General features: G+C 65.9%; 109 protein-coding genes, 3 tRNA genes and 1 pseudogene (1 of these 113 running past the window's edge). 52 read left to right on the top strand and 61 right to left on the bottom strand.

Annotated features, from left to right (window positions below):
* Together N5D20_RS12550 and N5D20_RS12545 are read right to left on the bottom strand one after the other, a co-directional pair.
* Positions 1-166 carry the 5' portion of a bacterioferritin-associated ferredoxin gene (locus tag N5D20_RS12550; RefSeq protein ID WP_005411309.1) on the bottom strand. It extends 44 nt beyond the left edge of the window, so the window shows 166 of its 210 coding nt (coding positions 1-166); the start codon lies at positions 164-166; its stop codon lies beyond the left edge, outside the window.
* Positions 167-274: 108 nt separating this feature from the next.
* The gene (locus N5D20_RS12545; protein ID WP_043399361.1) at positions 275-895 is read right to left on the bottom strand and encodes an RNA pyrophosphohydrolase; all 621 of its coding nucleotides are present in this window, start codon (positions 893-895) and stop codon (positions 275-277) included.
* A gap of 121 nt (positions 896-1,016) precedes the next feature.
* On the opposite strand from N5D20_RS12545, the gene N5D20_RS12540 reads away from it, so the two are divergent.
* Positions 1,017-1,093: transfer RNA gene (locus tag N5D20_RS12540), tRNA-Met, on the top strand.
* A gap of 55 nt (positions 1,094-1,148) precedes the next feature.
* A tRNA-Gln gene (locus tag N5D20_RS12535) sits at positions 1,149-1,223 on the top strand.
* A 322-nt stretch (positions 1,224-1,545) separates the two neighbouring features.
* Here the strand turns inward: N5D20_RS12535 and rpsI are convergent.
* Both rpsI and rplM read right to left on the bottom strand, forming a co-directional pair.
* Positions 1,546-1,938: a 30S ribosomal protein S9 gene (rpsI, locus tag N5D20_RS12530; protein WP_005411311.1), complete on the bottom strand. Its 393-nt coding sequence runs from the start codon at positions 1,936-1,938 to the stop codon at positions 1,546-1,548.
* 2 nt (positions 1,939-1,940) lie between these two features.
* On the bottom strand, positions 1,941-2,369 hold the full coding sequence (gene rplM, locus N5D20_RS12525) for a 50S ribosomal protein L13 (protein WP_005414692.1): 429 nt from the start codon (positions 2,367-2,369) through the stop codon (positions 1,941-1,943).
* 197 nt (positions 2,370-2,566) lie between these two features.
* On the opposite strand from rplM, the gene coq7 reads away from it, so the two are divergent.
* On the top strand, positions 2,567-3,211 hold the full coding sequence (coq7, locus tag N5D20_RS12520) for a 2-polyprenyl-3-methyl-6-methoxy-1,4-benzoquinone monooxygenase (RefSeq protein ID WP_197579084.1): 645 nt from the start codon (positions 2,567-2,569) through the stop codon (positions 3,209-3,211).
* Positions 3,212-3,306: 95 nt separating this feature from the next.
* Here the strand turns inward: coq7 and sugE are convergent, their stop codons facing one another.
* Both sugE and speD read right to left on the bottom strand, forming a co-directional pair.
* Entirely contained in the window at positions 3,307-3,627 is a 321-nt protein-coding gene (gene sugE / locus N5D20_RS12515) for a quaternary ammonium compound efflux SMR transporter SugE (RefSeq protein WP_049435688.1), read from the bottom strand.
* Between the two features lie 168 nt (positions 3,628-3,795).
* Entirely contained in the window at positions 3,796-4,590 is a 795-nt protein-coding gene (gene speD / locus N5D20_RS12510; protein ID WP_006473908.1) for an adenosylmethionine decarboxylase, read from the bottom strand.
* Between the two features lie 149 nt (positions 4,591-4,739).
* Between speD and crp the strand changes: the two genes are divergently transcribed.
* Positions 4,740-5,429, top strand: a complete 690-nt coding sequence (crp, locus tag N5D20_RS12505) for a cAMP-activated global transcriptional regulator CRP (protein WP_279914403.1) — start codon at positions 4,740-4,742, stop codon at positions 5,427-5,429.
* Positions 5,430-5,491: 62 nt separating this feature from the next.
* On the top strand, positions 5,492-6,253 hold the full coding sequence (locus N5D20_RS12500) for a sulfite exporter TauE/SafE family protein (protein ID WP_010482650.1): 762 nt from the start codon (positions 5,492-5,494) through the stop codon (positions 6,251-6,253).
* 97 nt (positions 6,254-6,350) lie between these two features.
* On the opposite strand, the gene N5D20_RS12495 is transcribed toward N5D20_RS12500, so the two are convergent.
* The 7 genes from N5D20_RS12495 to N5D20_RS12465 form a co-directional block, all read right to left on the bottom strand.
* Complete coding sequence (locus N5D20_RS12495) at positions 6,351-7,067, bottom strand: haloacid dehalogenase-like hydrolase (protein ID WP_010482651.1); 717 nt, start codon at positions 7,065-7,067, stop codon at positions 6,351-6,353.
* Positions 7,064-7,858, bottom strand: coding sequence for an indole-3-glycerol phosphate synthase TrpC (trpC, locus tag N5D20_RS12490; RefSeq protein ID WP_191850130.1), 795 nt, complete (start codon positions 7,856-7,858; stop codon positions 7,064-7,066). The genes N5D20_RS12495 and trpC overlap by 4 nt, the downstream gene beginning before the upstream one ends.
* Positions 7,859-7,932: 74 nt before the next feature.
* Positions 7,933-8,964 (bottom strand): anthranilate phosphoribosyltransferase, encoded by a 1,032-nt coding sequence (gene trpD / locus N5D20_RS12485; RefSeq protein WP_043399367.1) that lies wholly within the window; start codon positions 8,962-8,964, stop codon positions 7,933-7,935.
* A 16-nt stretch (positions 8,965-8,980) separates the two neighbouring features.
* Entirely contained in the window at positions 8,981-9,568 is a 588-nt protein-coding gene (locus N5D20_RS12480; protein ID WP_010482655.1) for an aminodeoxychorismate/anthranilate synthase component II, read from the bottom strand.
* A 2-nt stretch (positions 9,569-9,570) separates the two neighbouring features.
* The gene (locus tag N5D20_RS12475) at positions 9,571-10,350 is read right to left on the bottom strand and encodes an SIMPL domain-containing protein (RefSeq protein WP_100446891.1); all 780 of its coding nucleotides are present in this window, start codon (positions 10,348-10,350) and stop codon (positions 9,571-9,573) included.
* Between the two features lie 67 nt (positions 10,351-10,417).
* Positions 10,418-11,893 (bottom strand): anthranilate synthase component I, encoded by a 1,476-nt coding sequence (gene trpE / locus N5D20_RS12470; RefSeq protein WP_109815072.1) that lies wholly within the window; start codon positions 11,891-11,893, stop codon positions 10,418-10,420.
* 178 nt (positions 11,894-12,071) lie between these two features.
* Positions 12,072-14,429, bottom strand: coding sequence for an XVIPCD domain-containing protein (locus N5D20_RS12465; protein WP_191863364.1), 2,358 nt, complete (start codon positions 14,427-14,429; stop codon positions 12,072-12,074).
* Positions 14,430-14,534: 105 nt separating this feature from the next.
* Here N5D20_RS12465 and N5D20_RS12460 point away from each other — a divergent pair, with 105 nt between their 5' ends.
* A complete protein-coding gene (locus tag N5D20_RS12460) occupies positions 14,535-15,398 on the top strand; it encodes an ankyrin repeat domain-containing protein (RefSeq protein ID WP_224328685.1) in 864 nt (287 codons plus the stop codon).
* A 15-nt stretch (positions 15,399-15,413) separates the two neighbouring features.
* On the opposite strand, the gene yegS is transcribed toward N5D20_RS12460, so the two are convergent.
* The 4 genes from yegS to N5D20_RS12440 form a co-directional block, all read right to left on the bottom strand.
* Complete coding sequence (gene yegS / locus N5D20_RS12455; RefSeq protein WP_010482660.1) at positions 15,414-16,349, bottom strand: lipid kinase YegS; 936 nt, start codon at positions 16,347-16,349, stop codon at positions 15,414-15,416.
* Positions 16,350-16,586: 237 nt separating this feature from the next.
* Complete coding sequence (locus N5D20_RS12450; RefSeq protein ID WP_197579083.1) at positions 16,587-17,069, bottom strand: GNAT family N-acetyltransferase; 483 nt, start codon at positions 17,067-17,069, stop codon at positions 16,587-16,589.
* A gap of 58 nt (positions 17,070-17,127) precedes the next feature.
* Entirely contained in the window at positions 17,128-17,802 is a 675-nt protein-coding gene (gene rpe, locus N5D20_RS12445) for a ribulose-phosphate 3-epimerase (protein ID WP_032127160.1), read from the bottom strand.
* A 57-nt stretch (positions 17,803-17,859) separates the two neighbouring features.
* On the bottom strand, positions 17,860-18,189 hold the full coding sequence (locus N5D20_RS12440) for a DnaJ domain-containing protein (RefSeq protein WP_005411327.1): 330 nt from the start codon (positions 18,187-18,189) through the stop codon (positions 17,860-17,862).
* Between the two features lie 141 nt (positions 18,190-18,330).
* Here N5D20_RS12440 and N5D20_RS12435 point away from each other — a divergent pair, with 141 nt between their 5' ends.
* The 8 genes from N5D20_RS12435 (at position 18,331) to N5D20_RS12400 (ending at position 26,137) form a co-directional block, all read left to right on the top strand.
* Positions 18,331-19,257 carry a phosphoribosylaminoimidazolesuccinocarboxamide synthase gene (locus N5D20_RS12435; RefSeq protein WP_029379835.1) on the top strand — a complete coding sequence of 309 codons (927 nt, stop codon included), beginning with the start codon at positions 18,331-18,333 and terminating at the stop codon, positions 19,255-19,257.
* Between the two features lie 135 nt (positions 19,258-19,392).
* Complete coding sequence (locus N5D20_RS12430; protein WP_010482667.1) at positions 19,393-19,878, top strand: Mpo1-like protein; 486 nt, start codon at positions 19,393-19,395, stop codon at positions 19,876-19,878.
* Between the two features lie 333 nt (positions 19,879-20,211).
* Positions 20,212-23,043 carry a monovalent cation/H+ antiporter subunit A gene (locus tag N5D20_RS12425; RefSeq protein ID WP_054172653.1) on the top strand — a complete coding sequence of 944 codons (2,832 nt, stop codon included), beginning with the start codon at positions 20,212-20,214 and terminating at the stop codon, positions 23,041-23,043.
* A complete protein-coding gene (locus tag N5D20_RS12420) occupies positions 23,043-23,435 on the top strand; it encodes a Na+/H+ antiporter subunit C (protein WP_005419863.1) in 393 nt (130 codons plus the stop codon). The genes N5D20_RS12425 and N5D20_RS12420 overlap by 1 nt, the downstream gene beginning before the upstream one ends.
* Complete coding sequence (locus tag N5D20_RS12415) at positions 23,432-24,967, top strand: monovalent cation/H+ antiporter subunit D (RefSeq protein ID WP_049480631.1); 1,536 nt, start codon at positions 23,432-23,434, stop codon at positions 24,965-24,967. The genes N5D20_RS12420 and N5D20_RS12415 overlap by 4 nt, the downstream gene beginning before the upstream one ends.
* Positions 24,964-25,470 (top strand): Na+/H+ antiporter subunit E, encoded by a 507-nt coding sequence (locus tag N5D20_RS12410; RefSeq protein WP_043399391.1) that lies wholly within the window; start codon positions 24,964-24,966, stop codon positions 25,468-25,470. Before N5D20_RS12415 ends, N5D20_RS12410 begins: the two co-directional genes overlap by 4 nt.
* Positions 25,467-25,751, top strand: a complete 285-nt coding sequence (locus N5D20_RS12405; protein WP_005411334.1) for a K+/H+ antiporter subunit F — start codon at positions 25,467-25,469, stop codon at positions 25,749-25,751. The genes N5D20_RS12410 and N5D20_RS12405 overlap by 4 nt, the downstream gene beginning before the upstream one ends.
* On the top strand, positions 25,748-26,137 hold the full coding sequence (locus tag N5D20_RS12400; protein ID WP_019338586.1) for a Na+/H+ antiporter subunit G: 390 nt from the start codon (positions 25,748-25,750) through the stop codon (positions 26,135-26,137). Before N5D20_RS12405 ends, N5D20_RS12400 begins: the two co-directional genes overlap by 4 nt.
* Before the next feature lie 160 nt (positions 26,138-26,297).
* On the opposite strand, the gene N5D20_RS12395 is transcribed toward N5D20_RS12400, so the two are convergent.
* Together N5D20_RS12395 and N5D20_RS12390 are read right to left on the bottom strand one after the other, a co-directional pair.
* The gene (locus N5D20_RS12395; RefSeq protein WP_197579082.1) at positions 26,298-27,263 is read right to left on the bottom strand and encodes a sodium:calcium antiporter; all 966 of its coding nucleotides are present in this window, start codon (positions 27,261-27,263) and stop codon (positions 26,298-26,300) included.
* A 74-nt stretch (positions 27,264-27,337) separates the two neighbouring features.
* Positions 27,338-27,970 carry a hypothetical protein gene (locus tag N5D20_RS12390; protein WP_279914401.1) on the bottom strand — a complete coding sequence of 211 codons (633 nt, stop codon included), beginning with the start codon at positions 27,968-27,970 and terminating at the stop codon, positions 27,338-27,340.
* A 125-nt stretch (positions 27,971-28,095) separates the two neighbouring features.
* Here N5D20_RS12390 and N5D20_RS12385 point away from each other — a divergent pair, with 125 nt between their 5' ends.
* On the top strand, positions 28,096-28,632 hold the full coding sequence (locus N5D20_RS12385) for a hypothetical protein (protein ID WP_197579080.1): 537 nt from the start codon (positions 28,096-28,098) through the stop codon (positions 28,630-28,632).
* 278 nt (positions 28,633-28,910) lie between these two features.
* Here N5D20_RS12385 and hmgA read toward each other — a convergent pair whose 3' ends face one another.
* Complete coding sequence (gene hmgA, locus N5D20_RS12380) at positions 28,911-30,218, bottom strand: homogentisate 1,2-dioxygenase (RefSeq protein ID WP_010482677.1); 1,308 nt, start codon at positions 30,216-30,218, stop codon at positions 28,911-28,913.
* Between the two features lie 102 nt (positions 30,219-30,320).
* Entirely contained in the window at positions 30,321-31,433 is a 1,113-nt protein-coding gene (hppD, locus tag N5D20_RS12375; RefSeq protein WP_019338590.1) for a 4-hydroxyphenylpyruvate dioxygenase, read from the bottom strand.
* 129 nt (positions 31,434-31,562) lie between these two features.
* Between hppD and N5D20_RS12370 the strand changes: the two genes are divergently transcribed.
* Together N5D20_RS12370 and N5D20_RS12365 are read left to right on the top strand one after the other, a co-directional pair.
* Positions 31,563-32,057, top strand: coding sequence for a MarR family winged helix-turn-helix transcriptional regulator (locus N5D20_RS12370; RefSeq protein ID WP_050815698.1), 495 nt, complete (start codon positions 31,563-31,565; stop codon positions 32,055-32,057).
* Between the two features lie 379 nt (positions 32,058-32,436).
* Positions 32,437-33,492: a PDDEXK nuclease domain-containing protein gene (locus tag N5D20_RS12365; protein WP_197579079.1), complete on the top strand. Its 1,056-nt coding sequence runs from the start codon at positions 32,437-32,439 to the stop codon at positions 33,490-33,492.
* Positions 33,493-33,523: 31 nt separating this feature from the next.
* Here the strand turns inward: N5D20_RS12365 and N5D20_RS12360 are convergent, their stop codons facing one another.
* The 4 genes from N5D20_RS12360 to N5D20_RS12345 all read right to left on the bottom strand — a co-directional run bounded on the left by N5D20_RS12360 (position 33,524) and on the right by N5D20_RS12345 (position 38,046).
* A complete protein-coding gene (locus N5D20_RS12360; RefSeq protein ID WP_197579078.1) occupies positions 33,524-34,663 on the bottom strand; it encodes a hypothetical protein in 1,140 nt (379 codons plus the stop codon).
* A 201-nt stretch (positions 34,664-34,864) separates the two neighbouring features.
* Positions 34,865-35,470, bottom strand: a complete 606-nt coding sequence (locus N5D20_RS12355) for a thioredoxin family protein (RefSeq protein WP_049411763.1) — start codon at positions 35,468-35,470, stop codon at positions 34,865-34,867.
* A 19-nt stretch (positions 35,471-35,489) separates the two neighbouring features.
* Complete coding sequence (locus N5D20_RS12350; RefSeq protein WP_043399407.1) at positions 35,490-36,989, bottom strand: oligopeptide:H+ symporter; 1,500 nt, start codon at positions 36,987-36,989, stop codon at positions 35,490-35,492.
* 181 nt (positions 36,990-37,170) lie between these two features.
* Positions 37,171-38,046: a tryptophan 2,3-dioxygenase family protein gene (locus tag N5D20_RS12345; RefSeq protein WP_019338596.1), complete on the bottom strand. Its 876-nt coding sequence runs from the start codon at positions 38,044-38,046 to the stop codon at positions 37,171-37,173.
* A gap of 336 nt (positions 38,047-38,382) precedes the next feature.
* Here N5D20_RS12345 and pdhA point away from each other — a divergent pair, with 336 nt between their 5' ends.
* Genes pdhA through N5D20_RS12325 form a run of 4 tightly spaced genes read left to right on the top strand, consistent with a single transcriptional unit; the run spans position 38,383 to position 42,259 of the window.
* Positions 38,383-39,465: a pyruvate dehydrogenase (acetyl-transferring) E1 component subunit alpha gene (gene pdhA / locus N5D20_RS12340; RefSeq protein WP_019338597.1), complete on the top strand. Its 1,083-nt coding sequence runs from the start codon at positions 38,383-38,385 to the stop codon at positions 39,463-39,465.
* A complete protein-coding gene (locus N5D20_RS12335; RefSeq protein ID WP_019338598.1) occupies positions 39,458-40,525 on the top strand; it encodes an alpha-ketoacid dehydrogenase subunit beta in 1,068 nt (355 codons plus the stop codon). Before pdhA ends, N5D20_RS12335 begins: the two co-directional genes overlap by 8 nt.
* A gap of 1 nt (position 40,526) precedes the next feature.
* The gene (locus tag N5D20_RS12330; RefSeq protein ID WP_005411349.1) at positions 40,527-40,880 is read left to right on the top strand and encodes an SH3 domain-containing protein; all 354 of its coding nucleotides are present in this window, start codon (positions 40,527-40,529) and stop codon (positions 40,878-40,880) included.
* Positions 40,877-42,259 carry a dihydrolipoamide acetyltransferase family protein gene (locus N5D20_RS12325; RefSeq protein ID WP_197579077.1) on the top strand — a complete coding sequence of 461 codons (1,383 nt, stop codon included), beginning with the start codon at positions 40,877-40,879 and terminating at the stop codon, positions 42,257-42,259. Before N5D20_RS12330 ends, N5D20_RS12325 begins: the two co-directional genes overlap by 4 nt.
* A 121-nt stretch (positions 42,260-42,380) precedes the next feature.
* Here the strand turns inward: N5D20_RS12325 and N5D20_RS12320 are convergent, their stop codons facing one another.
* Positions 42,381-42,767 carry a VOC family protein gene (locus tag N5D20_RS12320; protein ID WP_019336706.1) on the bottom strand — a complete coding sequence of 129 codons (387 nt, stop codon included), beginning with the start codon at positions 42,765-42,767 and terminating at the stop codon, positions 42,381-42,383.
* Between the two features lie 353 nt (positions 42,768-43,120).
* Between N5D20_RS12320 and N5D20_RS12315 the strand changes: the two genes are divergently transcribed.
* Positions 43,121-44,608, top strand: coding sequence for a S1 family peptidase (locus tag N5D20_RS12315; protein WP_191863376.1), 1,488 nt, complete (start codon positions 43,121-43,123; stop codon positions 44,606-44,608).
* Positions 44,609-44,647: 39 nt separating this feature from the next.
* Here the strand turns inward: N5D20_RS12315 and N5D20_RS12310 are convergent, their stop codons facing one another.
* Positions 44,648-45,355 carry a YafY family protein gene (locus N5D20_RS12310; RefSeq protein ID WP_197579076.1) on the bottom strand — a complete coding sequence of 236 codons (708 nt, stop codon included), beginning with the start codon at positions 45,353-45,355 and terminating at the stop codon, positions 44,648-44,650.
* Positions 45,355-45,990 (bottom strand): NAD-dependent dehydratase, encoded by a 636-nt coding sequence (locus N5D20_RS12305; protein ID WP_197579075.1) that lies wholly within the window; start codon positions 45,988-45,990, stop codon positions 45,355-45,357. Before N5D20_RS12305 ends, N5D20_RS12310 begins: the two co-directional genes overlap by 1 nt.
* 105 nt (positions 45,991-46,095) lie before the next feature.
* Between N5D20_RS12305 and N5D20_RS12300 the strand changes: the two genes are divergently transcribed.
* A complete protein-coding gene (locus N5D20_RS12300; protein WP_197579074.1) occupies positions 46,096-47,634 on the top strand; it encodes a GGDEF domain-containing protein in 1,539 nt (512 codons plus the stop codon).
* Positions 47,635-47,704: 70 nt separating this feature from the next.
* Here N5D20_RS12300 and N5D20_RS12295 read toward each other — a convergent pair whose 3' ends face one another.
* Positions 47,705-48,631 (bottom strand): DUF808 domain-containing protein, encoded by a 927-nt coding sequence (locus N5D20_RS12295; RefSeq protein ID WP_010482694.1) that lies wholly within the window; start codon positions 48,629-48,631, stop codon positions 47,705-47,707.
* Positions 48,632-48,792: 161 nt separating this feature from the next.
* On the opposite strand from N5D20_RS12295, the gene N5D20_RS12290 reads away from it, so the two are divergent.
* The gene (locus N5D20_RS12290) at positions 48,793-50,484 is read left to right on the top strand and encodes an AarF/UbiB family protein (RefSeq protein WP_043399423.1); all 1,692 of its coding nucleotides are present in this window, start codon (positions 48,793-48,795) and stop codon (positions 50,482-50,484) included.
* Positions 50,485-50,728: 244 nt separating this feature from the next.
* The gene (locus N5D20_RS12285; protein ID WP_197579073.1) at positions 50,729-52,834 is read left to right on the top strand and encodes a phosphoglycerol transferase I; all 2,106 of its coding nucleotides are present in this window, start codon (positions 50,729-50,731) and stop codon (positions 52,832-52,834) included.
* Between the two features lie 519 nt (positions 52,835-53,353).
* Here N5D20_RS12285 and N5D20_RS12280 read toward each other — a convergent pair.
* Together N5D20_RS12280 and N5D20_RS12275 are read right to left on the bottom strand one after the other, a co-directional pair.
* On the bottom strand, positions 53,354-55,723 hold the full coding sequence (locus N5D20_RS12280; RefSeq protein WP_126560840.1) for a DUF3772 domain-containing protein: 2,370 nt from the start codon (positions 55,721-55,723) through the stop codon (positions 53,354-53,356).
* A gap of 141 nt (positions 55,724-55,864) precedes the next feature.
* Positions 55,865-56,113: a hypothetical protein gene (locus tag N5D20_RS12275; protein ID WP_006474562.1), complete on the bottom strand. Its 249-nt coding sequence runs from the start codon at positions 56,111-56,113 to the stop codon at positions 55,865-55,867.
* Positions 56,114-56,296: 183 nt separating this feature from the next.
* Between N5D20_RS12275 and N5D20_RS12270 the strand changes: the two genes are divergently transcribed.
* The 4 genes from N5D20_RS12270 (at position 56,297) to N5D20_RS12255 (ending at position 59,162) form a co-directional block, all read left to right on the top strand.
* The gene (locus N5D20_RS12270) at positions 56,297-56,791 is read left to right on the top strand and encodes a lipocalin family protein (protein ID WP_019336294.1); all 495 of its coding nucleotides are present in this window, start codon (positions 56,297-56,299) and stop codon (positions 56,789-56,791) included.
* A gap of 121 nt (positions 56,792-56,912) precedes the next feature.
* Complete coding sequence (locus N5D20_RS12265) at positions 56,913-57,341, top strand: SMI1/KNR4 family protein (RefSeq protein WP_191863443.1); 429 nt, start codon at positions 56,913-56,915, stop codon at positions 57,339-57,341.
* A gap of 3 nt (positions 57,342-57,344) precedes the next feature.
* Positions 57,345-58,553 (top strand): FAD-dependent oxidoreductase, encoded by a 1,209-nt coding sequence (locus N5D20_RS12260; protein ID WP_197578230.1) that lies wholly within the window; start codon positions 57,345-57,347, stop codon positions 58,551-58,553.
* 126 nt (positions 58,554-58,679) lie between these two features.
* Complete coding sequence (locus N5D20_RS12255) at positions 58,680-59,162, top strand: hypothetical protein (RefSeq protein WP_197578229.1); 483 nt, start codon at positions 58,680-58,682, stop codon at positions 59,160-59,162.
* Positions 59,163-59,245: 83 nt separating this feature from the next.
* On the opposite strand, the gene N5D20_RS12250 is transcribed toward N5D20_RS12255, so the two are convergent.
* Positions 59,246-59,680, bottom strand: coding sequence for a PepSY domain-containing protein (locus N5D20_RS12250; RefSeq protein ID WP_043401290.1), 435 nt, complete (start codon positions 59,678-59,680; stop codon positions 59,246-59,248).
* A 151-nt stretch (positions 59,681-59,831) separates the two neighbouring features.
* Here N5D20_RS12250 and N5D20_RS12245 point away from each other — a divergent pair, with 151 nt between their 5' ends.
* The 3 genes from N5D20_RS12245 to N5D20_RS12235 are packed head-to-tail and all read left to right on the top strand — an operon-like array spanning position 59,832 to position 62,097.
* On the top strand, positions 59,832-60,122 hold the full coding sequence (locus N5D20_RS12245) for a PepSY domain-containing protein (protein WP_010482069.1): 291 nt from the start codon (positions 59,832-59,834) through the stop codon (positions 60,120-60,122).
* Positions 60,122-60,781 (top strand): response regulator transcription factor, encoded by a 660-nt coding sequence (locus tag N5D20_RS12240; protein ID WP_010482071.1) that lies wholly within the window; start codon positions 60,122-60,124, stop codon positions 60,779-60,781. The genes N5D20_RS12245 and N5D20_RS12240 overlap by 1 nt, the downstream gene beginning before the upstream one ends.
* Positions 60,778-62,097, top strand: coding sequence for a HAMP domain-containing sensor histidine kinase (locus N5D20_RS12235; protein WP_197578228.1), 1,320 nt, complete (start codon positions 60,778-60,780; stop codon positions 62,095-62,097). Before N5D20_RS12240 ends, N5D20_RS12235 begins: the two co-directional genes overlap by 4 nt.
* Before the next feature lie 88 nt (positions 62,098-62,185).
* Here the strand turns inward: N5D20_RS12235 and N5D20_RS12230 are convergent, their stop codons facing one another.
* Together N5D20_RS12230 and speA are read right to left on the bottom strand one after the other, a co-directional pair.
* Positions 62,186-62,506 (bottom strand): DUF6122 family protein, encoded by a 321-nt coding sequence (locus N5D20_RS12230; RefSeq protein WP_049412018.1) that lies wholly within the window; start codon positions 62,504-62,506, stop codon positions 62,186-62,188.
* Positions 62,507-62,549: 43 nt separating this feature from the next.
* Positions 62,550-64,439 carry an arginine decarboxylase gene (speA, locus tag N5D20_RS12225; protein ID WP_197578227.1) on the bottom strand — a complete coding sequence of 630 codons (1,890 nt, stop codon included), beginning with the start codon at positions 64,437-64,439 and terminating at the stop codon, positions 62,550-62,552.
* Between the two features lie 192 nt (positions 64,440-64,631).
* On the opposite strand from speA, the gene speE reads away from it, so the two are divergent.
* A complete protein-coding gene (gene speE, locus N5D20_RS12220) occupies positions 64,632-65,486 on the top strand; it encodes a polyamine aminopropyltransferase (protein WP_103282140.1) in 855 nt (284 codons plus the stop codon).
* A 122-nt stretch (positions 65,487-65,608) separates the two neighbouring features.
* Here speE and N5D20_RS12215 read toward each other — a convergent pair whose 3' ends face one another.
* Positions 65,609-66,514: an aspartyl/asparaginyl beta-hydroxylase domain-containing protein gene (locus N5D20_RS12215; protein WP_029550749.1), complete on the bottom strand. Its 906-nt coding sequence runs from the start codon at positions 66,512-66,514 to the stop codon at positions 65,609-65,611.
* A gap of 436 nt (positions 66,515-66,950) precedes the next feature.
* Between N5D20_RS12215 and N5D20_RS12210 the strand changes: the two genes are divergently transcribed.
* On the top strand, positions 66,951-67,610 hold the full coding sequence (locus tag N5D20_RS12210) for an RIO1 family regulatory kinase/ATPase (RefSeq protein WP_197578224.1): 660 nt from the start codon (positions 66,951-66,953) through the stop codon (positions 67,608-67,610).
* Between the two features lie 125 nt (positions 67,611-67,735).
* Here N5D20_RS12210 and N5D20_RS12205 read toward each other — a convergent pair whose 3' ends face one another.
* Positions 67,736-68,074: a P-II family nitrogen regulator gene (locus N5D20_RS12205; protein WP_005411374.1), complete on the bottom strand. Its 339-nt coding sequence runs from the start codon at positions 68,072-68,074 to the stop codon at positions 67,736-67,738.
* A gap of 136 nt (positions 68,075-68,210) precedes the next feature.
* On the opposite strand from N5D20_RS12205, the gene N5D20_RS12200 reads away from it, so the two are divergent.
* Both N5D20_RS12200 and arr read left to right on the top strand, forming a co-directional pair.
* Positions 68,211-68,462 carry an accessory factor UbiK family protein gene (locus N5D20_RS12200; protein WP_010482078.1) on the top strand — a complete coding sequence of 84 codons (252 nt, stop codon included), beginning with the start codon at positions 68,211-68,213 and terminating at the stop codon, positions 68,460-68,462.
* 126 nt (positions 68,463-68,588) lie between these two features.
* Positions 68,589-69,023, top strand: a complete 435-nt coding sequence (gene arr / locus N5D20_RS12195; RefSeq protein ID WP_197578223.1) for an NAD(+)--rifampin ADP-ribosyltransferase — start codon at positions 68,589-68,591, stop codon at positions 69,021-69,023.
* A gap of 151 nt (positions 69,024-69,174) precedes the next feature.
* Here the strand turns inward: arr and N5D20_RS12190 are convergent, their stop codons facing one another.
* Positions 69,175-69,540 carry a hypothetical protein gene (locus N5D20_RS12190; RefSeq protein ID WP_197578222.1) on the bottom strand — a complete coding sequence of 122 codons (366 nt, stop codon included), beginning with the start codon at positions 69,538-69,540 and terminating at the stop codon, positions 69,175-69,177.
* 55 nt (positions 69,541-69,595) lie between these two features.
* On the bottom strand, positions 69,596-70,198 hold the full coding sequence (locus N5D20_RS12185; RefSeq protein WP_197578221.1) for a DUF998 domain-containing protein: 603 nt from the start codon (positions 70,196-70,198) through the stop codon (positions 69,596-69,598).
* A 649-nt stretch (positions 70,199-70,847) separates the two neighbouring features.
* Between N5D20_RS12185 and N5D20_RS12180 the strand changes: the two genes are divergently transcribed.
* Entirely contained in the window at positions 70,848-71,204 is a 357-nt protein-coding gene (locus N5D20_RS12180; protein WP_021201939.1) for a hypothetical protein, read from the top strand.
* A gap of 45 nt (positions 71,205-71,249) precedes the next feature.
* Positions 71,250-71,738: a cold-shock protein gene (locus N5D20_RS12175; RefSeq protein ID WP_197578220.1), complete on the top strand. Its 489-nt coding sequence runs from the start codon at positions 71,250-71,252 to the stop codon at positions 71,736-71,738.
* Positions 71,739-71,814: 76 nt separating this feature from the next.
* On the opposite strand, the gene N5D20_RS12170 is transcribed toward N5D20_RS12175, so the two are convergent.
* Entirely contained in the window at positions 71,815-72,720 is a 906-nt protein-coding gene (locus tag N5D20_RS12170; RefSeq protein WP_197578219.1) for an Abi family protein, read from the bottom strand.
* A 445-nt stretch (positions 72,721-73,165) separates the two neighbouring features.
* Here N5D20_RS12170 and N5D20_RS12165 point away from each other — a divergent pair, with 445 nt between their 5' ends.
* Positions 73,166-74,665: a YifB family Mg chelatase-like AAA ATPase gene (locus N5D20_RS12165; protein ID WP_197578218.1), complete on the top strand. Its 1,500-nt coding sequence runs from the start codon at positions 73,166-73,168 to the stop codon at positions 74,663-74,665.
* A 366-nt stretch (positions 74,666-75,031) separates the two neighbouring features.
* Positions 75,032-75,589, top strand: coding sequence for an Abi family protein (locus tag N5D20_RS12160; RefSeq protein ID WP_279914400.1), 558 nt, complete (start codon positions 75,032-75,034; stop codon positions 75,587-75,589).
* A 178-nt stretch (positions 75,590-75,767) separates the two neighbouring features.
* Here the strand turns inward: N5D20_RS12160 and N5D20_RS12155 are convergent, their stop codons facing one another.
* The 3 genes and pseudogenes from N5D20_RS12155 to yidA all read right to left on the bottom strand — a co-directional run bounded on the left by N5D20_RS12155 (position 75,768) and on the right by yidA (position 79,816).
* Positions 75,768-76,154, bottom strand: coding sequence for a hypothetical protein (locus N5D20_RS12155; protein ID WP_197578217.1), 387 nt, complete (start codon positions 76,152-76,154; stop codon positions 75,768-75,770).
* Positions 76,155-76,276: 122 nt separating this feature from the next.
* Positions 76,277-78,595 (bottom strand): annotated as a pseudogene (locus N5D20_RS12150) (TonB-dependent receptor).
* Positions 78,596-78,982: 387 nt separating this feature from the next.
* Complete coding sequence (gene yidA, locus N5D20_RS12145) at positions 78,983-79,816, bottom strand: sugar-phosphatase (RefSeq protein WP_197578216.1); 834 nt, start codon at positions 79,814-79,816, stop codon at positions 78,983-78,985.
* Positions 79,817-79,965: 149 nt separating this feature from the next.
* Here yidA and N5D20_RS12140 point away from each other — a divergent pair, with 149 nt between their 5' ends.
* Positions 79,966-80,628 carry an exopolysaccharide biosynthesis protein gene (locus N5D20_RS12140; protein WP_197578215.1) on the top strand — a complete coding sequence of 221 codons (663 nt, stop codon included), beginning with the start codon at positions 79,966-79,968 and terminating at the stop codon, positions 80,626-80,628.
* Between the two features lie 89 nt (positions 80,629-80,717).
* On the opposite strand, the gene N5D20_RS12135 is transcribed toward N5D20_RS12140, so the two are convergent.
* Positions 80,718-82,028 (bottom strand): sorbosone dehydrogenase family protein, encoded by a 1,311-nt coding sequence (locus N5D20_RS12135; protein ID WP_197578214.1) that lies wholly within the window; start codon positions 82,026-82,028, stop codon positions 80,718-80,720.
* Entirely contained in the window at positions 82,021-82,461 is a 441-nt protein-coding gene (locus N5D20_RS12130) for a DUF2231 domain-containing protein (RefSeq protein ID WP_010482106.1), read from the bottom strand. The genes N5D20_RS12135 and N5D20_RS12130 overlap by 8 nt, the downstream gene beginning before the upstream one ends.
* A 329-nt stretch (positions 82,462-82,790) precedes the next feature.
* Here N5D20_RS12130 and N5D20_RS12125 point away from each other — a divergent pair, with 329 nt between their 5' ends.
* Positions 82,791-84,557, top strand: a complete 1,767-nt coding sequence (locus N5D20_RS12125; RefSeq protein ID WP_010482107.1) for a S8 family serine peptidase — start codon at positions 82,791-82,793, stop codon at positions 84,555-84,557.
* Positions 84,557-85,150, top strand: coding sequence for a hypothetical protein (locus tag N5D20_RS12120; RefSeq protein ID WP_043401240.1), 594 nt, complete (start codon positions 84,557-84,559; stop codon positions 85,148-85,150). Before N5D20_RS12125 ends, N5D20_RS12120 begins: the two co-directional genes overlap by 1 nt.
* A gap of 164 nt (positions 85,151-85,314) precedes the next feature.
* On the opposite strand, the gene N5D20_RS12115 is transcribed toward N5D20_RS12120, so the two are convergent.
* The 5 genes from N5D20_RS12115 to cyoA all read right to left on the bottom strand — a co-directional run bounded on the left by N5D20_RS12115 (position 85,315) and on the right by cyoA (position 89,983).
* The gene (locus tag N5D20_RS12115) at positions 85,315-85,986 is read right to left on the bottom strand and encodes an SCO family protein (protein ID WP_010482109.1); all 672 of its coding nucleotides are present in this window, start codon (positions 85,984-85,986) and stop codon (positions 85,315-85,317) included.
* 143 nt (positions 85,987-86,129) lie between these two features.
* Positions 86,130-86,462, bottom strand: a complete 333-nt coding sequence (gene cyoD, locus N5D20_RS12110; RefSeq protein ID WP_005411473.1) for a cytochrome o ubiquinol oxidase subunit IV — start codon at positions 86,460-86,462, stop codon at positions 86,130-86,132.
* 1 nt (position 86,463) lies between these two features.
* Positions 86,464-87,099 carry a cytochrome o ubiquinol oxidase subunit III gene (cyoC, locus tag N5D20_RS12105; RefSeq protein WP_010482111.1) on the bottom strand — a complete coding sequence of 212 codons (636 nt, stop codon included), beginning with the start codon at positions 87,097-87,099 and terminating at the stop codon, positions 86,464-86,466.
* Positions 87,096-89,072 carry a cytochrome o ubiquinol oxidase subunit I gene (gene cyoB / locus N5D20_RS12100; protein WP_019336321.1) on the bottom strand — a complete coding sequence of 659 codons (1,977 nt, stop codon included), beginning with the start codon at positions 89,070-89,072 and terminating at the stop codon, positions 87,096-87,098. Before cyoB ends, cyoC begins: the two co-directional genes overlap by 4 nt.
* Before the next feature lie 5 nt (positions 89,073-89,077).
* A complete protein-coding gene (gene cyoA / locus N5D20_RS12095) occupies positions 89,078-89,983 on the bottom strand; it encodes a ubiquinol oxidase subunit II (RefSeq protein ID WP_010482114.1) in 906 nt (301 codons plus the stop codon).
* Positions 89,984-90,166: 183 nt separating this feature from the next.
* On the opposite strand from cyoA, the gene N5D20_RS12090 reads away from it, so the two are divergent.
* Genes N5D20_RS12090 through N5D20_RS12075 form a run of 4 tightly spaced genes read left to right on the top strand, consistent with a single transcriptional unit; the run spans position 90,167 to position 94,039 of the window.
* Complete coding sequence (locus N5D20_RS12090; protein WP_197578213.1) at positions 90,167-91,582, top strand: PLP-dependent aminotransferase family protein; 1,416 nt, start codon at positions 90,167-90,169, stop codon at positions 91,580-91,582.
* A gap of 55 nt (positions 91,583-91,637) precedes the next feature.
* Positions 91,638-91,916: a hypothetical protein gene (locus N5D20_RS12085; RefSeq protein WP_227852303.1), complete on the top strand. Its 279-nt coding sequence runs from the start codon at positions 91,638-91,640 to the stop codon at positions 91,914-91,916.
* A complete protein-coding gene (locus tag N5D20_RS12080) occupies positions 91,916-92,515 on the top strand; it encodes a DUF6436 domain-containing protein (protein WP_197578212.1) in 600 nt (199 codons plus the stop codon). Before N5D20_RS12085 ends, N5D20_RS12080 begins: the two co-directional genes overlap by 1 nt.
* A gap of 9 nt (positions 92,516-92,524) precedes the next feature.
* Positions 92,525-94,039 (top strand): PLP-dependent aminotransferase family protein, encoded by a 1,515-nt coding sequence (locus tag N5D20_RS12075; RefSeq protein ID WP_180836312.1) that lies wholly within the window; start codon positions 92,525-92,527, stop codon positions 94,037-94,039.
* Positions 94,040-94,280: 241 nt separating this feature from the next.
* On the opposite strand, the gene N5D20_RS12070 is transcribed toward N5D20_RS12075, so the two are convergent.
* Positions 94,281-95,582 (bottom strand): aminotransferase class V-fold PLP-dependent enzyme, encoded by a 1,302-nt coding sequence (locus N5D20_RS12070; RefSeq protein ID WP_197578211.1) that lies wholly within the window; start codon positions 95,580-95,582, stop codon positions 94,281-94,283.
* Positions 95,582-97,984, bottom strand: coding sequence for a TonB-dependent receptor (locus N5D20_RS12065; protein ID WP_197578210.1), 2,403 nt, complete (start codon positions 97,982-97,984; stop codon positions 95,582-95,584). The genes N5D20_RS12070 and N5D20_RS12065 overlap by 1 nt, the downstream gene beginning before the upstream one ends.
* 199 nt (positions 97,985-98,183) lie before the next feature.
* Between N5D20_RS12065 and N5D20_RS12060 the strand changes: the two genes are divergently transcribed.
* Genes N5D20_RS12060 through N5D20_RS12050 form a run of 3 tightly spaced genes read left to right on the top strand, consistent with a single transcriptional unit; the run spans position 98,184 to position 100,830 of the window.
* The gene (locus N5D20_RS12060) at positions 98,184-99,011 is read left to right on the top strand and encodes a helix-turn-helix domain-containing protein (protein ID WP_197578209.1); all 828 of its coding nucleotides are present in this window, start codon (positions 98,184-98,186) and stop codon (positions 99,009-99,011) included.
* 13 nt (positions 99,012-99,024) lie between these two features.
* The gene (locus tag N5D20_RS12055; RefSeq protein ID WP_197578208.1) at positions 99,025-100,104 is read left to right on the top strand and encodes an alpha/beta hydrolase; all 1,080 of its coding nucleotides are present in this window, start codon (positions 99,025-99,027) and stop codon (positions 100,102-100,104) included.
* Positions 100,105-100,158: 54 nt separating this feature from the next.
* Positions 100,159-100,830 (top strand): VOC family protein, encoded by a 672-nt coding sequence (locus N5D20_RS12050; RefSeq protein WP_197578207.1) that lies wholly within the window; start codon positions 100,159-100,161, stop codon positions 100,828-100,830.
* A 1-nt stretch (position 100,831) separates the two neighbouring features.
* Here N5D20_RS12050 and N5D20_RS12045 read toward each other — a convergent pair whose 3' ends face one another.
* The 3 genes from N5D20_RS12045 to N5D20_RS12035 all read right to left on the bottom strand — a co-directional run bounded on the left by N5D20_RS12045 (position 100,832) and on the right by N5D20_RS12035 (position 104,662).
* Entirely contained in the window at positions 100,832-102,235 is a 1,404-nt protein-coding gene (locus tag N5D20_RS12045; RefSeq protein ID WP_197578206.1) for a TPM domain-containing protein, read from the bottom strand.
* Between the two features lie 2 nt (positions 102,236-102,237).
* Positions 102,238-104,076 carry a M3 family metallopeptidase gene (locus N5D20_RS12040; protein ID WP_197578205.1) on the bottom strand — a complete coding sequence of 613 codons (1,839 nt, stop codon included), beginning with the start codon at positions 104,074-104,076 and terminating at the stop codon, positions 102,238-102,240.
* A 73-nt stretch (positions 104,077-104,149) separates the two neighbouring features.
* Complete coding sequence (locus N5D20_RS12035; protein WP_197578204.1) at positions 104,150-104,662, bottom strand: hypothetical protein; 513 nt, start codon at positions 104,660-104,662, stop codon at positions 104,150-104,152.
* A gap of 82 nt (positions 104,663-104,744) precedes the next feature.
* On the opposite strand from N5D20_RS12035, the gene N5D20_RS12030 reads away from it, so the two are divergent.
* Complete coding sequence (locus N5D20_RS12030; protein WP_197578203.1) at positions 104,745-105,371, top strand: YiiX/YebB-like N1pC/P60 family cysteine hydrolase; 627 nt, start codon at positions 104,745-104,747, stop codon at positions 105,369-105,371.
* Positions 105,372-105,425: 54 nt separating this feature from the next.
* Here the strand turns inward: N5D20_RS12030 and N5D20_RS12025 are convergent, their stop codons facing one another.
* The 3 genes from N5D20_RS12025 to ubiA form a co-directional block, all read right to left on the bottom strand.
* Positions 105,426-105,587 carry a hypothetical protein gene (locus N5D20_RS12025; RefSeq protein ID WP_010482135.1) on the bottom strand — a complete coding sequence of 54 codons (162 nt, stop codon included), beginning with the start codon at positions 105,585-105,587 and terminating at the stop codon, positions 105,426-105,428.
* A 273-nt stretch (positions 105,588-105,860) separates the two neighbouring features.
* Positions 105,861-107,285: a TIGR00366 family protein gene (locus N5D20_RS12020; RefSeq protein WP_197578201.1), complete on the bottom strand. Its 1,425-nt coding sequence runs from the start codon at positions 107,283-107,285 to the stop codon at positions 105,861-105,863.
* A 187-nt stretch (positions 107,286-107,472) separates the two neighbouring features.
* Positions 107,473-108,366, bottom strand: a complete 894-nt coding sequence (gene ubiA, locus N5D20_RS12015) for a 4-hydroxybenzoate octaprenyltransferase (RefSeq protein ID WP_054172712.1) — start codon at positions 108,364-108,366, stop codon at positions 107,473-107,475.
* 149 nt (positions 108,367-108,515) lie between these two features.
* Between ubiA and N5D20_RS12010 the strand changes: the two genes are divergently transcribed.
* Positions 108,516-108,592, top strand: a tRNA-Arg gene (locus N5D20_RS12010).
* Positions 108,593-108,842: 250 nt separating this feature from the next.
* On the opposite strand, the gene N5D20_RS12005 is transcribed toward N5D20_RS12010, so the two are convergent.
* From N5D20_RS12005 to N5D20_RS11990, 4 genes are all read right to left on the bottom strand, one after another.
* The gene (locus N5D20_RS12005) at positions 108,843-109,151 is read right to left on the bottom strand and encodes a hypothetical protein (RefSeq protein WP_248854100.1); all 309 of its coding nucleotides are present in this window, start codon (positions 109,149-109,151) and stop codon (positions 108,843-108,845) included.
* Positions 109,148-109,567, bottom strand: a complete 420-nt coding sequence (locus N5D20_RS12000; protein ID WP_197578200.1) for a hypothetical protein — start codon at positions 109,565-109,567, stop codon at positions 109,148-109,150. The genes N5D20_RS12005 and N5D20_RS12000 overlap by 4 nt, the downstream gene beginning before the upstream one ends.
* A 349-nt stretch (positions 109,568-109,916) precedes the next feature.
* Positions 109,917-110,384: a hypothetical protein gene (locus tag N5D20_RS11995; protein WP_279914398.1), complete on the bottom strand. Its 468-nt coding sequence runs from the start codon at positions 110,382-110,384 to the stop codon at positions 109,917-109,919.
* Positions 110,385-110,398: 14 nt separating this feature from the next.
* Positions 110,399-111,482: RHS repeat-associated core domain-containing protein (locus N5D20_RS11990; RefSeq protein WP_279914397.1), on the bottom strand; the 1,084-nt coding region annotated here is incomplete at its 5' end.

The following is a 111,482-nucleotide window of genomic DNA, read 5'->3' as shown; positions in this document are numbered from 1 at the left end:
GGGTCGCACGTGCCTTGGCCAGCAGGTCGCCGGCCATGTCCAGGCAGGAACCGCAGGTGGCACCACAACCGGTACGCATGGTCAGTTCGGCCACCGTGCTGACGCCATGGCTGGCGGCTTCGCGGATCTGGTGGTCGGTGACTCCGTTGCAGATGCAGACGTACACAGGCGTGAACCGGGCTGACAGGCCAAGAGTGGCCTGTTGGCTATTCCAATGGAAACGAGAATGGTTGTCAATCAGAGACCTGAACCATTCTCGATACCGTTCAGCCGGTCAGGTGGCCGGACCATCGCCGGTGGCCTTCTTCGGCCAGTAGCCGCGGGTGCGCGGGCGCTTGCGTGGGCGGTCATGCCCGGCGGTATGGCCCGGCATCCAGGCTTCCGCAGCGCTCTTGGGCATGGCGGTGACGCCCTGCCCGGCCACCCCGCGCGCCAACGGCGCCAGATGTCGCAGAGCACGCGCATAGACGCCACGCTTGAACATCACCACGTGCTCCACCGGGTACCAGAAGTCCACCCAGCGCCAGTGGTCGAACTCGGGCGAATCGGTATGGTCCAGCTGCACATGCGATTCGTCGCCGGTCAGGCGCAGCAGGAACCAGACCTGCTTCTGGCCGATGCAGACCTGCCGCTCATTGCGGCGGATGGCCCGCGCCGGCAGCTTGTAGCGCAGCCAACCGGGCGTCGCCCCGAGCACTTCCACGTGCTCAGGCAGCAGGCCGGTCTCTTCCTGCAGTTCACGATACATGGCCTCGACAGGCGTCTCGTCGGTGTTCATGCCACCCTGCGGGAACTGCCAGCCGTCCCGGCGCACACGTCGTGCCCAGAACACCTGGCCGTCCTGCCGCATCAGCACAATGCCGACGTTCGGTCGATAGCCGTCCGGATCGATCACGATGCGGACTCCTAAGAAAATCTACTGGTCGGGACTATCCCATGCCATCTGTCGGCCCACAAGCACGACACAAAAGTGTTGACAGGGTCGATACACATCCGCAGAATAGCGGGCTCACCAAGGCTATGTAGCTCAGCCGGTTAGAGCACAGCACTCATAATGCTGGGGTCGGTGGTTCGAGTCCACCCATAGCCACCACACTGAAAATCAAGTTGTTTTTCAGTGTGAAAAGTGAGAAAATAGTTGCACGTTTTGCCCCGTCGCCAAGCGGTAAGGCACCTGACTCTGACTCAGGCATTCGGTGGTTCGAATCCATCCGGGGCAGCCAAATTAAAAGCAAAAGGCCAGATCGAAAGATCTGGCCTTTTGCTTTTAATTTGGTCGCGCATTCCACCTGATCCCCGCGCCTGTCGGCGCGCCCCCTTGAACATCAAGGGGGCTCTCCTCCAGAGAGGGGTCCGGGGTCGGATCCTTTTCAGAGAAGAGGGCTCCGACCCCACCCCTTCTGACATGTGAAGCCACGGGTAGTACCGACCGCTGGCCGGCAACCCGGGAATGCATGACCCCGAAACGACAAAAGCCCGGCCGAAGCCGGGCTTTTGCTTTTCCATCCAGCGGGCTCCCGAAGGAGCCCAACCAGGCGCGGTAGATCAGCGCTTGGAGAACTGGGTGGCGCGGCGGGCCTTGTGCAGACCGACCTTCTTACGCTCGACTTCACGGGCGTCACGGGTCATGAAGCCGGCCTTGCGCAGCTCGGACTTCAGGGTTTCGTCGTACTCGACCAGAGCACGGGCGATGCCCAGACGGATCGCACCGGCCTGGCCGGTGGTGCCGCCGCCAGCGGCGGTGACCAGGATGTCGAAGCTTTCGGTGTTCTTGGTCAGCTCGAGCGGCTGGCGCACGATCATGCGCGCAGTCTCACGACCGAAGAACTCGTCCAGCGGACGGCCGTTGACGGTGATGTTGCCCGAACCCTTGCGCAGGAACACGCGAGCGGTGGAGGACTTGCGGCGGCCAGTGCCGTAGTTTTGAGTGATAGCCATGATTAGATATCCAGAACCTGCGGCTGCTGTGCGGCGTGCGGATGCTCAGTGCCGGCGTAGACCTTGAGCTTGCGGTACATCTGGCGACCCAGCGGGCCCTTCGGCAGCATGCCCTTCACGGCGATCTCGATCACGCGCTCCGGGTGGCGCTCCAGCGCCTGTGCCAGGGATTCGGTCTTCAGGTTGCCGATGTAACCGGTGAAACGGTGATACATCTTGTCCTGCAGCTTCTTGCCGGTGACGGCAATCTTTTCTGCATTGATGACGACCAGGTAGTCGCCGGTATCAACGTGCGGGGTGTAGACCGGCTTGTGCTTGCCGCGCAGACGGCGGGCCAGCTCGGTGGCGAGACGGCCCAGGGTCTTGCCCTCGGCGTCGACGAGGTACCAGTCGCGCTGGACGGTCTCGTTCTTGGCAGTGAAAGTGCTCATGAAGAACTCTAGGTTAGGTCGGGCTCATTGCGGCGAAAGGCTCACCGGAACTCTGCCACGCGTTGTGAAAAGGTGAAGCGTAAGAGGCGGGATTGTACGCAGGTCAGACCCCCGTTGCAAGCCGGCCCCTGACCGGGTTGGCAGGGGGACGGGGCCGGGCGAGAATCGCGGGGTCTTCCGCCCCACCGTGTACCGCCATGACCGTGCTCCGCCAGATCACCCCGCTGGACCACCTGCTGACCGAGGCGCAGCGCGCCCTGGACACGGTGTTCGGCAACCCGCCGGCGGCCCGTCCCTACCCGGCTGCGGACACCGACGAGCCCGGCATGGACCGCACCGAACGCCGCCACGCGGCCGGCCTGATGCGGATCAACCATGTCGGCGAAGTCTGCGCGCAGGGCCTGTACTTCGGCCAGGCCGCCGTGGCGCGCGACCCGGCCACGCGTGAACACCTGCTGGAAGCGGCTCAGGAAGAAACCGACCACCTGGCCTGGTGCGCCACCCGCCTGGGCGAACTGGACAGCCGTCCGAGCCTGTTCAACCCGCTCTGGTATGCCGGCAGCTACACCATCGGCACCCTGGCCGGGCTGCGTGGCGATGGCTGGAACCTGGGCTTCGTGGTCGAGACCGAGCGCCAGGTGGAAGCCCATCTGGACGAGCACCTGGTCGACCTGCCGGCCAGCGACCTGCGCAGCCGCGCGGTCATCCAGGTGATGAAGGAAGACGAGGCCCGCCATGCGGAGCACGCCGAGCAGGCCGGCGCACGCCGCCTGCCGTTCCCGATCCCGGGCGTGATGGCGCTGGCCTCCAGGGTGATGAAGACCATCGCCTACCGCATCTGAAGCGTTGCCCGCACCAACGGTGCAGGCCTACCAAGAGGTGCGGCGGGGGCCGACCAAACAACACGGTGGGGCCCGACCGTTGGTCGGGCCACCCTTCAATTGGGCGAGACCAGCTTCAGGCCGATCACGCCGGCCACGATCAGGCCCACGCAGGCCAGTCGGGCCGGCGATGCGCTGTCGTTGAACAGGTAGATGCCCAGCACCGCCACGCCCAGGGCGCCGATACCGGTCCAGATCGCGTAGGCCGTGCCGACCGGGATGCTCTTCATCGCCTGGCTCATCAGGTACAGGCTGATCAGCGCGGACACGACCGTGGCAGCAGTGGGAAGGGGTTTGCTGAAGCCTTCGGAGTACTTCATTCCGAGGGCGAAACCGATCTCGAACAGGCCGGCCAGCAGCAGGTAGATCCAGGGCATGGGTGGGGGCTCCTTACCTTTTTTGAGAAAAACGAAACGGCCCGGTGTTTTCACACCGGGCCGTGGGTCGGTACATCACCGTGGAACCATGTCGCTTGCGCGACACCAGTTCCACGGGGCGGGTCGTCCCGCCTGGGTGGCGATGCCTGCGGGCATCGCACACGGGGCTTACTCGGACAGGTTCCGGCCGTGGAACAGCTCTTCGATCTCGCGCTTGAGCAGCGCTTCGATCTTCATGCGTTCCTTGAACGACAGGTTCTTGGCCTTTTCCTCGAACAGGTACTGGTCCAGGTCGAAGTCCTTCAGGTGCATCTTCGTGTGGAAGATGTTTTCCTGGTAGACGTTGACGTCGAACATCTCGTAACGCGACTTGATGTTCTTGGCCAGGAAGTTCTGGATCGAGTTGATCTTGTGATCGATGTAGTGCTTCTTGCCCTTCACATCGCGGGTGAAGCCACGGACGCGGTAGTCCATGATCACGATGTCCGACTCGAGGCTTTCGATCAGGTAGTTCAACGCCTTCAACGGCGAAATGACGCCGCAGGTGGCCACGTCGATGTCGGCGCGGAAGGTGGCGATACCTTCCTGCGGGTGCGTTTCCGGATAGGTGTGCACGGTGATGTGCGACTTGTCCATGTGCGCGACCACGGCGTCGGAGATCAGCTCCTTGCCGGCCTGCTTCTTGTCGATCACCGGTTCTTCGGAGATCAGGATGGTCACCGAGGCACCCTGCGGGTCGTAGTCCTGGCGGGCCACGTTCAGGATGTTGGCGCCGATGATCTCGGCGACATCGGTCAAGATTTGAGTCAGCCTGTCGGCGTTGTACTCTTCATCGATGTATTCAATGTAACGCTGACGCTCCTCTTCGGTGCGCGCGTAACACACGTCATAGATGTTGAAGCTCAGCGCCTTGGTGAGGTTGTTGAAACCCTGCAGCCTCAGGCGAGGCAACGGCTTGACCACGGCGGTCGATTCCTGTGTAAGAAGGGAAAGGGGGAATTATGGGGCAAACTGTCCCCGGGGGGAACGTGAAGATCGCTCACATCTGGCACACTGTTTGCCCTTAACAATTGCGCTGGTTAAGCTCCGCTATCGACCCCGTGAATCCGTTCATGCGCAGAGGGAGCGCTCCTATCGTGTCAACCGTGCGCCTAGCTAGCAGTCCACTGGCCCTGGATATCGCCACAATCGATCGTTTCCTGGCGCACAGCCACAGGCGGCGATACCCCACCCGTACCGACGTCTTCCGACCCGGTGACCCGGCGGGAACCCTGTATTACGTCATCAGCGGCTCGGTTTCGATCATGGCCGAGGAAGATGACGATCGCGAGCTCGTGCTGGGCTACTTCGGTGCTGGCGAGTTCGTCGGCGAGATGGGCCTGTTCGTTGAATCGGACCGCCGCGAGGTGATCCTGCGGACCCGCACCGCCTGTGAGCTGGCCGAAATCAGCTACGAGCGCCTGCATCAGCTGTTCCTCGGCCCGCTGTCGGCCGATGCCCCGCGCCTGCTGTACGCGCTGGGCCAGCAGATCTCCAAGCGCCTGCTCGACACCAGCCGCAAGGCCAGCCGACTGGCATTCCTGGACGTCACCGACCGGATCGTGCGCACCCTGCACGACCTGGCGCAGGAACCGGAAGCAATGAGCCACCCGCAGGGCAGCCAGCTGCGCGTCTCGCGCCAGGAACTGGCGCGCCTGGTCGGCTGTTCGCGCGAAATGGCCGGCCGCGTGCTGAAGAAGTTGCAGACCGACGGCCTGCTGCATGCCCGCGGCAAGACCGTGATGCTGTACGGCACCCGTTGACCGTTGAGCACCCGGTGGGTGCGGACCTTGGTCCGCACTCCTTCGCGCGCTAGGCTCGGGGCATGGAGCTGAGCAGCGAATTCTGGTGGTTCATCCTCATCGGCCTCGGCGCGCAGCTGGTCGACGGCGCGCTGGGCATGGCTTTCGGCCTGGTCTCATCGTCGGTGATGCTGAGCATGGGCCTGCCGCCGGCGCAGGTCAGCGCCAGCATCCACACCGCGGAAGTGTTCACCACCGGCGCCTCGGGTGTGTCGCACCTCGCCGCCGGGAATGTCGATAAACGCCTGTTCCTGCGCCTGGCCCTGCCCGGCGCGGTGGGCGGCGCGGTGGGCGCCTACGTGCTCACCCAGATCCCGGGCGAGATCATCCGGCCACTGATCTACCTGTACCTGCTGGTGCTGGCGATCATCATCCTGGCCCGCGCGGCCGGACGCTGGATGCCCAAGGGCGAAATCCGCCGGGTACCGGTGCTGGGCTTCTTCGCGGGCCTGCTCGACGCCAGCGGCGGTGGCGGCTGGGGGCCGATCGCCACGTCCACCCTGCTCGCTCGTGGTGGCCAGGCGCGCACCACCATCGGTACGGTCAATGCGGCGGAGTTCGTGGTCACGCTGACGGTGTCGGCGACCTTCCTGCTGTCGATGGGGGTGCAGCACCTGCAGATCGTCGCCGGCCTGCTGATCGGCGGCATGATGGCCGCGCCGGTGGCGGCGATCCTGGTCAAGCGGGTGAAGGAGCGCTGGGTGCTGGTGGCCGTTGGCGTGCTGGTGCTGGGCATCAGCCTGTTCCAGATCGGCCACGCGGTGTACGGGCACCTGTATCGCTGAGGCATTCCCTGTAGAGCCGGGCCATGCTCGGCTGATCGCGCACGGATACCGCAACGAAGAGCAGCCGAGCATGGCTCGGCTCTACAACAGGCTCGGATCAGGCCTTGTCGCCACCACGGTCCACGCAGCCCCAGTTGAGGATGCGGGTGCCGGCCGGCAGCACGCGGCGGAAGAAGTCCACCCTGCCCGGCTTCGGGTTCACCACCACCGGCGCCTTGGCCGCCAGCAGCAATGGCAGGTCGGCGGTGCTGTCGGAGTAGGCGATATCGATATCGCCGTAGCCGCGCTCGCGCAGCATGCGCATCTTCTCTTCGTTGTGGCAGTGGCGGGTCGGGCCTACGCCGCCCAGCCGTGGGCCAACCTCGGTGCCGATCACCGGTACGTCCTGGTGGGCGACGAAGGCCAGGATCGCCCGTGCCAGCTCTGGCGGCGCGCCGGTGGCAACCACCACGCGGTCGCCCTTGGCGCGGTGCGCGGCGAACACCTCCAGCGCCTGCGGCAGCAGCTTGGCGCGCATCTGCGCCTCATTGCGCAGCACATAGGCGTCGATGACCTTGTTGAAATCGCGCGCACGGTGCAGGCCGAAGCTGCCGATCCACACATAGACCGAAATACCGGCACGACGGGTCGGCAGCAGCGCCACCATCGGCCCGGCGATCGGCGTGACCAGCAGCGCCGCCAGCATCCGCAACGGGTTGCGCTTGATCAGCGAGGCGAACAGGTGGGTGCCCGAATCGCCGTCGTAGAGGGTGTGGTCGAAATCGAAGACCACCAGCGGCGCATCGTCGCGCGGCGTCGGATAGTGCGTTTTCATGCCGCGAAGAATAGCTGACGCAGGCCCTCGCCCGGCTCTTCCACGCGCATGAAGGCCTCGCCGACCAGGAACGCATGGATGCCGGCATCGCGCATCAGCGCCACGTCCTGTGGGCCCAGGATGCCGCTCTCGGTCACCAGCAGGCGGTCACGCGGCACCGCCTTCTGCATGTCCAGCGTGGTCTGCAGCGACACTTCGAAGGTGCGCAGGTTGCGGTTGTTGATGCCGATCATCGGTGCCGGCACCTGCAGCGCACGCTCCAGTTCGTCGATGTCATGCACTTCCACCAGCACGTCCATGCCCAGCGACAGTGCCAGTTCGGACAGGGTGGCCAGCTGGGTGTCGTCCAGCGCGGCGACGATCAGCAGGATGCAGTCGGCGCCCAGCACGCGCGCCTCGTACACCTGGTAGGCGTCAATCACGAAGTCCTTGCGCAGCACCGGCAGCGTGCAGGCCTCGCGGGCCTGCTGCAGGTAGGCGTCGGCACCCTGGAAGAAATCCACGTCGGTCAGCACCGACAGGCAACTGGCGCCACCGAACTCGTAGCTGACGGCGATATCGGCCGGGCGGAAATCCGGGCGGATCACGCCCTTGGACGGGCTGGCCTTCTTCACCTCGGCGATGACCGCGGGGTCGCCATTGGCCACGGCCGCCTGCAGGGCGCGCACGAAGCCACGTACCGGCGGGGCGCTGTCCACGGCGGCCTGAAGCGCCTCGAGCGGGCGCTGGGCGCGGCGCTGGGCCACTTCTTCGGCCTTGCGGGCCAGGATCGTCTGCAGGATGTCGCTCATCGTCGTCGGTTCGGTGCGGGGGCGGTGAGGACGGCCATTATCGGCCATCAAAAGGGTCAGGCTGAACCGCGCGCTCAGGCAACCAGCGCGCGGGTGGTCTCCACATACTGCTGCAGGCGCTGGCGGGCGCTGCCGTTGGCGATGGCTGCACGGGCACGGGCCAGGCCATCGCCGATGTCGCTGGCCACGCCGGCCACGTACAGCGCGGCGCCGGCATTCAGCGCCACGATGTCCAGTGCCGGTCCCTGCTGGTTGTCCAGCACGGCGCGCAGCATGGCGATGGACTGCTCCGGGCCGTCCACGCGCAGGTTGCGGCTGGCCGACATGGCGATGCCGAAGTCTTCCGGGTGGATCTCGTACTCGCGCACCTTGCCGTCGCGCAGCTCGCCCACCAGGGTGCCGGCGCCCAGCGAGATCTCGTCCATGTTGTCGCGGCCCCAGACCACCATGGCGCGCTCGGTGCCCAGCTCGCGCAGCACGCGCGCCTGGATGCCCACCAGATCGGGGTGGAACACGCCCATCAGCACCGACGGCGCGCTGGCCGGGTTGGTCAGCGGGCCGAGGATGTTGAAGATGGTGCGCACGCCCATCTCGCGGCGGACCGGCGCGACCACCTTCATCGACGGATGGTGGATCGGCGCGAACATGAAGCCGATGCCGGTCTGCTCGATGGCCGCGGCCACCTGGGCCGGCTGCAGTTCGATGGCGGCACCCAGTGCTTCGACCGCATCGGCGCTGCCGGACTTGGACGACACGCTGCGGTTGCCATGCTTGGCCACGCGCGCGCCGGCTGCGGCCGCCACGAACATCGCGCAGGTGGAGATGTTGAAGGTATGCGAGCCATCGCCACCGGTACCGACGATGTCGACCAGATGGGTGGTATCGGCCACCGGCACCGCCAGCGCGAATTCGCGCATGACCGTGGCCGCGGCCGCGATCTCGTCGATGGTTTCCTTCTTCACCCGCAGGCCGGTGAGGATGGCGGCGGTCATCATCGGCGAGACATCGCCGCGCATGATCTGCCGCATCAGGTCGACCATTTCGTCGAAGAAGATTTCGCGGTGCTCGATGGTGCGTTGCAGGGCTTCCTGGGGGGAGAAGCTCATGGGAATGCTCCTTGGATCAGGCCGCCGGACGCTGCAGGAAATTGCGCAGCAGGGCGTGGCCGTGTTCGGTGAGGATGGATTCGGGGTGGAACTGCACGCCCTCCACCGGGAACTGGCGGTGACGCAGGCCCATGATCTCTTCGATCGAGCCGTCCTCGTTCTCGGTCCAGGCGGTCACTTCCAGCACATCGGGCAGGCTGTGCTTGTCCACCACAAGCGAGTGGTAGCGGGTGGCCTGGTAACGATCCGGCAGGCCGGCGAACACGCCCTTGCCTTCATGGCGGATGGGCGAGGTCTTGCCGTGCATGATGTTGCCCGCGCGGATGACCGTGCCACCGTAGACCTGGCCGATGCCCTGGTGGCCCAGGCAGACGCCGAGGATGGGCGTGGTCGGGCCGAGGCGCTCGATCAGTTCCAGCGACACGCCCGCCTCGTTGGGCGTGCACGGGCCGGGCGAGATGACGATGCGCTCGGGTTTCTGCGCGGCGATCTCGTCCACGCTCATCGCATCGTTGCGCACCACCTTCACTTCGGCGCCCAGCGTCTGCAGGTACTGCACGAGGTTGTAGGTGAAGCTGTCGTAGTTGTCGATCATCCACAACATGGTCAGGTTCCGTCGCTTATCAGGAAAATGGCGTATACGTTTTCGGTGTAGGTGATGGGGCCGGCTTCAATGGACTCCGGTGCACCGGGCGCTGATGCCGAGGCCGGTGCATAGCTGCCGGTCACCGAGATCCTGTCCAGATACTCACCATCCTCGCCCGGCTGCGGCCATTGCCCGGCCTGGATGCCGTAGGCGAAGTCCGGCGCCACGTCGGAGATGCTGTACAGGCCACGCACTTTCGTTCCATAGGCCTTGGCCAGGCCCTGCGCGGACTCGCGGGTCTTGGCCGCTGCTTCGCCCTTGAGTTCGCGTCGCAGCGCCACTTCGCCCGAGTAGGTCGGGGCCACGCTGCTGACCTGCACGTTCTCGTTGGCCTTCAGCGCACCCAGCACGTCCTGCATCGCCTTCACGCTGGCGAAGCTGGCACGCAGCTGGCGCGACACGCGGGTGCCGATGAAGACCTGCCGGTTCTGCTCATAGCGCGTCGCCGGACCGATACGCAGGTTGTCCGCGCGCACGCTGCCTTCCACCGCCTTGTGCTGCTTGAACAGCGCCAGCACACGCGCGACGTTGTCCTGCACGCGGTGGCGCGCGGCGTCGGCATCCATGTCGGTCTCTTCGATGTTCAACTGCAGGCCGAACCGGTCCGGCATCACCACGCGGCGCGCCTCGCCCTTCACCAGCAGGTGCGGCTGCGAAGGAATGGTATTGGCCTGCGCCCACGCAGACGGGGCCATCGTGGCCAGCAGTGACGACCACAGCAATGCGCTCAGCAGCTTCATGCGGTACTCCTTGTCTTGAATGGGAACTGCAGGAGGTGCCGCGGCGCAGGCCACGGCACGGAAAGGCTCACAGGCCCTTGGCGGCCTGGGCGACGGCGCGGAACAGCGCGCGGCCCTTGTTCATCGTCTCGTCCCATTCCTTGTCCGGGTCCGAGTCGTAGACGATGCCGGCGCCGGCCTGCACGTACAGGCGGCCATCCTTGATCACCGCGGTGCGGATCGCGATCGCGGTATCGGCATCGCCGTGCCAGCCGATGTAGCCGATGCTGCCGGCATAGACATTGCGCTTGATCGGTTCCAGCTCGCGGATCACCTCCAGCGCGCGGATCTTCGGCGCGCCGCTGACCGTGCCGGCCGGGAAGGTGGCGCGCAGCACATCGGCATAGCTCAGCCCCGGCTGCAGCTGCCCGGTCACTTCGCTGACGATGTGCATGACGTGGCTGTAGCGTTCGATCACGAACTGCTCGCCCACTTCCACGGTGCCGGCCTTGGACACGCGACCGGCATCGTTGCGGCCGAGGTCGATCAGCATCAGGTGCTCGGCGCGTTCCTTCGGATCGGCCAGCAGTTCGGCTTCCAGCGCCAGATCCTGCTCGACGGTGGCACCGCGCGGACGGGTACCGGCGATCGGGCGCACGGTGACTTCGCCATCCTGCAGACGCACCAGGATTTCCGGCGACGAGCCGACCACCTGCAGGTCGCCGACATCCAGGAAGTACATGTACGGCGACGGGTTCAGTGCACGCAGCGCGCGGTACACATCCACCGGGCGCGCCTTGAACGGCACGCTCAGGCGCTGGCTGAGCACCACCTGGAAGATGTCACCGGCGCGGATGTATTCCTTGCTGCGCTGGACCGCATCGACGAAGCCTTCGCGGGTAAAACCGGAGACGAAATCGGACTCGTCCAGCACATCACTGTTGAGCGGGGCGGGATAACCGGCGCCCGGTGCGCGCAGCTTGGCGGTCAGGGCATCCAGGCGGGCCTGGGCCTGCTCGAAGGCCCCCTCGACCCGGGGGTCGGCATGCACGATCAGGTACAGCCGGCCCTTGAGATTGTCGAACACCGCCAGCTCATTGGAATCCAGCAGCAGGATGTCCGGGGTGCCCAGTTCATCACGGCCGGCCGGCGGCGCCAGGCGCGGTTCGATGTAGCCGATGCATTCGAAACCGAACCAGCCGACCAGGCCACCGGTGAAGCCCGGCAGGCCTTCCAGCTTGGGCACCGAGTGGGCGCTGCGCAGCGCCTCGACTTCGGCGAAGGGATCGGCTACCTCGCGGGTGTCCACCACCTGGCCGTCTTCGCGCACGGTCAGCGTGTGGCCGTGGAAGGCATACACGCGGCGCGCCGGCAGGCCGATGATCGAGTAACGACCGAAGCGCTCGCCGCCTTCGACGGATTCAAACAGGTAGGTATTGGGGCCGTCGGCGAGCTTCAGATAGACCGAAAGCGGCGTGTCCAGGTCGGACAGCACTTCACGGACGACGGGAATATGGGTGTGGCCTTCAGCGGCCTGCTGCTGAAACTGAGCGTGCGAGTTCAAGACGACTTTCCTTCCGGGACACAGCGTTATGGGGGCGGACGACGGCAACGGGCCACCATCGCCACCAACGGCGTGCGGAAGAAAGGGTATGCGGGGTCGTCAGGCTGGACACCCCTTGACTGTATCGCAGCCGGGGCGGGAGGGGAACCCCGCCGCCGCGGCGCGGTTCATTCGGCCATTAGCCCATCCGCCGGGCGTTCTCCTGGGCCTCCAGCCCCTGTTGCTGGGCCAGTCCAGCCGCCGTCACCTGTTCGCGACCGGTGTTCAGGGCGTCAACCTGCGCCGTGCTCACGGCCAGCGGCTGGGCCATGCCGGCCGCCACGTCCACGTGCGCATGTCGGCGGTGGGCCGCCTGCAGATCCGGGGTGTCGACCGCGAATGCCCGCGTGCGGTCGTCACTGAGCAGCACATGGGAAATGGCCTGCAGCCCATCGCGCTTGGCCTGCGCAGCCAACGCCCCGGCCAGCTGGTCGCTCTGCAGGTTCGGGATGCGGCCATGTGCCACATCGAGGCCGTGCACGCCGGTCTGCGCGCCCTTGAACAGATGGAAGTCGATGTGCCCCGGATCGTTCAGCGCTGGCATCTTCGCGGCCCCCTCCTGCAGCTGCGCATGCGGCCGTCCAAGCAGCTTGCGCGCGGCCGCCTCCTGGCTCGCGATTGCCGCGTCGAGACTGGGGTTCATCGTCTCGCTCATGCCATGCCGGTCCACCGACTCCCCCATGGTCGCACTGCCGCGCCCGATCACCCACGACGTCTTGGCAAGGTTGACCAGGTTCTGCGGCAGTGCCGGCGTGGGCAGGTGCGTGGCAATGCCCTTGTTGGCCATCGCGCCCAGCCCCACGGTACCGGCCAGCACGGCCGGCGCCTGCGAGGTCAGCCCGGTGATCTGATGGCTGCTCCAGTTCATGCCCATGTGGAAAGTCGCGCCGTACACGGCATAGCCATTGCGCAGCCCATTGGCCACGCCATGCACGCCCTGCTGCAGCTGGCCGCCCAGATGATGGCCGCCGGCGCGGATGCGGCCGGCATCCGCCGCTGCTTCACGGGTGGCTTCACGGGCCTTGGTTTCGTGTTGATTGCGGGCCGCGTCACCGTGCTCGCGCATCTGCCTGGCCATGTCGTCGGCACCGAGCGCACCCAGCACGCTGGCCCCGATGTTCCAGCCGTAACTGCCCTTGGCCTGCACGCGGTGGCTGACCGATTCGACCAGACCCTGCAGCTCGCGTCCCTTGGCAATGACCGTCGCACCGCCTTCGATGCCGACCCGCATGCTCTTTCCACCGTAGTCGACCACGGTGCCGATCGCATTTCCCTGCAGGGTCGACGCACGCTCGACGGCCACGCCGGACAGGCTCATGCCCCGGCCCGCCAGCGCGCCGACCTGCTCGACATGTTCACCGGCAACCCGTCCGGCACGCATGCCACGCGCACCTGCGATCAGCACCTCGGCCAACGGGCCACCGTATTCGGCAAGCTGGCTTGGCGCTTCTCGATGGCGGCGGTCCACCACCTTTCCATTCACTTCGGTCTTGGCATCCAGCAACAGTTCCATCCTGCCCGCGGCCACCGGAACATTGCGCAATGCCTCCGCCCCGGATTTCGACGCCAGCTGGTCAACCAGCTGGGCGGTGGCCGTCTGCGCACCGGCCGGCATCATCTCCTGCAGCTTGCGGGTAACCATCTGCTGCACGCCGGGCTGGCGCAGCAGCTGGCTGGTCTCGCTGGCCAGCAGGCCAAAGCCCTGCCGGTGATGCTCGTTGAGCCGCTTCAATCCGTTCTGCACATCGTTGAGCACTTCACCCGAGGTCTGGTAGGTGTGCACCGTGTCGCGCGTGTTGAACACCGGCAATCCGTGGGATTTCGCGTAGCGATCGGCGGTGGCCGGATGCAGGCCCGCCGAATTGAAGGTGGTCGCACGTACACCGGTCACCGCCGAAGCGGCAGAGGCCATGCCGCCGCCAAGCGAATGACCGGCGAGTTCAAAGTGGGTACCGGAGGTCTTCAAGCGACTCGCCAGTGCCATGGCCCGATCGTAGTAGTCACTCTGCATGCCCACGCCCTGGCGTCCGTTGTTGAGGAAATCCTCGCCTCCGGACTCACGCCGCCCGCCTTTCGCCCGGGGATCGATGATTTCGCCCGTGGATCCCTTGAACACCAGCACCGGCTTGGCGTCATCACCGAACACCCTTTTGTCCGGAATGTAGATCTCTGCGCGGAAACCCGAGTCGTTCGGCCGCATCAGCTTCTTCAGGTCGGCTGCCCCCAGGCTGATGCCCGCTGCTTTGAGCGTGTCTGGGTCGGTCACGGCACTGGCTCGCGTCCACCCGACCGGCGGTTCTCCTTTGCCCTTTGCCGAGGCATACACATCATCAGCAAGCGAACCCAGCTCGCGGGCGTGATAGGTCTCGCGCAGGCGCGCCGCTTCGGTGGCGTGTCCACCGCCCTGCAGTTGCTCGACCAGGTGCTGCTGCGCCTGGACGCGCCTGGCGCGGGCCTGCAGCAGGCGTTCCTGCTGCTCGGGATCGTGACCGCTCATGGCAGACTCCATTGCTCAGCAGTGAAGACGTGGTCATCCAGGACCTGCTGGAATGACCACGGCCAACGCTATCATCCCCCGAACGCGTCCATGTCAAGGAATCACATGCACCGTCACCCTCACAGTTCCTTTACGCCATTCTCCTGGCTGGCGATGATGCTGCTGATACTGCTGAGCGCCTGCGCGCGCACGTCTTCACATGGCGCGGAGCGCTATTTCGAAGGCAAGGCCCTGGAGCTGGCCATTGCCGCCGAACAGGGAGATGCGGCGACGATCACGCGCCTGATCAAGACCGAAGGCGTGAACCCCGACAAGGAGTTCTCGAAGCAGGATGGCATTCCGCTCATCGCGTGGCCGTTGCGCGCGCGGAACCTGGAAGGCCTGCGCGCGATGCTCGACAACGGCGCCAATCCGAATGCACGGCGTATTGAAACGCTGGACGGCGAGACGTTCCGCCACAACAACGCCATGGTCTATGCCGCGAAGATGGACGATCCGCGCTACCTGGCCCTGCTGCTGGATCATGGCGGCGACCCGGACACGCGCACCTCCAATACCGAAACGCTGCTGTTCCAGGCCTTCATTTCCGGCAACCTGTGGAAGAACATCCAGCTGCTGGTGGAGCGCGGCGCACACGTCAACGAATCCAACATCGGCCAGGCCGATACGGTCCTGAGCTGGTACACCGGCCGTGGCGGCTTCGAGCAGGCCTACTGGCTGCTTGAACATGGTGCGGACCCCACGATTGCATCGCCGTCATCGGCGCAACCGGGCGCGCCCGATCGGATGGCCATGGTCGAAGCCATCTACTGGGAAATCACCACACCGGACCTGCTGCCGTGGCAGAAGAAGTGCCAGCAGTGGCTGATCGATCACGGCATTGCCCGGCCGCCGCTGCCGCAGTACATCCGCGAGAAGCGTGAAGCATTCGGGTTCCCGGCGAAGGAGCAGGACATACCGCCGTTGTAGGACTTCCGGTGCGGCTCAGCGCGGCTCGGACAACAGTGCACAGCCCACGGGCAGGTGCATCCGCACCCTGCCCGGCACGCACGCGATGCGGAACTGGCGCGCCTGTACCGGTTCACCGTCCAGGTTGAGCGTCAGCGGGCGCTCGGACTCCACCTGCAACCATGGCAGCCGCGCGCGCGTTGCCAGCTGTTCCAGCGCGGCCTGGGTGCCGGACTTCAGCATCTGGCCGAGCGTGGCAGTGACTTCCCCCTCCAGCTCCGGAAGCACCGTCACGTCCAGCTGCCCATCATCGATCAGTGCCTGCGGGCACAATTGCTGGCCACCGCCTGCCTGGCGGCCATTGCCGATGCCGAGCGCGATGAAGTCGCCTTCCCACGCGAAGTCCGGGCCGGACAGCCGCGCGGTGATCGGCTCGATGCGACCCAGCTTGGCGATGCCGGTGATCACGTAGGCCAGCCCGCCCAGCATCTTCTTCAAGCCGGCATCGGTCTCCACCGTTACCTGCGTGCCAAAACCACCGCTGGCAAGGTTGGCGCACCACCAGTGGGTGCCATCGGCGTCCACGCGCAGGAGATCGATCGCATGCGGCGTCGCCTGCCCGATCAAGCCGAAGGCCTCCTTCGGCTCGGTGGGAATGCCGGCAGCAGTCGCGAAGTCGTTGGCGGTCCCCATCGGAATCAGCGCCAGTGATGGCAGCGCATCCGCCGGTTCCTCACGGTGGGCCAGGGTCTCGGCCACCGCACTGAGCGTGCCATCGCCACCAGCAGCCACGATCACGTCCACGCCATGATCAATCGCCTCGGCCACGTAGCGTTCGGCGTCGCCGTCCTCCCAGGTCACCCGCACTTCCAGCTGCACGCCCTGCCCGCGCCAATGGCCGACGGCGTCGCGCAACTCATCGTTGCCAGCGGATTTGCCATTGAGGATCAGGCGCCAGCGCGGTGCGGCCATGTGGTGCTTCCAGGACGGGGGCGCACAGGCTAGCAATGCGCTGTTTGTCCGCGGTGAATGTCACGCAGATGTCATTCAGCAACCGGAGAATGGAAGGCCATAGCAGGGACGACGGATGGAGGCAGGATCAGCCTCCCACGCATGCAGCGAGGCCACGCCAGTGATTGGCGTGGTCTTTTTTTTGGTTCTTCTCCCAGCTGGTTGGTAGATCCACGCCATGCGTGGATGCACTTCACTTCAACCGTTGGCGAAGTCGTGCAATGCCTGGCCCTGCAGCCGGTACACGGTCCACTCGTCCTGGGGCTTGGCACCGGCGGCGGTGTAGAACTCGATGGCCGGAGTATTCCAGTCCAGCACCGACCATTCGAAACGTCCGCAGCCCTCGGCCACGGCCTGGCGTGCGATGTACTTCAGCAGCGCTTTGCCGGCGCCTGCCCCGCGCTTTTCCTGGCTGACGTACAGGTCTTCCAGGTAGATGCCCTTGCGGCCCAGCCAGGTGGAGTAGTTGTAGAAGTACACCGCATAGCCGATCGCTTCGCCGGCGGCTTCGCAGATCAGCGCGCGCGCCGTGGCGTCGGCACCGAACAGGCTCTCGGCGATGCCGATCTCATCGGTCTGCACCGAATGCTCGGCCTTCTCGTAGATGGCCAGCTCACGGATGAAGTGCAGGATCAGGCCGGCGTCGGCCACGGTGGCCGCGCGGATGTTCAACAGTGCCATGGGCGGAAAAGGGGACGGAGGGGATCAGGCGAGCTTAATCCCCTCCGTCCCCTTTTTGTCAGCGCGCCGCAGCGACGTTGGCGCGCATCTGCGCGATCACGTCCTGGTAGCTGGTCTTGGCGTTGAAGATGGCCGAGCCGGCGACGAAGGTGTCCGCACCGGCGGCGGCGATCTCACCGATATTGTCGGCCTTCACACCGCCGTCGATCTCCAGGCGGATGTCCTTGCCGCTGGCGTCGATCATCTTGCGCACCACGCGCAGCTTGTCCAGCGCCGACGGGATGAAGGCCTGGCCGCCGAAGCCCGGGTTGACCGACATCAGCAGCACCAGGTCCAGGTCATCCAGCACCCAGTCGAGGATGTCCACCGGGGTGGCCGGGTTCAGCACGATGCCCGGCTTGCAGCCCAGCGAGCGGATCAGCTGGATGGTGCGGTGCACGTGGCGACTGGCCTCCGGGTGGAAGCTGATGTAGGTGGCACCGGCCTCGGCGAAGTCCGGGATGATGCGGTCCACCGGCTCAACCATCAGGTGCACGTCGATCGGCGCGGTGACGCCGTGCTTGCGCAAGGCCTGGCAGACCATCGGGCCGATGGTCAGGTTCGGCACGTAGTGGTTGTCCATCACGTCGAAGTGGACCCAGTCCGCACCGGCGGCGAGGACGTTGTCGACTTCCTCGCCGAGACGGGCGAAGTTGGCGGAGAGAATGGACGGGGCGATGAGGCAGTTGGACATGGCCGGGGCCTTCGGAACGGGGAAAGGATTCTCCCGCCCGCAGGCGGGACTGTCGGGTCAGCGCTTGCGCAGGGTCTTGATGCGATCGTAGGCGGCGTTGATCCGCCGCGACTTCTGCTCGGCCTGCTGCTGCAGCTCGGGGGCGGCGCCGCCAAGCTTGTCGGGGTGGTACTGCGAGATCAGCTTGCGATAGGCGCGCTCGACCTCGGCATCGGTGGCCTCGGAGGTCAGCCCCAGCTCCCGGTACGGATTCTCCTTGTTCAGGCGGAACCAGTCCGAGTCGAAGGCATGGCCGATCAACAGGCCGACCACCGCGCCAAACAGCGGATTGGGCCGGAACAGCAGGGCGCCGGCGATGAATCCGAGCAGTTTTCCGTACCAGCGCATGGCGCTCCGGGGTCGACCGACGAAATGGACGCTCATTTTACGTCACAGCGGGCCCGGACGGCTTTACACTAGGCCGCCCGCTGGTCAGCGGGCCCGCCGGGTCCGTTGGGCAGCCGTATCGACAACGCCCCAGGAGTGCCCGTGCCAACCACGCTGTTGCAATCCGATCTCCCCGGCCTGCCCTTGCGCCATCGCGGCAAGGTGCGTGATGTGTTCGATATCCCGCGCGAGCGGCTGCCCGCAGGGACCCCACCGGGCGACTACCTGCTGATGGTGGCCACCGATCGCCTGTCGGCGTTCGACGTGGTCCTGCCCGACCCGATCCCGGGCAAGGGCGAGATGCTCTGCCAGGTCTCCAACTTCTGGTTCGCCAAGACCGCGCACCTGATGCCCAACCACCTGACCGGCATCGACGTGGCCAGCGTGCTGCCCGAAGGCGTGGACCCGGCCCTGTATGCCAAGCGCGCGGTGGTCACCCGCAAGCTGAAGCCGGTGCCGGTGGAAGCGATCGCCCGCGGCTACCTGATCGGCAGCGGCTGGAAGGATTACCAGCGCACCGGCAAGGTCAGCGGCATCGATCTGCCCGACGGCCTGCGCCAGGCCGAGCAGCTGCCCGAGCCGATCTTCACCCCCTCGACCAAGGCCGCCGTCGGCGACCACGACGAGAACATCGATTTCGACGCGATGGTGAAGCAGGTCGGTGCGGACCTGGCCGAGCGCGTGCGCGACGCCACCCTGCGCATCTACAAGTTCGCCGCCGATTACGCCCGCGAGCGCGGCATCATCCTGGCCGATACCAAATTCGAGTTCGGTACCGACGCCGATGGCCGCCTGTACATCATGGACGAGATGCTGACGCCGGATTCCTCGCGTTACTGGCCGGCCGACGAGTACGAAGTGGGTACCAGCCCGCCGAGCTACGACAAGCAGTTCGTGCGCGATTACCTGGAGACGCTGGACTGGGGCAAGACCGCCCCGGGCCCGACCATCCCGGCCGAGATCATCGAGCGCACCCGCGCCAAGTACGCCGAGGCGCTGCAGCGCCTGGCCGGGATCAGCGTCGACTGATCCGCCTGCGCCCCCGGCCCGCCGGGGGCGTTTCATTTTGGTGGTAGTGCCGGCCGCTGGCCGGCAACCTCGGCGAATCCGCAGCCAGGCATGGCCTGGCTCTACTGTCGGCCCTGGCGGGAGTATGCTGGCCGCATGCAGACATCCACCGAGCTTGCGCGGCCGATCGACCGCTATTTCGCCAGCTACTCCGACGACCACCGCAATGTGATCAACCAGCGCATCCACGTGGTGGCGGTACCGGCGATCCTGTGGTCGGTGGTGGCCCTGCTGTGGTGCTTGCCGCCGCTGATCACCTGGTTCCAGTACGGCATCTGGTCGGCGTTCGCGATGTTCAGCGCGTGGTGTTTCTACAACAAGCTGTCGCGCCCGCTGGGCATCGGCATGCTCATCCAGTTCTTCGTGTTCGGCTGCCTGTGCCGCCTGCTGGAGGCCGAGATCGGCCTGCAGGCCCTGCGCTGGCTGGCGGTGGGCGTGTTCGTGGTGGCCTGGATCGCGCAGTTCATCGGCCACACGTTCGAGGGCCGCAAGCCCAGCTTCCTGACCGACCTGACCTACCTGCTGATCGGCCCGGCCTGGGTGATGGCCAAGTTCTACCGCAAGCTCGACTGGCGCTATTGAACTGCGGCCGGCCGACGGCGACCGTCGTTTCCTGAACGGGCAGATTCCGTCACCCGCACTCCACGACGGCCCTGCCAGCCTGCCCCGGTGACTCGCTCCCCACTTCCCGCCCGTCGACGGCAGCCCCTGTGCGACAGGGCCTGCGGTCTCCCTGCGTGGGCGTAGGGTGTCCTCCCAGGGCTAGCGGGGAAGAGATGCAGGAACGCGATGCTGCACCGCAGAAAAAATGAATCAGCGAACGTTACATGCAATTGATCGCTGTTCGATGGGTTTCGGCGACATTTCGCAGCCTGTTATCCTCCCTGACCTGCTCGTGAATCATGGATTCCCTGCATGCTCCCCAGCCTGCCCCTGCTGCTGGCCCTGCCGTTCCTGATGGCAGCGGCTGTTGCGGCCTTCCCCCGTAGTTCGCGCTCGACTGCTGCCTGGCTGGCGGCGCTGGCGCCGTTGGGCGGACTGGCCATCCTCGGCTGGCTGACCCCGTCCGTACTCGACGGCCAGGTGGTGCGGACGATGGTCCCTTGGCTGCCACAGATCGGCCTGGACTTCACCCTGCGCCTGGATGGGCTGGCCTGGATGTTCGCCGGGCTGGTGCTGGGCATCGGCGCGCTGGTGGTGCTGTATGCGCGCTACTACCTGAGCCAGCAGGACAACGCGCACCGCTTCTACTGCTACCTGCTGCTGTTCATGGGCGCCATGCTGGGCATGGTGCTGTCGGGCAACCTGCTGTTGCTGATGATCTTCTGGGAAATGACCAGCATCAGCTCGTTCCTGCTGATCGGCTTCTGGTCGCACCGCCAGGACGCCCGCGAAGGCGCGCGCATGGCGCTGGTGATCACCGGCGGCGGCGGCCTGGCCCTGCTCGGTGGCGTGCTGCTGATCGGCCGTATCGTCGGCAGCTTCGACCTGGACGTGGTACTGGCCGCCGGCGAGCAGATCCGCGCCAGCGCGCTGTACCCGTACGCGCTGTTCCTGGTGCTGGCCGGCATCTTCACCAAGAGCGCGCAGTTCCCGTTCCACTTCTGGCTGCCGCACGCGATGGCGGCGCCGACGCCGGTCTCGGCCTACCTGCACTCGGCCACCATGGTGAAGGCCGGTGTGTTCCTGCTGGCGCGCCTGCACCCGGCGCTGGCCGGCAGCGACCTGTTCTTCTATACGGTCAGCGGCATCGGCGCGCTGACCCTGCTGATCGGTGCCTGGAACGCAATCTTCCAGCACGACCTGAAGGGCCTGCTGGCCTATTCAACGATCTCGCACCTGGGCCTGATCACCCTGCTGTTCGGCCTGTCCACGCCGATGGCGGTGGTGGCCGGCGTGTTCCACATCCTCAACCACGCCACCTTCAAGGCCTCGCTGTTCATGGCCGCCGGCATCATCGACCACGAAACCGGCACCCGTGACATGCGCAAGCTCGGCGGCCTGCGTAAGCTGATGCCGTTCACCAGCGCGCTGGCAATCATCGCCTCGCTGGCGATGGCCGGCATCCCGCTGCTCAACGGCTTCCTGTCCAAGGAAATGCTGTTCGCCGAAGCGCTGACCGCCGGTGGCGGCCCGGGTGCGATGCGCACGGCGGTGTCGGTCGCCGCGCTGCTGGCCGGCGTACTGGGCGTGGCCTACAGCCTGCGCTTCGTGCACGACACTTTCTTCGGCCCTGGCCCGCACGACCTGGACCGCGTGCCGCATGAACCGCCGCGCTGGATGAAGGTGCCGGTGGAACTGCTGGTGGTCATCTGCGTGGCGGTAGGCATCGCCCCGGCACTGACCGTGGCGCCGGTGCTGCATGCCGCTGCGGCGTCGATCCTCGGCAACGCCATGCCCGAGTACAGCCTGGCGGTCTGGCACGGCTTCAACCTGCCGCTGGCGATGAGCGCGATCGGCGTAGTCGGTGGCGTGGCGCTGTACTTCGGCCTGCGCAAGCTGATCAACCTGCACGGCGTGGAAACCCGCACCACCGGCCGCAACGTGTTCCATGCGCAGCTGGATGCCCTTTCCGCGCTGGCCATGCGCCTGACCAATGGCATCGCCAATGGCAGCCTGCAGCGCATGCTGCTGGGCCTGGTGCTGGTGGCGATCGTGGTCGCCGCCGCGCCGTTCGTGGCCAACCCGGCCTCGCCGAACTGGACCGCGCCGCAGCCGATCCCGCTGCTGGGCTGGGTGCTGTGGCTGGTGATGATGGCCTGCGCCGTTGCCACCCTGCGCGTCTACAAGCAGCGCCTGCTGGCGGTGCTGCTGGTGGGCGGTGTCGGCCTGATGGTGGCACTGACCTTCGTGTTCCTGTCCGCACCCGATCTGGCCCTGACCCAGCTGCTGGTGGAGATGGTGACCCTGGTGCTGATGCTGCTGGGCATGAACTACCTGCCCGCGCAGTCCGGGCCGGAGCGGCCGCGCTGGCGCAAGCGCCGCGATGCGGTGATCGCGATCATCGCCGGTGCCGGGCTTGGCGCGCTGGCGTACTCCGCGATGACCCTGCCGCCCAACACCATGGCCGGCGAACTGCTCGCCCGTGCCCTGCCCGAGGCATATGGCCAGAACGTGGTCAACGTGATCCTGGTCGACTTCCGCGGCTTCGATACCTTTGGCGAGATCACCGTGTTCGGCATCGCTGCGCTGGTGGTGCACGCGCTGCTGCGGCGTACGCGGATGGCACCGGAGCAGATCATGCCCGGCCCGCCGATCAAGCTGCCGGTGCCGGCCGACCTGGCGCAGATCATGTTCCCGCTCACCCTGACCGTCTCGATCTTCCTGTTCCTGCGCGGCCACAACGCGCCGGGCGGTGGCTTCATCGCCGGCCTGGTGCTGGCGGTGCCGCTGCTGATCCAGTACGTGATCCAGGGCACCGCGTCGGTGGAATCGCGTTTCGGCTTCGACTACATCCGCTGCATCGGCATGGGCCTGCTGATCGCCCTGCTCAGTGGCTGCGCCTCGATGCTGTTCGGCGTGCCGTTCCTGACCAGCGGCCACCTCGACCTGCACCTGCCGCTGATCGGCGACGTGCCGCTGGCAAGCGCGATCGGTTTCGACATCGGCGTCTACCTGGTGGTGTTCGGCGGCGCCATGCTGATGCTGTCGATGATGGGCACGATCAAGCCGTCGCGTACCCGCACTGCCCGCAAGGGTGAGATCGACCTGCAACGCCGTTCGGCCCGCACCGGGGAGATGCACTGATGGAACTGGCCCTGGCTACCGCGATCGGCGTGCTGACCGCCATCGGCATCTACCTGCTGCTGCGTGCGCGCAGCTTCGATGTGATCCTCGGCATGACCTTCCTGTCCTACGCCACCAACCTGCTGATCTTTGCCGGTGGCCGCGTGGTGCTGGGCAAGGCGCCGGTGCTGCAGGAAGGTGTGGACAGCCATCTCGGCAACTACACCGACCCGTTACCGCAGGCACTGGTGCTGACCGCGATCGTGATCGCCTTCGCGATGACTGCGGTGAGCATCGTGCTGGCCATGCGCAGCCGCAGCGACAACCACAGCGACCACGTGGACGCACACGAGCCCGACGACGACCTGCAGGATGAGCGCGTGCCGCCGCGCCAGGGCGAGGACCGCGCATGAACCACCTGGTGATCCTGCCGATCCTGATTCCCCTGCTGGGCGCTGCGCTGTCGCTGTTCGTCGAACACCGTCGCTACGGCCCGAGGGTGCAGCGCGCGGTGGCCTGGACCGCGCTGTCGGCGCTGGCCCTGGCGGTGGGCCTGCTGTTTGCCAGCACGGCCAGCGGTGACATCAACGTCTACCTGCTGGGAGACTGGCCATCGCGGCTGGGCATCGCGCTGGTGGCCGACCGGCTGTCGGCGTGGATGCTGCTGACCACCCTGCTGCTGGCCATTCCCTGCCTGCTGCATGCCTGCTCGGGCTGGGACCGCCGCGCACCGCACTTCCATGCACTGTTCCAGTTCCAGCTGGTGGGCCTCAACGGTGCGTTCCTGACCGGCGACATCTTCAACCTGTTCGTGTTCTTCGAGGTGATGCTGATCGCCTCCTACGGCCTGCTGCTCAGCGGTGGCCGCGGCCTGCGCATGCGCATCGGCCTGCACTACGTGGTGTTCAACGTCACCGCCTCGACCCTGTTCCTGATCGCGCTGGGCCTGCTGTACGCCTCACTGGGTTCGCTGAACATGGCCGAGCTGTCGCAGCGCATCGCCGAAGTGCCGCCGGCGCAGCTGACCCTGGTGAAGGCGACGATGGGCCTGTTGCTGCTGGTGTTCTGCGCCAAGGCTGCGCTGATGCCGCTGTACCTGTGGCTGCCGGAAGCGTATTCGCGCGCACCGGCCGCCGTGGCCGCGCTGTTCGCGATCATGACCAAGGTCGGCCTGTACTCGGTGCTGCGCATCCAGATGCTGTGGTTCGGCGACGATGCCGGCGCGATGACCGGCTATGGCCGCGACTGGCTGCTGTGGGCCGGCGTGGCAACGCTGGTGCTCGGTGGCCTGGGTGCGCTGGCCGCAACCCGCCTGCGCGTGCTGATCTCCTACCTGGTGATCGTGTCGGCAGCCACGCTGTTCATCGCCTTCTCGGTAGGCACGCCGCAGGTGCTGTCAGCCGGCCTGTACTACTTGCCACACAGCAGCTTCGTCGCCGCCGCGCTGTTCCTGATTGCCGACCTGATCCGCCGCCGACGTGGTGGCGCCAGCGACCGCAAGGAAGTGGTGGCACCGATGCCGGGCAAGGAAACCCCAGCGGTGCTGTTCCTGATCGGCGCGGTATCGGTGGCCGGCCTGCCGCCGCTGTCCGGCTTCCTGGCCAAGGCCGCGCTGCTGGCTGGCATGCCGGCACAGTACACCGCCCCCGTCTGGACCGCGGTGCTGGTCAGCAGCCTGCTGGTGATCATGGGCCTGACCCGCGGCGGCATCCGCCTGTTCTGGCGCGTGCCACCGGTCGATCCCGAGGCACCGAAGCCGCGCAAGGCACGCCTGCGCCGGGTCGAGCTCTACGCCGCCTGCATCCTGCTGGGCTACGGCATCGGCATGACCCTGGGCGCCGCCCCACTGATGCGCTACACCGACGCCACCGCCGCACAGCTGCTGCACCCCAGTGAGTACGTGCAGCAGCTGCGTGCGACCACGCCGGAGATCCGCCAGCCATGACCGCCCAGCGCTCCCTGTTCCGCCGCGTCATTCCCTCGCCGATGCTCAGCATCATGGTGGTGGCGTTCTGGCTGCTGATGTCCGACAGCTTCACCCTCGGCCAGATCGTGCTGGGGCTGGTGCTGGGCGTGGTGGTGCCGCTGTTCGCTGCACGCCTGGACCGCGAGTTCGCGCGCATCGGCACCCTGCGCCCGTTGCCGAAACTGCTGTGCGTGACCCTGTGGGACATCCTGATGTCCAACATCCGCGTCGCCCTGCAGGTGCTGGGCCCGGAAAAGAACATCCACCCGGGTTTCATCTGGCTGCCGCTGGACATCGCCAACATCCACGGCATCGCCGCGCTGACCAGCATGATCACGCTGACTCCGGGCACGGTCTCGGCCGCGCTCAGTGACGACCGCAAGTACCTGCTGGTGCACGTGCTGCACCTGGAGGACCCGCAGGACCTGATCGATACGATCAAGCGCCGTTACGAGGCGCCGTTGATGGAGATCTTCCCATGACCGGTTTTGAAGTCATCCAGACCACCCTGGTGGTGTGCATGCACGTGGTCGGCCTGGCCATGCTGCTGGCCACCTGGCGCCTGCTGCGCGGGCCGACCGTGCCCGACCGCATCCTCGCGCTGGACACCCTGTCGGTGACCGCGATCGCCGAGCTGATGCTGTTCGGCATGTACCTCAACTCGCCGATCTACTTCGAGGCCGCGCTGATCATCGCCATGCTCGGCTTCGGCAGCACCGTGGTGCTGAGCAAGTTCGTGCTGCGCCGGGACATCGTCGAATGATCACCGCGATCCAGATCGGCCTGTCGATCCTGCTGCTGTTCGGCTGCTTCTTCATCCTGGTCGGCGCGCTGGGCCTGGTGAAGCTGTCCACCTTCTTCAAGCGCCTGCACGCACCGACCAAGGCCAGCACGCTGGGCGTGGGCTGCGTGCTGGTGTGCTCGGTCTGCTACCACATCTTCCTCGGCCAGGACCCGCAGCCGCGCGAGCTGCTGATCACCGTGTTCCTGTTCATCACCGCGCCGATCAGCGCGCACATGATGGCCAAGGCCGCGCTGTCGCTGCTGATGGAGACCCGCCCCAGCCTGCCCGGCAACGAGCCGGCCGCTGAAGAGCAGCTGCCTCCGCCGGAACCGGTGCGCGAGGAAGAAGGTTCGCAGAGCCGGTAAATCCGGTAGCGGCCGACCTTGGTCGGCGCTTTGTTTTCGCGAGTGCCAACCAAGGTTGGCACCCACCAGGTGATCGGTGGTTGGCCCCCACCGGGAGATCGGTGGTGGGTGCCGACCGTTGGTCGGCACGGAAACAACCGCATCCACGCATGGCGTGGATCTACAACGACGGGGCGCCCACCAGCAGCAGCTCCAGCACGAACCAGCCGACGAACGCGACCAGCAGGATCACGCCTTCGCCACGGCTGATCTTCAGATCGCCACGCAGCATCGGGTACAGCACCAGCGCGAACGCCAGCAGCGCCGGCAGCTCCAGGCGCACGAACGAGGCCGGCAACGCCAGCGGCTGCAGCACTGCCATCGCACCAATCACCAGCAGCAGGTTGACCACGCTGGAACCCAGCACGTGGCCCAGCACCATGTCGCCATGCCCGCGACGTGCGGCGGCGATGGCGGTGGCCACCTCCGGCAGTGCGGTGCCGATCGCCACCGGCAGCAGGCCGACCAGCAGGGGCGTCCAGCCCAGGGCTACGCCGAAGTCCGCGGCGGCGCCCACCACCAGGCGCGCGCCCCAGTACAGCGTCAACGCGGCAATCAGCACGCGCAGCACGTTCAACGGCAGGCTCGTGCGGCTCAGCGCGGATTCGGCAATGGCCGCCTGCACCGCCGCGCCTTCGCCGCGGCCACGGCGCAGCAGCAGCACCTGCACCACGATGAAGCCGGCCAGCAGTACGCCGCCCTCCCAGCGTGCGAGGCCGCCATCAAGACCGAACAGGATCAGCAGCACGCCGGCCGCCAGCAGCGACCACCACAGCACCGTCTGCAGGCATGCGCGCAGCAGCAGGGGCGCAGCCATGGCCGCCACGGCGAGGGTCAGGCCCAGGTTGACGATGCTGCTGCCCACCGCGTTGCCCAGGGCCAGCTCCGGTTGGCCCACCGCCAGCGCGCGCGCATTGACGGCCAGTTCCGGCAACGAGGTGGTTACCCCGAGCAGCAGCAGCCCGGCAGTGAACGGGCTGGCCCCGAAACGTTGGGCCAGGCCGGACACGGCCTTGACGATGGAGTCCCCGCCCAGCGCCAGCAGCAGCAGGCCGAGCAGGAACCAGGCAATGGCAATGGCGATCATCGAGCACTCCCCCCAGCAGTGGTGGCGCGATTCTACGCTTGGCCCGCACGCGTGGCTGGGCCGTGGATCAAGGATCAGCCACACCCTTCCGCATAATCGACCTGCGGGGTCTGCCCGACGCGCCAGGCACCCACCCGGCCATCGGCACCGAGCGCGAAGTCGATCACCGCCCCGCCCTCCTGCGCCGGGCGAACGCGCAGGTGCTGGGCCTTCTCGTCGTACTTGTCAGGGCCGACATCGGCCCGCTCCGGGTACAGCACCTGCAGCTCACCCAGGGTCATGCCGACCTTGCCGCCGCCTGGTGCGGTGATGGCGGCGCTGCGCACGTCGTAACGCACCAGCTTGCGGCCTTCGATCATCGGGCGCAGGTCCTCGGCATCCTGCGGGCGCAGGAAGTAACAGCCATCGTTGCCATCGTCAGCCGGCAGCGGCTTGCCGGCGGCATCGGTGCCCAGCCCCTGCAGGGGCTTCCCGAAACCGCTGCGGACTTCGGCAATGCCAGCGCCCAGCTTTACGCCGGCGAAGCCATCCAGCTGCGCCGGGCTGTCGGTGCGAGGATCGGCCGGCGACTGGGTCGCCAGATCGGCATCAGCTGTGGCAGCAGCCGGCGTAGCGCCCTTGGCCGAGGCATCAGCAGGTGTCTCAGGCGTGCGGTTGCAAGCGGCAAGTGACAGCAACAACAGACCGGCAATCGGAAGGTGCTTCATCGGTGCGGTTCCCTGGCACGAAGGTAGCTGCACGCTAGCGCAGCACACGTGCAGATGCTGCATTGTCATCGCGGTTTCATCGCCTTCGTTCAGGCTCGGCGAGCACCGACCTGGCTGTCCCTTCCATGCAACCGCGCAAGACCGATCTCGCCCGAACCGCGCTGCAGGCCCACCGCGCGCCGCTGGACATGCGCCAGCGCCGGCTGCTGATCCTGTGCGACGGCCAGCGCACCGTTGCCGACCTGACCGGCCTGCTCGGCCAGGAAGCACCGGCCATGGTCATCCAGCTGGTGCAGGCGGGATACCTGAGCACCGGCACTGGCGCCACAGCCCCGGCACCGTCGCCCGCAGCCGCGGTAGCGTCGGTGCCCACAGCACCGGCAGCGGCGCCTGCTACACCCGCGATCGAACGTCGCCGCTCGCTGGTGGCCGCGCGCATCTACGTGCTGGGCATATTGGAGATGCAGCGCCACCCGCAGGCGGCAGCACTGTTCCGTGACCTGCAGCAGGCGCGTGCGGAAGAAGAGGTGCTGCAGCGGCTGCAGTCAGCGATGCAGATGCTGCCCGGGCTGACCTCGGAGGGCTATTGCCAACGCGTGCGGCAGCGCCTGCTGGAGGCGTTGCCGCTGGAGCATTGCGAGGCGTTCGCCGAAGTGGCGTAAGCGCAAGTTCCGGCGGAGAGCATCCACGCATGGCGTGGACCTACTGCATCACGACCGCCTTTCGCTAGATCCACGCCATGCGTGGATGCGATCAGGATCCGTGCCGACCAAGAGCGGCACCTACCAGGAACGGCAACCGGTAGATCTACGCCATGCATGGACGCGATCAAGATCCGTGCCGACCAACGGTCGGCACCCACCAAGGCAGCGGTTGGTAGATCCGCGCCATGCGTGGATGCGATCACGATCTGTGCCGACCAAGGTCGGCACCCACCACGCTAGCGGGACGACCGGAAGTTGTTACGCAGGCCGTTCCAGCACTGCTGGTAATCGCCCTGGCGGTGGCCGGCGGCCAGCGCCTGTGCGGTCGGGCGGATCACCGCACGGGTCTCGAACATGAAGGCCATCGTGTCCTTGATCACATCGGCCTTGGACAGATCGGCATTGGACGCCTTGTCAAAGGTCGGCGCGTCCGGGCCGTGACCGCTCATGCAGTTGTGCAGCGACGCGCCACCCGGCACGAAGCCTTCGGCCTTGGCATCGTAGGCGCCATGCACCAGGCCCATGAACTCGCTGGCGATGTTGCGGTGGAACCACGGCGGGCGGAACGTGTTCTGCGCCACCAGCCAACGCGGCGGGAAGATCGCGAAGTCCATGTTGCTGGTTCCCGGCGTGTCGCTGGGCGAATGCAGCACCAGGAAGATCGACGGGTCCGGGTGGTCGTAGCTGATCGATCCGATGGTGTTGAAGCGACGCAGGTCGTAGCGGTACGGCGCGTAATTGCCGTGCCAGGCCACCACGTCCAGCGGCGAATGGTCGATCGGCGCACGCCACAGGCGGCCTTCGAACTTGGCGATCAGTTCGAAGTCGCCATCCACATCCTCGAACGCCGCATGCGGGGTCTCGAAGTCGCGCGGATTAGCCAGGCCGTTGGAACCGATCGGGCCCAGGTCGGGCAGCTTCAGCAGCGCACCGTAGTTCTCGCAGATGTAGCCGCGGCTCGGGCCATCGGGCAGTTCGACGCGGAAACGCACGCCGCGCGGAATCACCGCGATCTGCTGCGGCTCGATCTCGATCACGCCCAGCTCGGTCAGCAGGCGCAGCGCGCCCAGCTGCGGCACGATCAGCAGTTCACCGTCGGCGTCGTAGAAGTAGCGGCCGACCATGTCGCGGTTGGCCGCATACAGATGGATGCCGACACCGGCATGCGCGTCGGGTGAGCCGTTGCCACCCATCGTGTACAGGCCCTCGACAAAGTCGGTCGGCAGCTCCGGCAGCGGCAGCGGGCTCCAGCGCAGCTGGTTCGGCGAGGCCGGCTGTGCGCCGAAATCACACTGCAGCTGCGACTGCGCAAATGGAGTGAACTCGCCATGGGTCACCGCCGGACGGATCCGGTACAGCCAGCTGCGGCGATTGCTGCCGCGCGGCGCGGTGAAGGCGGTGCCGGTCAGCTGCTCGGCATAAAGGCCGTGGGCCACCTTCTGCGGCGAGTTCTGCCCGACCGGCAGCGCGCCGGCGACGGCCTCGGTGGCGAATTCGTTGCCGAAGCCGGACTGGTAGCCGCGGGCGGTGATGGCGGGGGACATGGGGGCTCCTGGGTACGGCGAGACCGGAACGGAAAGCAGCCGAGCATGGCCCGGCTCTACAGATGGGCAGGCGCCGGGACTGGCCCGGCGCTACCGATGACCTTACAGCACGCCGCGGCGGATCTGGTCGCGCTCGATGCTCTCGAACAGCGCGGTGAAGTTGCCTTCGCCGAAGCCTTCGTTGCCCTTGCGCTGGATGATCTCGAAGAAGATCGGGCCGATGCAGTTCTGGGTGAAGATCTGCAGCAGCTTGCGCTGGTGGGTTTCCGGATCGGCGTCGATCAGGATCTTGTTCTTCGCCAGGCGCGGCACGTCTTCACCGTGGTTCGGCACGCGCTGGTCGATCACATCGAAGTAGGTCTCCGGCGTGTCGAGGAAATCCACGCCCTGCGCGCGCATGGCTTCAACGGTCTCGTAGATGTTCTCGGTGAAGCAGGCGATGTGCTGGATGCCTTCGCCCTTGTACGCGTCCAGGTACTCGTTGATCTGGCTCTTCGGGTCGGACGATTCGTTCAGCGGAATGCGCACGATGCCGTCCGGCGCGGTCATCGCCTTGGACACCAGGCCGGTCTTCAGGCCCTTGATGTCGAAGTAGCGGATCTCGCGGAAGTTGAACAGGCGCTCGTAGTAGTCCGACCACTGCTGCATGTTGCCGAAGTACAGGTTGTGGGTCAGGTGGTCGATGAAGGTCAGGCCGAAGCCCACCGGGTGCAGGTCGGCACCGGCGATCGGCTCGTAGTCGCCGTCGTAGATGCTGCCGGCCGCGCCGTAGCGGTCGACCAGATACAGCATGCAATCGCCGATGCCCTTGATGACCGGGGCGCTGACCGCCTTGCTGTCCGGCTTGAAGGCAATGGCTTCGGCACCGTTGCCCAGTGCGGTCAGGTAGACCTCCTGACCAGGTTTCTTGAAGCGGATGGCGAAGCCGCAGGCGCACGGACCGTGCTTCTCGGCGAAGTCGGCGGCGAACGAATCGGGGTCTTCATTGACCAGGAAGTTGACGTCGCCCTGGCGATAGACGGTAATCGGACGCTGCTTGTGCTTGAGCACCGCGCTGAAGCCCATCTTCCGGAAGTACTCGTGCAGCTCCTGGCCACGGCCGGCCGGGGCGGCGAATTCGACGAACTCGAAGCCGTCGATGCCCATCGGGTTCTCGAAGGTGGTGACCTGCATGCCGGGGTTGGGGTGCGAGGCGGTCGGGACTGCGGTATTCATGGCGTGGCTCCGAATCGGTACCGCATCGGTACAAACCAGGTGCGGGCAGGTAGGGACCCGGCGAGAATGCAGGGTCTGGACCTACCCCTTATAGTTACACTTGAAACCACCAGCAAGGTGCACCGCAACATGAGCCCCGCCGATCCCGCCTCGACCCGCCTGCGTGCCTCGCACGTCCTGCTCGACCTGGAACAGTTCCTGCCGTACCGGCTGAGCGTGCTGTCCAACCGGGTCAGCGGCAACATCGCCAAGCTATACGGCGATCGTTACGGTCTGGCGATTCCCGAATGGCGGGTCATCACCATCCTGGCGTTGTACCCGGGCTCCTCGGCCAGCGAGGTCTCCGACCGCACGGCGATGGACAAGGTGGCGGTCAGCCGCGCTGTGGCCCGCCTGCTGGAACGCGGCTTCATCAAGCGCGAGACCCACGGCGACGACCGCCGCCGCTCGGTGCTGGCGCTGTCGGCAGCCGGCTTCGAGGTCTACGAGACCATCGCGCCGATGGTGATCGAGATCACCCGCAAGCTGATGTCGGTGCTGAGCGAGGAGGAGGAGCAGGTGCTGGAAAAGCTGATCCTTCGCCTGGCCGGTGACGGCCTGGAGCGGATGGGCGAAGGGGTCTGAAAGAAAAAGGGGACGGTGGGGATCAAGCCGTTTTGGGCCCCAAGTCGCGGGAGCCGACCCTGGCCGGTAGCGGAACAGCGGCTGGGCGATTGTCGTCCGCCACCTTTGATCTGACGGGACCCGCTCTTTGGCGGGCTGTGGGCCGGCCACAAACAAGGCCATCGGACACATTCACTTCCCGCAGAACCCGTCCTGAAGTGTCGCCCTCGCCCGGCGGCATTTCCGCATTGGCCTGATACGGCCCGTTTCCGCGAGGCTGGTGTATCGAAACGGGCTGTTCCAGTGAGTTCTCCTATTGGACTGTCCGTGTGTACGGCCTGACGGTAAGCGTTCAACGGGTATCAGCCCGGCCATGGATCCACATCGGACGGGCTCCCTCATGGATGACTCGCGTTCAACGCTGCCGCATGGCCAGGAATTGCTGGCCGATCTCAGAGAGCTGATCTGCGCGGCGCGCAGCAGGACGCACAGGACCATCAACACCGAGCTCACTCTGTTGTACTGGCGAATCGGGCGTCGCATCCATGTGGACCAGATGGCTGGGCGACGTGCGCGCTACGGAGAGGTCCTCTTCCCCCGGATAGCCAAGGCGCTGTCCGCCGAGTTCGGTACCTCCTTCGGTGAGAAAAGCTTGCGCAGGATGGTGCAGTTCTCCACTGCATTTGCAGATGAGCAGATTGTCGTATCGCTGATACGACAATTGAGCTGGACCCACTTCATCGCGCTGATCCCACTGGCGGATCCGCTCAAGCGCGACTTCTATGCGCAGATGGCCGCCACCGAGGGCTGGAGCGTGCGCACATTGCGCCAGCGCATCGATTCGATGCTGTACGAGCGCACGGCGCTTTCCAGTCAACCCGAGCAGACCATCGCCGAAGAGTTGGCAGCACTGCGCGGCAACCAGCAGCTGTCTCCAGGGCTGGTACTGCGTGATCCCTACGTACTGGATTTTCTTGGCCTGAAGGACAGCTGGGATGAGCAGGACCTTGAAAGCGCGATCCTTCGCGAGATGCAGGGCTTCCTGCTCGAACTTGGCACGGGTTTCAGTTTCGTCGCCCGCCAGAAACGCATCCAGATCGACGGTGATGACTTCCACCTGGACCTGCTGTTCTACAACCGCCGCCTGCGCAGGCTGATCGCCATCGAACTGAAGATCGGCGAGTTCAAGCCCGCCTACAAAGGGCAGATGGAACTCTATCTGCGATGGCTGGACCGCTACGAACGTGAGGACGGCGAGCAGGCGCCGTTGGGCATCATCCTCTGCACAGGGAAGAAGGCCGGCCAGATCGAATTGCTGGAGCTGGACCGCTCAGGCATCCATGTTGCGGAATACCTGACCACCTTGCCCTCTCGTGAGGTCCTCAAGCAAAGATTGCAGACCGCCATGGAGCGGGCCAGGCAACAGCTGCAGACCGCGGCACCCAGCTCCCTGTAGATCCACGCCGTGCGTGGATGGCGCCCACGCCTCAGCTCAGATGCTTGCGGCGCGCATGGATCCACGGCACCGCCAGCGCGGCAATGGCACCTCCGGCGAAGCCGAGCGAGGCGGAAACCGTGGCCGCTTCGACTGCCCCCGGCAACGCCAGCGCGGCAGCTACGAGCAACAGCGACGGCAGGCCGACGAAGGTGCCCAGGAAGAAGTGCCAACGCGGCGACCAGGTGTTGAGCTGCAGCAGGCTGACCGGCTGCCAAGCATCGGATGCGGCATCTTCGGCGATCTTCGCCACGGCCTTGGCCAGATCTACTTCCGGCAGCGCGCGCCCCTGCCGTGCGGTGGCCAGCAGCTCGGCCACGGCCTCCACCGGCGGGAAGCTGGACGGCCACGCCACCGGGGCCGGCACGCCGTAGGCGGTCAGCACCGGCACGCTCAGCCACGGCGCTACCAACGGACGCATGCGGCGGCGGCCGCGCACGCACCAGATCTGCGGCTGGCCGTGCGCCGTGACGCTGTACAGCGCCAGTTCGTTGGCCGGCGGATAGCCGAGCATGGTCACTCGCGCCGCCAGACTGTCCTGGCCCATCGCACGCAGGAAACCAGGGCGGCTGCGTCCTTCCTGCATCCACGCCAGGCCCAGCGCCCCCACCAGGTACGCCTCCGCGACGTCCTTGCTGCCCGCAGTGGCGCGCTCATCACTGGCCAGGTACCAGGCCAGCGATTTCGGTTCGGGCACATCGTCCAGTCCCCAGCGGCTGTCGTCCCCCAGCACATGGCGCACTGGCAGGCGCGCGGGCGCGGTCTCGCCACGCTCGCCCGGCTGCAGGAACGGCAACACGCCCTGGATGAAGGTGGACAGTTCGATCGCACGCACGCCATGGCCCTGCCATTCCGGCGGCAGCAACCCGGCCAGCTGGCCGTCGGCGGCCAATGCATCGAGCCGTGATTTCTGCTCGACCAGTTTCTGCACCGCGCCCTTCAACACCACGTTGTCGGGCAGCGCGATCTGCGGCAGGCGATGGCGCGGCGGCACCAGTTCAACACTGTCCTCGCCGGTGCCGGCGTCATCCAGCAGCGCCTCCTGCGGCGGCAGGGTCACACCCTCGCCTGCTTCGCCTTCGGCCAGAGTACTGGCAGGTTCGGGCAGTCGTTCGGCGTGGTCGCTGTGCATGGGCGTTCCGGTAGGTTGCATCGACGGGTGTCGACTGAGGTCCTTGCCGGTAACGGCGAGCGCGTTGCGATATTGAGATGCCGATTTCGGGAATGTGACCGCAACCACAGTAGATCCACGCCATGCGTGGATGCGACCCGACATCAGTGCCGGCCAACGGTCGGCACCTGCCGAGCATGCCGGCCAGCAACCGGCACTACCCTATTCCGGTTTGTCAGGTGCCCACTGCTTGAGGAACGCGGTCACGCGCGCGGGCTGGAAGGCTTCGCCCTTGCGCAGCTCGCCGGTGGCCTGCGACACCAGCAGTCCGCCATCGGCATCGAGCACCAGCAGGTACGGGTAGTCGCGCTCCATCATCGGGAACTGGGCGAAGAAAGCGGTATTGGGTTGTTCGTCGCTGGCGTTGACCTTTACCCACACGTAGTGGGCATCGCGGAAGCGGCGCAGATCACCGTTGCCTTCCACCAGCTCGTCCAGCGCCCGGCAGCGATCGCAGGCGGCATTGCCGACCTCGAGCAGGATGCGCTTCTTGCCGCGCTGGGCTTCCACCTTGGCGGTGGCCAGATCGTCGGCGGGGTTGCGGGCCGGGTCGAACTGCGCGCCGAGCCCGGCGATGGCGGCAATATCCGCCGCCACCGGGGTGTTGCCCGAGGCCACCGGTTCGCTGGGGTCAGCGACCGGTGGCTCGGTGGGTCGGGTATCCAGCGGCTGCGTAGGCTCGGCGGCGGCAGGCGGTTGCGGTTGGGAACAGGCGCCGATCAGCGCCGCACAGACCACCACCACTGCTCCACCGAGCTTCATGCGCATGCCTTCTACCCTCTCATCGTTACTTGACGCCGTGCATCAGCTTGTTGATCAGCGGGGCGATCAGGAACAGCACCACGCCGGAGCCGATCAGGGCCCAGAACCCGAAGGTATACCCCTTCAGGGCCGACTCGACCGTCATGCCGCCTTCACCACTGACCACGCCGGCGAAGATGCCCGACAGGTTGTTGCCGATGCCGGTGGACAGGAACCAGCCACCCATGCCGAAGCCGACCAGGCGCACCGGGGCCAGCTTGGTCACCATCGACAGGCCGATCGGCGACAGGCACAGCTCACCCACGGACTGGATGACGTAGACCATGAACAGGGTCCAGAACGGGATCTTGCCGTCCACGACCATCTGCGACAGCGCGTACATCAGCAGGGCGAAGGCGGCGCCATTGAACAGCAGGCCCAGGCCGAACTTGCGCGGGATGGACGGATTGGCGCGGCCCATGGCCACCCAGATCCAGGCGATGATCGGGGCCAGGGTGATGATGGCCACCGAGTTGACCGACTGGAACCACGCGGTCGGGAACGTCCATTCACCGAACTGGCGGTTGACGATGTTCTCGGCCAGGAAGGTAAACGAGCTGCCGGCCTGTTCGAAGAACATCCAGAACATCACGTTGAAGGCGAAGATGATCAGCATGGCGATCACGCGGTCGCGCTGCACCTTGCCCTCGCGGATGCCCTCGACCAGCAGCAGGATGGCCAGCGCGGTGAACATCGCACCCAGGATCCAGGCCAGCGCGGTGGCGCCGGTGGCCAGCAGGAAGTACGCGACCGGGATGGCGACCACGGCACCGGCCAGCACCATGATGATGCGGCCGAAGCCTTCAGCGCCGGCCGGCGGTGCACCGATGCCCTTCAGGCCGGCGCGACCGATGTAGAACCACACCAGCGAGATCAGCATGCCCACGCCCGAAGCGATGAACACGACCTTGTAGGACGGCATGGCATCGGTACCGAAGACCTTGCGGGCCAGGTACTCGGTCAGCACCGGGGCGATCATCGCGCCAATGTTGATGCCCATGTAGAAGATGGTGAAGCCCGAATCGCGGCGCTCGTCCTTCAGGCCGTACAGCTTGCCGACCATGGTCGAGATGTTCGGCTTGAACAGGCCATTGCCGACGATGATCGTGGCCAGGCCGAGCTTGAAGATGTGCTCCTGCGGCAGCGAGATCATGAACAGGCCGGCGGCCATGATGATCGCGCCGGTCAGGATCGATCGCTGATAGCCCAGTACCCGGTCAGCCACGTAGCCACCGAAGATGGCTGCGGCATACACCAGGGCCAGGTAGGCGCCGTAGATGCGGCTGGCGTCGCCTTCACCGGCAGCGCTGCCGTTGTAGAACTGGGCAACGATGTACAGCACCAAGGCCCAGCGGATGCCATAGAACGCAAAGCGCTCCCAGAACTCGGTCATGAACAGCATCCACAACGGGCGCGGGTGGCCCAGCGTGGTCTTGAAGTCCGGCAGCGCCGGCTCTGGGGTGTTCGCAGTGGCGTTTACGCTCATGCGGGTTTCCTGGTTCGGTGGATGACGAGCACGTCCGCTGTGCAGTTGGAGCAACGCGCGAGGATCACCGACTTCTGGCGTTCACGTCAAATACACGCCGTTTGAGGCAGGTGCCAGCCTGCTCGCTGAACTTGCATCTGAAACGATCCAGCCAGTGGCCGGGATCCAAGCTGAATACGGATCAGCCCTGCGCTGACGGGGGCCCGGCCTGCAGGCTGGTACGCACCTGGAACAGCTCGGGGAAGAAGGTCAGTTCCAGCGCCTTGGCCAGGAAGCCCACCCCGGACGAGCCGCCGGTGCCGCGCTTGAAGCCGATCACCCGCATCACGGTGCGCATGTGTCGGAATCGCCATAGCTGGAAGGCGGTCTCCAGGTCCACCAGGTCCTCGCACAGCGCGTACTCGCGCCAGTAGCGGTCGGTGTCCTGGTAGATGCGTTCGAAGACCGGCTGCAGTGCGTCGTCGGCCACATGCGGCTGGGTCCAGTCGTGGTTTTCATACACGGCCGGTACGGCGTGGCCGAAGCGGGCCAGGTACTTCAGGAACTCCTCGTACAGGCTGGGCGCCTCCAGCACGGTGCGCAGCTGCGCCTGTCCGGCCGCATCGTGCTCGAACACCTGCAGCATCTGCGCGTTCTTGTTGCCCAGCAGGAACTCGATGTAGCGGTACTGCAGCGACTGGAAACCCGACGACGGGCCCAGCACGTCGCGGAAGCCCATGTATTCGGACGGGGTCAGCGTTTCCAGCACCGACCACTGCTCGGTCAGCTGGCGCAGCACCTGCTTGCTGCGCGCCAGTACCTTGCGGCACTGCCAGACTTCATCGCGCTGCAGGAAGCCGATTGCGGCGCGCAGCTCATGGCCCAGCAGCTTCAGCCACAGCTCCGAGGTCTGGTGCTGGATGATGAAGAGCATCTCGTCATGGTGCGGCGGGTTGGACAGCGGCTGCTGCGCGCTGAGCAGCTGGTCCAGCCGCAGGTAGCCGCCGTAGGTCAGGCGCCCCTGCAGGTCGGTGTGGATGCCGGCTTCGAGATCGCGTTGGTTGTTGTCGACGGACATGGGTGCGGCCAGATCGGGGGCGGCAAGGGTAGCGCGTTGCCAGCCGCGCGGGCAGCCGCGCCGTCCATACCGGGGCGTGCGGTGCCCCGTGGAGCATTGGCCGATGCGGGGCCTGCGCGTGGAACCGATCGGGTCGTTGCGCCAGCAGTCAGCCAGAGGCGTATTCTGATGCTTTGCAGCAACGACTGAATACGTTGTTGTTATTGGCCCCCCACCCGCCGGCAGGGGTAAAACAGGGCGTTGCCGTGTTGCGGCGCAGGAAGGCTATTCCGTACGCGTTCCTTAACATGGCGATTCATATCATTTGTAACTTCTCTGTCGAAGGTGCAGTACGCAATGACGGTTGCCGCTGAATTCAAGATCGAATACCTGCAGTACCTGGACGCGGACGGCAAGCTCGTCCGCGATGACCTGCCCGCGTCGCTGCGCGACCCCAAGGTCCTGGTACCGCTGTTCAAGCAGATGCTGTTCGTACGTACGTTCGACAGCAAATCCATCGCGCTGCAGCGCACCGGCAAGCTCGGCACCTATGCCGCCTGCCTGGGCCACGAGGCTGCGCACGTGGGCATCGGTGCTGCGATGCAGAAGGACGACGTGTTCGCACCGTCGTACCGCGAGTATGGCGCGATGTTCATGCGCGGCGTGCGCCCGCACGACGTGCTGATGTACTGGGGCGGCGACGAACGCGGCAACGATTACGGCGGCAACGCGGCCAAGGACTTCCCGTTCTGCGTGCCGATCTCCACCCAGTGCCTGCACGCCGCAGGTGCCGCGCTGAAGTTCAAGCTCAACAAGGAACCGCAGATCGCGGTGGCCGTGTGCGGCGACGGCGGCAGCTCCAAGACCGACTTCTACGCGGCACTGAATTCGGCCGGCGCCTACAAGCTGCCGCTGATCCTGTGCATCGTCAACAACGGCTGGGCCATCTCGGTCCCGCGCTCGGCCCAGACCGGTGCCGAAACGCTGGCGCAGAAGGGCCTGGCCGGCGGCCTGCACTGCCTGCAGGTGGACGGCAACGACCTGATCGCCGTGCTGGCGGCGATGGAGCAGGCACGCGAGCGTGCGCTGGCCGGCGACGGTGGCACCGTGCTGGAACTGATGACCTACCGCCTGTCGGACCACACCACCGCCGATGACGCGCGCCGCTACCGTGACGACGCCGAGGTGAAGGATGCCTGGCAGCGCGAGCCGATGCTGCGCCTGCGCAAGTACCTGATCAACGCCGGTGTGTGGAGCGAAGAAGAGGAAACCGCCTGGGTTGCCGAGTGCGGCACGCGCGTGGACGAGGAAGTGAACCTGTACCTCAACACGCCGGTGCAGCCGGTCGAGGCGATGTTCGACTTCCTGTATGCCGATCCGCCGCCGGACCTGCTGGCCCAGCGTGCCCAGGCGATCGCCCTGGAGAAGCGCCATGGATGAGATCAAGAACGGCGCGCCCGGCGCGCACACCAACGCCGCCGACAGCGCTGCTGTCGCGCGCGGAGAAGAGAGCATGACCACCACGCCGATCACCCTCATCGAAGCCATCACTCAGGCGCTGGCCTGGGAGCTGGAGCACGACCCGTCGGTGCTGGTGCTGGGCGAGGACGTGGGCGTCAACGGCGGCGTGTTCCGCGCCACCGCCGGCCTGCAGCAGCGCTTCGGTTCCGAACGCATCCTCGACACCCCGCTGGATGAAACCACCATCGCCGGCCTGACCATCGGCCTGGCCGCGCAGGGTATGAAGCCGGTGGCAGAAGCCCAGTTCGATGGCTTCATGTACCCGATGGTCGACCATATCGTCTGCCACGCCGCACGCCTGCGTTACCGTACCCGTGGCCGCCTGCACTGCCCGATGGTGCTGCGCGTGCCGTGGGGCGGTGGCATCCGCGCGCCGGAACACCACAGCGAAGCCAACGAGGCGATCTTCACCAACGTGCCGGGCCTGCGCGTGGTGCTGCCGTCGTCGCCGCAGCGTGCGTACGGCCTGCTGCTGGCCGCGATCCGCGAACCGGATCCGGTGATCTACATGGAGCCCAAGCGCATCTACCGCCAGTACAAGGAAGTGGTCGTCAACGACGGCGAAGCCTTGCCGCTGGACGTCTGCTTCGTGCTGCGCGATGGCACCGACGTGACCCTGGTGACCTGGGGCGCGCAGGTGAAGGAAGCACTGGAAGCGGCTGACAAGCTGGCCGGCGAAGGCATCAGTGCCGAAGTCATCGACGTGGCCACGCTGCGCCCGCTGGACTTCGCCACCATCGCCGAATCGGTGGCCAAGACCGGCCGCTGCGTGATCGTGCAGGAGGCCCCTAAGACCGCGGGCTTCGGCGCCGAGATCGCCGCGCGCCTGGCCGAGGAATCGATCTACGACCTGCTGGCGCCGGTCGAACGCGTCACTGGCTACGACACCCACATTCCGCTGTTCCGCCTCGAAATGAAGTACCTGCCGAGCGTTGAGCGGATCGTGGCTGCAGCCAAGCGCGCGGTGGCGGCCGGCTGACATGCGGGCCCGCCTTCTGGGGGCTTACCGCAGCCAGTATCCCAACCCGCTCCGGTTCCACACCGGCCAGATCGTCGAAGTAGGTGTCCGTGACGAGGAATGGCCGGCGTTTGCCTGGGTACGCACCAACGATGGGCGCGCTGGATGGGCGCCCATCGCCTGGTTGCAGCTGCTGGACGAGGGTCGCGCCGAAGCCCTGTGCGACTACGACGCCCGCGAGCTGGATGTGGAAAGTGGCGAGATGGTGAAGCTTCATCACGAACACGGTGGGTGGTGGTGGTCCGAGCGCGCCAATGGCGCGACGGGCTGGCTGCCGGCCCGCGAACTGGAACTGCTGGAAGAGAACTGCAAATGAGCCAGACCAAGAACTTCAACCTGCCCGACCTGGGCGAAGGCCTGCCGGACGCGACCATCGTCGAGTGGTTCGTCAAGGAAGGCGATGTGATCAAGCTGGACGAGCCGCTGGTGTCGATGGAGACCGCCAAGGCCGTGGTGGAAGTGCCCTCGCCGTTCTCCGGCAAGGTGCTGAAACTGTCCGGCGGCGCCGGCGACATCATCCCGACCGGCTCGGTGCTGGCCAGCTTCGAACTGGACCCGAACCTGCCGCAGCGTGCCGATGGCCAGGACACCGGCCACAGCCATGGCCACGCTGCACCGACCGCGCCGACCCCGCCGCCGCTGCCTGCCGCAGCCGCACCGGTGGTCGCGGAAGAAGCCAAGCCCGCCGCGGCCGAGCGTGATGACGCCGGTACCGTGGTCGGCGCGATGCAGAGCTCCAACGCCGTGCACGCCGAACAGGCACTGGCCGTCGGTGGCGTCAAGGCCGTGCCAGCCGTGCGTGCGATGGCGCGCAAGCTGGGCGTGGACCTGAGCCGCGTGGCCGCTACTGGCACCGATGGCGCGGTCACCATGGCCGACGTCAAGCAGGCTGCCGCCAACGGCACCGCCAAGCTCGGCGCTGCTCCGGCACCGGTTGCCGCCGCGTATGTCGCGCCGGCCCCGGCGCAGGTGTCTGCCCCGGTGCAGAGCGAAGCCCGCACTCCGCTGTCCGCCGCCGGCAAGCCGATGCGCACCCAGCCGCCGGGCGTGGTCGCCAAGGGCCAGCCGGAACCGCTGAAGGGCGTGCGCCGCAACATGGCCCGCGTCATGGCCGACGCGCACAGCAAGGTCGTGCCGACCACGCTGAACGACGACGCCGACATCCACGCCTGGCTGCCGGGTAACGACGTCACCGCCCGCCTGGTGCGTTCGATCGTGGTCGCCGCGCAGAAGGTGCCGGCGATGAACGCCTGGTTCGACGGTGAAGCGCTGACCCGCACCCTGCACGCGCAGGTGGACATCGGCATCGCGGTGGACACCGACGACGGCCTGTTCGTGCCGGCCCTGCGCAATGCCGACATGCTCGACGCGCGTGGCATCCGCGAGGGCGTCAACCGCCTGCGCGAGCAGGTGGAATCGCGTTCGATCGCCGCCTCGGAACTGAGCGGCTACACCATCTCGCTGTCCAACTTCGGCATGTTCGCCGGCCGCTACGCGACCCCGGTCGTGGTGCCGCCGTGCGTGGCCATCGTCGGTGCCGGCCGCGCCCGCCACCAGATGACCCCGGTGATGGGCGGCGTGGAAGCGCACAAGGTCATCCCGCTGTCGGTCAGCTTCGACCACCGTGCAGCCACGGGTGGTGAAGCCGCACGCTTCCTGCGCGCGATGATGGACGACCTGGCGCTGGCCAGCTGATCCAGCTGATCGGTGGGTGCCAACCGTTGGTTGGCACATGAACGGGAAAAACGCCGGGCACTGCCCGGCGTTTTTTTGTGCTCGCATCCACGCATGGCGTGGATCCACAAAATGCCCGCGATCAATCGCGAGCGACCATACCCTCGGCGCGGCTGTAGACACGCAGGCGGTGCCCGTCAGGATCCGCTCCGACGAAGGTGTGGCCGAACTCCAGCGTCACCGGCGCCTGCAGGATCTCCACACCGAGCGCGCGCCACGCATCGTGCGTCTGCTGCACGGCGACGGGGTTGGCGACCACCATCGCCAGTTCCGCCGCGCCGGCCTGCGCCGACACCGGCGGTTGCACATCGTCGCGCTGCCACAGGCCCAGTGCGGCGCCATCGCCGAGCAGGAACAGCGCAAACCCGGGCGACTGTTCGACCGGCGGCTTGCCGAGGATGCCGCTGTAGAAGGTGGCGCTGGTGGCGACGTCGCGCACGTACTGCAGCAGGGTGCTGGGCGTGAACATGGGGAGGCTCCGTTGTAGGGAGCGATCATGGTGGAACACGTCTGCTGACAGATTCTGTCAGTAGATCAAGCAGATGAAGTCGACCGGGTAGAGTCGATCGTCGTTCGAACATCTCGCGTATTGCGGGCATTTCCGCCATCGGATGGAAAAACAGGCGACCCACTGTGATCTCGCGACATATCGCAAAGCCAAGTCATGATGGGAGCTGTCGTCGGCGATGAACCTTCGCTCTTTTGGAGCCCCCCGGACCAATCAAAGGGAGACGCAGTTACCAGTTGCAACAGACAGAAGTGATTTAGAGTCAAATGCAGACGGAACGCAATTTCACATAATACACATGAAAAGGAAAGTTCATGACCACAATACGCAGATATCTCCCGTTATTGGCAGCCATCATCACCGCTTCTCCCGCCTTTGCGGACGACGCCCCCAAGGATGTGGCAATACAGCACTACGCGGAAACCATGCACATAGGCACGTTCGAAGCCGCGCAACGAATGGATGCGGAACGGGCCGCCGGTAAACTCAGCGCACGGCTTCAGAGGGAGAAGCCTGAGACGTTCGCCGGCCTTTACATCGAGCACTCCCCTGAATTCAGGATCGTCGTGAAGTTCACTGGCGATGCCTCGGGCCAGCTATCTGCCTATACCAAAGATCGCCTCTACGTCGCGGAAAATTCGCCACGCTCTCTCGAGCTTCTCCGCGCCACCCAGGCGGAAGTGTCCGAGCAGCTCGTCAAGGCGGGCATCGAATTTGCGGCCACGGTAGACATAAAGAATTCCATCGTCGAGGTATATGTACGCGATCCCGATGCCGTACGCGCCAGACTTTCCAATCTTCTCTCCGTCGTCGACTTCATCCGCGTAAAAGAGACCACAGGTTTCATAGAGCCAACAAACACTGTGGCGGGCGGGCGGCGACTGGAGGGCTACCAGCAGCAACTCTGCACAGCAGGCTTCAACGTGGTCGAAACTGCAACTCGCGAACTAGGCTTGGCCACTGCCGGTCACTGTGACAACGACAATTATCAACGCAACCCAACCGCTCGCATTCTGTTCAAGAGTGAACGCAACAAAGGATCTTACGACGTTCAGTGGGGTGCACAGCAGCGTGGCGGCGTCATCTTCTCCCAGTCGAACGAAATCATTGTCGATGGGGAAAAGCTGGCGATAACCGATGAGGCATCACTTGCCGACATGACACCAGGCACAACGGTCTGCAAGTTCGGCGTAACGACCGGTCGCACATGCGGATCCATCAAAGACGCAGAGTTCGCAGCCAACTGGAAGGGGGAAGCCGGCACCTACGTCCAAGTCGTCAGCCTTGATGGAACCGTGATGAACAAAGGCGGCGATAGTGGTGGTCCCGTCTATGCCGGCAACTCCGCCTACGGCCTTGTTCATGGCAGGGGAAACGATGGCTCTCCTTGGGAGAATGACCTTTTCTTCATGCCCATAGAGAGAATGTCCACCCTGGGCGTCGCTACCCTGACGAAGCCATTTCAGCTGGACAGCGTTCCAAACGTGTCTGGAACAGGCGCCAGCGTTACTGCCACGATGAACTTCAGTGGGTATCCGAGGTTTCCGGTATACATCAACCTCGAGGTCGTGACGTGTCCCGCCGGATGGATCTGCATCGGGGGGCGCGCCAAAGTCGACAAGAACATTCCATCTCCCATCACCTTCACCTGGGGTTGTACACCCAGTAAACCTGGTGAACCCCAAGTTTCGAGAGTCAGGACATTCTTGGAAGATGCGTCGGGCCTCGTAACCCAGGCCATAGAGTCGACGATTACCTGTACCACCCCGACCTCCCCGGCACATAGCCAACCAGCTGTGTAAGCCCACCACGTTGATGCACAGCGCCATTCCTCATTGTGGCTACGAACGATCCAGCCAGTCCGGTGCGATGCCCTGTGCTTTCTGCCAGCGCCGCAGCAGGGTGGCGCGTGGCACGCGGTAGTGATCCTCCAGCACACGCACCTGGCGGATGCGGTCCAGCCTGAAATGCCGGAAGTCCTCGCGGCCTTCGCACCACGCCGCCAGCATCGGCACTTCGTCGAAATAGCCCAGCGCGAACGGCCAGACGATGCGCTCGCTGCGCTGGCCCTGCGCGTCTTCGTAGCCGAACTTCAATCGCTGCTGCGAACCCACGGCTTCACGCACGGCCTGCAGGCGCGCGGGGGGAACCTTGCTCCCAGCGCGCGAAGGGCCCACGCGCAGACCACTGTCACGCAGCGCTTCGCGGCGCGCCGCAGGCAACACATGCGCGATACGCGCCAGGGCGTCACGCGCAGCCTCGGCCAGCGCCGGCTCGGTGCGGGCGGCGACCCAGCGCAGGCCCAGCACCAGCGCATCGATCTCGGCCGGTGGCAGGGTCATGGGAGGCAAGGTATCGCTCGGTGCCAGCAGGTAGCCGACGCCGGCCTCGCCACGCAGGTCAGCGCCCTGCTCGCGCAGGGTTTCGATATCGCGGTACAGCGTGCGCAAGCTGATGCCCAGCGCGTCGGCCAGCGCCTGCCCCGCCACCGGACGTCGATGACGGCGCAGCAGCTGCAGCAACTGGGTCAGGCGCAGCGCACGTGACATCAGCCGACCAGCGCGCGCGATGCCACCACGTGCTCGCCCGGTTGCGGGGCCAGCGCGGCCTCGACCAGTGCCTTGGCGATCTCAGCGGCCGGATTGATCCGCCACGCCCGCGGCAGCACCGGCCCCAGCACGCCCAGCACCTTCAATGCGAGGCGCTCACCGCGGCGGACCTCGCTGCGCTCGCCCCCGATCAGCCCTGGGCGGACCAGGGTCAACGAATTGAAGCCCAACGCGCGAAGGTCGCGCTCCAGCTCGCCCTTCACCCGGCTGTAGAAGATCGACGACTGCGGGTTGGCACCGGCTGCGGAATTCAGCACATAGATCTGCGCACCCTGTGCCTGTGCGAGCCGCGCGAACGCCAGCGGGTAGTCATGATCGATGCGGTGGAAAGCCTCGCGGCTGCCAGCCTGGGCAATGGTGCTGCCCAGTGCGCAGATGACCGCATCCACTCGCGCCCACTCCGGTGCGGCCGGCAACGCATCGAAGGCCAGCACCGGGTTCTCCAGCTTCCCGAGAGTTACGCCCAACGGGCGGCGAGTGGGCGCCACGACGGCGCTGCAGCGTGGGTCGTCCAGCAGCCTGGACAGGGTCAGCCCGCCGACCAGCCCGGTCGCCCCCAGCAACATCACGCGCATCACCACCTCCACTGCGGCATTCTGTCGCCCATCGTAGCCGTTCAAGCCATCGGCAGCCGCGCCGATATGCTGGAACCAGTCCCTGCCAGCCCCAGGATTCGCTCCATGACGGACCAGCCCGACCACCGCCCTGCCCCCGGTACCGCCTTTGGGCCGCAGGCACGCGTGCGCGCGGTGGTGGACGATGGCCTGGGCGACCGCGTGGTGCTGCAGGGCGGCGGTGGCGTGGCCCTGCAGCAGCTGTTCGCAGGCGCCGACGCGCCGGAACCGCTGCTGGCGGCGTTCGCCAACGGCATGGCCACTCTGCCCGGCGAACTGGGCGACATGGGCGACCGCCTGCAATCGGCGCAGGCCAGCGCCGATTGGCCGCGCTACGGCCGCGCGATGCGGCAGTTGATCGACAAGTACATCCGCACCATCGAGCAGCATTCCCCGGACGGGCAGCCGCAAAGCCTGCGCCTGTCCGAGCAGCTGCGGCTGCTGCTGGGCGGTGCGGTGGTGGCCCTGCTGCAGCACGACCCGGATCTGCGCGAACAAGCGCAGGCCCTGGCCACGCGGCTGCGCCAGTGGCAGCCGGGTACCGCACTGGAGCCGATCGAACAGGGCGTGCGCGAACTCGGCCACCAGGTTGGCGTGCGCGCCGAAAGCTGGCAGGAGCAGCAGGCACTGCTGCTGGAGCTGTTCGCGCTGTTGCTGGAGAACGTGAGCGAGCTGCTGGACGACCGCAGCTGGCTGCAGGGCCAGATCGCGGCGGTGCGCCAGTTGCTGGACGGACCGCTGGAAGCTGAGGCGGTCGAGCGCACCCGCGCCGAACTGCGCGAAGTGATCTACAAGCAGGGACTGCTGCGCCAGGGCATCGACGATTCGAAGGCGGCGATGCGCGGGTTGATGGGCGAGTTCATCGAGCGCATGGATGGCATGGCCACCAGCACCGGTGAGTACCACGACCGCATCGGCAGCTACGCGCTGCAGCTGCGTGAGGCGCGCAGCATCGCCGACCTCAACCAGCTGCTGCAGGAGGTGATGCGCGATACCGGCAAGGTGCAGCAGCAGGCCGCGCAGGCCCGCGATCATCTGGCCAGCGCGCGACAGGAAGTAGAACGCGCAGAGCAGCGCATTGCCGAGCTGGAGCAGGAGCTGCGTGCTGCTGGTGACCTGGCGCGTATCGATCCGCTGACCCAGGCACTGAACCGCCGCGGCCTGGACGAACTGCTGCAGCGTGAGCTGGCGCGTGCCATGCGCAACAACTCGCCGCTGGGCGTGGCGGTGATCGATCTGGATGATTTCCACCTGACCAACGAGGCGCACGGTCACGCTGGTGGCGATGCTTTGCTGCAGCACCTGGTGGCCGTGTGCAAGCTGCTGCTGCGCGCCACCGACGGCATCGCACGGTTGGGCGGCGACGAGTTCGTTCTGGTACTGCCGGAAACCCAGGGCGCCGACAGCATGGCCACCGTGCAGCGCCTGCAACGTTCACTGGCGCACCGCGTGCTGACCGTGCAGGACCGGCGCGTGCCGGTGCATTTCAGCGCCGGGCTGGCGCAATGGCAGCCCGGTGACGATACCGAGACCCTGCTGCGCCGCGCCGATGACGCGCTGTATGCAGCCAAGCGGCAGGGCAAGAACCGGGTGCAGGCCGGGTAGTCCGCTCCGCCGGGCATGGCCCGGCGGCGGCGGTTGGTGGGTGCCGACCGTTGGTCGGCACGCCCTTCGCTTACTTCCCGCGCAGCTTCTGGAACCCGGTCACCGCCGCCAGCACGATGGCGCCGGCGATGATGCCGACCACCATGTTGGCCGCAGCACTGATCAGCCAGCCCCACTGCCCTTCACCGCCCAGCGCCTGCACCGCGTGGTGCAGCGCCGGCACGTTGTGCACCAGGATGCCGCCGCCGACCAGGAACATGGCGATGGTGCCAGCCACCGACAGGAACTTCATCAGCCACGGCGCCGACGCCACCAGGCCGCGACCGAAAGCGGCAATGGCTCCGCCCTTGCGCGAGAGGTACAGGCCGACGTCATCAAGCTTCACGATGCCCGCGACCAGCCCATAGACGAACACCGTCATCGCCAATGCAACCACGGCCAGCGTGACCACCTGGTTGGTGAACGACGCGGTGGCCACCACGCCCAGGGTCAGCACGATGATCTCGGCCGAGAGGATGAAGTCGGTGCGGATCGCGCCCTTCACCTTGTCCTTCTCCCACGCCACCATGTCCACCTGCGTATCGGCCAGCGCCTTGCGCCGTTCGGCCTGATGCTCGGCGTCGTCCTCGGCTGAGTGCAGGAAACGGTGCGCCAGCTTCTCCACGCCTTCGAAACAGAGGAAGGCACCACCGATCATCATCAGCGGCACGATCAGCGGCACGTTCCAGCCGCGGCTGTGCAGCCAGGCCTCCAGGGCGCTGATCGCCAGTGCTGCCGGTACCAGGATCACCTTGTTGACCAGCGAGCCCTTGGCCACCGCCCACACCACCGGCAGCTCGCGGTTGGCGTTGACCCCGGTCACCTGCTGCGCGTTCAGCGCCAGGTCGTCGCCCAGCACACCGGCGGTTTTCTTCGCCGCGACCTTGGTCAGGACCGAGACATCGTCGAGGAGGGTGGCGATATCGTCGAGCAGGGCGAACAGGCTGGCACCGGCCATGGGAAGTCCAGAGAGGGAATGAGCGGATTCTGACCGATACCGGGGCGGCTGCGGAAGCGGTCGGATTCACCGCGTGCCTACCGCCCCCCGGCGACACTGCGGAATCCGGACATTGCTGGCCAGCGGCCGGCACGACCGTCTTTGCCGCATGGGAGTTCCGCTTGAGCAATCCGCCCACCGCCAATGGCAATCCCCCGCTGGTCAAAGGCATGAACCGGCGCAGCCAGATCCTGCGCCTGTTGATGCGCTACCGCCATTCAGGCGTGTTTTCCGGCATGAACCTGGATGCCGCGGGCAATCCGGCCGACGTACCGGCAGATGGCAACCCGGAACAGTTCGTCAGTGACCTGGAAGCCTTGGGGCCCACCTTCGTCAAGCTGGGCCAGATGCTCTCTACCCGCCCGGACATGGTGCCGGTGGAGTTCGCCACGGCGCTGGAGCGCATGCAGGAGAAGGTGGCCGAGATTCCGGTCGAGCGCATCCATGCCATCGTCGAGCAGGAACTGGGCGCGCCGGTGAACAAGCTGTTCGCTGCGTTCGATCCCGAGCCACTGGGCTGCGCGTCGATCGCGCAGGTGCACCGCGCGGTGCTGCACGATGGCCGCCAGGTAGCAGTGAAGGTGCAGAAGCCTGAAGTCGCCGCACAGCTGCGCTCGGACCTGGAGGCGCTGCGCAGCTTCGCGCTGGCCGCCGACCACCTGACCCAGGTCGGCCGCCGCGTGCGCCTGCGCGACTGGCTCAACGAGTTCGCCAAGACCCTGATGCAGGAGCTGGACTACCACGCCGAGGCCGAGAACCTGGCCCGTTTCGGCCGCCACCTCAAGCCATTCCGCCGCCTGTGGATTCCGCAGCCGCTGTGGGATTACAGCAGCCAGCGCGTGCTGACCATGGAACTGGCCACCGGCGTGCGCGTGGATGCGATTCCCGATGTGCGCCGCACCGAGCAATCGATGGATCCGCTGGCGGCGGCACTGATCCGCGGCTACCTGGACCAGATCTTCGTGCATGGCGAGATCCACGCCGATCCGCATCCGGGCAACCTGCGGGTGATGCCCGATGGCCGGCTGGCGATCTTCGACCTGGGCATGGTCGCGCATATGCCACCGCGCCTGCGCGAGCGCCTGCTGAAGATCCTGTTCGCCGCGGTCGATGGCCGTGGCGAGGAAGTGGCCGACGACCTGATCAGCATCAGCACGCGGCTGGAGGCCTTCGACGAGGAACGTTATCTGCGCGAGACCGGCCAGTTGATCGCGCGTTACGCCGCCAGCGGCACGTTCTCCGAAGGCCGCGTGGTGCTGGACATGGTGCGCATCGCCACCGCCTGCGGGCTGCGCACGCCGCCGGAACTGAGCCTGCTGGGCAAGGCACTGCTCAACCTGGAAACCGTGTGCCGGTTGCTTGCACCAGAGCTGGAAACCCGCCGCATCGTCGAGCGCCAGCTGCAGCACGTGATGCGCGCACGCCTGAAGAAATCGCTGTCTGCCGCCAACCTCGCCAGCGAGGCGATGGAGCTGCAGCAGCTGCTGCGCGATGGGCCGCGCAAGCTGTCGGACATCATGGCCCTGCTGGCCGAAAACCGCCTGCAGATGAAGGTGACCGGCCTGGAAGAATCGCGGTTGATGGAGAACCTGCAGAAGATCGCCAACCGCGTAGCGGCCGGCATCATCAGCGCGGCGTTGATCATGGCCGCCGCGATGATGATGAAGATCGACACCGGTTGGCACCTGTTCGGCTACCCGCTCATTGCGCTGATCCTATTGTTCATCGGCGTGGTGCTCGGCCTTGGCATCGTAACCAGTGCATTGCTGTTCGACCGTCGCGCGCGCGCACGCGAAGAACGCGGGCATCGCTAGCGCATCGACGAAAACTCCCGCATTCATGCGGTTTTTAATGCAATCCAACGGAGCCTTTCACGCTCGTTTTACCTTCTGAGCGTGATTGCGCGCGCGTCATTTCAACAAACATTTCAGTCAGGTTCGTGCATGCACTATCGGGTCATCGGCCTGTCACATGCATGTGCTTGCGGCAGCGCCGGTCGGATGGACACGCGTCGGTACGACGTCCATCACCACCACCCCGTCACTGCCGAAGCTGCCTATGCTCTGGATACTGCTGCTGTCGTTGTTGCTGTTGTGCTGGTTGTTCCTCGCGTCCGACAAGTGGGTGTGGTGGAAGGCCGGTGCGTTCTCGCTGCTGCTGCTCACGCTCAGCGCGTGGTGGCTGATCGACAAGCTGTCCGGTGATGGGCTCAATGCCGCCACCCTGTACCACCTGGGCGCCGACATGGAAGGCGCCGGTGTCTCCGACTTCAAGGGCTATATCGCCGGCTTCATCGTGCTGGCGCTGGTCTCGCTGCTGCCGTTGTTCGCCACGCGGGTCAAGCGCTGGCGCCGGCCCGGCCACGGTGGCGCGTTGTTCGCCGGTTTCGCGGCCGTGTGGGTGGCCACGATCATGATCAGCCCGCTGGCCCGCGACGGCCAGCGCCTGTACCAGCAGCTGCGCCCGGTCGACTTCGCGCGCATCGCCCCCGAGTACCAGGTACCGACGCAGCCACTGCAGCGTCCGCGCAACATCGTCTGGATCTATGGCGAAAGCCTGGAGCGCACCTACCTGGATGAGAACGTGTTCCCGGGCCTGATGCCCAATCTCAACCGCCTGGCCACAAAGTCGCTGGACGTGCGCGGGCTGGCCTCGGCCGAAGGCAGCGGTTGGACCATCGCCGGCCTGGTGTCGTCGATGTGCGGCGTACCGCTGACCACCTCGCAGGGCGATGAGAACAGCATGGACCGCATGGGCAGCTTCCTGCCCAAGGCGGTATGCCTGGGCGACTACCTGAAGCAGCAGGGCTACACCAACCACTATCTGGGCGGTGCCAACGGCCAGTTCGCCGGCAAGGGCCAGTTCCTGGCCAGCCACGGTTTCGATGAAGTGCATGACCTGGCCTGGTTCAAGCAGCAGAAGAAGATTGGCCGCATCCACTACTCGGCCTGGGGCGTGCACGACGACGTGCTGCTGGACACCGCCTACCAGCGCTTCGAGCAGCTCTCGCGCGCCGGCTCGCCGTTCATGCTGACCACGCTGACCATGGATACCCATCACCCAGCCGGCCATCTGCCGGTGTCGTGCAAGGGCGAGCGCTACCAGAGCCAGTACGGCAACATCAACATGCTCAACGCGCTCAAGTGCAGTGACCGGCTGATCTCGCAGCTGGTGCAGCGCATCCAGGCCAGCCCGTACGGCAAGGACACACTGATCGTGATCGCCTCCGATCACCTGGCGATGCCCAACGATCTGACCCACATCCTGACCCGGCAGAAACGCGAGAACCTGCTGCTGTTCCTGGGCGATGGCATCGCCCCGCAGCAGCTCAGCGCCGACGCCGGCACCACCCTGGATTCGGGTGCGACCCTGCTCAGCCTGCTGGACCCGAACCTGAAGACGATGGGCTTTGGCCGTTCGCTGATCGATACCCAGCGCGCGCCCAGCGCCAGCGTGGCCACCCAGCGCGATGGCGGCCGCGATTACCCGCAGTACCTCGCCTTCGCCCGTTCGCTGTGGCTGGGCGAACCGACCCGCGAACTGAAGATCGACGGCGACGACCAGGTGGTGGTCGGCCTGCAGCACGTGCAGCCACCGGTGCTGCTCGAGTACGACAAGGACTGGGGTTTGAAGTCCGTGTATCTGGAAAACACCTCGCGCCAGTTCGATGATGCCAACCCGGACAACACCCTGGCCTATGTCGACCGTTGCACCGCGTTCGAGGACGGCTCGGCCGACGGTGACTGGTGCGCCCTGCTCGTCAACCGCGACAACGGCATCAAGCTGTACCGCGACAACGACCTGCGTGGCGGCATTGCCGTGGATGCGCCGCTGGACGCCTTCCAGGGCCCGCGCCCGAGCGTGCGCCAGGCACACATGATCACCCAGAAGGGCCGTCGTACCCGCGCCGGCCAGTACATGCTGCAGCTGGTGGCGAGTACGCGCCCGGATCGTGGTTTCTGGATCGAAGCGGTGTCGTCGCAGCGCAAGGTGGTGCTGGCCCAGCAGTGGGTGCAGCCCGATGCCAACGGCAAGATCAACGTGTCGTTCGGGCTGGATCACGAAGTGGACGATCTGGAGATCCGCGCGTGGTTGAACCACGCCGAGAAGCTGGCAGTGGATACGTTCGCACTGGTGCCCTCGCGCAGCCGACCGCGCGGGTAGGGTTCTTTGCAGGGCTGCGCCCTGCACCCGCTACAAGCCGGGGCAACGGCAACAGCAACAGCGTGCATTCCGTGGGATGGCGGGGCGGTGTCGGAGTGCGGGGACGCCGTAAATCCGTCCCTGGAGGCTTGGCAGCCGCATCCATGCGGCTGACACCCCGCACTCCGACACCGCCCCGCCTCTGACAGATTCCTGCGGCTGTCGGTAGGTGTCGACCTTGGTCGACACAATCTGTCAGATATCGAAAATCAAAATGGGGTCAGATCCGTTTTCCTACGGAAAACGGATCTGACCCCAAAAGCAATTCCAACAGATCGCGGAAATCTGTCGAAGGCGGGGTGGGGCCGGTTGCGGGAGTGTCCGCGGCATGGATGCCGCGGCCAAGCCCCCAAGGATGGGTTTACGGCGTCTCCCGCAACCGGACCCACCCCGCCAATCCTCGGAATGCCAGCTTTTGCTGTTGCTCTTGCGGTTGACGTTGCTTCGGCGGGTGCAGGGCGCAGCCCTGCAGAACACCCCCTACTCCTGCGGATCGCGGGTGATGTGGATGTCGGTCGGGGTCGACAGCGGAATGTTCCGCTCCGCCAGGATCTGCAGCAGGCTGAAATACAGATCGCTGCGGGTGGCATACACCTGCCGCGGGCTGGCTACGTACGCGAAGCTGTTGATGGTGATCTGGCCACCGGCAATGCTGTCGATGTAGACCGTCGGTGCCGGCTGATTCAGCACGTTGGTGTGCGCGGTGTACGCATCCAGCAGCGCCTGCCGCAGGTTGCCGACGTCGGTACTGGGCGGCACCGCGAACTGGATCTGGATGCGGCCCTGGTTGTTGCCCATCGTCATGTTGCGCACGGTCTTGGTGACCAGCTCGGAGTTGGGCACGATCAGCGTCGACTTGTCGCCCACCTGGATCTCGGTCGAACGCAGGCTGATGCGGCGGATGTCGCCCTCCTGGTCACCCAGCTTCACCCAGTCGCCGATCTTCACCGGCCGCTCGGCCAGCAGGATCAGGCCGGAGACGAAGTTCTGGGTGATCACCTGCAGGCCGAAACCAATACCCACCGACAGCGCGCTGACCAGCAGGGCCAGCTTGCTCAGCTGCAGCCCCATCGCGCTCAGCGCCCAGATCACCGCGATGATGATGCCGACGTAACGGGCGACGGTGCTGACCGAATTGCGTGCGCCCAGATCCAGTTCGGTCTTGGGCAGGTAGGTGTCGGTCAGCCAGCGCTGTACCAGCTGGGTAACGGCCAGGCCAGCCAGCAGCACCAGCACCGCCAGCACGATGCGCACCGGCTCCAGCTTGGTTCCGCCAATGTCGAATCCAGACGTGAACAGCGAGGAGAAGCGCTCCACCACCGCGCCGATGTTGCCGAACGGTGCCACCAGCGCCAGCAGCGCGATCAGTACGACGATGGTGCGCAACGCCGCCGACAGCAGCACGCCGGCCTGCTCCAGGCGCGACACGCTCAGGCCGGTGCTGAGCAGGATGGTCTGGCCCACCTTGCTGTCCGCGTTGAGCATCCACGTGCTCAGGTCATCAACGAACTTGAACAGCAGGGTCGCTGCCAGCACCACGATGCTGCCGCCGATCAGCTGCTGGTTCACGAACTTGGCGAAGTTCAGGTAGCCCAGCAACGTCGCGACGATGGCGGCCACCACCGCGACGTTGCCCGCCACGCGTGCCAATACCAGCCAGCTGCTGCGGCGCACCGGCGTGGCCGCGCCCACGCCATCGGCCTGTGCCTCCAGCTTGGCCTCGGCCTCGGCGGTCTGCCGGCGATGCAGGCGTGCCAGGGTCACCAGCATGGCCATGATCAGGCCCAGGTAGGTCAGGGCAATCAGGCCATCCAGCGCCACCGTGGTGACATCGCTGGTGCGCGTGGCCTGGTCGAGGGCCATCAGCACCGTGCTCAGCCAGGCCAGCGCCGCCGCGCCCCACGCGTACTTGCGCAGCTTCAGCGCGGCGGTGTCGTCCAGGTTCAACAGCCGCCATGACGGGCGCTTGGGCACCAGCATGCAGGCGCTGAGTGCAGCGATGAAGGCGGCGCGGAAGGTGGCCGTCTCCAGGCCGTCGGCCACCACCTGCAGGCGCGGCGCGATGGCATCGATGGCGTCCAGCGCCGCCATCAGCACCACCACGGCATAGCCGGGCAGCAACGTGCCGACCAGCAACAACCACATGGCCAGGCCGGAACGGCGCAGGCGTCCATCAGGCGCACGATCGGACGCGGCGAACTGCCGCCCCAAGCGGCGCAGCCACAGCCGCAGCGGGAACATCATCACCAGCGCGGCGATCAGGCCCAGCAACGGCGTGCCCCAGCCATTGGCCCGGACGCCGGCAACGAACGTATCGCGCCCCTGCTCGGCCAACGGCGCGACGCGTGCGATATCGATGGGCAGGCGCTCGGCCACCTTGCTCCACAGTGCCGGAGACAACGGCGAGGCGACCTTCTTCCCCATGTCTTCGGCGCGCTGCGCAGTGCGCTGCTGGTCGATGTCGGCTGCCAGCTGCTGGGCACGCACGGCACTGGTCTTGGCCTGCGCCACCGATGCGGCCAGGCCGTCGCGCTGCTTGTTGATCGTGCGCCGTTGCGCCGCCAGTTCGGGCGGCTCGGTGGTGCCCTCGGCAGGCGTGCCCAGCTGCGCTAGCTGTTCGTCGAGACGGTCCAGCTGCGGCTGCAGCGACTTCTCCAGCGCCTCGGCGTCACGCCGGGCCTTCGAAGCGTCCTCGGACAGCATGGCCAATGTTTCGATGGCCGCGGCATCACCACGCTTGCGGTCGACTTCCTTCAGCTTCGCATCGATATCCGCCAGCTGCTGCTTCGGCGTGGGGTCTTCATCCTGTGCCAGCACCGGCGCGGACAGCAGGAGGGCGGTGCACAGCATCAGGACCCACCAGGGGCCCCGTGCACGGATCGATCGCAGGAAAGAAGACACGCCAGCCACACCGGTTCGCGCGGACCACCGCGCCTGCGCGCGACTATACGGCACAGGCGGTAAAGGGCGGATGGGCGACGCGCAGCAATATCAGTACTTCAGGCGCAGCTCTTCCACGGTCGGCTGCTGCAGCGCGTACCAGTCCTGGAACTCTTCCTCGGTGATCTCATCGGGCGCGTACACCGCCACCGGATGCCAGTCGTGGTCGGTCGGCAGCGGCTGGCGCGGCCCGGCACGCAGGCTGTAGGACACGCCTTCGTAGTCGACCAGATCATCGACCTGCGGCCACTGTTCGCGTGCGAACGCGGATTCACTCTTCAACAGGATCACCTGGTACATCGGCACCTCCACTTCGGTTGGATCAGGAAAACACGGCGCTGGCGGCAGCATACCGCCGCACCGGTGACAACGGGCACGCCGCAGCAGCGACGGAACGTTCTGGACACGGCCATCGCCCCGGCTTCACCCGCCCATGGCAAGGCCATCGGCATCGTGGAGGCCCCCCCCCTGCCACGACCGCCGATGACCGAGCACCCGCCGCTGAAGACCGTTGCCGACCTCAAGCTGCCCCGCTACCTAGGCACCTGGTACGAGATCGCACGCCTGCCAATGCGCCATGAACCGGAAGGCTGCACCGACGTGTCGGCGCACTACACCCTGCTCGACAACGGCAACGTCGGTGTCACCAACCGCTGCCGCATGGACGGCGAGATCGAAGAGGCCACCGGCGAGGCCTGCGCGATCGACAACGACAGCGCGCGCCTGGAGGTCAGTTTCCTGCCCAAGGGCCTGCGCTGGCTGCCGTTCGCCAAGGGCGACTACTGGGTGATCCAGGTCGCCCCGGACTACAGCGTCGCGCTGGTCGGCAGCCCGGACCGCAAGTACCTGTGGCTGCTGGCCCGCGAACCGCAGCTGGACGCCACCGTGCAGGACCATTATCTGGCGTCCGCGCGCCTGCAGGGCTTCGATCTGTCCGAACTGATCCAGACCCCGCATACCGGCCAGCCCACGGCCTGATCTACGGGCAATGGTGGACGCCAACCGACTCCGCCCATGACGTTATCCCCCATCGCGACATTCATCAGCAGCAGGCAAACTTCTGGTTTAACCAGTCCCCGAGAGACATGGAAGAGCAGTCATGGAATATCACCTGACAGAGGGACAGCTCAATGGCCCGGCTGAAATGTCGGCCATTGCTGATCTGTCAGCCCGCGTGGGAGTGGCACTTCCCGAGAGTTACCTTGAATTCCTTAGGGCGCACAACGGTGGCGAAGGATTTATTGGCGACAACTACATTGTCTTCTGGAAAGCGGAAGAGGTGGTCGCCTTCAATCGTGAGTATGAAGTTGAATCATACGCGCCGGGCATATTCCTGTTCGCGTCGGACGGCGGCGGGGAGGGATTTGGATTCGACACACTGGACGCAGCAATGCCGGTAGTGCGGATTCCATTCATTGGCATGGAACGTCAGTACGCCCTCCCGGTAGCGCGCGACCTCCCCGACCTGTTTGCTCGACTGCTTGCAGATCAGCCTGAGGACGAGCATGAAATCAATCCGGCAGGCTGACCCATGGACCTGAAGAGTGGCTACCCGTGGTGGGCGGTTCGCAATGGCCTGATCCACGCCTTCCCGCCGCTGCAGCAGGACCTGCGCTGCGACGTGCTGGTGGTCGGCGGCGGCATCACCGGCGCGCTGATTGCCGACGAACTGTCCCGGCATGGCCACGACGTGGCGGTGATCGAGCAGCGCGACATCGGCTGGGGCAGCACGGCCGCGAGCACCGCGCTGCTGCAGTACGAGATCGATACCCATCTGCTGGAACTGGCCCAGCGCTACGGCCAGGACGCCGCCGCGCTTGCCTACCGTGCGTGTGCCGAGGCCATTCCGGCCCTGGGCGACGTGGCGCGCGGGTTGAAGGATGTGGATTTCCAGCGCATGGACAGCCTGTACCTGGCCAGCCGCCATCGCGACGTGCCGCGCCTGATGGCCGAGGGCGATGCCCGTCGCGGCATCGGCCTGGATGCCCGCTGGCTGGGCCCGGAGGCACTGCGGGAACGTTTCGACGTTGAGGCCGGCGGCGCCCTGCTGACCCGGCAGGCGGCCCGGGTTGATCCATATCGGCTGACCTATGCGCTACTGCAGCGCGTGCGCCGGCGCGGCGGCCACGTGCATGACCGCACCGTACTGCACAGCCTCGATGCCACCGCGCGCGGGGTGACCGCCCGTACCGAAGCCGGTGCCACGGTCCGCGCACGCCACGTCGTGCTGGCCATGGGCTATGCCAACCAGCGCTGGCTCGATCAACGCGTCGCCCGCAACCGCAGCAGCTATGCCTTCATCACCGACCCCATCGATGCGGACGTGCTGGGCCGGCTGCGCAACACGATGGTCTGGGAGAGCGCACGCCCATACCTGTACCTGCGCGCCACCGGCGACCGGCGCCTGCTGGTGGGTGGACTGGACGATGCCATCGACATCCCGGCCCGCCGCGACCGGCGCGTGCAGCGCAAGGCCGACCAGCTGATGAAGCAGCTGCAGCATTGGTTCCCACGGCTGGACCCGGTACCGGCGTTTTCCTGGGCCGGCACCTTCGCCGAAACGGCGGACGGCCTGCCTTTCTTCGGCCCGCACGATCAGTGGGGCCCGCGGGTGCACTTCGCCATGGCCTACGGCGGCAACGGCATCACCTATTCAATGATCGGCGCGCAGCTGCTGCGCGCCCGGATCGAGCGGCGCACGCATGCGCTGGAGGGGCTGTTCGGGTTCGGCCGGTTGTAGCCTGCAGCCAGGCATGGCCTGGCTCTACCGTAAGCGGGCGCCGACAGGCATCATTCAAGCAACCCCTGCTAGCGTCGGCCTGTACCGCCGCGTGTTGCGTGGCCACCTGTCCGCTGGAGCGCCGTCATGATCCGCCCCCTGACCCTGCTGCTGTGCCTGGCCCTGCCGGAAACCGTGCTGGCCCAGTCCGCCGCAGGTGCCACCGCGCCGCAGGCGGCCGGCCTGGACCTGACGCTGCCTCAGGCGCCGATGCGCTACCTCAACGACCCAGCCCTGCAGCAGGACCCGCCGGGCACGTACTACGGCGACAAGAGCGGCCCGCGCGTGCACGACGACGCGAAGATCGCCGACGTCACCGACGACAAGGTCAAGGTGTCCGGCAGCTTCACCACCGGCATCGGCTATTCCAAGAACGGTGGCAACAGCCACTACAACGCCGCCACGCTGAACCTGAGCAAGAACTACACCACCGATGAAGGCAAGACCCACGGGGTCAACGTCAACATCCACGTGAGCGAAGGCAAGGGACCGGGCTTCTTCGGTCCGTATGGCGGCTATTACGGCCGCGGCCCGGGCTATTGGGACTACCCGCCGCCGTACGGCTGGTAAGCCAGCTCCTGTAGAGCCGAGCCCATGCTCGGCTACGGTTGGCCGCAAAGCCGAGCATGGGCTCGGCTCTACATGGGCAAACGTCAATCCAGCCAGCCATCGCGCTCGCTGTGCAGGATGCGGCCGTCATAACCGCTCAGGCGCACGTCCACCTTCTGGTTGCGTGCATTGCGGGCCTCCAGCGACCAGGTCGCACCATCGCGTTCCAGCGAATGGATCTCGCGCAGGCCATGCGCCTGTGCCCGTGCCAGCACCTGCTCGGTGGTCAGCAGCGCGCGGCCGCTGTGCTCGTCGAAGATCTCGCCGGTCTTCGGGTCCACGTAGACCTCGCTGAAGCGGCCATCGGCGCGGCTCACGTCGGCCTCCCACAGGCCATCATCGCGCTCGATCTCGTGGATCTGGGTGTAGCCGGCCTTGCGCAGGGTCTGTTCAACCTGGGCCATGCCCAGCGGCGCGGCCTGTACGGCCGGCGCGACGGTCAGCAGGGCAACAGTGGCGAGGGTGAGCGACTTCAACATGGGGGTTCTCCTGTTCGTGTTCGTGGCCGGACCATCCCGGCAACGCCACAATGCACCCCGTGGTTAACAGCGCCTTAGCCGGCACTGTTAGCCAGCTGTTAGTCACCCCCGGCACACTCACGCCTGTTCCTACAGCCCTCCCTGCGCCCCGATGCTCTCCACCCTGCCCCTGCTGCTGGCCCTGGCCAACGCTCCTACCGCCGCCGCGCCCGTCCAGGACCCGGCGCAGCAGGTCGCGCGCCGTGCCGTGCAGCAGGGCCGCTACGTGCCATTGGAAAGCGTGGTGCGCGATGCACTCAAGCGCTTTCCGGGGCAGCTGCTGGAAGTGGAGCTGGATGACGGCGTCTACGAAGTGGAGATCCTGCGCGGCGACGGCGTGGTGGTGGAGCTGGACTATGATGCGCGCAGCGGAAAGCTGCTGAAGACGGAGCTCGACGACTGATGCGCATCCTGTTGGCCGAAGATGATGCCGCACTGGCACAGCGCCTGGTGCCCCTGCTGGAACAGGCCGGCTACGTGGTGCACGTGGTCGCCGATGGCCGTCAGGCCGAGGAGATCGGCCAGATCGAGGACCTGCAGGCGGCCATCGTTGACCTCGGCCTGCCCGGCCTGGACGGATTGAGCGTGATCGAGCGCTGGCGCGGCAATGGCCGCAGCTTTCCGGTGCTGGTGCTGACCGCACGCGGGCGCTGGCACGACAAGCTGGCCGGCTTTGATGCCGGTGCCGACGACTACCTGACCAAACCGTTCCAGGCCGACGAACTGGTGCTGCGCATGCGCGCCCTGATCCGCCGCAGCCATGGCCATGCCAGCCCGCGCCTGCACTGCGGGCCGCTGCAGCTGGACGTCAACGCCGGCCGCTTCGAACTGGACGGACAGCCGCTGGCGCTAAGCCCGCAGGAGTTCCGCCTGCTCAGTTACTTCATCCACCACAGCGGCCAGGTGATCGGCCGCGACCGCTTGGGCGAACAGGTGTTCGAGGGCGGGTTGGATCCCGACTCCAACGCGCTGGATGTGCTGCTGGGGCGCGTGCGCCGCAAGCTCGGCATCGATCTGATCCAGACCGTGCGCGGCCAGGGTTGGCGGCTGGCGGCACCGTGACGCGCCAGCCCTCGCTGCGGCGGCGGCTGCTGCTGGCCGGCGGCGTTGGCCTGCTGCTGGTCTCGCTGCTGGCCAGTGCATTGCTGGGCGAACTGTTCAAGCGCAGCGCGCGTGATCGGCTGGACCACGAACTGCAGCAGGACATGCTGACCCTGGTCGCGCAGATGGAAGTCACCCCCGACCACCAGCTGCAGCTGCGCCAGGAACCGAACGATGCGCGCTTCCAGCGCGTGTTCTCCGGTGCGTACTGGCAGATCGCCGGTGCCGATGGCCGCGTGCTGCTGCAGTCGCGTTCGCTGTGGGATGAAACGCTTCCCGCTGCGGTCACCGGTCCGGCCACGCGCAACCTGACCGGTCCGTTGCAGCAATCGCTGCGCGCACGCGTGCAGCAGGTGCGCCTGCCGCGCGCCAGTGAACCGTTCGTGGCGGTGGTTGCCACCGACCGCAGCGCGCTGGATGCCGATGTTGCCGCGTTCCGAAAGCGCACCGCCATCGCCCTGGGCGTGCTGGTCGCGGCGTGGCTGGCGGTACTGGCCAGCCAGGTGCACTTCGGATTGCGTCCGCTACATCGCCTCGGTGCACAGCTGGAACGGGTGCGCCGCGGCGACGCGCAGCGCATCGAGACGCAGGAACTGGGCGCCGAAGTCGCACCGCTGGGTGAAGAACTCAATGCGCTGCTGGACCACCAGCAACGCATGGTCGCGCGCGCGCGGACCAGCGCACAGGATCTGGCGCATGCGCTGAAGACCCCACTGAGCGTATTGGCCACCGAGGCTGACAGCGACGGCACGCATTGGCGTACCACCGTGCGCGAGCAGAGCACCCGCATGCAGGCCAGTGTTGACCGTTACCTGGCGGCAGGGTTGGCCGCAGACCATCGCCAGCGCAGCGACGTTGCGACTGTCGCGCAGGCGCTATGCCGGTTGATGGCACGCGTGCATGGCGAACGCGGCATTGCGTTCACGGCCGCAGGTATCGATCCAGCGTTGCAGTTCGCCGGTGCCAGTGCGGATCTGGAAGAGATGCTGGGCAACCTGCTGGACAACGCCGGGCGGTGGGCGCGACAGCAGGTAGACATCACTGCGGACATCAGCGACGGACAGCTACGCATCGAAGTACGCGACGACGGCCCGGGCTTGGCCGCGGAGTCACTGTCACAGGTCACCCAGCGCGGTGTGCGGCTGGATGAGCGCGAGGGCAGCAGCGGGCTGGGCCTGGCAATCGTGGGCGATATCGCCGCTAGTTATGGCGGGCGCGTGGCGCTGGAGAATGCGCAGCCGGGCCTGCGCGCGACGTTGTGGTTGCCCGTGGCGTGACGCACCGCTGCGCTCGCCGGGCGCCGCCCGGCGCTACCGGTTCACCCGCACCCGGTAGGTGTCGACCTTGGTCGACACGCATCAAGCATCAACGGTGGTGCATCCACCAGCAATCAATCGCGTCCAGCACGATGTGGATGATCAAACCGATGCCTACCAACCGCGTCTTCTTCGGCACGCACAGCCCAGCATAGACCGCGATGGCCGGTGCGGCGTGCAGCGGGTGGAAACCGATGCTGCAGCGGTTCGGTGCGTAGATCGGGTCGGCTAGCAGGTGGTCCAGATCGATGATCCAGCCCAGCAGCATCAGCAACCACGCCGAGGCGAAGCGCTTGCGCCAGAACAGCCATGCCAGCAGGGCTGGCACGGCGGCATGCAGGAACAGGTGGAAGATCGCGCGGGCGCTCATGGTGACCGGTAGCGCCGGGCCATGCCCGGCGTTCCCGTAATCATCAGACCAGCGGTTCGTCGGACAGGTAGGTGTAACCGGTCAGGCCGACTTCCAGTGCCTCCGACAGCTCCTGCGCGCGTTCCGGCGACAGCTGGGCCTCGGCCACCCGCTGCGCGTAGGTCGCGCGCAGCTCATCCAGGCGGTAGCCCACGTAGTCCAGCATCACGTCGGTGGTGTCGCCGCGGCGCTGCTGGGTGATGGCGTAGCCATCGGCGTCGGCCAGCACTTCCACCGCGTCGGTATCGCCGAACAGGTTGTGGATGTCGCCCAGGATTTCCTGGTAGGCGCCGACCATGAAGAAGCCGATGCGGTAGCTCTCGCCCGGCTTCATCTTGTGCAGCGGCAGCGAGCTGTCCAGGCTCTCGTTCTCGACATAGGTTTCCACCATGCCGTCCGAGTCGCAGGTCATGTCGGCGATGATGCCGCGGCGGTCCGGGGTTTCGTCCAGGCGCTCGATGGGCACGATCGGGAACACCTGGTCGATCGCCCACACGTCCGGGATCGATTCGAACACGCTGAAGTTGACGAAGTACTTGTCGACCAGGCGCTCGTTCAGTTCGTCCAGCACCGGGCGATGGCTCTTCTCGTCGTAGCTCAGGCGCGCACGCACGCCATGGGCGATGGCGTAGAACAGATCGTCGATGCGCGCACGCTGCGGCAGGTCGATCTGGCCCAGCGCGTAGCTGGCCAGGCCTTCGGCATGGAAATGCTGCGCTTCCTGGAACAGCTCCACCGCCGGGCGCACGTCCAGTTCGTCGTGGATCTCGCGCAGGTGGCGGATCGCCGCCGGCTCGTCATCGTGCTGGTCCGGCACGCGGCCTTCCTGCGCCTCTTCCACTTCCGACACGTTGGCGATCAGTACCGCGTGGTGCGCAGTCATCGCGCGGCCGCACTCGGTCACGATGCGCGGCGGGGTCAGGCCGAACTCTTCGCAGGCATTGGCCAGCGGCTGCACGATGTTGCTGGCGTAGGAATGCAGCCCGTAGTTGATCGAGCAGAAGCTGCGCGAGCGGGTGCCTTCATAGTCCACGCCCAGGCCACCACCCACGTCGACGTGGGTGATCTTCGCGCCCAGGCGCGACAGCTCCACGAAGTAGCGGGTGGCTTCGCGCATGCCGTTGGCGATGTCGCGCACGTTGGAGATCTGCGAGCCCATATGGAAGTGCAGCAGGTTCAGGCAGTCGGCGTACTCGGTGTCACGCAGCGACTTCCACAGGTCCAGCAGCTGGCGCGGCGACAGGCCGAACTTGGCCTTGTCGCCACCGCTGTTCTGCCACTTGCCGGCGCCCAGCGAGGCCAGGCGCATGCGCACGCCCAGGCCCGGCTTCACGTCCAGCGCCTTGGACTCTTCCAGCACCAGCTTCAGCTCGGACGGCTTCTCGATGACGATGAAGGTCTGCAGGCCCAGCTTGCGGCCGATCAGGGCCAGGCGGATGTACTCGCGGTCCTTGTAGCCATTGCAGACGATCAGGCCACCCGGACGCGACAGCGCCAGCACGGCCATCAGCTCGGGCTTGCTGCCCGCTTCCAGGCCGAAGCCCTCGCCGTGGTGGCTGGCCAGGGTACCGGCCACGCCACGGGTCTGGTTGACCTTGATCGGGTACACGGCGGTGTAGCCGCCGCTGTACTCCCAGTCCTGCTGGGCCTGGCCGAAGGCCGCCTGCAGCTTGCCCAGGCGCTGGCCGAGGATGTCCGGGAAGCGCACCAGCAGCGGCAGCTTGGCACCCGCCGCGCGCGCAGCATCGACCACCTTGGGCAGCGACACCACCGGGCCGTCCGCCCCGGTCGGTCTCACCACCATGTGCCCGGCCTGATCCACGTCGAAGTAACCGTCCGCCCAATGCGGGATCGAGTAGGTCTTGCGGGCTTGGTCGAGGGACCAATCGGTCATTTCAGTCGGCCTTGTTGGCAATAAAAGGGGGGGGCATGATAACGCCTATATGCCCACAGGTTCGTTATCATGCGCGCCCGCGCCCGTGACAGGTTTCAACCTGAACGGGCCGATCCGTCCGGATGTGGCATCTGTGCCACGCGGCCCCGCCCGCCAGCCCGGCTCCACCCCTCCGAACAGGACTGTTTTCCAATGACTGACAGCAACAACTGGTACATCGAACACTTCGAGCGCACCGGCTCGGCCATCGGCTACCGCATCACCGGCAAGCTGGACGAGGTGCAGTCGCCGTTCCAGAAGATCGAGATCTTCCAGACCACCGACTGGGGCAACCTGATGACCATCGACGGGGCCATCATGCTGACCAGCAAGGACAACTTCTTCTACCACGAGATGATCAGCCACCCGGTGCTGTTCACCCACGCCGCGCCCAAGCGCGTGGTGATCATCGGTGGCGGCGACTGCGGCACCCTGCGCGAAGTGCTCAAGCACAAGGGCGTGGAGAGCGTGACCCAGTGCGATATCGACGAGCAGGTCACCGTGATGGCGCGCAAGCACTTCCCGGAACTGTGCGATTCCAACGACGACGCCCGCGCCGAGCTGCTGTTCGACGACGGCGTGGCCTACATGGCCAACTGCCCGGCCGGCAGCGTGGACGTGGTGATCGTGGACTCGACCGACCCGGTCGGCCCCGGCGAAGGCCTGTTCAACAAGGCCTTCTACGAGAGCTGCTTCAAGGCCCTGAAGGACGACGGCATCCTGGTGCAGCAGTCCGAGTCGCCGCTGATGCAGCTCGAGCTGATCAACGAAATGCGCACCGAGATGGGCAAGGCCGGCTTCGGTTCGTTCAAGACCCTGCCGTTCCCGCAGCCGTGCTACCCCACCGGCTGGTGGAGCGTGACCATGGCGCGCAAGGGCGACAGCAGCTTCGACTTCCGCCAGGCCGACTCGGCCGCCAAGACCTTCAACACCCTGTACTACACCGCCGCGCTACACACCGGCGTGCTGGTGACCCCGCCGTTCGTGCAGGCGGCACTGAAGGGTTGATCCAAACAAAAACCCGCGCTGGCGACAGCGCGGGTTTTTGCTTTCTGTAGAGCCGAGCCATGCTCGGCTGCTCTTCGGACAGGTTGCGATAAATCAAGCCGAGCATAGGCTCGGCTCTACAGTCACAGCGCCCAGATACCTGCAATCACCGCCACCACCAGGCCCCACTTGATCACCTGGTAGGCCACCACGCTGCGCTCGCGCAGCGCTTTGGCCTTCAGGCGCACCTTGTAGACGCTGCCGAACGCCTTGTTGACGCCACCGGTCGGGTCACCCGGCAGGTTCGGCGAGGCACCACCGGCCAGCAGCGTGGCCGCCACCGCACGGTTGAACAGGCCCGGCAGGCCGAAGCGCAGCGGGCGGGCGATGTCGCAGAACAGGATCACCCGGTCATCGGGCGTCTCGTTGTGCGCATGGTGGATGTAGGTCTCGTCGAACATCATCCACTCGCCATCGCGCCAGCTCTTCTTGATGCCGTCCACTTCGATGTAGCAGCCGTCGTTGTTCGGCGTGGCCAGGCCCAGGTGCAGGCGCAGCGAACCGGCGAACGGATCGCGGTGCGGACGCAGTTCGCTGCCCGACGGCAGCTGCGCGAACATCGCCGCGCGCACGTCCGGCAGCGACTCCAGCAACGCCGTGGTCTTCGGGCACATCGCCTTCGCCGACGGGTGCGACGGGCCGTACCACTTCAGGTAGAAGCGCTTCCAGCCACGGCGGAAGAACGAATTGAAGCCGGCATCGTTGAACGTGCTGGAGGCCGCGATCTTCTGTGCATCGCGCAGCGCCAGCGCCTCGTCGCGGATCATCTGCCAGTTCTGGCGCAGCGGCTCCAGCTGCGGGAACTCCTTGGCCGGGTCCAGGAACGGCGTGGTCGGCACCTTCGAGAACATGTACATGACCACGTTGATCGGGGCCATGAAACTGGAGTGGTCCAGCAGCTGGCGCGACCAGCGCGCGCGAACCTTGCCACGGAAGTGGATGTACAGCACGCAGGCGACGAACAGCGCTGCAATGACGATTTTGATGATCAAAACACTTTCCTCCAGCCGCAGCCGGAACGGGAAACAGGGCGATGCACGGCCAAGCGGCCAGCACCGGTGGGGACCGCGGCAGGGAACGGGGACGTGCCAGGAAGGGGCGGCCGCCGATGTCGCGAATTAACAGCTTATGGTCGGCAGGCCGTGCGTCGGGGTCAAGCCGGACGTGCGTGACGTTCAGCGGGCCGCGGATGAACGAAGCGACGCGACGCCCAACCTATTGATTCTGAAAGAACCAAAGACGAAGTGAGACGGAATTGTCCGATCGGGTGCGACGAACTGTTCCAGCCACGACCCCGACATTTCTCCGACAAATCGTGGAATAGCGAACTGGCGAGTACTAAAATTAACGAAAACTTAGTAACTCCCTGTAACACCGGTTCGCTTGACGCTTTGCGCCACCCACCGGGTCGACCGAGACCCCGACATGCATCTCCCTGCCCTGCCCCCCTCCTCCTGCGGCGAAGACGCCGCCACCCCGCTGCTGCTCAAGCGCGGCGAACGCTTCCTGGCCCCCGACGTCTATCGCACCTGCCTGGACGGGCGCGAGGCGGTCATCAAGGACTACTCCCGCTACCGCGGCACCCCCGTTTCACTGATCGCGCGGCTGATGGTGCGCCGTGAGGCCCGCATGCTGCATCGCCTGGGCGGCTGGAAGCATGCCCCCGCGCTGCTTGGCACCCTGGGTGGCCTGGCACTGGGCATGGAGTTCATTCCCGGCCAGACCCTGAGCACCGCGCAGGCCGTGGGCAATGAAGTGTTCGAGCAGCTGCAGCACGCGCTCAGCCGTTTGCATGCCGCCGGCATCACCCACAACGACCTGCATGGCACCAACGTGGTGGTCAGCGGCGGCGTGCCGGTGCTGCTGGACTTCACCTCCGCCTGGCGCGCCCCGCGCTGGCTGCGCCGCAACCCGCTCAGCCGGCAGATGCGCCGCAGCGACATGAAGAACCTGCTGAAGATCCGCCAGCGCATGACCGGGCAGGCCCCGAGTGCCGCGCAGGCCGCGCTGGTAGCCGACCCCGGCTGGGTCGCTGCCGTGCGCCGGGGCTGGAAGCGGTTCTACAAGTGGGCCAAGCGCCGGTAGGGGTCGAGCTCGCTCGACCGCTTTACCGCTCTTTGTAGAGCCGAGCCCGCGCTCGGCTGCTGTTCCTGCATCGCGCGAAATGCAGCCGAGCATAGGCTCGGCTCTACAACATCCCGCCGAACGGGTTACAACGCGTCCGCGTCCAGCTCACCGGTACGAATACGCACCACACTGCCCAGGTCGTACACGAACACCTTGCCGTCGCCAATCTTGCCGGTGCCCGCCGCCTTCACGATGGCCTCAACCACGGCCTCCACCTGGTCATCGGTCACCGCCACTTCCAGCTTCACCTTCGGCAGGAAATCGACCACATACTCCGCGCCGCGGTACAGCTCGGTATGGCCCTTCTGGCGACCAAAGCCCTTCACTTCCGTCACCGTGATGCCGGTAACCCCACGCTCGGCCAGTGCTTCGCGCACGTCGTCGAGCTTGAACGGCTTGATCACCGCCATGACCATCTTCATCGTCTATCTCCTGTCTTCCGGCGTGGAGGATAGCGCCTGAACGCGCCCGGTGCGAAACAGCCCACGCCTGTGCGGGCGACCGGCCCAGCAGTATCCTTGTGGCCTGCACGGCCCGCCCGCACCACGGAGTACCCCCATGATCGACCTGAACCAACTGGATGACCTTGCCCGTCGCTTGAGCGACCTGGTGCCGCCGGGCCTGCGCGAATCGCGCGAGGAACTGCAGGCTACCTTCAAGAGCGCGTTGCAGGCGGGTCTGGCCAAGCTGGACCTGGTCACCCGCGAGGAGTTCGAAGTGCAGCGCGCCGTGCTGCTGAAGACCCGCGAAAAGCTGGATGCGCTGGAAACCGCCGTGCGCGAGCTGGAAGGGCGCGGCACCGCAGAATGAAAAAAGGAGGCGCACTGCGCCTCCCGTTTACAGATTATTTCCCGGATGGGGCCTTGCAGCAAGGCCCACCGGGCGCCCTAGACTCGCCGGCCTGTCGATCCGGCAGCACAGAGAGGGGCAGCAGCGATGACGCAGGACACCGAATGGACACCCGTTTCGCATGACACCTGCGACCAGGTCGCCGGGCCGTTCTATCACGGCACCCGCGCTGACCTGGCGGTGGGCGAGCTGCTGAGCGCGGGCTTCAGGTCCAACTATCGCGACAGCGTGGTGATGAACCACATCTACTTCACCACGATTGCCAAGGGCGCCGGGCTGGCTGCGGAGATGGCCAAGGGTGAGGGGCGGCCGCGTGTGTATTTGGTGGAGCCGACCGGGCCGTTTGAAGACGACCCGAATGTGACCAACAAGAAGTTTCCGGGGAACCCGACGCGGTCGTATCGCAGTGCGCAGCCGTTGCGGGTGGTTGGGGAGATTGTGGAGTGGGAGCTGTATGACGCGGAGTTCGTCCGGCAGTTGAAGGCGTTTGTTGCTTCGGGGAGTGGAGAGATCATCAATTGAGGGAAGGAGAGACACGTGCTTTGGCCGACGGAGGATCAACGCAGCAGATCGTCGAACGATGTCCGCTCCCGGCCAAGAGCGGACTCTCGCAGTGCCTCGAACAGACCCAACCACAAATTTTCCTGGCCTGGAACGAAGTATCGGGCCGGCACTACTTGAACATCTCCAACAGATCCTTGTCTTCATGCCGCTGCTCCCACGTGGAGAGAAAACAGAAGCTCACACCACTTCGCATGGCAGTCTTCTGGAACCCGGCCAGTTCTTCCTTCGTGACCGGGTACTCAACCGGATCAAAGTGCAGAATCCCCCACGGCTTGACGAGAGAGAACCCAGGCAGGAGTTCCGAGAAGATCGCCTTGAGCAGGGGCCGGATACTCGAAAAGTCCTTGATCGGGCCCGCGCGATTGCCAAGGGCATGACACTGACGACGGATGGTCCTGTCTCCACCCACCACGCGCGCAATGAAGTGGTCCTGGTGCACTCGAACGTAGATCAGCTGACGGCGAAAAATCCTCATCCCCTTCTCAGCCCCACACACTCAATGGTCGTCCATGTGCCTGCACGCCCGCCCATCAATACGTCGGCTCCGCCTTCAGCACGCTTGAATCCCTTCGCAGCAGATACAGCGCAACCAGGAACGGCCACAGCGAGTTGATAGACGAGAACACGCGCTGGGTCAGCCCCCTGAACCCTTCCGGATCCGCTCCCACCACGTTCAACCAGAGATAGACGATGCTCGCGATGCTCACCATAGCGGTCACGGCGTACGCCCTTCGGTTGGCAGACCACGCACTCAGTTCGATGTGCGACATCGCCGGTGCAATGATGTTTGCGATGCCAATGGTGTAGAAGCCGTGCATCGGATGGCCCATGGGCCAGAGCCCGTTGGTCAGCATGGAGATGCCAAAGATCATCCAGCAGATCGCGCCTACGGCAATCCGGCGGCCGGACTCCCGCCATACCCCGATGGCAAACGCCACGAAGCCCACGCCGCAGCCGATGGGGGCAATCCTGGCGCAGATGCTTGCAAGCGTTGGTGCCTGCAGCAGTTCGCTGGCGTGCTGTGCAAGCGGGTTGTAGCCCGGCGCGAACAGGGCGGCAACGCTGGTCCAGAACAGGAACCACGGAAGCGGGACCAGACCCGCAGACAGAAGAAGTCGATTGCGGCGTAACACGTACAGTGATCCTTGTATTGGCCTGCGCCAGTGGGTGAAATCCGTTCAAACGCTACAAGACCGTCCTGCTGCGGGCAGAGCAGCCCCGCGTGACTACAGCGGTAGTCAGATTGCGCGCGGCACTCGGTAGGTTCAATAGGCAGGAAGTCATTTAAACCATCCAGCCGGTGTCGCAGCGGTTCGGTTGCATGAGCGATCACACATGCCCGATGGGCGGGTGCTGTCGCATTTGCCGCGCCTTACATCTCTGGCAGAAGGTTCTGACGACTCCGTTCCAGAAGCGCCGCTGCGCCAAGCACGCCAAGGCTCTCGCCGCTTTCCTCGCTATGCGACAATGCCAAAAGCGTCTCGGGTTTTGGCGGCATTGCCCCCTCCCCCTTGGCATTCCCAACTACGTCAGGCAACTCTGGTATCGCCACCGAAAACGGGTGGCCGGGCCTCGAAAACCCGAGCTATTAGGATGTTGTTTGCACTTGCCAGCCGGCATCACCTTGCGTGGTGTCGGCTGGCATTCCGTCTGCCAGCTATGGCGGGCGGGGCGTGGGGGCCTTGTGCCCGCCGGTTTCTTCCTAATAGCCCGGTTTTCGAGCCACGCTCTGCCCGCCACCTTTATCGGTGGCGGCGTCCGCCTGCATGCACGGAACCCGCCATGACCACACCGCACTCCCCGCCCCCGCGCCCGATCCAGGAAGCGCCGTCACCCGCGCCCGCGCTGGACCCCAACAGCCTCATCGCCATCCTGCACGCCATCGGTGCGGGCGCTGCGGCCGACGGCCAGCCCTGGCCCGAGCGGCACCACCTGCGCAGCCGGCAGATGGCGTTGTCCGACGCCGACTGCGCGCTCACCGGCCAGCGCATCGTGCAGGAGATCCTGCTGGCGGCCGAGCGCACGCGCCAGAACGGCGAGCCCGAACAGTACGTGGGCGACCGGGTGATGGAGGGGCTGGTGATGGCCGATCTCGCGCTGACCGCCTTCATCCACGAGCGGATGCGACCCAAGGACTGAGCGCGCTTATGGCGCGAACCTTTCTGCCTGTGAGCGGGGTGACGAATGAAGATGCAGGGCGTGGCCGCTGCGGTGGTGTGCATCGCAGTGATCGGCGCAGTATGGGCAGCGTGGCCCGAGCCCGCGGGCGATCAGGTGTGGGCCTACCAGAAGCTGCAACCGGCCGATTACCGGTTGCTGCACAGCGATGCGCTCGGCTTCGTGAGCGCGAAGGCCCACGAAGGCTTTGAACTGCATACACGCTATGCCAGAGCAACGTCCTTCGAGATCCGGTGCAAGGGCGTTGTGGTGATGGACGTGGAGAACGCGCCCTCGCGCGTGCTGATCCGCATGCCCGCCGATGCCCGCTGGCGGGCACCGGATATCGAGCGTCTGCGCATCAGCTTCGAGCGCTGGCTGGATCTGCACCAGAGTGAGGGCCGGCTGCTGGTGGAAAGTGCGGGGCCATCGTGGGTTGAGGCGTGGTTGGGGCGCTTCAATGGGGCGATGCCTGATGAGCAGCGGTGTCTATCTGGGGCGCCGCACCGCGATTGACGAGAATCCCCCTGACCGGCCGTCCATAACACCAAGCCACCGAAAGCTCTCTCGACAGCCAAGGCGACTCCTGGTCTCACCCGCGCCACAGGCGGTGCCCCTGCCACCCTGCCGCAGCCCCGAGGCTTTTCACTCGAACTTCGTTCGTCAGGCCAGCCGCGAGGTGGGCATCGACACGTTCACGCCAATCCTTGTAATCAGCGGTTGTCGCTTCCAGAAGTTTGCGAAGCAGGAGCAACAGAAAGAAGGAGCGGTTCGGTGCATAGGGTGCCTCATGTTCAGACCATCCCGCCGACCGAGGACGAACCGCCGAAACACCGAGCTCCTTGTTCCAAAGCCTGCTGTGGTGTGCAACGACGTTTCGCGCCACGCTGGTGACGTGCAGCCAGTTCGCGAAGACGGGGGCTGCCAGGCCCATCTCTCCCGCAACAGCCTTCTGCTCACGGGTGCGAAGCGCCTTGTAGAGGCGGGAGAGCGACCCCAGCGACATGACTTCCGTTGCCATCCAAACCGGTACTTTGGGAAACGCCGGTGCGGTGTACTTGTCCCGGTAGTGCCGAATGAACGTCTCCCTGGAGCGCGTCACTTCACTCTCGACGCCATCCAGCCAATCTGCATGCTCCTGCCCAGCGAAGGCCAGATTACGCGCTTCCAGATGGCCGAAAGCGCCGTTCGCATGTGCGAAGTGGTACGTGAGCACGGTCCGCGTTGCTACCTCGATATGGCCGACGGCCTCCATCACCAGTTCTCTAAGCCCTCTATCGAACTCATAGAGGCTTATCGCTTCTTCGAATGTCGCTTGATCGCAGAAGTTGTCGCTACCGGGCACACGCTGTGTGTAGAGATAGCCCATGAGACGATAGTAGCCGACACGCTGCAGATATCGATTGGCATTAGCGGCATCGCCAATGACAAGCCCGCGTTGCTGGAGTAGATCCAACTGCTCCTGAATCGACAAGGGCGGTTTGCGGTAGCGAGTCATCCTGACTCCAATCAGTAGGCAAAAAAAACCCGCCAATTTGAGCATGTCGCGAACTAGCGCGTCAGAGGCGTGGCGGGTGTGTTGGATGAATTTTAGCGTCCCTTCTGCTTACTTTCAAGTAAATCTGTGTAGTTCCGGTGAATCGTAAATGCCTGTACGAAAAGCACTTCATGGAGAATTTTATTGAGTTTCCGCAGTCTCCCGGGCGCAGATCCAACGAGGTGAAAGGCCGGTCCGGGCGAGCGGCAACAGCCCATCCCCCGGCGTTCTTCCACGCCATACCGGTCGAGTTCCGACACTCGATCGCGGACACCGGCCGCTACGAAGCACGCAGGCACACTCCAACGGTCTGCCGGAATCCCCCTAGCCGCTTCACCAGCAATTCCCGATAGCCCGCGCGGAACGCCCGCCGCACCATCAAGTGCTCCTCCGCAGGAAACCACACATGAGCCTGGCGCTGGTCTACAGCCGTGCCCGCGCCGGGGTCGATGCCCCGCTGGTGCGGGTGGAAGTGCATCTCTCTGGCGGCCTGCCTGTCACTCAGATCGTGGGCCTGGCCGAGGCCAGCGTGCGCGAGTCCCGAGAGCGCGTGCGTGCCGCCCTGCTCTGCGCGCGCTTCGACTTCCCGCAGCGACGCATCACCCTGAACCTCGCGCCAGCCGACCTGCCCAAGGAGGGTGGGCGCTACGACCTGGCGATTGCCCTGGGCATTCTTGCGGCCAGCGGCCAGGTCGATCCGCAGTCGCTGCTGCAGTACGAATTCCTTGGCGAACTGGGGCTGACCGGCGAGCTGCGGCCGGTGGCGGGTGCGCTACCGGCCGCGATCGCTGCAGCCGAGGCCGGGCGCATCCTGGTAGTGCCGCCGGGGAATGCCGCAGAGGCGGCGCTGGCCGAGCACGCCGATGTGCGCGTGGCGCGCACGTTGCTGGAGTGCTGCGCCGGATTGGGCAATCCGCGCTTGTTACCGCCCGTGGAGCGTGTGGACACGACACCGTTGCCACTGCCCGATCTGGCCGACGTGCGGGGGCAGGCGCATGCGCGGCGCGCGTTGGAAGTCGCCGCTGCCGGTGGTCACCATCTTTTGTTGATCGGCAGCCCTGGCTGCGGCAAGACGCTGTTGGCCTCGCGCCTGCCCAGTCTGTTGCCGGATACAGAGGAGGTTGAAGCGCTGCAGCTTGCCGCGATTGCCTCGGTGAGTGGCGAAGGACTGGACCCAAGACGTTGGCGGCAGCGGCCGTTTAGAGCGCCCCATCACAGCGCGAGCGCTGCGGCGCTGGTAGGGGGCGGCAATCCGCCCTGCCCCGGCGAGATCTCGCTGGCCCATCACGGCGTGCTGTTCCTGGACGAGCTGCCGGAGTGGAACCGCAGTGCGTTGGAGACTCTGCGAGAGCCGCTGGAATCCGGTCACATCCGCATCGCCCGCGCGGCACGCAGCGTGCAGTATCCAGCGCGGTTCCAACTGGTGGCTGCGATGAATCCCTGCCCGTGTGGCTGGGCCGGTGACCGCAGCAACCGTTGCCTGTGCAGCGATGAACGGATCAACCGCTACCGCGCACGGGTGTCCGGTCCGTTGCTGGACCGCATCGACCTGCATATCGGCGTGACGCGCATGGATGCGGTGGAGTTGCGGGAGAGCACGCCGCTGGGTGAGCCCAGTGCATCGGTGCGTGCACGGGTGGAAGCCGCACATGCCCGGCAGCAGGCGCGTGGTGGGCTCAATGCGCATCTGCCGCCGGCAGCGCTGCGGGCGTGCACGAAGCTGAGCGAGGGCGATCAGGACATGCTTGAACAGGCCATCGAGCGTCTGCAGCTTTCCGCACGAGCAATGCACCGCATTCTGCGGGTGGCGCGCACGATTGCCGATCTGGCGGGTTGCGAGGTGATCCAGACGGCGCATCTGGCTGAAGCGATTGGCTATCGGCAGCTGGACCGGGGAAAGCCTTAGAAGCACCGGTTGGAGAGGGCGTTGGTAGGGTCGACTGTTAGTCGACTCGCGCGCGAAGCGCGGTTTTCTGCGGAGCGGATGAGTAGAGCAATCGACTCTACCAACAGCGGGCCACGGCTGCGGATGGTGCGATTTGCGAAACGGTCCAGACCGCGCATATGGCGGAGGCAATTGGCTACCGGCAGTTGGATCGAGGGAACCTATGAACCTGATTGAGAGATTCGCCATGGAGCTGTGGTCATCACGCAAAAAAATACCCCGGCCGCATGCCCAGAGGGACAGAGACGGTACCGGGGTGTACGCCACCACCGTAACCCACAGGGGCAGCGCATTGCAATCGGCATCAGTGGAGGCGTCCAGGCAGCGATGAGCCATGACAGATTCGAAGAAGCCCTTTCCCTGGAGCGCTTTGGCCGCTACCTGGATTGGGCGGGGGGCGACCGTAGCCGAGCCATCGCCCTGTATGGATGCAATACCCACTTGTCTGAAAGCCTCTACGCACCACTGCAGACGTTGGAAGTGGCACTGCGAAACCGCATCCACACCGTTCTGACCCAGGCCAAGGGCGAGGCGTGGTACGGCCGAGGCGCTGGCGCCCTGAAGGTTGCTCATCAACTCGAGCAGGTCGCCAAAGCCGTCAACGAATTGGTCAGAGCGGGAAAGACGGTAACAGCAGGCGGTGTGGTCGCCAGTCTCACCTTCAGTTTCTGGACAACAATGTTCAACAAGGATTACGAGGCCCTTTGGCAGCAGATCCTTCACCGGATTGCGGACCCCAGTGCGCCCAGGGGACTGAAGAGGAGGAGCTTTTCGGGACCGCTTACTCGCATACGCGTGCTACGCAACCGCATCGCCCATCACGAACCGATCCTCGGCTGGAACCTGCGCGGGCACCACGATGAGATTCTGACGCTGATCGAATAGCTATCGCCGCCCGCCGCGACATGGTGTCGTGAGAACAACCGCTTTCCGCAGGCATACCCGGAAGACGGAATCACCTTGGTATGTTCGTCCGAGTCGAATAGACACTGACTGCGCGTGTCCTCCTGCGGCCTGCTGCGAAGAGCGGTCGACTAACAGTCGACCCTACCAAGGGCAGGCATCAGGCTGCCGAATGCACCCGCCCACGCCTCGCCAGCAACGCCACCCGACGGCTGACCAGCGCGTGCAGCTCCGCCAGCTCCGACGCCCGGTCAGCCGTCATGTTCCCGCCAAACAGCACCCGCGACAACGCCGCCTCGTCGCTGTCGCCCGGGTACTGCCACCGGTCCCGGTACACCTTCTGGCACACCAGCCAGGCCTGCGGCAGCCCACCGCCGGGTAGCGGGCGGACCACGCGTTCGTAGACATGCCAGAACTGGTATTCGGCCCGCAGGTCGATTGCAGGCGCCACGGACAGCGCCTGCCGGGGCCGTCCTGGGCCCCGGATGCCGAACAGCGGGGTTCGCGGGTTGTACTGAGCCATGCGTACAGGATGCCCCAGCAACATTGTGGGAACCTTGCGTCGCCGCCAGAAAATCCCTGTTGATTGCGCAAGGCGGGTTTCTGGATGGGTTTTAGGGGGCAGAGCCCGTTGCTGCGCAAAGGGATCTGATCCCGCCCCTCGTTGCCTCAGAACGCCATCGAGGTACTGAACATCAGCTGCCGTGGCGCGCTGCGCTGCAGGGTCTGGTAGTCCCCAGAGAACGACGAACCGGCAATGGTGGCGGTGCCGATGTTGTGGCGGTTGAACAGGTTGCTCACGTCCAGCCGCAGCTCCAGGCCGGGCACTGCGCTGTCTGCACCGAAGCGGTAGGCGGCATAGGTGTTGACCTGCCAGAAGGTCGGCACGCGGATGTCGTTCTCGTAGGTGAAAGGCTGGCGCAGGTACGAGGTGCTGGTTGCACCAAAGCGCCAGTCACCGAAGTGCGCGGACAGGTCGCTGACCAGCGAAATCTGCGGGTAGCCCGGCTGGGCATTGCCCTTGATCGGGTACACGGTGTCGCCCACGACGAAATCACTGTCGTAGTACGAACGGGCCACGGCCATGCCCTGGTAGAACTGCAGGTGGTCGGTCAGGTCGGCGGTGATGCCAAGGTCTGCGCCGATCACATGCATCTTCGGCATCAGCCGAACCGTGTTGATCTGCGCGAACTGAGTACCGATGGCGGCCGACAGCAAGCGGTTGCGGATGTCGTTGTAGAACACGTCGCCGGTGATCGTCAGCCGATCGAAGCGATGCGACGCACCCACGGTGAGGTTCCAGTTCTTCTCCGGGCGCAGTGTGCCGGCCACGCGGTCAAACTCTTCCTGGTCGGTGATGGTCCACGCCGAGGCGGTGTAGCCGATGTTGCCGCGCTGGGCCACGCGGTAGCCGTTCATGGTGTTGGCCAGGTCGATGAAGGCATCGGTGGATTCAGTCGGGCTCCAGAACAGCGAGACGTGCGGCAGGAAGTTGCTCTTCGCGCGCAGCGTACCGTTCACCGGCCGATCCTCGGCATTGCCGAGGCCGCCGCCGCTGGTGCGGAAGTCCACAGCCTTGAAGCCGACACCCAGCTTCAGTGTGTCGTTCAGCACGATGTCGTCCTGCAGGTAGAACTGGCGCGAGCGGGTCACCCAGCTCGATGCGTTGTCGGTCTTGAACGCGGGGCCGTACACGTCGAACGGGCCGGTGGCCTTCAGCGGCGGGCCCTCGCCCAGCAGTGGCTGCTGGTACCACTCGGTCTTGGCCGCGGCCTTGCTCTTCTCCTACCAGAAACCGGCAGTGAAGGTGTGCGCGCCGGCCTCGAACTGCAGGTTGACCATGCCGCCCAGGCGGTTGAGGCGCGGCGTCTGTACCTGTTCGGAGAACGGTGCGCCGTTGGGCGACGGTACGGTCGGGTCGGTCAGCGTGGCCTGGGTGTGGCTGTTGGCGTTGTACAGCTGCACGTTGCCACTCAGCGCCGGGGTGATCTGGAAGCGATGGTTGATCGATGACACGCGGTCGCGGGTGGTCTGGCCGGTGTCGTACGGAATCAGTTCGGACAGCTCACCGCAGGTGTAGGCGCCGCAGGATTTGTCCGCGTTTTCCGGCGAGGCCACGTACCACGCCCACGCATAATCGGGATAGAAGATGTCGGCCTTCCAGCCCAGCTTGCGGATCATGTCGAAGGAGATGTTGTTGTAGCCCCAGACCTTGGCCTTGCTGTCGGACAGGAACACGGTGACATCGCCCCAGGCGACGTCCTGCTGCAGCTTCAGGTCGCCGCGCAGGAAGTTCTGCGTGCCCTCGCCCTGGTACTTGTCGGCGGACACGCGCTGCAGGTCGACCAGCACTTTCGGGCCATGCTCACCGAGCTGGCCGCTCTGCCCGGACACGGTGGTGACCAGCGTGTTGTTGCTGCCCACGCCCTGCTTCACGCGCAGGCTGGGCGTGTCCTGCAGGTCGCGCAGGCGGTATTCCAGGCTGCCGCCGTTGACGCTGCTGGAGAACACGCTGACCGGCGCACCACCGGGGCTGACTGTGATCGCGCCGATGCCATCGGGCACGCCCACGTTCACCACGCTGGTGCCGGTAAGCGAGAGGAAGCCGTTGTCGTTCAGCGGCACGCCTTCGAAGGTGATGCCCATTTCGTTCATGCGGAAGCCGCGCACGAACAGGCTGGTGGCGGAGATATCCAGGCCCAGCCCGTCGGTGGCGGTGTAGCTGGCGCCCGGTACCTGCTTCAGCATGGCCAGGCCGTTGTTGCCGGTGACCATCGCGTCGAGGTCTTCGGCCTTGATGATGTAGCGGTTGGGGCCGATCACCTGGGTCGGTGCCACGGCCGCACCGCGCGGTGTGGCGATGACCTGCAGGGCGTTGAGCGTAGTGGGCGTGTCGTGGGTGGCATCGTGCGTTTCTGTGGCGTACGCAGGTGCGGTGATGGCCGCGATGATGGCCAGGGCGAGGCGTGTCGTGGGTGGGGTGTTCATGGGCAGATCCAGGGTGCAGGGAGAGAGCGGCGCAGGCGCACGCCCAGCGCGTTGCAGCACCGGTGTCGGCGCCCTGGCTGGCGATGCGATTGCGTTGGGGGTGACGGCGCAGTGCGCGCCGGTCAGTGGCAGAGGAGGACGATCCTCTGCCTTAGAATTCGATGGCGTGATTTCGACGTGCGAAATTCTTGCATCGCGCTGCCGCATCCGCCATTGCGCGGTGGTACAGCGCGAATGGCGATAGGGATGGATGGGTTATACGTGGGTATAGCCCCGGCGTGGTCGGGGCCGACCTTGGTCGGCGCTTGCCGTCTGCGTGTGCCAACCAAGGTTGGCACCTACCGGGGCGGATGAGGTTGGCAGCTACCTGGACAGCTGACCGCGCGGTTACTGCAGGACGAAGCGCTCGATCGCCCGCGCCACACCTTCATCGGCGTTGCTGGTGGTTTCAAACCGCGCCACCGCCTTCACAGCATCAATGGCATTGCCCATCGCCACGCTGGTACCGGCGTACTGCAGCATGGTCAGGTCGTTTTCCTGGTCGCCGATGGCCATCACGTGGGCGCGGTCGATGCCCAGGTGCGCGGCCAGCTTCTGCAGGCTCGGTCCCTTCCCGGCGCGGCGGTCGAACACTTCCAGGAAGAACGGTGCGCTCTTCAGCACCGCGAAGCGCTCGGTCAGTTCGCTGGGCAGGCGCGCGATGGCGGCATCCAGCACGTCGGGCGCGTCGATCATCATCAGCTTGATGAAGGACATCGACGGGTCCATGTCTTCCACGCGGCGGTAGGACAGTGGCATCCGCGAAAGATGCGAGTCGGCCACGGTGTAATAGCTGATGTCCTGGTTGGGCGTGTACATGCGCTGGCTGTCCAGCGCCTGGAAGTGCACGCCCAGGTCGCGGGCCACCTGCTCGCAGAACAGGAAATCGTCGAAGCTGAGCGGATACTCGACCACGGTTTCGCGCGTGCCGATGCGTTGTACCAGGCCGCCATTGCAGGCGATGCAGTAGTCGTCGTCGCCGGTGATGCCCAGCTCGTGCAGGAACGGTGCCAGGCCGGGAACCGGGCGGCCACTGGTCAGCACGATGTGCACCCCCAGCGCGCGCGCCTGCGCGATGGCCTGCTTGGCCCGGGCGGTGAGCGTGTGGCTGGGGTCCAGCAGGGTGCCATCCATGTCGATGGCGACCAGTTCGATGGTCGATTGCCTGCGGCCCATGTCCATTGCGTTCAACTCGTGCGGGGCACGCCAGTTTACCCCCTCATGCCCGGTTCACCTCTTTGCCCACGTTGGCCGGGATACTGCGGGAGCCTGTGCGTCCCCCACCGCAGGACGGCCCGCTGACCGCCCTTCCTTGGAAAACCTTGCGACGCATGACCTACCGTGCCCCCGAAACCAACGACAGTGCTCCTCTGGCCCAGCAGATCGAGCAGATGATCGACGAGCTGCCCGGCGAGCAGGTCAGCGTCGGCACCCTGCTCAGTGCGCTGGGCGATGAAGGCCTGCTGCTGATCGTGATCCTGCTCTCGGCCATCTTCATCATTCCGGTGTCGATTCCGGGGCTGAGCACCCTGTTCGGCGCCTCGATCCTGCTCATCGGCCTGAGCCGGGTGCGCAACCGCCCGCTGTGGGTGCCGCAGAAGCTGGCGCGCCGCGAGATCGCCACCGACAAGCTGAAGGCCAACCTGGGCCGTGCGCTGAAGTGGGTGCACCGCATGGAGCGGCTGTCGCGGCCGATGCGGCTGGCGGTGATGGTGCGCTCGAAGAAGATGATGCGCCTGAACAACCTGATGCTGGTGTTCGCGACCCTGCTGCTGATGGCGCCCGCCGGACCGATTCCTTTCAGCAACACGCTGCCGGCGCTGGCGCTGATGTCCTTTGCAATCGGCTTCATCCAGCGCGATGGCGCGGCGGTGGCGGCCGGTTACGGCTTCGTGGTGGCCACGGTGGTGTATTTCGGCGTGCTGCTGGGCGGCGTGGGGTTTGCCGCCGAATCGGTGTTCAGCGGGTTCCGCAGCGGTACCGCGGAACTGTAGAGCCGAGCCCATGCTCGGCTGCTCTTCGACCTGTACGGGGAAACCCCGCGCTGCGCGCGTAAGCCGAGCATGGGCTCGGCTCTACAGAACTACTTGGCTGACACCCGCCACACCACGTCGCCCACGTCGTCGGCGACCAGCAGCGCGCCCTCTGCATCCATGGCCATCCCCACCGGCGCACCCATCAGCGTCTTCTCGTCCTTCGAGGCGAAGCCACTGACCACGGTCTGCGGCCGTCCGGTCGGCTTGCCGTCCTTGAACGGCACGTACACCACTTCGTAGCCGCTCAATGGCGAACGATCCCAGCTGCCGTGTTCGCCGATGAAGGCACCGCCGTGGTACTGCGCCGGCAACGCCTGGCCGGTATAGAACAGCAACCCCAGCGGCGCCACGTGCGAGCCGATGGCGTAATCCGGCACGATCGCCTTGGCCACCAGGTCCGGCCGCTGCGGCTGCACGCGCTCGTCCACGTGCTGGCCGTAGTAGCTGTAGGGCCAGCCGTAGAAGCCGTCTTCCTTCACCGAGGTGAGGTAATCGGGCACCAGGTCGGCACCGATCTCGTCGCGCTCGTTCGCCACCGCCCACAACGTGCCGGTGCTCGGCTCCCAGTCCAGTCCGGTCGGGTTGCGGATGCCCGAGGCGAAGATGCGGCTGCCACGGGTGGCCACGTCCACTTCCAGCACCACCGCGCGGCGGTATTCGACGGCCAGGCCATTCTCGGTGATGTTGCTGTTGGAACCCACGCCCACGTACAGCTTGCGGCCATCGCGGCTGGCCAGCAGTTCCTTGGTCCAGTGGTGGTTGATGGTGCTGGGCAGGTCGGTGAACTCGCGGCCCTTGTCGGACATGCGGGTTTCGCCGGGCACGTAGTGGAACTGCACGATGTTGCCGGTGTTGGCCAAGTACAACGTGTCACCGATGAGCTGGATGCCGAACGGCGAATGCAGGCCCTCGATGTAGACGTGCTGGGTCCAGGTGTTCGTTCCCGGCGTGCGGCGCAGCAGGGTGACCCGGTTGCCGCCCTTGCCGGCCTTGCCCGAGCGCGCCTTCACCTTGCCGGCAATCCACTGCTTGGGCGTGGTGACCGGTTCTTCACCGGGGCCGTTGCCTTCCACCACCAGCACATCGCCGTTGGGCAGGGTCAGCAAGCGCCGCGGATGCTGCAGGTTGGCGGCAATGCGCTCGATCTTCAGGCCCTCGGCCACCGTGGGGGTCTGTCCATCAGCCCAGCCGACGCCCTTGGGCACCTGCATCGGCGGCATCAGGAAGTTCTTCGGTGCCGGCAGCGGTGGCTTCGCACCCGACTGGTCGGTGGGGTGGTATTCGGCCTTGCCCGCGCACGCCGACAGGGTGACGGCCAGCGCCAGCGCGGCCACGGTGGGCAGGATGTGCTTAACCATGACGACCTCCCTGCAGCACCGGCGGCTGCAGTGACAGCAGGATCAGGCCCAGTGCGATCAGGGCCACGGTCAGCGCCGACAGGATCGTGCCTGGCACTGCAACGGCATAGGCGTCGCGGCTGTGCACGAAGGCGTTCCAGATGGCCAGCACCACTGCGACCAGATTGAGGAAGAAGTCGATGCGATCGATGCGGGTGGCCGTGCCGTTGCGGCGCCAGACCGTGAACAGGTTGATCAGGCGCGGAATGATGGCGATCAGCAGGCCGAAGGTGATCAGCCAGGCGGCGGCCTTGCCCCACATCACCTCGGCGCTGTTGAGATAGATCGCGTCGAAGATCAGTGCGCCGACGAAGAAGCCGAAAGGTATCGGGTTCAACAGGCTGAACAGCGTGGTGCCAAGGCCGCGATGGGCCTGGGCGAGCGGATTGACCATCATCGTGCTCCGACGCGGAAGGGTGCACGGGCTGTAGTAGCACAGCCGGATGTGAGGGCGCGCGATGACACTGCCTGTGTAGAGCCAAGCCCATGCTCGGCTGCTTTACACACGGGACCGTCCGATCAGCCGAGCATGGGCTCGGCTCTACAGGAACGCGCAGTCGTCATTACCCCGCGGCATAAGCGTTTGTGACGCAATCGGCACATCTGCAGATTGGGTGTGTGAAGAGGTAGGGGGTTGTTCGTTGTGTCGCGTTTGGCTCGTTGCGATGGGGCAGTTCCGCCCCGCCGTCCTGCCATGCCGATTCACAACAGAAGGATTCGTGTATGAAGCGACACACGCAACGCTCCGCGCCACCGCGCTCCGCGCGCCTGGCCCTTGCCACTGCCCTGGTGCTGGGCAGCCTGGCCGTTACCGCCCAGGCCCAGCAGGCCGATCCGCTGGCCGGGCGTCAGTGGCATCTGCTCAACACCGGGCAGGCCGTACTGGGCGATACCCTGCCGGTGGCCGGCAACGATCTCAACGTGGATGGCCTGTTCCGAAATGGCATCCGTGGCCAGGGCGTCACCATCGCCATCGTCGATGACGGCCTGCAGATTGCCCACCCGGACCTGGCCGCCAACGTCGCGGCGGTCGCGGGCAAGAACTTCGCCAACCAGAGCAACAACCCTTCACCGTCCAATCCCGACCGCGACAATCACGGCACCATGGTCGGCGGCATCGCCGGTGCGGTGGGTGCCAACAACCTGGGCGTGCGCGGCGTGGCCTCGGCCGCCACACTCAAGGGCTTCAATTTCCTGGCATCCAATGCCCAGGGCAACTCGAATTCCAACATCGAGTACTCGTGGTGGGACGGCGCCGAAGTGGCCGACGTGGGGGTCTTCAACAACAGCTGGGGCTCCAGCCCGGGCAACCCCAACCTGCCGTTGGCCTACAGCCAGAACGACATCACCGCCTATGAGCAGGCCATGTCCGGCACCCGTGGCGGGCGCGGTGGCATCTACGTGAAAGCCGCCGGCAACAACCACAACAACGGCGCACGCTCGGATGGCACCGACATCTGCTCTGCAGACACCAAGAACCGCAACACCGGTTGCATTCCGGCCGGCCGCGATCCGCGCAACAACCTGTTCAACGTGATCACCGTTGCCGCCGTGCGCGCCGATGGCGTGCGCTCGTCCTACTCGTCCACCGGCTCGGCGCTGTGGGTGTCCGGCTTCGGCGGCGAGAACGGCTGGCAGCGGCAGGTCGTGCCGGGGCAGCTGGCGATCCGCTACGATCCGGCCATTCTCACCACCGACGTCACCGGCTGCGCGCAGGGCAGCAACAAGAATACGAGCCTGCGCAACACATTGGACGGCGACCAGTCCGCCATCGACAGCACCTGCAACTACACCGGCAAGATGAACGGTACCTCGGCGGCCACGCCGATGGTGTCGGGCGTGGCGGCACTGCTGCTGGAAACCAATCCAAACCTGTCCTACCGCGATGTGAAGTACATCCTGGCCACCACCGCCACCCGCAATGACCCGAACCGGGCGGCGGTCACGCACTCCGATGGCCGCGTGCTGGTGCCGGGTTGGACGGTGAATGCCGCCGGCCGCGCCTACAGCAACTGGTACGGCTTCGGCGTGGTCAACGCCGCCCGTGCAGTCGAGGTCGCCGAGAACTTCCAGTCGCTGGGTGCATTGGTGGACAGCGGCTGGCGCAACACGACGCGCACCGTGGCCATCGGCAATACCTCGGCCGCTGCTGCACGTCTGACCTTCCAGCTGGCCAATGGCGCGCGCAACATCGAAAGCGTGCAGCTGGGCTTCCGGGTCAATCACAGCAACACCCGCCAGCTGCAGTTCGTGCTGGTCTCGCCCAGTGGCACGCGCAGCGTGGTGCAGCCGGCATTCACCGCGATCGGCTCTGGCCTCAATGGTGTCCAGCGCAACTTCACCAACTGGGACCTGCTGTCCAGCAATGCCTTCCTGGATGAGAACGCCACGGGCACCTGGACGCTGGAAGTCACCGACCTGGGGCAGGCCGCGAACGCTGCATCGCGTGGCAACCTCGAATTCTTCAAGATCCGCGTTCTGGGGCACTGATGATGAAGACGACCATTCTGTTGAGCACCCTCGCCCTCGCGGCGATGACCACCACCGCCTGGGCACAGAGTTCGGGCCAGACACCTCCGGCGAAGACCTTGTCGACCGTAGACACGCAGCAGTTGAAGGCGGAGGCCACCGGCCGTTCGTTCAATGTGGGCGGCGCGCGCTTCCAGCTGGCGCCGTCGGCAACCGTGCAGCCGGCCAGCGGCGGTCAGTTCCGGATCACCACCGGGGCTGATGCCAGCGCGGCGGCCGTCGGCACCCGCAGCAAGCGGTCCACCGATGCGTCTACCGGTGTGGCCGCACGTGCGGATGCCGGTGCCAGCAAGTTTGCGGCCGCTGTCTCCAACGATGGCGCGCCGGTAGTGGCGACCTCGCGGGTCAAGGTGTTCTTCACCGATGCGGCCTCGGCCCAGCGTGCGGCCACCGCCACCGGCGGCACCGTGGTGAAGGTATCCAAGGCCTCGGGCCGCGCGATTGTGGAGTACCCGTCGGTGAACGCGGCGCTGGATGCGACCACCAAGCTGCTGTCGACCGCCGGCATCAAGGCGGCCGAACCGGACGTGGTGCAGTGGGAAGAAACCAAGTAAGGCGTTGAGTGGTGCCCCCGGCCGGTTGGCTCTCCTGGCCGGCCGGGGGATTGGTGTGGGAGATATGCCGACCAACGGTCGGCACCCACGTGTCGACCAAGGTCGACACCTACCGGGGCAGCGTGCGCGACGAACAGGCGGCATCAGCCGCGCATGGCCCGGGATTACCGGGCGGCGAGTGTGTCGCTGTGTTTGCGGCTGCAGCTGGCCAGTGCGTCGTTGCCGGCGGCTGGATGAGCGGGCTCCAGCAGCAGGCGCTGCACGTCGGAGAACAGCTTGTCCACCGGCATGCCATAGGGCGCGAACAGGCGCAGGCGGCCCTGGCGGTCGAACACGTAGCCACCGGCGATGTGGCTCATGGTGTAGGTCTCCGGCACCTGGCCGGGTTCCTTCTCGTAGAACGCCTTGAAGTCGCTGGCCATCGCGGCCAACTGCGCTTCGTTGCCGACCAGTGCGATCGCCTTGGGGTCGAAGGCTTCCACATAGGTGCGCGCAACCTCCGGCGTATCACGCGCCGGGTCGACGCTGACGAACACCACCTGCAGCTGGTCGGCATCCTTGCCCATCAGGTGCTTGACCTGGCTCAGCTCGACCATGGTGGTCGGGCACACATCCGGGCAGCTGGTGAAACCGAAGAACAGATAGGTCACCTGCCCCTGCAGGTCCTTCGGGCCACGCACGGTTCCGTGGCTATCGGGCATCGACCACTGCTGGCCAAGTTCTTCGCAGGCGATGTCCTTGGAGTAGAAGTCCATGCGCGACTGCGCACTGCAGCCAGCCAGCAGGCCGATGGCCAGGCCTGCCAGCAGCGGCAGGCGGAAACGAGGAGAGAACAACGAACGGACAACAGCAGCAGGACGCTTCACGGGTACCACCAACGCAGATGCGGGCGGGGTCTCGGTCAGGCCTGCCCTTGGGGGAAAAGAGGGCTGAGGTGCCGGGGTGATCGCGCGATCCGTGCCGATCACCCCGGCCACGGTCAGTTGATCATCATGTGGTAGTGCATGCTCCAGATGATCCATACCGACAGCGCGACGATGATGAACAGGATCACCAGGGTGAACACGAAGCTGGCCAGGTTCCAGCCACCTTCGGACTTGCGGTCCATGTGCAGGAAATAGACCAGCTGCACCAGGATCTGCGCCACCGCGAAGCCGACCAGCAGGAACAGCGTGAGCGGACGCGACAGCACCGGGTTCATCACCAGCGCGAACGGCACCACGGTCAGCAGCGCGCACAGCACGAAGCCGATCAGGTAGGACTTGGTGGAGCCGTGCGCATTGCCGGCGCGCGAGGTTTCGACGTGGGCCATGTCAGAAGGCTCCGATCAGGTAGACGAAGGTGAAGACGCAGATCCACACCAGGTCCAGGAAGTGCCAGAACAGGCTCAGGCACGACACGCGGGTGATGTTGGTCGGGGTCAGGCCACGGCGGTAGACCTGGTGCATGACCACCGCCATCCAGATCAGGCCGCTGGCCACGTGCAGGCCGTGGGTGGCGACCAGCGCGAAGAACGCCGACAGGTAGGCACTGGTGCTGGGGCCTGCGCCTTCGTGGATCAGGTGCGAGAACTCATAGATCTCCATGCCGATGAACGAGGCACCGAGCACGAAGGTCACGCCCAGCCAGCGCAGCACCGCCGAGGTGTCGTGGCGGTGCATCGCCAGTACGGCCTGGCCGTAGGTGATGCTGGAGACCAGCAGCAGGAAGGTCTCGGCCATCACGAACGGCAGCGAGAACAGCTCCTTGCCGGTGGGGCCGCCGGCGTAGGCGGTGCTGAGCACCGCGTACGAGGCGAACAGCGAACCGAACAGCACCAGGTCGGACATGAGGTAGACCCACATGCCGAACACCTTCATGCCGCCCTGCTCGTGGCTGTGGTCGTGTTCGTGGTGGTCCTCGTGTGCCTGCGTGCCGGTGGCCAGCTCGGGGCGGGTCAACAGGTTCATGCGCGTACCTCCTTCAGCTTGGCAAGGTTGGCCGCTTCAGTGCGCGCCACCTCTTCGGAACTGACGTAGTAGTCCACGTCCTCGTCGTAAGACCGCACGATCAGGGTGACGATCATCGCGATGAAGCTGGCCGCGGCCATCCACCAGATGTGCCAGACCAGGGCGAAGCACAGCACCAGGATCCAGATGTTGAGGATCAGCGGCACGCCGGTGTTCTTCGGCATGTGGATCGGTGCGTACTTCGTCGGCGGCGGCGGCAGGCCGCGCTTCTTCGCTTCGTGGAAGGCGTCCAGCTCATCGGCCTTGGGCACCACCGCGAAGTTGTAGAACGGCGGCGGCGACGGCGTGGCCCATTCCAGCGTGCGCGCATTCCACGGGTCGCCGGTCAGGTCCAGGTTGCGCTTGCGGTCGCGAACGCTCACGTAGATCTGCACCAGCATCAGGATGATGCCCGCGAACACGAACAGCGCGCCGATGAAGGCGGCGATCAGGTACGGCGTCCACGCCGGGTTGTCGTACTGGTTCATGCGACGGGTCATGCCCATGAAGCCCAGCATGTACAGCGGCATGAAGGCCAGGTAGAAGCCGATCACCCAGCAGGCGAACGACCACTTGCCCAGGCGCTCGTTGAGGGTGAAGCCGAACACCTTCGGGAACCAGTAGGCGAAGCCGGCCAGGTAGCCGAACAGCGCGCCGCCGATGATGGTGTTATGGAAGTGCGCGACCAGGAACAGGCTGTTGTGCAGCAGGAAGTCCGCGCCCGGGATGGCCAGCAGCACGCCGGTCATGCCACCGATGGTGAAGGTGACCAGGAAGGCGATGGTCCACAGCATCGGCACGCTGAACTCGACGCGGCCGCCATACATGGTGAACAGCCAGGTGAAGATCTTCACCCCGGTGGGGATGGCGATGATCATCGTCATGATGCCGAAGAAGGCATTGACGCTGGCACCGGAGCCCATGGTGAAGAAGTGGTGCAGCCAGACGATGAACGACAGGATGCCGATCGCCAGCGTGGCGCCCACCATCGACTTGTAACCGAACAGCTTCTTGCGCGCGAACGTGGCCGTGACTTCAGAGAAGATGCCGAACGCCGGCAGCACCAGGATGTACACCTCCGGATGGCCCCAGGCCCACACCAGGTTCACGTACATCATCGGGTTGCCACCCAATGTGTTGGTGTAGAAGTTGAAGTCCAGGTAGCGATCCAGGGTGAGCGCGCCCAGCGCCACGGTCAGGATCGGGAAGGCGGCGATGATGATCACGCTGGTGACCAGCACGGTCCAGGTGAACACCGGCATCTTCATCAGGGTCATGCCCGGCGCACGCATGCGCAGGATGGTGATGAACAGGTTGACGCCGGTCAGCAACGTACCGATGCCGGACGCCTGCAGGGCCCAGATGTAGTAGTCGACACCTACGCCTGGACTGAACTCGATGCCCGACAGCGGCGGATAGGCGACCCAGCCGGTCATGGCGAATTCGCCAACGCCCAGCGAGATCATCATCAGCGCTGCGCCGACCACGAAGATCCAGAAGCTGAAGGCGTTGAGGAACGGGAACGCCATGTCGCGCGCACCAATCTGCAGCGGCACGATGATGTTCATCAGGCCGACCACGAACGGGGTGGCCACGAAGAAGATCATGATCACGCCGTGTGCGGTGAAGATCTGGTCGTAGTGCTCGGGCGGCAGGAAACCATCACTGCCTGGTCCGGCCGCGGCCAGCTGCGCGCGCATCATCAGCGCATCGGCGAAGCCGCGCACCAGCATGACCAGCGCCACCACCACGTACATGATGCCGATCTTCTTGTGGTCCACGGTGGTGAACCAGTCACGCCACAGCGGGCCCCACAGCTTGAAGTACGTCACTGCGCCAAGCAGCGCGAGGCCACCCAGCACCATGGCCGCCAATGTGACCACGACGATCGGCTCGTGCAGCGGCACGGCCTCCCACGTCAATTTACCCAACATGTTCGTTACTCCTGGGAAACCTGGGCACCACCGGCAGCGCCCGCCGGGGTAGCAGCAGCGGTGTTCTCACCGACGCCGATGAACTGGTCGATGACCTTCTTGAACAGCAGCGGTTCAACACTGGAGAAGTGCTGCACCGGTGCGTTCTTCGACGGCGCGGCCAGCGCCTTGAACTGCGTGAAGCTGAGCGCGTCGGGCGCGCTGCGCACTTCGGCCACCCAGCGCTCGAAGTCTTCGTTGCTGCTGGCAGTGGCGATGAACTTCATGTTCGAGAAGCCATGCCCGCTGTAGTTGCCGGACATGCCACGGAACTGGCCGGGCTCGTTGGCGATCAGGTGCAGCTGCGTGCGCATGCCGGCCATCGCGTAGATCTGCCCACCCAGCTGCGGGATGAAGAAGGTATTCATCGTCGAGTTGGAGGTGATGTTGAATGCCAGCGGACGATTGGCCGGGAAGTTGAGCTGGTTGACCGTGGCGATGCCCAGGTCCGGGTACACGAACACCCACTTCCAGTCGGTGGCGATCACGTCCACGTGCAGCGGTTCGCCAGCCACGTCCAGCGGCTTGTAGGGGTCCAGCTCGTGGGTCGACTTCCACACGATCACCGCCAGCACCGCGATGATGATCAGCGGCACGCCCCAGACCACGATCTCCACCTTGGTGGAGTGCGACCAGTCCGGCGTGTATTTCGCTTTGGTGTTGCCGGCGCGGTAGCGCCACGCGAACACGAAGGTCAGCACGATGGCCGGTATCACCACGATCAGCATCAGGCCGATGCAGATCAGGATCAGGTCGCGCTGGGCGAGCCCGACCATGCCCTTCGAATCCAGCAGCACCCAGTCACAGCCCGACAGGCCGACGCAGGCCAGGGCGACCAGCGCCAGGCGGATGCGGTTCCAGCAGATATTCATTGGAGGTCAACCCTGTTGAAGAAGCGCGCTTGACCGGCTCGCCTGCGCGCAGCGCCCGGGCGTGGAGCGGCTACACTGTGGGTACGAGGTCGCCTACAAGCAGGCGAACCACTCCAATCAAGCCCATACAAGATACAGCATTGTATGGACTTGTGCATCTGCACGTATGGAAAAATCTGACCGATGACGCCACCTGCCGCCGGCCGCCGCCTGAAACATCCCAATCGCACCTGGGTCCGCCCCTTCCGCGAGGGCGCCGGCCCGCTGTACCTGCAGATTGCCCAGCAGGTGCGCGAGGCAGTGGATGACGGCGTGCTGCGCCCGGGCGACCGCCTGCCGCCGCAGCGCGACCTGGCCCAGCAGGTGGGCGTGGACCTGACCACGGTCACCCGCGCCTTTGCCGAGCTGCGCCAGGCCGGCCTGCTCGACGCCCAGGGCGCCGGCGGCACCTTCATCGCACTGTCGGCCGGCAACCGCAGCACCTCGGTCGACCTGAGCATGAACATCCCGCCGCTGCTGGGCAGCGCGCCCTTTGCACAGGGCATGGAGGCCGGTTTCCAGCACGTGGGCCAGCAGCTGGGCCAGGGCGAACTGATGAGCTACCACGTTGGCGCCGGCACCCGCGAGGACCGCGCCGCCGCGGTGCAGTGGCTGGCGCCGATGCTGGGCACGGTGGGTGCCGACCAGGTGGTGATCTGCCCCGGCGCGCAGACTGCACTGTGTGCGCTGATCCTGGCCCGCACCCAGCCGGGCGAGCTGATCGCCGCCGAGCAGCTGACCTACCCGGGCCTGCTGGCGGCCGCGCGCGTGCTGCAGCGGGGCGTGGTGCCGGTGGCGATGGACGCCGGGGGCATGCTGCCGGACGCGCTGGAGGAGGCCTGCCAGCTACGCCGTCCGCGCCTGCTGTACCTGGTGCCGACCATCCAGAACCCGACCACCGCGACAATGTCGGCACAACGCCGGCAGGCTCTGCTGGCGGTGGCGAAGCGCCACGATCTGACCGTGATCGAAGACGATCCCTACTGGTTGCTGGCCGGTGACGCCGCGCCACCGCTGGCCGCCCACCGCGACGCCGGCTGCCCGGTCTACTACATCTCCACCCTGTCCAAGTGCCTGGCCCCGGGCCTGCGCACCGCTTACCTGGTAGTACCGGCCGGCGAGCCGATGGAACCGGTGCTGGACGCGCTGCGCGCCATCGCGCTGATGCCGACCCAGTCGATGGTGGCGGTGGCCTCGCAGTGGATCCGCAGCGGCCAGGCCCAGGACATGGTGCTGCGCTTCCAGCAGGAGCTGCGCGAGCGCCAGGCCATTGCTGCCCGGTACCTGCCGTCCCGCGCGCGGGCGCACCCGGCCGGCCTGCACGTGTGGCTGCCGCTGCCGCCGCGGCTGGACCAGTACCGGCTGATCCAGGCCGCCCAGGAGCAGGGGCTGGGCATCGCCAGTTCCGACGCCTTCAGCGTGGAAGAACCGCCGCCGGGCAACGCGATCCGCCTGTCGCTGGGCGGCGCGGTCGACCAGGGCGCGCTGGCCGGGGCGCTGGCCAAGCTGAACGAGATCCTGTCTGAAGCCCCCGAGGCCCGGCATAACGCCATCGTTTGAGCCATCCACGTGGCACGACATCCATACAAGATGATATTTTGTATGCAATGTATGAATGAAGGGACGTGCATCGATGCGCGCCGAGAAACTGAAGTTCCACCTGGTGATGGCCGGGTGCGGTGGCTTTGTTGTGCTGATGCTGGCCGCGCTGGCCTGGGTCTGCCTGCAGCCGCAGACCGTGGACGTACAGGCCGCCGAACGCCATGCCATCGAGCAGTGCCTGCAGCGCAGCGAGGATCCGTCGCGTAGCGAGATCCAGCGTCGCGCCCAAGCCGACTCCTGCCGCGAGATGCGCAAGCAGTACGTGCACAAGTTTGGCGGGGACGCGTCCTGATGGGCGCAGCCGCGCCGCGTCGCCGCTGGCTGCTGCCGACGATGATCGCCCTCGCCTGCCTGTTCATGGCCGGCGTGGCGGCTGCGCTGTGGCAGTACTTCGGCTACAGCGCGCAGTCCACGTTCACCGAACAGGCCATCGTCTTCGACGACTCGCAGCTGCGCCTGCCGGCCGATCTGGCCGGAGATACCGGCCGCATCCGCGTGGTGCATTTCTGGAACCCGGCCTGCGGCGTGTGCAACCGCGAGACCGGTGCCCACCTGAGCTACCTGATCAGCATGTACCGCCGCGCCGGCATCGACTTCTACGCGATCCGTCGCCCTGGCACGCAGGGCGAACTGCCCGAGCCGCTGCGCAGCAAGGTGATCAACCTGCCGTCCATCGACGGCATCGAGCACATCCCGGCCAGCCCTGCCGTGGCGATCTGGGACCGGCACGGCCATCTGGCCTACGCCGGCCCGTACAGCATCGGCATGGTCTGCAACTCGGCCAACAGTTTCGTCGAACCGCTGCTGGACAAGCTGGTACGTGGTGAGACCGTACGCCCGAAAGGACTGCTTGCCGTGGGCTGCTACTGCCCCTGGCAGGCCAAGCGCTGAGGACGCGCAATGACATCACTGACGCTGGCCGACGTGGCCGCCGCAAACAACAACGGCGGTCACCTGTCCGAACCGACCGATGGTTATGGACAGGCTCCCGCCGTTGGAAGCAACGATACGCCCCGACATGCTCCGTACATGCCGCGACCGGATGTCGCAGCCCGCGAATGGGTGCAGGACGTGCTCGCGCACAACGGGCCGATCTACCTGCGCATCGTCAATTCGCTGGAACGCACGGTGCGCCGTGGCGGCCTCGCACCCGGACAGCGCCTGCCCTCGCAGCGCGCGTTGGCGCAGCAGCTCGGCGTCGACCTGACCACGGTCACCCGCGCCTTCGATGAAGCACGCAAGCGCGGCCTGATCGAAGCGCGCGGGCCACAAGGCAGTTTCATCGCACCGCCCAAGGCCGGCTTCGACCAGGTGGTGGACCTGAGCATGAACGTGCCGCCGGTGCCTGATGCCGACGCGCTGGCGGAGACGCTGCGCCGTGGTGCCGCCGCCGTGCTTGCGCGCAGCAACGCACCGAACCTGATGACCTATCACCTGGGGGGTGGCAACCCCACTGATCGCCATGCCGCGGCGCGCTGGCTGCAGCCGATGCTGGGCGTCGTGGCTGACAACTGCCTGCTGCTGACCGAAGGCGCACAGGTGGCGCTGGCCGCGATCCTGGTCAGCCAGGGCCGCGATGGCGATACGATCCTCTGCGATGCGCTGGTCTACCCGGGCCTGCTGCAGGCCGCCGCCGCACTGGGTCGGCGGCTGCTGCCGGTGGACGGCGACGAACACGGCATGTGTCCTGAAGCGCTGCTGCGGCAGGCACGCGAAAGCGGCGCGCGCCTGGTCTATCTCAATCCCACCTGCCAGAACCCGACCGCGCTGACCCTGCCGCTGCAGCGGCGCGAGGCGCTGGCGCGTGTACTGGAGAGCGAAGGCCTGCTGGCGATCGAGGATGATCCGTACTGGCACCTTGCCGAAGATGCACCTACACCGCTGGCGGCACTGGCACCGCGTCATGTGTTCTACGTGGCGACGCTGTCCAAGGTGATCAGCCCCGGCCTGCGCACCGCGTTCGTGCGCTGCCCGAGCGCGGCGCATGCCGAGGCGATGACGGCGGCGTTGCGGGCGACGCGACTGATGGGGCATCCGCTGGTCTCGGCGTTGGCCAGCCAACTGCTGCTGGATGGTTCGGCCCAGTCGCTGCTGGCCCAGGTGCGCACCGAGGCACGCGAGCGCACGCGCATGGCGCGCTACCTGCTGGCACCGTCGCTGCTGCAGCGCGCGGAAGGCCTGCATGCGTGGTGCCGGATACCGGCGCCGTGGACCGACGCCACGCTGGTGCGTACCGCACAGCTACAGGGGCTGGCGATTGCGCCGTCATCGGCGTTCTGCCCGCCGGGGGTCTCGCACCAGTACGGCGTGCGGTTGTCGCTGGGGCTGGCCGCGGACCGACGGCAGCTGGAAAGTGCGCTGCGGCGGATTGACCGGTTGTTGTTGTCGGATGCGTTGCCGGCGATCGAGCGGTAGCCCCCCACCCGATCGGTAGTGCCGGCCGCTGGCCGGCGGAAGATTCCTCAGCACGGTTGGAATGTGCCAACCAAGGTTGGCAGCCACCAGATCGGACGTAGATCGTGGAATGGGATGTGCCGACCAACGGTCGGCACCCACCAGGCTGGAGGAGGATCGGTAGTGCCGGCCGCTGGCCGGCGGAAGATTCCCCGGCACGGTTGGAATGTGCCAACCAAGGTTGGCACCTACCAAAGCAGGGTCAGGCCAGGGCGGAGAGCGCCTGCACCAGCGCATCCATCTGCTGCGGCCGGGTGAACACCGACGGCGTCACCCGCACGCAGGCGCCGGAGTCCAACCCGTCGCGATGCGTGGTGAACACGCGATGCTCGTCCAGCAGGCGCTTCTGCAGCGCCATGTTGTCTGCCACGCTGGTGCGCCCACGCAAACGGAAGCTGGCCAATGCGCTGGCCAGCGCCGGATCCGGCGAAGACAGCACTTCGATATGCGCCATCTGCCGTGCCGGCAGCGTCCAGCGCTCGCGCAGGTAGCGCAGGCGCGCCTGCTTGTTGGCCACGCCGATGCGCTGGTGCAGCGCGATCGCTTCCGGCAGTGCCAGGTAGGCGGCGAAGTTGACCGTGCCGGTGTGTACGCGGCTGCCCACGCGGCCGTCGTCGGTCTCGCCCATGTACGGGTCGAGGTCCGCAACGCGGCACCTGCGCACATACATCGCGCCGACGCCGACCGGCGCGCCGATCCATTTGTGCAGATTGATGCCCACGAAGTCTGCCTTCAGCTGTGGCACCGCGTAGTCGATCTGGCCAAACCCATGCGCAGCATCGACGATCACATCGATACCGCGTGCGCGCGCACGCTCGGCAATCTCGGCCACCGGCAGCACCAGCCCGTGGCGATGGCTGACCTGGGTCAGCAGCACCAGTTTCAGGCGTGGCAGCCGCGCGAACGCGGCCTCGTAGGCCTGCAGGATCTGCGCGTGGTCGGGCACCGCCGGCAGCCCGATGCGCTCGACTTGCACGCCACGGCGCTGCTGCAGCCAGCGCATCGCGCCGATCATGCTGTCGTAGTCGATGTCGGCATACAGCACCTGGTCGCCGGGCTGCAGGCGGTTGTAGCCGCCAATCAACGCCAGCATCGCCTCGGTGGCACCCCGAGTCAGTGCGATCTCATCCGCACCCACACCCAGCAGTTCGGCTACCTGCCGCTGCACCGCCATGTACTGCGCCGGGAACTCACGACGACCGTACCAGGCGTTGCCACGGTTCACTTCAGCGGTGTGGCGCTGGTAGCTGGCCAGCGTCTCGCGGCCCATCGCGCCCCAGTAGCCGTTCTCCAGGTGGTTCACTTCATCGGTGATGTCGAAGTGGCTGGCCACGGCGGCCCAGTAGCCTTCATCGCGGGCCAGCACGTCCGGCGCCGCGGTCGTTGCGGGAATCTGCATGGGCGCAGCGTAACGCGCGGACGCCTTGGCCGGCAGTGAAGACAGGGCGGCTGCGGCGGGCAGCAGGGTGCCGGCACGCAACAGGGAGCGGCGGGCCGGGTCCATCAGAAGCTCAACCGGTACTGTGCGTACAGGTTGGCACCGTCGGTGTCATATGGTGCATTACGCGAGTAGATCAGGCCGCGGCTGGCCTGGAACACGGCCTCATCCGGGTAGCGATCCAGTACGTTGTCGGCGCCGACGCGAAGGCTGTGGTGTTCGTTGATGCGATAGCCCACCGCGAGGTCGAGGAAGCTCATCGCACCGAAGCGCTGGTAGATGTCGCCCACCGCATTGCCGCTGGAATCAGTCCAGGCACCGTAGTAGCGCATGCGCGCCATCAGCGACCAGGCGCCGATGTCCCAGCTGCCGGTCAGGCTGCCCTTGTGCTCGGGTAGGCGGTCTTCGAACAGCACGCGCTGGGTCTCGTTGGTGGCCACCGAGGTGCTGCCGTTGTCCACGCGGGTGCGGTTGTAGTTGTAGGCCAGGGTCAACGTCATGCGGCCGGCGCCGAGATCGCGCAGGTAGTTGCCGACGACGTCCACGCCGGTGGTGGTGGTGTCGAAGTCGTTGGTGAAGTAGTTCACCGAGGTATAGCCCAGCGGGTTGGGCGTACCGGCTGGAATGGCGAAGCTGGCCGACTGGCTGAAGCGGTCGGTGAGCTTGATCTGGTAGACGTCCACCGACCCGGACAGGCCGAGGTCGGTGCGCCAGGTCAGGCCCAGCGAGGCGGTGCGCGATTCTTCGGGCTTCAACGGCTTGGCCCCAAGCAGCTGCGCCAGTGGATCGTTCGGCGACAGGCGGCCACTGGTGAAGATCTGCAGGGTGCGCGTGTCCAGGCCCTGGGTGGTACTGGTGGTGTTGAGCTGCGCCGGCGTCGGCGCACGGAAGCCGGTGGACACGGTACCGCGCAGGGCTACGTCCGGCGTGATCGCGAAGCGCGCCGACAGCTTTCCGTCCAGCGTGCTGCCGAAGCTGGAGAAGTCCTCGTAGCGGCTGGCCGCACCGATGCTCCAGCGCTCGCCCAGCGGCACTTCCATATCCACATAGGCCGCCTTGCTACGCTGGCTCCACTGCCCGGCCTGGCTGGCCGAGAAGCCCGGTGCGCCATTGGAGTTGGCCTCCAGGCCTGCGGCCGCGCCCGGGCCCACCGCGTACGAGGCCGGATCACCGGCGCGCACCTGGTAGGTCTCCTGGCGGAACTCGCCACCGAAGGCGACGTTGATCGGCTTGGACAGCGCGCCCACGTCCCACTCGTAGTTGAAGTCGGCGTTGGCGTTCTTCTCGGTCTGGGTCAGGCGGCCGAGGTCGAACGCGGTCGGGCTGGCCGGACCCAGCGAAGCATTGATCGAGTTCTTCAGGCTGTAGTCGATGGCATTGCGGCCGTACGAGGCGCTGACATCCCAGCGCAGCTTGGGCGTGATCTCACCGCGCAGGCCGCCGACCAGCTGCAGATCGTTCTGGACGTTGCCGTACTGCGGGCTGAAGCCCACCGGGTACAGCGAACGCAGGTTCCAGCCCGGGAAAATGGCGGTGGTGCGGTAGGCGCCGGTGGTGGTGTCCGGGTTGCGCCAGTTGAAATCGCTGACGCCATCGCTGTGGCTGTAAAGGCCGAACGCATACAGCTCCAGCGTCTCGCTGGCGTTGGCCTTGACGTTGAAGCCGACGCGGCGGCTCTCCAGTTCCGGTTGGCCCCAGCGCTGCACCGGGTTTGGCACATCCAGCTCCGGATGCGCAGCCTGGAAAGCAATGGCATCGGGGCGCTGGCGGGTGCGCGAGGTGGCATCGGAGTTGGACGATTCGGCGAACAGCACCAGGCTGCCATAGTCGCCCAGCGACCAGCCGGTGCGCGCACTGAAGTCGCGCGAGGCACCGTCGCCCTGCGCGTACTGCGAATAGCCGGCGGTGATCTCGGTGCCCGGACCATCTTCGAGGATGATGTTGATGACACCGGCGATGGCGTCCGAGCCGTACTGCGCAGACGCACCATCACGCAGTACCTCGATGCGCTTGATTGCACTGGTCGGAATCTGCGCCAGGTCGGCGGCCTGCGCGCCACGGTTGCCGAGCAGCGCGCTGCGGTGGAAGCGACGACCGTTGACCAGCACCAGGGTCTGGTCCGGCGACAGGCCACGCAGGGTGGCCGGACGCACGAACACCTGCCCGTCGGCCATCGGCAGGCGCTGCACCACGAACGACGGCACCAGCTGCGCCAGCACGTCCTTCAGGTCGGTGGATTCAACGGACCTGATGTCTTCCTTGGTGAACACGTCTACCGGCGCCAGCGTTTCGAACTGGGTGCGGTTGGACGCGCGGGTGCCGGTGACCAGCATCGCATCGAGCTGGGTGGGCACGGCACGGCTACCGCCTGCGGCGTCGATCGCATCGGCCTCCGCTGCGATCGCGCCTCCTGCGCTGGCCATGGAAAGGGCAAGGAGGATGGAGCGCGAAAGCTTCGAACGATGCACAGCAGGACTCCGGGAGGACGCGACGGGGCCAGCACCTGTGCGGACACAACAGGCCTGGACAAGGCGCGCAGTCTCGGCCCGATGTGTGAAGGAGGCATGACGTCAGTACGACAGCTTGATGCCGCACAGGCGCAAGAACTGCTAAGCGCCGCGCCTGCCGATCCGCTACTGTGCCGGCATTGGATTCGGGGAAAGGCAGATGAGCGCGGCGGGCAAGGCGTTGTGGTACATCGAAACCCATGCGGACCGGCCATTGGCACTGGCCGATATCGCCGCTGCGGCGGGACTGTCACCCTTCCATCTTTCACGCCTGTTCCAGGCCCGCACCGGTACCTCGGTGGTGCGCTACCTGCGGGGACGGCGCCTGACCGCGGCCGCGCAACGATTGGCCAACGGTGCGGGCGACATCCTGCAGGTCGCGCTGGGGGCCGGCTATACCACCCATGCCGCGTTCACCCGCGCCTTCAGTGAACAGTTCGGGCAGACGCCGGAGCGCGTACGCGAACAGGGCACCGATGGGCTGACGCTGGTGCAGGCGATTCGCGTGGATGATGCGCCGGCGCCCTGCGGTGAAGCGCCGCGGCTGCTCGACACGCCCGCTTTCCAGGTGGTGGGCATCGGCATGCGGCATACCCGCGACAGTGGCGGCGCTATTCCCGGCCAATGGGCGCAGCTCAACCGCGAATGGCCGACGCCCGCACCGATCAGCTTCGGTGTGTGCTGCAACAGCGACAACGATGGCGGCTTCGATTACATCGCCGCACTGCCGGCAAGCGTGGTGCCGAGCGCGCCTGCGCACTGGCAAAGTGTGCACATTCTGCCGCGTCGCTATCTGGTGGCCTGGCACGGCGCGCACATCTCGGCCATCCGCTCGACCTGGTTCTGGCTGCTGGATCATTATCTTCCTGCGTCCAACCTCAGCCTTGCCGATGCACCGGATCTGGAATGCTACGACGCCCGATTCGATGAGCACACCGGCAACGGCGGCGTGGAGATCTGGCTGCCAGTCGACGAACGTCCCAACTGACAAGGAACTGAAGATGCGCATGACGGTTGCTGTGCTGGGAATGATCCTCATGGTCTTCACTGTCGTGGCCGATGCCAGCGAGACGCAGGCAGCCGGCGAGCGCCACGGCGCCACCACGGTGGCCAGCGCGGCTGTACGCGATGCGCAGCACCACGACGCGCTGCGCTACACGGTCTGGTATCCAGCGCTGGCCGGCAGCCGGGAAACCGCCCTGACCATCGGCCCGCCCGACGCGCCGCTGTTCGACGTCGGACGTGCCGCGATGGAGGCTCCCGTCGCAGGTGATCGCCTGCCAACGCTGCTGCTCTCGCATGGCAACGGCGGCAGTGCGCGCATGATGGGCTGGCTGGGCACCGCGCTGGCGCGGGCCGGGTATCTGGTGATCGCGGTCGATCATCCAGGCAACAACGGCATTGACACGATGACCCTGCCCGGCAGCATCCTGAGCTGGTTGCGTGCGGATGACCTGCGCGCCGCCCTGGCGGCCGTGCGGGCCGATCCAGTGCTGGGCCCGCACGTCGATCCTGAACGCCTGGGTGTTGCCGGGTTCTCGGCCGGTGGCTACACGGCGCTGCTGGCAGCCGGTGCACGACCGGACCTGCAGCGACTGCTGGCCTTCTGCACCGCACATCCGGATGACGGCGTCTGCCGGCCTCAACAGGAGGCCGCAACGCACTCAATGGAAGCGCGCGTTGCCGCTGCGGCCTCTCCAGCACTGGCGCCCTGGATCTCCCAGGCCAACGACGCGCGCGCGATTCCCGGCGTGCGGGCGGCATTCCTGCTGGCTCCGGCGATCATCCAGGCCTTCGCGCCCGAGCAGCTGTCCTCGTTGCGGCTGCCCGTGTCGATCGTGCTGGGTGAGGCTGACACGGTTGCGCCGCCACAGACCAATGGCGCGGCCGCCGGGGCCCTGATTCCGGGCGCGGAACTGCAGCGCTTGGCCGATGTGGGCCACTATGATTTCCTGGCCGCGTGCACCGCGACCGGGCAGCAGCGGCTGCAGGACCTGTGCACTACGTCGGTGCCAAAGACACAGACCCACGCGCAGGCAGTGGATGCAGCGATACGGTTCTTTGACCATTCACTGCGCTAGTGGCCGCCGAGCATGGCCTGGCGCTACAGTGGACGCGTCCACGGAGAACCGATCATGCGCCTGCTGCACCTCACTCTGCCGGTATCTGACGTGGGTGCCGTGGCCAGCTACTTCCACGATGTGCTGCAGCAGCGCGTGGTCGGCAATCATGTGCACATCGGCTGGAGCACGATCGAACTGCAGCCCGCTGAAGGACGTCCGCTCGGTGGTGTGCACCTGGCGTTCAACGTGCCGGACAACCGCTTCGGCGAGGCGATGACCTGGTTGCGCGAACGCACGCCACTGCAGCGCAATCCGGCGGGACTGGACTACTTCGCGCTGGAGAGCAGCTGGCAGTCGCAGTCGGTGTACTTCACCGGCCCCGATGGCTTGATCCTGGAACTGATCGGCCGCCGCCGCTTGCCGGCCAGTGCGCATCAGGGCGCCTTCCACGGCAGCGAACTGACCTGCCTGAGCGAAGTCGGCCTGCCCAGTCATGATGTCGATGCGGTGCGCGAGCAGTCCAGCCTGCGGTTCGGCCTGCAACCGATCAGCCCGCCTTCGCCGCAGTTCGCGCCGATGGGCGACGACGAGGGCCTGCTGATCGTGGTCGCTGCGGACCGACGCTGGTTCCCCGAGCAGAAGGACCTGCCCAATGCACAGGGCCTGCTGCTGCAGGTCGGCGACGTGGCCGGCCCGGGCGTTGTGGAGGACGCTGCACTCGGCTGGCGGGTACAGGCGATCTGAGCTACCAGCTGCCGGACGCGCCGCCTCCGCCGCTGCGGCCACCGCCTCCGGACCAGCTGCTGGAGCTGCTCGACGACGAACTGCTGGATGACGAACTGGACGCGCTGCGTTCACGGCGTGACGAAACCCGGCCACGTGCGCGCTCGCCCGGCAACATGGTGAACAACCCTACGAAGTACAGCAGCACGCCACACACACCTGACACAATCATCGCCAGCAGCCGTGGATCGTCACCTTCGGCACGATGGATCGCCAGCAACGCGCCCGCGGCATAACCGAGGGTCAACAGCACCAGCACCGTCATGCGCACGACGAAGCTGCTGCGATTCTTCTTCCAGCGTGTGCGACAGGCCTGCACCAGCAGGAACACCATCAGGGTGACAACGCCCGCGGCCGCCTGCAGCAGCAGATGCCGGGCCAGGCTCGGTGGCAGCTGGCCACGAAGCAGCGCCTGCACCAGCAAGACCGCGCTGAGTGCCAGCATGCCGCACAGGACGATGCGCACCCCGCGGCTGCGACGCCAGCACCAGCCGAGCAGGGCCGCCACCGGCACGCCCAGCGCCATCACGAAGCACAGGCCCGGCAGCAGGTGGCGTGGCAGCAGCAACGCCACGGACAGCGCGCCTGCGGCAACCACCCCTGTCACCAGCATCGGACGCCCCCAGGCCGGCAAGGTCGGCCAGCTCGGCCTCGGTGCCGACGCATTGGCGGCCAGTGCCTTGCGCCGCCGCTCCCGACGGCTGCCGCTGAAATCGTCCTCGGTCTTCGCAGGCGGGAATGGCGGCGGCGAGCGCCACAGCCCGGCCAGGAAGCCGGCCAGCAGGGTCAACGCCACCACCGAGTCTGCGCGGCGCCAGTCCGCAGGCAGCACATTGCTGGCCGACGGCGCTTCCCATGCAGGCAGGTCCTCGCCTTCGATCAGCGCCACCATGATCGTCGTGCCATCAAGCACGCCCTGGTCGAAATCGCCTTCACGGAAGCGCGGCACGATCGCGTTGTCGATGATGCGAGCGGCGTACGCGTCCGGTAGCGCACCTTCCAGGCCATAGCCGGTCTGGATGCGTACGCGGCGGTCCTGCACCGCCACCAGCAACAGCACACCGTCGTCGATACCGGCGCGGCCCAGCTGCCATTGATCAAACACCCGCTGGGCGTAGGCCTCGATGCCCTCGTTGCCCACGCTGGGTACCACCATCACCTGCAGCTGCGCACCTTTCTGCACCTGCAGCTGCATCGCCTGCCTGCGCAGGGTGGCGCGGGTTTCGGCGGACAGCGCGTTGGCAGTGTCCACCACGGGATCGTCCAGCGCCGGGACCGGGATTGCCGCCAGCGCCGCCATCGGCAGCAGGCACAGCAGCAACAACAGCCACCTCATGGCTGCAGTCCGCTGTCCTGCGCGCAGCATGCTCACGTACCCTGCCCTGCCTCGATCCGCGCATGCAGCGCCTGCAGCTGTGCCACCGCCTGGTTGAACACCTGCAGATCGGCATCCACCAGGGCCGCCCAGTCTGGCGCGTGCCCCAGCAGTTGCGCCACCTGCTCGTCCGGCGCGCGATCGAAGCCTTCGCCAAGCACGGCAAGATAACGCTCACGGAACCCGTCGGGGTCGCGCTGGTCCTGCACATACAGCTGCACGGCCAGCAGCCCCGCATACAGGTAGTTCACCAGATAGTTCGGGTCTTCATACATCAGGCGCTTGCCGATCCAGGTGTTGCGCAGCTGCGGGTAGCGCTCCGGTTGCTGGCCGAAGCGCGCCAGCACCTGCCCGGTCAGCGCGTCCAGATCATCGGCGGTGCCCAGCGTACCGGCGGCAACGCCCTGGTAGATCGACTGCTCCAGCTGCGCTTCCTCGGAGGAGGTGAACAGCTGCAGCACCATGTCGTCCAGCAGCGATTTCAGGTAATAGGCCTTGGCACGCGGGTCCTGTGCCTGCTGGTACAGCTGGTCGCGGAAGCGCAGCTCGTTGTAGATCGCGAACGCCTCGGTCAGCCACTGGCTGCCATTGCGCTGCAGCGGCGACGCATGACCGCGCTGCATCCACTCGCCATGCACGGCATGACCCGCTTCATGCGCGATTTCGACATCGCTTTCCAGATCGCCACGGCGCACGCCAACGAACAGCATTGCCGGCACACCGGGAGCGCTCACCGAGAACGCGTCCTGGCTGCGGTCACCGCGTTCGGTGGCCAGGTCCATGCGCTGGTTGGCTGGATCGAGCAGCGCGCGCAGTTCGGCGACGTACGCTGGCCCCAGATGCTGCATGGCATCGGCGGCGTTGTCGCGCAGCTGCGCCAGCGTCAGCACTGGTGGCGTGTAGCCGGCATCGGGCACGGTGGTATCCCAGATCTGCGGCGCGTCGATGCCCGATCGCGCAGCGTGGCGTAGCAGCATGTCCTGGTAGGCGCGGCGGTCCCCCGCGTGCTGCTCGATCGCCACCAGCGTTGCATTCACTACGGCGGTATCCAGACCCATGCGCTGGTAGCCGTGTGCCGGCGCCGAGCCATCGCCCTGCAGGCGTGCGGCCGCGTCATTCACCTGCACCAGCCCCAGCAGCACCGAAGCCATCGGCTCACGGCGCGAGTGCAGCCCCTGCCAGTAGCCCTTCCAGCCGGCCTCGCGCAGCGCGCGGTCGGGCTGCTGGGCCAGCGCCTGCTTGTCGCGCCCCGTGTCCCAGTGCCGGCCGTCGTGCTCGATCTGCGGATACTCGGCGCTGCGCAGGATCTGCCCGCGCAGGCGCGCGAAGCTGTCCAGCGCCGGATCGGCCAGTGCCTCCACGGCCTCATCCAGCGCGGCGTTGGCCGGGGTGGCAGCCTCCTTCAGCGCGCGTGCGCGCAGGAAGCCATACGGTGCTGCCCACGCTGCATCTGCGGGTGCCTCGCGCAGTGCGGCGCGACCACTGCGAGCGATGCGGCTGCACAGCCCCGCTGCCTGCTCCATCGCCTGTGCCGGGCGAAGATCGCGTGCGTTGCGGGCGGACTGCAGGTGCAGGTAGCCGAGATGACGCAGGCACTGCGCTTCCAGTACCTCGGCCTGCTGGAAGCGTTCCGCCGGTGCAAGGGTGGACGCCTGCTGCAGGGCCTCGACGCGCTTGCCCAGCGAGTCGCGCGCGGTCTGTTCGGACGCGGCGCTGGCGAAGTAGGTGCGGTCATCGGCATGCACCGACTGTGCCTGGGCGCCGCTGAAGTGGGCTATCGCCAATACGGCGACGACGGCGGCGGTGGTGGTGCGCTTCCTGAAAGCCTGCATCGGCGTCTCCCTGCCTGGACCAGGGATCGAGCCTAGCAGCCACTGGCCCGCCACGCCTGTGCCGGATCAGGCTTCAGATCGACTCGTCCTCACGCTTGACCAGTGTCCAGCAAGGCGCCTGCGCGAAGGTATAGGTCTGCTGGTCGCTGCTGTCCGGCGTACGGATCTGCACCTGCCGTTGCCCATCGGCCAGGGGGATGACCTGCATTTCGCGGCCCTGCCCGGCCAACGCGGCAGGATCGGGCATTACCGGCCACTCGACATCGGCCAGCGCCACCCGGCTTTCCACCTTGCGCGGTTCCGGCTCGGCCTCCGCATCGATGTAGCTGTCCAGCAGCGGATCGGCCGTGGCCTTTTCCTGCAGCGTGATCTCGTTGCCGAAATGCTTCAGGAACGTATCGAATTCCGGGTAGGGGCATTCACTGGCTGCAGCCACAGGTGTGGGCTCGGTGGCGCTGGTCGCCGGCGCCGCTGCGGCAGTCACGGCTTCGGCCGCTGTCTGTGGTGGCTGCGGCGCTGGCGTGCAGGCAACCAGCACCGCGCCGCAGGCAAGCACCAGCAGTGCAGGAGAAGGGTATCGACGCATGGGCTCATCCTGAATCCGGTCCGGTCGCTCCATGCTACCGCGCACCCTACAATTCCGGCATTCCGCCTGTCCGAGAGTCCTCATGCATCGCCTCCTGCTCCTGATCGGCCTGCTGCTGCCCGCCCTGTGGCCGGGCGTGGCGTTGGCCGTCGATGTCCACGAAGGCGACCTGCTGTTCGTCACCGCCGGCCGCAGCGGCCTGAGCGCGGCCATCGACGATGCCACCGGCACGCAGGGCGCACCCAGCTTCGATCACGTCGCCCTGGTCGCCTCGGCGCCGAAAGGCTGGGATGTGCTGCACGCCGACGAGAAGGGGTCGCGCCGGCAGTCACTGATCGAATTCCGCCAGGAGGCGCGCGCCAAGCAGCGGCAGATCGTGGTCTATCGCCTGCGCGCGCCGCAGCAGGCGGCCATCAAGGATGCGGTGGCCACCGCGCGCACGATGCTGGGCAAGCCCTACAACACGTCGTATGTGTTGAACGAGGACAGCTATTACTGCTCGGACTTCATCGAGCGTGCGTTCCGTGCGCACCACGTGTTCGCGTTGCAGCCGATGAACTTCCGCAACCCGCAGACCGGGCAGATCGCCCAGCACTGGGTCGATCTTTACCGCGGCATGGGCATGGACGTGCCGCAGGATCAGCCGGGCACCAATCCGAACGACATGTCGGCGGCGCCGGTGCTGCAGCGTATAGGCGTGCTGGAATAAGCAAAGCCCCGCACGGGGCGGGGCTTCGCCGGTCACGTTGCACGCGCAACGCGATCATTCTTCTTCGTCGTGGCCGCCCTGCTGCTGGTTCTGGTTGCGCTTCTGCTGTTCCTGCTGCTGTTGCTGCTGCTGGTCGCGGCCACGGCCCTGCTGCTGATCCTGCTGGTTCTGCTGGCCCTGCTGCTTCTGGTTCGGGTTCTGGTTCTGCTGTGCCATGTCCGATCTCCAAAGCCACTCGCGGAATGCGGTGGACGTGGCCATCGTCTGCAGCGAATGGTTAATCACGCGTGGGTGGGCGGCTACATCTGTGTGTACGCCTGTGAATGAACGCGCAGAAGCCCTTGTGGCACAAGCGGCTGAAGGATTCATGCGGGTTCGGCATGTGCTCATGCCGACATCGGCGTTGCACGCATTCATGGCGCTCGCAGCCGGAAACACGCGCTGAACGAGGCTGGCTTCCCGGCTCACGCAGGGAAGCCAACGCTGCATTCAGGGCATCACCGGCGGCACGTACGCCAGGGTCATCCCCAGCAGCCACAACAGGCCCAGCACCAGCGGAATGTACACCAGCAGCTGGATGAAGGTGAAGCCGACGATGTCGCGTGCCTTCAGCCCCAGCACGCCCAGCAGCGGCAGCATCCAGAATGGATTGATCAGGTTCGGCAGCGCTTCGGCCGCGTTGTAGACCTGCACCGCCCAGCCCAGGTGCGCCTTCAGTTCGTTGGCGGCCTGCATCACGTACGGCGCCTCGATGATCCACTTGCCACCACCGGAGGGCACGAAGAAGCCCAGCACGGCCGAATAGACGCCCATCACCAGCGCGAAGGTATCGGTGCTGGCCACGTGCACGAACAGGCTCGACAGGCGGTGCGCCAGCGTCTGCCCATCGCCGCCGGCAGCGTGGGTGAGGATCATCGCGATGCCGCCGTACAGCGGGAACTGGATCAGCACGCCGGTGGTGCTGGGCACCGCCTTGGCCACCGCGTTGAGGAAGCTGCGCGGGCGCCAGTGCAGCAGCAGGCCCAGCGAAATGAACATGAAGTTGTAGGTGTTGAGGTTGGCGATGGCGGTGACCACCGGCTTGTTGGCGAATTCGTTGAACAGCCAACCGAACGCCAGCAACGAGAGCAGCACGGTCAGCAGCGGGCTGTATTCCAGCCACTCGCCCGGGCGCGTGCGTCGCTGCAGCGGCTCCGGCTCGGCCTGGGCGGCGCCGGGGAAGTCTTCAGCGGTGCGGGCACTGCCGGCGGCCGGTGCGGTCAGCCAGGCGATCAGCAGCGAAACCAGAATCAGCACTGAGGTCAGCGCGATCGACTGCCACAGGAAGATGGTTTCGGTGAACGGCAGTACGCCGGTGATCTCGACCAGCCCCGGCGGCATGCTGGCCGGGTTGGCCTGCAGCTGTGCAGCCGACGAACTCAGCCCCATCGCCCACACCGCGCCCAGCCCCAGGTAGGCCGAAGCACCGGCCGCGCGGTAGTCCATGCGCAGCTCGGTACGGCGTGCCAGCGCACGCACCAGCAGGCCGCCGAACACCAGCGAGAAGCCCCAGCTGAGCAGCGAGGCCAGCATGCTGACCAGGCCCACGTACACCACCGCGCCACGACCGGTGCGCGGCACCCGGGCCAGGAAGTCGATGAAGCGCGCGACCACCGGCGCCGTCGCCACGGCATAGCCACCGATGACCACGAAGGCCATCTGCATGGTGAAGGGAATCAGGCTCCAGAAGCCGTCGCCGAAGGCGCTGGCGGTGGCCTGCGGGGTCGAGCCGAAGCCCATCGCCGCCAGCGCGACGATGACCACGCCCAGCACCGCGAACACGTACGCATCGGGGAACCACTTTTCCGCCCAGGCGGCCGAGCGCAACGCTGCGCGTGCCATCCAGCCGTCCTGTACTGCTGCCGTCGAGGCCATCGCCTACCCTCCCAGGTTCGATGGCCCGATTCTGGGCGGTGGGGTGCGGGCTGTCTGCCACCTATTGGTCGTAGGTGGCGGAAGGCCCGGCGCTACGCACCGCCGCCCGAGCATGGGCTCGGGCGCTACTGATATCCGGTTTCGGGGTTGCCACCTGTAGAGCCGAGCCCACGCTCGGCTGCGCGTCTCAGCGCAGCGCCAGATCCACGGCAATGCCGGCAAACAGCGCGGCACCCACCCAGTTGTTGTGCAGGAACGCCTTGAAGCAGGGGCCGCGCTCGCGGTTGCGGCAGATCCAGAATTCGTAGACCACCAGCACCGTGGCCGCAGCCACGCCGGCCAGGTAGTAGCCACCCAGCCCGCCACGCACGCCGACCAGCGCCATGGTGGCCAGGAACAGCGCGTACAGCACGCCCTGGATGACCAGATCCAGGTCGCCAAACAGGATCGCGGTGGAGTGCGAGCCCATCTTCAGGTCGTCTTCGCGGTCGACCATGGCGTACCAGGTGTCGTAAGCGGTGGACCACAGGATGTTGCCGGCATACAGCAGCCAACCCAGCATCGGCACTTCGCCCTGCACGGCGGCGAACGCCATCGGGATGCCCCAGCCGAACGACATGCCCAGGTAGACCTGTGGGAGATGGGTGTAGCGCTTCAGGTAGGGGTAGCTGGCGGCCAGGAACACGCCGATGAAGCTCAGGCCGATGGTCAGCCCGTTCATCGTCAGCACCAGGCCGAACGCAACCAGCATCAGCACCGCAAACAGCGCCAGCGCGGCACGGCCACTGATCGCACCGGTGGCCAGCGGGCGCGCCTTGGTGCGCTCTACATGCGGGTCGAGCCAGCGGTCGGCGTAGTCGTTGATGACGCAGCCGGCCGAGCGGGTCAGCCACACACCGGCGGTGAACACGAACAGGGTCCACAGTGGCGGCAGGCCGCCTGCGGCCAGCCACAGCGCCCACCAGGTGGGCCACAGCAGCAGCAGCGTGCCGATCGGGCGATCAGCGCGCATCAGACTCCAGTAATGCCGCCAACGCGGCGTCGCCGGCGACTGCGGCGAAGTGAGGGGGGTATCAGCCATGGCGATAGGATACTCCTGCCCCTCCGGCAGGGCTTTGCCCATGGGGGGAGATTTGTTCGGCGAAACTGGATAGAATGCCCGTCCCGCATCGCCTCATGGCGCTGCGACGCCCGCCCCGGCACTGGCCGACGGCGCGGCGGTTCTACAACGCGCCCGTAGCTCAGCCGGATAGAGTAGTGGCTTCCGAAGCCATTGGTCGGGGGTTCGAATCCCTCCGGGCGCGCCATCTTCCCCTGTGTTGCCTGCACGCTGCCAGCCCGCGGTGGACGTTGCCGGTGCCTGGAACTGCGCGGTCCGCCGCATCACCAGCTAATTGCACTTGCCCGTCAATCCGGCTCCGGAACGAAGGGCAACGAGCGATGCTCGCAGCCCTGAAGATCGCGCACGACGATCGACAGCGTCTGCCCTTCGCGCACCGCACCGGCCATGAGGCCCCTCGCCTTGATACAGAAAGTTGCCCACCTTGTCGGGTGCCACTACCAGGCGAGCATCGGACGGTTCGACTTCTTCCAGGACCGCATTGAAGAGACGCCAGCCCCTCTCATCCGCACCCCGAATCTCTGTCGTTGCCGCGCGCGCGTGCAGGAGACGGTCCACACTTGCGAGAGGCAACTGTAGCTGCCGTGCTTCTTCGAGCTGATCTGAAACCGGCCGAGCGTCATATCCTTCACAACGGCAGTACCGAGGTACGTGATCGGGGCGTGCGGAGAACGTACAGCACCTGCCGAGTGCGATGCGCACGCGGCCAAGCCTGCGGTCAGGAAGGGAGTGATCAGCAGGATCATGGACTGGCACTCGGGGTATCACTGCCCTGTGCAGGCGCTGCAGCCACGTTCTTACTCGAAACACCCGGCCTGCGCGCATAGCTGCGATTGGGATCCAGCGTGGCACGGACGATCTGGCTTCGCGCGTGCCTGATCGCGCCGGGCAGCCAGCACAGCACCAGCACCACCACACAGATCATTCCCAGCCGCGCCCATTCACCCGCGACACTGGCCCCGATCAGCGGCAATGCCGACACCAGGATGATGACCTGTGTGTACAGAAGATAGAGCGAGTACGTGCCCAACCGCGGATCTGAACGAAGCTCGACGCGACACCCTCGGCAGGACATCTTCGCTTGACGCTTTCGAGCAAATCGCAGCGGAAAGCGCTGCCCGCTAGTGCCACAAACTGGGCAGATGGAGGTCATCAGGCGCATCGGTAGAACCTCTTTTCAGAAAATTCCATCAGCAGGTTCCATCTGCGGCGTCGAACCTACGCACCACATCATCAAACCTCGGGTCCTGGCACATCATTTCCAGTGGTGTCCGATCTAGCTCATTTCCTGCGTGTGGGTCTGCATCGCACCAGAGGAGTTAGGCCGCTGCCGCGACGCTGCCATGTGCCACCGCGCTTGCCAGCGGCACAAGCTCCTTCTCTTTGGCCAATGCTACAAGCCGCTCAACCACTGCAATCCATGCCCCCGTCCGCAAGCACACCAACAGAGCACTCGCAAATGAAATTCCCACTTTCCTATTCCCACCTCAGACCCACTCACATAAGAATCTTCAAAGCGCCCCTGAGCACCCTCCGAAGACTTTGGCAGGCCTCTTATTCAGGCTCACAGCAACCACTCGATGCACTTGCTCCCCACAACTTCCCATTACCCCGTACAAGATGAGAATCCCATTGTCATTTATGTAGCCGACAAAACTCCCGCCTCCTACACCCGAGGCAGCTCTGACGAGATAAACAGCCTCCCCCTCTGCCGGCACTAACCCATTCAACTGTAGTGGCGCGAATTTCTCAGCAGCATCCGATGCTTGGATGATGCTCAAGTTCTGATCGAGCATCCACTGAGCAATCAACTTTTCGCTCTGCGGATTCAAGGTGGCCAAGCGGTCACTTCGAAGTATCGTCGAGTTCCCAGGAATGATCTCATCTGATGAAACATCCACCCAATCTGAGTTCCATTCAGTGTGTTTGATCTGGCTAGTACCACAGCCTCCCAGCAATGGAAGAAGCAGCGCAGCCACGCGTAGACTCACCATCATTTGCACCTCAACCGCTTCTTGATAGCGTCCCGAACCCTATCGTCTGGAACGCCAAGATGCTCTGCCATAATGTTTCCCTCCCACCCCGGAACGGGCTTGGTAGAACGAGATGGCGCCTGCGACACCACATCGTACATATCAAAACGACCATCGTACTTGAATTTCATCAAATGCCCTGCTTCGTGCGCAGCCGTCCACTCAGTGTTTCCTGCATACCATTTACCGACACTGCCTCCGGTTACGGTCGACACCCCCTTCCCCAGCGGAACCTCAACACGGTTTAACCGACCTTTCTCCGGCTGGCTAACAGTCACTGTAAATCCGGGCGCAGACCAGGTCGATTCAATTGCATTTATCATTTTGCTCAAAGTCTCAGGAGTAGCTCCCTCACCACTGAAGCGAATAGGGATGTCGATATGAACTCCACCATCCACGCAAGTGCAATTGGCCAGCAATCCGAGCGGATCAGCTGCCTGCACTGGATCGGCTGATACATAGGAGAAGGTGGACACCCCCCCGTCGAATCCAATCGGATCACTCTGCAAGTACCGCCCCACCGACGGGTCGTATTCCCGCTGGTAGTTGTAGAACAACCCGCTCGCATCCGTCGCCTGCTGGCCCGGGAAGCGCAGCGCCAGTTCGAACGCCACACCATCCCCGTCCGGGTCTGCACTCGGAATCTGGTTGCCGAATACTTCGCTCTTGTTGCTCCACTCCCACATCGTGACATCCCGCACCGGATCAATCACTACACGTGGCGTACCCAGATGATCCGGCTGGACGTAGGCCAGCTCCGGCACGCCGGTACTCGGCACATTGATCAGCGCCACCGGGTAGTTGTCCAGCCAGATGGCCTGCTGCTGCGCCTGGCCAGTGGCTGAGTAGTTGCCCAGCCACTGCCCTGCTTCGTCGTACAGCGTGATCTGGGCAGTTCCACCGGTCGGGGTGCGCAGCACGCGCTGCCCACGATGGTTGTAGGCGTAGCTTTCAAGTACGGCATTGCCCTGCTTCACCGCGTTCATGCGGTTGGCATCGTTGTAGGTGAAGGTCTTGCTGCCGATGCTGGTGGTGTTGCCCACA

Source organism: Stenotrophomonas sp. GD03877, from assembly GCF_029840555.1.
In the GTDB taxonomy this organism is placed as follows: Bacteria; Pseudomonadota; Gammaproteobacteria; order Xanthomonadales; family Xanthomonadaceae; genus Stenotrophomonas; species Stenotrophomonas geniculata.
The sequence above is the reverse complement of the archived record's forward strand: the minus strand, read 5'-3'. Positions and strand labels throughout refer to the sequence as shown.

Coding starts and splice junctions, on each gene's coding strand:
- N5D20_RS12170 (WP_197578219.1), bottom strand. CDS start 72,720: ATGACTCGCTACCGCAAACCGCCCTTGTCGATTCAGGAGCAGTTGGAT.
- N5D20_RS12165 (WP_197578218.1), top strand. CDS start 73,166: ATGAGCCTGGCGCTGGTCTACAGCCGTGCCCGCGCCGGGGTCGATGCC.
- N5D20_RS12420 (WP_005419863.1), top strand. CDS start 23,043: ATGGAACTGGCCCTGGCTACCGCGATCGGCGTGCTGACCGCCATCGGC.
- N5D20_RS12480 (WP_010482655.1), bottom strand. CDS start 9,568: ATGTTGTGGATGATCGACAACTACGACAGCTTCACCTACAACCTCGTG.
- pdhA (WP_019338597.1), top strand. CDS start 38,383: ATGACGGTTGCCGCTGAATTCAAGATCGAATACCTGCAGTACCTGGAC.
- N5D20_RS12090 (WP_197578213.1), top strand. CDS start 90,167: ATGACGCCACCTGCCGCCGGCCGCCGCCTGAAACATCCCAATCGCACC.
- N5D20_RS12140 (WP_197578215.1), top strand. CDS start 79,966: ATGACCTACCGTGCCCCCGAAACCAACGACAGTGCTCCTCTGGCCCAG.
- N5D20_RS12230 (WP_049412018.1), bottom strand. CDS start 62,506: ATGAGCGCCCGCGCGATCTTCCACCTGTTCCTGCATGCCGCCGTGCCA.
- cyoA (WP_010482114.1), bottom strand. CDS start 89,983: ATGAATATCTGCTGGAACCGCATCCGCCTGGCGCTGGTCGCCCTGGCC.
- N5D20_RS12275 (WP_006474562.1), bottom strand. CDS start 56,113: ATGTACCAGGTGATCCTGTTGAAGAGTGAATCCGCGTTCGCACGCGAA.
- N5D20_RS12240 (WP_010482071.1), top strand. CDS start 60,122: ATGCGCATCCTGTTGGCCGAAGATGATGCCGCACTGGCACAGCGCCTG.
- N5D20_RS12305 (WP_197579075.1), bottom strand. CDS start 45,990: ATGCGCGTGATGTTGCTGGGGGCGACCGGGCTGGTCGGCGGGCTGACC.
- cyoB (WP_019336321.1), bottom strand. CDS start 89,072: ATGTTGGGTAAATTGACGTGGGAGGCCGTGCCGCTGCACGAGCCGATC.
- N5D20_RS12045 (WP_197578206.1), bottom strand. CDS start 102,235: ATGCTGCGCGCAGGACAGCGGACTGCAGCCATGAGGTGGCTGTTGTTG.
- N5D20_RS12320 (WP_019336706.1), bottom strand. CDS start 42,767: ATGTTCACGCCCAGCACCCTGCTGCAGTACGTGCGCGACGTCGCCACC.
- N5D20_RS12260 (WP_197578230.1), top strand. CDS start 57,345: ATGGACCTGAAGAGTGGCTACCCGTGGTGGGCGGTTCGCAATGGCCTG.
- N5D20_RS12400 (WP_019338586.1), top strand. CDS start 25,748: ATGATCACCGCGATCCAGATCGGCCTGTCGATCCTGCTGCTGTTCGGC.
- rpsI (WP_005411311.1), bottom strand. CDS start 1,938: ATGGCTATCACTCAAAACTACGGCACTGGCCGCCGCAAGTCCTCCACC.
- N5D20_RS12450 (WP_197579083.1), bottom strand. CDS start 17,069: ATGGCACTGTTGAACATCCGCGCGGCCACCGTGGCCGACGCCGGCCTG.
- N5D20_RS12130 (WP_010482106.1), bottom strand. CDS start 82,461: ATGGTCAATCCGCTCGCCCAGGCCCATCGCGGCCTTGGCACCACGCTG.
- N5D20_RS12040 (WP_197578205.1), bottom strand. CDS start 104,076: ATGCAGGCTTTCAGGAAGCGCACCACCACCGCCGCCGTCGTCGCCGTA.
- N5D20_RS12205 (WP_005411374.1), bottom strand. CDS start 68,074: ATGAAGATGGTCATGGCGGTGATCAAGCCGTTCAAGCTCGACGACGTG.
- N5D20_RS12310 (WP_197579076.1), bottom strand. CDS start 45,355: ATGTCACGTGCGCTGCGCCTGACCCAGTTGCTGCAGCTGCTGCGCCGT.
- N5D20_RS12405 (WP_005411334.1), top strand. CDS start 25,467: ATGACCGGTTTTGAAGTCATCCAGACCACCCTGGTGGTGTGCATGCAC.
- N5D20_RS12315 (WP_191863376.1), top strand. CDS start 43,121: ATGACCACAATACGCAGATATCTCCCGTTATTGGCAGCCATCATCACC.
- trpC (WP_191850130.1), bottom strand. CDS start 7,858: ATGAGCGACATCCTGCAGACGATCCTGGCCCGCAAGGCCGAAGAAGTG.
- ubiA (WP_054172712.1), bottom strand. CDS start 108,366: ATGGCTGATACCCCCCTCACTTCGCCGCAGTCGCCGGCGACGCCGCGT.
- N5D20_RS12035 (WP_197578204.1), bottom strand. CDS start 104,662: ATGCGTCGATACCCTTCTCCTGCACTGCTGGTGCTTGCCTGCGGCGCG.
- N5D20_RS12125 (WP_010482107.1), top strand. CDS start 82,791: ATGAAGCGACACACGCAACGCTCCGCGCCACCGCGCTCCGCGCGCCTG.
- cyoD (WP_005411473.1), bottom strand. CDS start 86,462: ATGGCCCACGTCGAAACCTCGCGCGCCGGCAATGCGCACGGCTCCACC.
- N5D20_RS12005 (WP_248854100.1), bottom strand. CDS start 109,151: ATGATCCTGCTGATCACTCCCTTCCTGACCGCAGGCTTGGCCGCGTGC.
- cyoC (WP_010482111.1), bottom strand. CDS start 87,099: ATGAACCTGTTGACCCGCCCCGAGCTGGCCACCGGCACGCAGGCACAC.
- sugE (WP_049435688.1), bottom strand. CDS start 3,627: ATGCCCTGGATCTACCTGCTGCTGGCCGGCCTGTTCGAGATCGGTTTC.
- N5D20_RS12500 (WP_010482650.1), top strand. CDS start 5,492: ATGGAGCTGAGCAGCGAATTCTGGTGGTTCATCCTCATCGGCCTCGGC.
- N5D20_RS12355 (WP_049411763.1), bottom strand. CDS start 35,470: ATGCGCATGAAGCTCGGTGGAGCAGTGGTGGTGGTCTGTGCGGCGCTG.
- yidA (WP_197578216.1), bottom strand. CDS start 79,816: ATGGACATGGGCCGCAGGCAATCGACCATCGAACTGGTCGCCATCGAC.
- N5D20_RS12020 (WP_197578201.1), bottom strand. CDS start 107,285: ATGGCCTCGACGGCAGCAGTACAGGACGGCTGGATGGCACGCGCAGCG.
- N5D20_RS12250 (WP_043401290.1), bottom strand. CDS start 59,680: ATGTTGAAGTCGCTCACCCTCGCCACTGTTGCCCTGCTGACCGTCGCG.
- N5D20_RS12135 (WP_197578214.1), bottom strand. CDS start 82,028: ATGGTTAAGCACATCCTGCCCACCGTGGCCGCGCTGGCGCTGGCCGTC.
- N5D20_RS12160 (WP_279914400.1), top strand. CDS start 75,032: ATGAGCCATGACAGATTCGAAGAAGCCCTTTCCCTGGAGCGCTTTGGC.
- rplM (WP_005414692.1), bottom strand. CDS start 2,369: ATGAGCACTTTCACTGCCAAGAACGAGACCGTCCAGCGCGACTGGTAC.
- N5D20_RS12415 (WP_049480631.1), top strand. CDS start 23,432: ATGAACCACCTGGTGATCCTGCCGATCCTGATTCCCCTGCTGGGCGCT.
- N5D20_RS12155 (WP_197578217.1), bottom strand. CDS start 76,154: ATGTTGCTGGGGCATCCTGTACGCATGGCTCAGTACAACCCGCGAACC.
- N5D20_RS12270 (WP_019336294.1), top strand. CDS start 56,297: ATGACCGAGCACCCGCCGCTGAAGACCGTTGCCGACCTCAAGCTGCCC.
- N5D20_RS12300 (WP_197579074.1), top strand. CDS start 46,096: ATGACGGACCAGCCCGACCACCGCCCTGCCCCCGGTACCGCCTTTGGG.
- N5D20_RS12265 (WP_191863443.1), top strand. CDS start 56,913: ATGGAATATCACCTGACAGAGGGACAGCTCAATGGCCCGGCTGAAATG.
- N5D20_RS12085 (WP_227852303.1), top strand. CDS start 91,638: ATGAAGGGACGTGCATCGATGCGCGCCGAGAAACTGAAGTTCCACCTG.
- speA (WP_197578227.1), bottom strand. CDS start 64,439: ATGACCGATTGGTCCCTCGACCAAGCCCGCAAGACCTACTCGATCCCG.
- N5D20_RS12385 (WP_197579080.1), top strand. CDS start 28,096: ATGCAACCGCGCAAGACCGATCTCGCCCGAACCGCGCTGCAGGCCCAC.
- N5D20_RS12190 (WP_197578222.1), bottom strand. CDS start 69,540: ATGAGGATTTTTCGCCGTCAGCTGATCTACGTTCGAGTGCACCAGGAC.
- N5D20_RS12330 (WP_005411349.1), top strand. CDS start 40,527: ATGCGGGCCCGCCTTCTGGGGGCTTACCGCAGCCAGTATCCCAACCCG.
- N5D20_RS12440 (WP_005411327.1), bottom strand. CDS start 18,189: ATGCGCTGGTACGGAAAACTGCTCGGATTCATCGCCGGCGCCCTGCTG.
- N5D20_RS12410 (WP_043399391.1), top strand. CDS start 24,964: ATGACCGCCCAGCGCTCCCTGTTCCGCCGCGTCATTCCCTCGCCGATG.
- N5D20_RS12430 (WP_010482667.1), top strand. CDS start 19,393: ATGCAGACATCCACCGAGCTTGCGCGGCCGATCGACCGCTATTTCGCC.
- N5D20_RS12180 (WP_021201939.1), top strand. CDS start 70,848: ATGACCACACCGCACTCCCCGCCCCCGCGCCCGATCCAGGAAGCGCCG.
- N5D20_RS12255 (WP_197578229.1), top strand. CDS start 58,680: ATGATCCGCCCCCTGACCCTGCTGCTGTGCCTGGCCCTGCCGGAAACC.
- N5D20_RS12395 (WP_197579082.1), bottom strand. CDS start 27,263: ATGATCGCCATTGCCATTGCCTGGTTCCTGCTCGGCCTGCTGCTGCTG.
- N5D20_RS12075 (WP_180836312.1), top strand. CDS start 92,525: ATGACATCACTGACGCTGGCCGACGTGGCCGCCGCAAACAACAACGGC.
- N5D20_RS12425 (WP_054172653.1), top strand. CDS start 20,212: ATGCTCCCCAGCCTGCCCCTGCTGCTGGCCCTGCCGTTCCTGATGGCA.
- N5D20_RS12350 (WP_043399407.1), bottom strand. CDS start 36,989: ATGAGCGTAAACGCCACTGCGAACACCCCAGAGCCGGCGCTGCCGGAC.
- N5D20_RS12030 (WP_197578203.1), top strand. CDS start 104,745: ATGCATCGCCTCCTGCTCCTGATCGGCCTGCTGCTGCCCGCCCTGTGG.
- N5D20_RS12050 (WP_197578207.1), top strand. CDS start 100,159: ATGCGCCTGCTGCACCTCACTCTGCCGGTATCTGACGTGGGTGCCGTG.
- N5D20_RS12345 (WP_019338596.1), bottom strand. CDS start 38,046: ATGTCCGTCGACAACAACCAACGCGATCTCGAAGCCGGCATCCACACC.
- arr (WP_197578223.1), top strand. CDS start 68,589: ATGACGCAGGACACCGAATGGACACCCGTTTCGCATGACACCTGCGAC.
- N5D20_RS12055 (WP_197578208.1), top strand. CDS start 99,025: ATGCGCATGACGGTTGCTGTGCTGGGAATGATCCTCATGGTCTTCACT.
- N5D20_RS12120 (WP_043401240.1), top strand. CDS start 84,557: ATGATGAAGACGACCATTCTGTTGAGCACCCTCGCCCTCGCGGCGATG.
- N5D20_RS12295 (WP_010482694.1), bottom strand. CDS start 48,631: ATGGCCGGTGCCAGCCTGTTCGCCCTGCTCGACGATATCGCCACCCTC.
- N5D20_RS12390 (WP_279914401.1), bottom strand. CDS start 27,970: ATGAAGCACCTTCCGATTGCCGGTCTGTTGTTGCTGTCACTTGCCGCT.
- N5D20_RS12200 (WP_010482078.1), top strand. CDS start 68,211: ATGATCGACCTGAACCAACTGGATGACCTTGCCCGTCGCTTGAGCGAC.
- N5D20_RS12080 (WP_197578212.1), top strand. CDS start 91,916: ATGGGCGCAGCCGCGCCGCGTCGCCGCTGGCTGCTGCCGACGATGATC.
- yegS (WP_010482660.1), bottom strand. CDS start 16,349: ATGGCCGCACCGCGCTGGCGCCTGATCCTCAATGGCAAATCCGCTGGC.
- crp (WP_279914403.1), top strand. CDS start 4,740: ATGCGCAGAGGGAGCGCTCCTATCGTGTCAACCGTGCGCCTAGCTAGC.
- N5D20_RS12210 (WP_197578224.1), top strand. CDS start 66,951: ATGCATCTCCCTGCCCTGCCCCCCTCCTCCTGCGGCGAAGACGCCGCC.
- N5D20_RS12325 (WP_197579077.1), top strand. CDS start 40,877: ATGAGCCAGACCAAGAACTTCAACCTGCCCGACCTGGGCGAAGGCCTG.
- coq7 (WP_197579084.1), top strand. CDS start 2,567: ATGACCGTGCTCCGCCAGATCACCCCGCTGGACCACCTGCTGACCGAG.
- N5D20_RS12245 (WP_010482069.1), top strand. CDS start 59,832: ATGCTCTCCACCCTGCCCCTGCTGCTGGCCCTGGCCAACGCTCCTACC.
- trpD (WP_043399367.1), bottom strand. CDS start 8,964: ATGAGCTTCTCCCCCCAGGAAGCCCTGCAACGCACCATCGAGCACCGC.
- hmgA (WP_010482677.1), bottom strand. CDS start 30,218: ATGTCCCCCGCCATCACCGCCCGCGGCTACCAGTCCGGCTTCGGCAAC.
- hppD (WP_019338590.1), bottom strand. CDS start 31,433: ATGAATACCGCAGTCCCGACCGCCTCGCACCCCAACCCCGGCATGCAG.
- N5D20_RS12370 (WP_050815698.1), top strand. CDS start 31,563: ATGAGCCCCGCCGATCCCGCCTCGACCCGCCTGCGTGCCTCGCACGTC.
- N5D20_RS12475 (WP_100446891.1), bottom strand. CDS start 10,350: ATGAAGCTGCTGAGCGCATTGCTGTGGTCGTCACTGCTGGCCACGATG.
- N5D20_RS12000 (WP_197578200.1), bottom strand. CDS start 109,567: ATGCGCCTGATGACCTCCATCTGCCCAGTTTGTGGCACTAGCGGGCAG.
- N5D20_RS12175 (WP_197578220.1), top strand. CDS start 71,250: ATGAAGATGCAGGGCGTGGCCGCTGCGGTGGTGTGCATCGCAGTGATC.
- N5D20_RS12460 (WP_224328685.1), top strand. CDS start 14,535: ATGCACCGTCACCCTCACAGTTCCTTTACGCCATTCTCCTGGCTGGCG.
- N5D20_RS12360 (WP_197579078.1), bottom strand. CDS start 34,663: ATGCACAGCGACCACGCCGAACGACTGCCCGAACCTGCCAGTACTCTG.
- N5D20_RS12335 (WP_019338598.1), top strand. CDS start 39,458: ATGGATGAGATCAAGAACGGCGCGCCCGGCGCGCACACCAACGCCGCC.
- N5D20_RS12465 (WP_191863364.1), bottom strand. CDS start 14,429: ATGAGCGGTCACGATCCCGAGCAGCAGGAACGCCTGCTGCAGGCCCGC.
- rpe (WP_032127160.1), bottom strand. CDS start 17,802: ATGTCCAACTGCCTCATCGCCCCGTCCATTCTCTCCGCCAACTTCGCC.
- N5D20_RS12070 (WP_197578211.1), bottom strand. CDS start 95,582: ATGGACCCGGCCCGCCGCTCCCTGTTGCGTGCCGGCACCCTGCTGCCC.
- N5D20_RS12495 (WP_010482651.1), bottom strand. CDS start 7,067: ATGAAAACGCACTATCCGACGCCGCGCGACGATGCGCCGCTGGTGGTC.
- speE (WP_103282140.1), top strand. CDS start 64,632: ATGACTGACAGCAACAACTGGTACATCGAACACTTCGAGCGCACCGGC.
- N5D20_RS12285 (WP_197579073.1), top strand. CDS start 50,729: ATGCTCTGGATACTGCTGCTGTCGTTGTTGCTGTTGTGCTGGTTGTTC.
- N5D20_RS12060 (WP_197578209.1), top strand. CDS start 98,184: ATGAGCGCGGCGGGCAAGGCGTTGTGGTACATCGAAACCCATGCGGAC.
- N5D20_RS12025 (WP_010482135.1), bottom strand. CDS start 105,587: ATGGCACAGCAGAACCAGAACCCGAACCAGAAGCAGCAGGGCCAGCAG.
- N5D20_RS12365 (WP_197579079.1), top strand. CDS start 32,437: ATGGATGACTCGCGTTCAACGCTGCCGCATGGCCAGGAATTGCTGGCC.
- N5D20_RS12280 (WP_126560840.1), bottom strand. CDS start 55,723: ATGCTGTGCACCGCCCTCCTGCTGTCCGCGCCGGTGCTGGCACAGGAT.